Origin of the sequence: Pseudoalteromonas sp. 1CM17D, from assembly GCF_023161805.1 — a bacterium.
Classification (GTDB): Bacteria; Pseudomonadota; Gammaproteobacteria; order Enterobacterales; family Alteromonadaceae; genus Pseudoalteromonas; species Pseudoalteromonas atlantica.
Genome location: NZ_JALNTP010000009.1, coordinates 1 through 115,343 on the forward strand (window position 1 = coordinate 1; position 115,343 = coordinate 115,343).

At 40.7% G+C, this 115,343-nt stretch carries 101 protein-coding genes (1 of these 101 running past the window's edge); 40 read left to right on the forward strand and 61 right to left on the reverse strand.

What is annotated here, in order from left to right:
• Window positions 1–354: 354 nt before the first annotated feature.
• On the reverse strand, window positions 355–852 hold the full coding sequence (locus MSC25_RS15160) for a GNAT family N-acetyltransferase (RefSeq protein ID WP_248443879.1): 498 nt from the start codon (window positions 850–852) through the stop codon (window positions 355–357).
• A 132-nt stretch (window positions 853–984) separates the two neighbouring features.
• Entirely contained in the window at window positions 985–1,368 is a 384-nt protein-coding gene (locus MSC25_RS15165) for a hypothetical protein (protein WP_054981868.1), read from the reverse strand.
• A 248-nt stretch (window positions 1,369–1,616) separates the two neighbouring features.
• Here MSC25_RS15165 and MSC25_RS15170 point away from each other — a divergent pair, with 248 nt between their 5' ends.
• A complete protein-coding gene (locus MSC25_RS15170; RefSeq protein WP_004588699.1) occupies window positions 1,617–1,874 on the forward strand; it encodes a phage integrase N-terminal SAM-like domain-containing protein in 258 nt (85 codons plus the stop codon).
• A gap of 174 nt (window positions 1,875–2,048) precedes the next feature.
• Here MSC25_RS15170 and MSC25_RS15175 read toward each other — a convergent pair whose 3' ends face one another.
• From MSC25_RS15175 to MSC25_RS15195, 5 genes are all read right to left on the reverse strand, one after another.
• Window positions 2,049–4,304, reverse strand: a complete 2,256-nt coding sequence (locus MSC25_RS15175; protein WP_004588700.1) for an acyl-CoA dehydrogenase — start codon at window positions 4,302–4,304, stop codon at window positions 2,049–2,051.
• A 265-nt stretch (window positions 4,305–4,569) separates the two neighbouring features.
• Complete coding sequence (locus tag MSC25_RS15180; RefSeq protein WP_248443880.1) at window positions 4,570–5,598, reverse strand: zinc-binding dehydrogenase; 1,029 nt, start codon at window positions 5,596–5,598, stop codon at window positions 4,570–4,572.
• A gap of 14 nt (window positions 5,599–5,612) precedes the next feature.
• Window positions 5,613–7,022 carry a TolC family protein gene (locus tag MSC25_RS15185; RefSeq protein WP_248443881.1) on the reverse strand — a complete coding sequence of 470 codons (1,410 nt, stop codon included), beginning with the start codon at window positions 7,020–7,022 and terminating at the stop codon, window positions 5,613–5,615.
• Window positions 7,015–10,167, reverse strand: a complete 3,153-nt coding sequence (locus MSC25_RS15190; RefSeq protein WP_248443882.1) for a multidrug efflux RND transporter permease subunit — start codon at window positions 10,165–10,167, stop codon at window positions 7,015–7,017. Before MSC25_RS15190 ends, MSC25_RS15185 begins: the two co-directional genes overlap by 8 nt.
• Before the next feature lie 9 nt (window positions 10,168–10,176).
• On the reverse strand, window positions 10,177–11,343 hold the full coding sequence (locus tag MSC25_RS15195; RefSeq protein ID WP_248443883.1) for an efflux RND transporter periplasmic adaptor subunit: 1,167 nt from the start codon (window positions 11,341–11,343) through the stop codon (window positions 10,177–10,179).
• Window positions 11,344–11,463: 120 nt separating this feature from the next.
• Between MSC25_RS15195 and MSC25_RS15200 the strand changes: the two genes are divergently transcribed.
• Window positions 11,464–12,402, forward strand: coding sequence for a LysR family transcriptional regulator (locus tag MSC25_RS15200; protein WP_096042919.1), 939 nt, complete (start codon window positions 11,464–11,466; stop codon window positions 12,400–12,402).
• An 8-nt stretch (window positions 12,403–12,410) separates the two neighbouring features.
• Here the strand turns inward: MSC25_RS15200 and MSC25_RS15205 are convergent, their stop codons facing one another.
• The 7 genes from MSC25_RS15205 to MSC25_RS15235 form a co-directional block, all read right to left on the reverse strand.
• Complete coding sequence (locus MSC25_RS15205; RefSeq protein WP_248443884.1) at window positions 12,411–13,448, reverse strand: GGDEF domain-containing protein; 1,038 nt, start codon at window positions 13,446–13,448, stop codon at window positions 12,411–12,413.
• Between the two features lie 129 nt (window positions 13,449–13,577).
• Window positions 13,578–14,549, reverse strand: a complete 972-nt coding sequence (gene moaA / locus MSC25_RS15210; RefSeq protein ID WP_055253993.1) for a GTP 3',8-cyclase MoaA — start codon at window positions 14,547–14,549, stop codon at window positions 13,578–13,580.
• 84 nt (window positions 14,550–14,633) lie between these two features.
• Entirely contained in the window at window positions 14,634–16,925 is a 2,292-nt protein-coding gene (locus tag MSC25_RS15215; protein WP_248443885.1) for a molybdopterin cofactor-binding domain-containing protein, read from the reverse strand.
• Between the two features lie 12 nt (window positions 16,926–16,937).
• Window positions 16,938–17,426: a (2Fe-2S)-binding protein gene (locus MSC25_RS15220; protein ID WP_248443886.1), complete on the reverse strand. Its 489-nt coding sequence runs from the start codon at window positions 17,424–17,426 to the stop codon at window positions 16,938–16,940.
• A gap of 194 nt (window positions 17,427–17,620) precedes the next feature.
• The gene (locus MSC25_RS15225; protein WP_248443887.1) at window positions 17,621–18,229 is read right to left on the reverse strand and encodes a nucleotidyltransferase family protein; all 609 of its coding nucleotides are present in this window, start codon (window positions 18,227–18,229) and stop codon (window positions 17,621–17,623) included.
• A 1-nt stretch (window position 18,230) separates the two neighbouring features.
• Window positions 18,231–19,250, reverse strand: a complete 1,020-nt coding sequence (locus tag MSC25_RS15230) for an XdhC/CoxI family protein (RefSeq protein WP_004588711.1) — start codon at window positions 19,248–19,250, stop codon at window positions 18,231–18,233.
• Between the two features lie 417 nt (window positions 19,251–19,667).
• The gene (locus tag MSC25_RS15235; RefSeq protein ID WP_248443888.1) at window positions 19,668–20,537 is read right to left on the reverse strand and encodes a DUF6279 family lipoprotein; all 870 of its coding nucleotides are present in this window, start codon (window positions 20,535–20,537) and stop codon (window positions 19,668–19,670) included.
• 597 nt (window positions 20,538–21,134) lie between these two features.
• Here MSC25_RS15235 and MSC25_RS15240 point away from each other — a divergent pair.
• A complete protein-coding gene (locus MSC25_RS15240; RefSeq protein WP_024032214.1) occupies window positions 21,135–21,860 on the forward strand; it encodes a tetratricopeptide repeat protein in 726 nt (241 codons plus the stop codon).
• Window positions 21,861–21,931: 71 nt separating this feature from the next.
• Here MSC25_RS15240 and MSC25_RS15245 read toward each other — a convergent pair whose 3' ends face one another.
• From MSC25_RS15245 to dnaK, 9 genes are all read right to left on the reverse strand, one after another.
• Complete coding sequence (locus MSC25_RS15245) at window positions 21,932–23,350, reverse strand: coniferyl aldehyde dehydrogenase (protein ID WP_064386625.1); 1,419 nt, start codon at window positions 23,348–23,350, stop codon at window positions 21,932–21,934.
• 154 nt (window positions 23,351–23,504) lie between these two features.
• Window positions 23,505–25,229 (reverse strand): ATP-binding protein, encoded by a 1,725-nt coding sequence (locus tag MSC25_RS15250; RefSeq protein ID WP_248443889.1) that lies wholly within the window; start codon window positions 25,227–25,229, stop codon window positions 23,505–23,507.
• A gap of 171 nt (window positions 25,230–25,400) precedes the next feature.
• Window positions 25,401–25,667 carry a hypothetical protein gene (locus tag MSC25_RS15255; RefSeq protein ID WP_004588716.1) on the reverse strand — a complete coding sequence of 89 codons (267 nt, stop codon included), beginning with the start codon at window positions 25,665–25,667 and terminating at the stop codon, window positions 25,401–25,403.
• 186 nt (window positions 25,668–25,853) lie between these two features.
• Window positions 25,854–26,105 carry a hypothetical protein gene (locus MSC25_RS15260; protein ID WP_004588717.1) on the reverse strand — a complete coding sequence of 84 codons (252 nt, stop codon included), beginning with the start codon at window positions 26,103–26,105 and terminating at the stop codon, window positions 25,854–25,856.
• A 148-nt stretch (window positions 26,106–26,253) separates the two neighbouring features.
• Window positions 26,254–26,622 carry a response regulator gene (locus MSC25_RS15265; RefSeq protein WP_024031358.1) on the reverse strand — a complete coding sequence of 123 codons (369 nt, stop codon included), beginning with the start codon at window positions 26,620–26,622 and terminating at the stop codon, window positions 26,254–26,256.
• Window positions 26,623–26,674: 52 nt separating this feature from the next.
• Complete coding sequence (locus MSC25_RS15270) at window positions 26,675–27,079, reverse strand: DUF1761 domain-containing protein (protein ID WP_004588719.1); 405 nt, start codon at window positions 27,077–27,079, stop codon at window positions 26,675–26,677.
• A 120-nt stretch (window positions 27,080–27,199) separates the two neighbouring features.
• A complete protein-coding gene (gene ybaK, locus MSC25_RS15275; RefSeq protein ID WP_248443890.1) occupies window positions 27,200–27,661 on the reverse strand; it encodes a Cys-tRNA(Pro) deacylase in 462 nt (153 codons plus the stop codon).
• A gap of 301 nt (window positions 27,662–27,962) precedes the next feature.
• A complete protein-coding gene (dnaJ, locus tag MSC25_RS15280; RefSeq protein WP_024031901.1) occupies window positions 27,963–29,105 on the reverse strand; it encodes a molecular chaperone DnaJ in 1,143 nt (380 codons plus the stop codon).
• 201 nt (window positions 29,106–29,306) lie between these two features.
• A complete protein-coding gene (dnaK, locus tag MSC25_RS15285) occupies window positions 29,307–31,226 on the reverse strand; it encodes a molecular chaperone DnaK (RefSeq protein ID WP_024031902.1) in 1,920 nt (639 codons plus the stop codon).
• Between the two features lie 241 nt (window positions 31,227–31,467).
• On the opposite strand from dnaK, the gene MSC25_RS15290 reads away from it, so the two are divergent.
• Entirely contained in the window at window positions 31,468–32,289 is an 822-nt protein-coding gene (locus MSC25_RS15290; protein ID WP_248443891.1) for a thioesterase family protein, read from the forward strand.
• A 24-nt stretch (window positions 32,290–32,313) separates the two neighbouring features.
• On the opposite strand, the gene MSC25_RS15295 is transcribed toward MSC25_RS15290, so the two are convergent.
• Window positions 32,314–33,039, reverse strand: coding sequence for a transporter substrate-binding domain-containing protein (locus MSC25_RS15295; protein WP_096042910.1), 726 nt, complete (start codon window positions 33,037–33,039; stop codon window positions 32,314–32,316).
• Between the two features lie 167 nt (window positions 33,040–33,206).
• Between MSC25_RS15295 and MSC25_RS15300 the strand changes: the two genes are divergently transcribed.
• The 3 genes from MSC25_RS15300 to MSC25_RS15310 are packed head-to-tail and all read left to right on the forward strand — an operon-like array spanning window position 33,207 to window position 36,633.
• Window positions 33,207–34,373 carry a paraquat-inducible protein A gene (locus tag MSC25_RS15300; protein ID WP_248443958.1) on the forward strand — a complete coding sequence of 389 codons (1,167 nt, stop codon included), beginning with the start codon at window positions 33,207–33,209 and terminating at the stop codon, window positions 34,371–34,373.
• Window positions 34,370–36,025, forward strand: a complete 1,656-nt coding sequence (pqiB, locus tag MSC25_RS15305) for an intermembrane transport protein PqiB (RefSeq protein WP_029771939.1) — start codon at window positions 34,370–34,372, stop codon at window positions 36,023–36,025. Before MSC25_RS15300 ends, pqiB begins: the two co-directional genes overlap by 4 nt.
• Complete coding sequence (locus tag MSC25_RS15310) at window positions 36,025–36,633, forward strand: PqiC family protein (RefSeq protein ID WP_024031907.1); 609 nt, start codon at window positions 36,025–36,027, stop codon at window positions 36,631–36,633. Before pqiB ends, MSC25_RS15310 begins: the two co-directional genes overlap by 1 nt.
• On the opposite strand, the gene MSC25_RS15315 is transcribed toward MSC25_RS15310, so the two are convergent.
• Entirely contained in the window at window positions 36,595–37,128 is a 534-nt protein-coding gene (locus tag MSC25_RS15315) for a GNAT family N-acetyltransferase (protein ID WP_248443892.1), read from the reverse strand. The genes MSC25_RS15310 and MSC25_RS15315 overlap by 39 nt on opposite strands.
• Before the next feature lie 286 nt (window positions 37,129–37,414).
• On the opposite strand from MSC25_RS15315, the gene MSC25_RS15320 reads away from it, so the two are divergent.
• Window positions 37,415–38,797 carry a Na+/H+ antiporter NhaC family protein gene (locus tag MSC25_RS15320; RefSeq protein ID WP_248443893.1) on the forward strand — a complete coding sequence of 461 codons (1,383 nt, stop codon included), beginning with the start codon at window positions 37,415–37,417 and terminating at the stop codon, window positions 38,795–38,797.
• Window positions 38,798–38,915: 118 nt separating this feature from the next.
• Here the strand turns inward: MSC25_RS15320 and MSC25_RS15325 are convergent, their stop codons facing one another.
• Window positions 38,916–41,807, reverse strand: coding sequence for an insulinase family protein (locus MSC25_RS15325; protein WP_248443894.1), 2,892 nt, complete (start codon window positions 41,805–41,807; stop codon window positions 38,916–38,918).
• A 168-nt stretch (window positions 41,808–41,975) separates the two neighbouring features.
• On the opposite strand from MSC25_RS15325, the gene MSC25_RS15330 reads away from it, so the two are divergent.
• A complete protein-coding gene (locus tag MSC25_RS15330) occupies window positions 41,976–42,395 on the forward strand; it encodes an MAPEG family protein (protein WP_004588731.1) in 420 nt (139 codons plus the stop codon).
• 48 nt (window positions 42,396–42,443) lie between these two features.
• Here MSC25_RS15330 and MSC25_RS15335 read toward each other — a convergent pair whose 3' ends face one another.
• Window positions 42,444–43,202, reverse strand: coding sequence for a peptidylprolyl isomerase (locus tag MSC25_RS15335; RefSeq protein WP_248443895.1), 759 nt, complete (start codon window positions 43,200–43,202; stop codon window positions 42,444–42,446).
• A 296-nt stretch (window positions 43,203–43,498) separates the two neighbouring features.
• Here MSC25_RS15335 and ushA point away from each other — a divergent pair, with 296 nt between their 5' ends.
• Window positions 43,499–45,121 carry a bifunctional UDP-sugar hydrolase/5'-nucleotidase UshA gene (gene ushA, locus MSC25_RS15340; protein WP_248443896.1) on the forward strand — a complete coding sequence of 541 codons (1,623 nt, stop codon included), beginning with the start codon at window positions 43,499–43,501 and terminating at the stop codon, window positions 45,119–45,121.
• Between the two features lie 41 nt (window positions 45,122–45,162).
• Here ushA and MSC25_RS15345 read toward each other — a convergent pair whose 3' ends face one another.
• Window positions 45,163–46,107: a hypothetical protein gene (locus MSC25_RS15345; RefSeq protein WP_248443897.1), complete on the reverse strand. Its 945-nt coding sequence runs from the start codon at window positions 46,105–46,107 to the stop codon at window positions 45,163–45,165.
• Window positions 46,100–46,981, reverse strand: coding sequence for a hypothetical protein (locus MSC25_RS15350; RefSeq protein WP_004588735.1), 882 nt, complete (start codon window positions 46,979–46,981; stop codon window positions 46,100–46,102). The genes MSC25_RS15345 and MSC25_RS15350 overlap by 8 nt, the downstream gene beginning before the upstream one ends.
• 233 nt (window positions 46,982–47,214) lie before the next feature.
• On the opposite strand from MSC25_RS15350, the gene MSC25_RS15355 reads away from it, so the two are divergent.
• Together MSC25_RS15355 and MSC25_RS15360 are read left to right on the forward strand one after the other, a co-directional pair.
• Complete coding sequence (locus MSC25_RS15355) at window positions 47,215–48,060, forward strand: S1/P1 nuclease (protein WP_054981842.1); 846 nt, start codon at window positions 47,215–47,217, stop codon at window positions 48,058–48,060.
• Window positions 48,061–48,390: 330 nt separating this feature from the next.
• Entirely contained in the window at window positions 48,391–51,534 is a 3,144-nt protein-coding gene (locus MSC25_RS15360; RefSeq protein WP_024031917.1) for a TonB-dependent receptor, read from the forward strand.
• Window positions 51,535–51,746: 212 nt separating this feature from the next.
• Here the strand turns inward: MSC25_RS15360 and MSC25_RS15365 are convergent, their stop codons facing one another.
• Window positions 51,747–52,172 carry a MarR family transcriptional regulator gene (locus tag MSC25_RS15365; protein WP_121638441.1) on the reverse strand — a complete coding sequence of 142 codons (426 nt, stop codon included), beginning with the start codon at window positions 52,170–52,172 and terminating at the stop codon, window positions 51,747–51,749.
• 415 nt (window positions 52,173–52,587) lie between these two features.
• Between MSC25_RS15365 and hmgA the strand changes: the two genes are divergently transcribed.
• A complete protein-coding gene (hmgA, locus tag MSC25_RS15370; protein ID WP_248443959.1) occupies window positions 52,588–53,886 on the forward strand; it encodes a homogentisate 1,2-dioxygenase in 1,299 nt (432 codons plus the stop codon).
• A gap of 5 nt (window positions 53,887–53,891) precedes the next feature.
• On the forward strand, window positions 53,892–54,521 hold the full coding sequence (gene maiA, locus MSC25_RS15375; protein ID WP_024031919.1) for a maleylacetoacetate isomerase: 630 nt from the start codon (window positions 53,892–53,894) through the stop codon (window positions 54,519–54,521).
• Here the strand turns inward: maiA and MSC25_RS15380 are convergent.
• Window positions 54,518–54,751, reverse strand: a complete 234-nt coding sequence (locus MSC25_RS15380) for a TIGR02647 family protein (protein WP_004588741.1) — start codon at window positions 54,749–54,751, stop codon at window positions 54,518–54,520. The genes maiA and MSC25_RS15380 overlap by 4 nt on opposite strands.
• 117 nt (window positions 54,752–54,868) lie before the next feature.
• Here MSC25_RS15380 and MSC25_RS15385 point away from each other — a divergent pair, with 117 nt between their 5' ends.
• Together MSC25_RS15385 and MSC25_RS15390 are read left to right on the forward strand one after the other, a co-directional pair.
• Window positions 54,869–55,171: a DUF1496 domain-containing protein gene (locus MSC25_RS15385; protein ID WP_004588742.1), complete on the forward strand. Its 303-nt coding sequence runs from the start codon at window positions 54,869–54,871 to the stop codon at window positions 55,169–55,171.
• A 54-nt stretch (window positions 55,172–55,225) separates the two neighbouring features.
• Window positions 55,226–55,534, forward strand: coding sequence for a VF530 family protein (locus MSC25_RS15390; RefSeq protein WP_004588743.1), 309 nt, complete (start codon window positions 55,226–55,228; stop codon window positions 55,532–55,534).
• Window positions 55,535–55,572: 38 nt separating this feature from the next.
• Here the strand turns inward: MSC25_RS15390 and MSC25_RS15395 are convergent, their stop codons facing one another.
• Window positions 55,573–57,192 carry a diacylglycerol kinase family protein gene (locus MSC25_RS15395; protein WP_248443898.1) on the reverse strand — a complete coding sequence of 540 codons (1,620 nt, stop codon included), beginning with the start codon at window positions 57,190–57,192 and terminating at the stop codon, window positions 55,573–55,575.
• Window positions 57,193–57,649: 457 nt separating this feature from the next.
• Here MSC25_RS15395 and MSC25_RS15400 point away from each other — a divergent pair, with 457 nt between their 5' ends.
• The 6 genes from MSC25_RS15400 to MSC25_RS15425 all read left to right on the forward strand — a co-directional run bounded on the left by MSC25_RS15400 (window position 57,650) and on the right by MSC25_RS15425 (window position 63,531).
• Complete coding sequence (locus tag MSC25_RS15400) at window positions 57,650–58,174, forward strand: sigma-70 family RNA polymerase sigma factor (protein WP_024031922.1); 525 nt, start codon at window positions 57,650–57,652, stop codon at window positions 58,172–58,174.
• On the forward strand, window positions 58,171–58,854 hold the full coding sequence (locus MSC25_RS15405) for an anti-sigma factor (protein ID WP_248443899.1): 684 nt from the start codon (window positions 58,171–58,173) through the stop codon (window positions 58,852–58,854). The genes MSC25_RS15400 and MSC25_RS15405 overlap by 4 nt, the downstream gene beginning before the upstream one ends.
• Before the next feature lie 376 nt (window positions 58,855–59,230).
• Complete coding sequence (locus tag MSC25_RS15410; RefSeq protein ID WP_029771656.1) at window positions 59,231–60,823, forward strand: DUF4331 domain-containing protein; 1,593 nt, start codon at window positions 59,231–59,233, stop codon at window positions 60,821–60,823.
• A 10-nt stretch (window positions 60,824–60,833) separates the two neighbouring features.
• Complete coding sequence (locus MSC25_RS15415) at window positions 60,834–61,346, forward strand: Ig-like domain-containing protein (protein WP_126009051.1); 513 nt, start codon at window positions 60,834–60,836, stop codon at window positions 61,344–61,346.
• A 56-nt stretch (window positions 61,347–61,402) separates the two neighbouring features.
• Window positions 61,403–62,431 carry a tetratricopeptide repeat protein gene (locus MSC25_RS15420; RefSeq protein ID WP_248443900.1) on the forward strand — a complete coding sequence of 343 codons (1,029 nt, stop codon included), beginning with the start codon at window positions 61,403–61,405 and terminating at the stop codon, window positions 62,429–62,431.
• Window positions 62,428–63,531, forward strand: a complete 1,104-nt coding sequence (locus MSC25_RS15425) for a HupE/UreJ family protein (protein WP_248443901.1) — start codon at window positions 62,428–62,430, stop codon at window positions 63,529–63,531. The genes MSC25_RS15420 and MSC25_RS15425 overlap by 4 nt, the downstream gene beginning before the upstream one ends.
• Before the next feature lie 42 nt (window positions 63,532–63,573).
• Here the strand turns inward: MSC25_RS15425 and MSC25_RS15430 are convergent, their stop codons facing one another.
• The 7 genes from MSC25_RS15430 to MSC25_RS15460 all read right to left on the reverse strand — a co-directional run bounded on the left by MSC25_RS15430 (window position 63,574) and on the right by MSC25_RS15460 (window position 73,601).
• On the reverse strand, window positions 63,574–64,200 hold the full coding sequence (locus MSC25_RS15430) for a TetR/AcrR family transcriptional regulator (RefSeq protein ID WP_024031928.1): 627 nt from the start codon (window positions 64,198–64,200) through the stop codon (window positions 63,574–63,576).
• Between the two features lie 78 nt (window positions 64,201–64,278).
• Complete coding sequence (locus tag MSC25_RS15435) at window positions 64,279–65,694, reverse strand: efflux transporter outer membrane subunit (protein WP_248443902.1); 1,416 nt, start codon at window positions 65,692–65,694, stop codon at window positions 64,279–64,281.
• Window positions 65,691–68,825: an efflux RND transporter permease subunit gene (locus tag MSC25_RS15440; RefSeq protein WP_248443903.1), complete on the reverse strand. Its 3,135-nt coding sequence runs from the start codon at window positions 68,823–68,825 to the stop codon at window positions 65,691–65,693. Before MSC25_RS15440 ends, MSC25_RS15435 begins: the two co-directional genes overlap by 4 nt.
• 12 nt (window positions 68,826–68,837) lie before the next feature.
• Window positions 68,838–70,007 carry an efflux RND transporter periplasmic adaptor subunit gene (locus tag MSC25_RS15445; RefSeq protein ID WP_248443904.1) on the reverse strand — a complete coding sequence of 390 codons (1,170 nt, stop codon included), beginning with the start codon at window positions 70,005–70,007 and terminating at the stop codon, window positions 68,838–68,840.
• Between the two features lie 258 nt (window positions 70,008–70,265).
• Window positions 70,266–71,546, reverse strand: a complete 1,281-nt coding sequence (locus MSC25_RS15450; protein ID WP_024031932.1) for a hemolysin family protein — start codon at window positions 71,544–71,546, stop codon at window positions 70,266–70,268.
• 115 nt (window positions 71,547–71,661) lie between these two features.
• Window positions 71,662–72,372 (reverse strand): transporter substrate-binding domain-containing protein, encoded by a 711-nt coding sequence (locus MSC25_RS15455; protein ID WP_024031933.1) that lies wholly within the window; start codon window positions 72,370–72,372, stop codon window positions 71,662–71,664.
• Between the two features lie 119 nt (window positions 72,373–72,491).
• On the reverse strand, window positions 72,492–73,601 hold the full coding sequence (locus MSC25_RS15460; protein WP_248443905.1) for an arginase family protein: 1,110 nt from the start codon (window positions 73,599–73,601) through the stop codon (window positions 72,492–72,494).
• Window positions 73,602–74,036: 435 nt separating this feature from the next.
• Here MSC25_RS15460 and udp point away from each other — a divergent pair, with 435 nt between their 5' ends.
• On the forward strand, window positions 74,037–74,792 hold the full coding sequence (gene udp / locus MSC25_RS15465; protein ID WP_004588758.1) for a uridine phosphorylase: 756 nt from the start codon (window positions 74,037–74,039) through the stop codon (window positions 74,790–74,792).
• An 81-nt stretch (window positions 74,793–74,873) separates the two neighbouring features.
• Here udp and cdd read toward each other — a convergent pair whose 3' ends face one another.
• Both cdd and ppc read right to left on the reverse strand, forming a co-directional pair.
• Entirely contained in the window at window positions 74,874–75,800 is a 927-nt protein-coding gene (cdd, locus tag MSC25_RS15470; protein WP_121638428.1) for a cytidine deaminase, read from the reverse strand.
• A gap of 107 nt (window positions 75,801–75,907) precedes the next feature.
• A complete protein-coding gene (gene ppc / locus MSC25_RS15475) occupies window positions 75,908–78,553 on the reverse strand; it encodes a phosphoenolpyruvate carboxylase (protein ID WP_248443906.1) in 2,646 nt (881 codons plus the stop codon).
• Between the two features lie 120 nt (window positions 78,554–78,673).
• Between ppc and MSC25_RS15480 the strand changes: the two genes are divergently transcribed.
• The 5 genes from MSC25_RS15480 (at window position 78,674) to MSC25_RS15500 (ending at window position 82,561) form a co-directional block, all read left to right on the forward strand.
• Window positions 78,674–79,072, forward strand: a complete 399-nt coding sequence (locus MSC25_RS15480; protein WP_029771847.1) for a DUF393 domain-containing protein — start codon at window positions 78,674–78,676, stop codon at window positions 79,070–79,072.
• Window positions 79,069–79,791: an SDR family NAD(P)-dependent oxidoreductase gene (locus MSC25_RS15485; protein ID WP_248443907.1), complete on the forward strand. Its 723-nt coding sequence runs from the start codon at window positions 79,069–79,071 to the stop codon at window positions 79,789–79,791. The genes MSC25_RS15480 and MSC25_RS15485 overlap by 4 nt, the downstream gene beginning before the upstream one ends.
• A gap of 9 nt (window positions 79,792–79,800) precedes the next feature.
• Window positions 79,801–80,412, forward strand: a complete 612-nt coding sequence (locus MSC25_RS15490) for a flavin reductase (protein WP_248443908.1) — start codon at window positions 79,801–79,803, stop codon at window positions 80,410–80,412.
• Window positions 80,413–80,570: 158 nt separating this feature from the next.
• Window positions 80,571–81,791, forward strand: coding sequence for a Xaa-Pro peptidase family protein (locus MSC25_RS15495; protein WP_248443909.1), 1,221 nt, complete (start codon window positions 80,571–80,573; stop codon window positions 81,789–81,791).
• A gap of 110 nt (window positions 81,792–81,901) precedes the next feature.
• On the forward strand, window positions 81,902–82,561 hold the full coding sequence (locus MSC25_RS15500) for a DsbA family oxidoreductase (protein ID WP_248443910.1): 660 nt from the start codon (window positions 81,902–81,904) through the stop codon (window positions 82,559–82,561).
• Window positions 82,562–82,617: 56 nt separating this feature from the next.
• Here the strand turns inward: MSC25_RS15500 and MSC25_RS15505 are convergent, their stop codons facing one another.
• Window positions 82,618–83,475 (reverse strand): immunity 49 family protein, encoded by an 858-nt coding sequence (locus MSC25_RS15505; protein WP_054981819.1) that lies wholly within the window; start codon window positions 83,473–83,475, stop codon window positions 82,618–82,620.
• Between the two features lie 310 nt (window positions 83,476–83,785).
• Window positions 83,786–84,235, reverse strand: coding sequence for a hypothetical protein (locus tag MSC25_RS15510; protein ID WP_054981818.1), 450 nt, complete (start codon window positions 84,233–84,235; stop codon window positions 83,786–83,788).
• A gap of 285 nt (window positions 84,236–84,520) precedes the next feature.
• On the opposite strand from MSC25_RS15510, the gene MSC25_RS15515 reads away from it, so the two are divergent.
• A complete protein-coding gene (locus MSC25_RS15515) occupies window positions 84,521–85,252 on the forward strand; it encodes a MauE/DoxX family redox-associated membrane protein (protein WP_248443911.1) in 732 nt (243 codons plus the stop codon).
• Window positions 85,253–85,358: 106 nt separating this feature from the next.
• Complete coding sequence (locus tag MSC25_RS15520) at window positions 85,359–85,703, forward strand: TonB family protein (RefSeq protein WP_029771693.1); 345 nt, start codon at window positions 85,359–85,361, stop codon at window positions 85,701–85,703.
• A gap of 67 nt (window positions 85,704–85,770) precedes the next feature.
• Here MSC25_RS15520 and MSC25_RS15525 read toward each other — a convergent pair whose 3' ends face one another.
• The 7 genes from MSC25_RS15525 to MSC25_RS15555 form a co-directional block, all read right to left on the reverse strand.
• Window positions 85,771–86,049, reverse strand: coding sequence for a peptidylprolyl isomerase (locus MSC25_RS15525; RefSeq protein WP_004588770.1), 279 nt, complete (start codon window positions 86,047–86,049; stop codon window positions 85,771–85,773).
• A gap of 108 nt (window positions 86,050–86,157) precedes the next feature.
• On the reverse strand, window positions 86,158–86,580 hold the full coding sequence (locus MSC25_RS15530) for a hypothetical protein (protein WP_055253920.1): 423 nt from the start codon (window positions 86,578–86,580) through the stop codon (window positions 86,158–86,160).
• A 189-nt stretch (window positions 86,581–86,769) separates the two neighbouring features.
• On the reverse strand, window positions 86,770–87,219 hold the full coding sequence (locus MSC25_RS15535; protein WP_064386594.1) for a DUF3592 domain-containing protein: 450 nt from the start codon (window positions 87,217–87,219) through the stop codon (window positions 86,770–86,772).
• 91 nt (window positions 87,220–87,310) lie between these two features.
• Complete coding sequence (locus MSC25_RS15540) at window positions 87,311–87,733, reverse strand: DCC1-like thiol-disulfide oxidoreductase family protein (RefSeq protein WP_248443912.1); 423 nt, start codon at window positions 87,731–87,733, stop codon at window positions 87,311–87,313.
• 18 nt (window positions 87,734–87,751) lie between these two features.
• A complete protein-coding gene (locus MSC25_RS15545; protein ID WP_248443913.1) occupies window positions 87,752–88,279 on the reverse strand; it encodes a response regulator in 528 nt (175 codons plus the stop codon).
• On the reverse strand, window positions 88,276–89,517 hold the full coding sequence (locus MSC25_RS15550; RefSeq protein WP_248443960.1) for an ATP-binding protein: 1,242 nt from the start codon (window positions 89,515–89,517) through the stop codon (window positions 88,276–88,278). Before MSC25_RS15550 ends, MSC25_RS15545 begins: the two co-directional genes overlap by 4 nt.
• Window positions 89,518–89,560: 43 nt before the next feature.
• A complete protein-coding gene (locus tag MSC25_RS15555; protein ID WP_248443914.1) occupies window positions 89,561–89,965 on the reverse strand; it encodes a nuclear transport factor 2 family protein in 405 nt (134 codons plus the stop codon).
• A 368-nt stretch (window positions 89,966–90,333) separates the two neighbouring features.
• Between MSC25_RS15555 and MSC25_RS15560 the strand changes: the two genes are divergently transcribed.
• Together MSC25_RS15560 and MSC25_RS15565 are read left to right on the forward strand one after the other, a co-directional pair.
• Window positions 90,334–91,413: a ketoacyl-ACP synthase III gene (locus MSC25_RS15560; RefSeq protein WP_121638415.1), complete on the forward strand. Its 1,080-nt coding sequence runs from the start codon at window positions 90,334–90,336 to the stop codon at window positions 91,411–91,413.
• A 96-nt stretch (window positions 91,414–91,509) separates the two neighbouring features.
• On the forward strand, window positions 91,510–91,896 hold the full coding sequence (locus tag MSC25_RS15565) for a VOC family protein (protein ID WP_004588776.1): 387 nt from the start codon (window positions 91,510–91,512) through the stop codon (window positions 91,894–91,896).
• A 17-nt stretch (window positions 91,897–91,913) separates the two neighbouring features.
• On the opposite strand, the gene MSC25_RS15570 is transcribed toward MSC25_RS15565, so the two are convergent.
• Together MSC25_RS15570 and MSC25_RS15575 are read right to left on the reverse strand one after the other, a co-directional pair.
• Window positions 91,914–93,275, reverse strand: coding sequence for a leucyl aminopeptidase family protein (locus MSC25_RS15570; RefSeq protein ID WP_248443915.1), 1,362 nt, complete (start codon window positions 93,273–93,275; stop codon window positions 91,914–91,916).
• A gap of 82 nt (window positions 93,276–93,357) precedes the next feature.
• Window positions 93,358–93,780, reverse strand: a complete 423-nt coding sequence (locus MSC25_RS15575) for a hypothetical protein (protein WP_024031949.1) — start codon at window positions 93,778–93,780, stop codon at window positions 93,358–93,360.
• Window positions 93,781–93,883: 103 nt separating this feature from the next.
• Between MSC25_RS15575 and MSC25_RS15580 the strand changes: the two genes are divergently transcribed.
• From MSC25_RS15580 to MSC25_RS15590, 3 genes are all read left to right on the forward strand, one after another.
• Window positions 93,884–94,051, forward strand: a complete 168-nt coding sequence (locus MSC25_RS15580; RefSeq protein WP_084554454.1) for an oxidoreductase-like domain-containing protein — start codon at window positions 93,884–93,886, stop codon at window positions 94,049–94,051.
• A gap of 325 nt (window positions 94,052–94,376) precedes the next feature.
• Entirely contained in the window at window positions 94,377–96,956 is a 2,580-nt protein-coding gene (locus MSC25_RS15585) for a TonB-dependent receptor (protein WP_004588780.1), read from the forward strand.
• 86 nt (window positions 96,957–97,042) lie between these two features.
• The gene (locus tag MSC25_RS15590; protein WP_248443916.1) at window positions 97,043–98,470 is read left to right on the forward strand and encodes a sulfotransferase; all 1,428 of its coding nucleotides are present in this window, start codon (window positions 97,043–97,045) and stop codon (window positions 98,468–98,470) included.
• A 10-nt stretch (window positions 98,471–98,480) separates the two neighbouring features.
• On the opposite strand, the gene MSC25_RS15595 is transcribed toward MSC25_RS15590, so the two are convergent.
• On the reverse strand, window positions 98,481–99,383 hold the full coding sequence (locus MSC25_RS15595; protein ID WP_054981806.1) for an alpha/beta fold hydrolase: 903 nt from the start codon (window positions 99,381–99,383) through the stop codon (window positions 98,481–98,483).
• Window positions 99,384–99,511: 128 nt separating this feature from the next.
• Here MSC25_RS15595 and rlmF point away from each other — a divergent pair, with 128 nt between their 5' ends.
• Both rlmF and ltaE read left to right on the forward strand, forming a co-directional pair.
• A complete protein-coding gene (gene rlmF / locus MSC25_RS15600; RefSeq protein WP_248443917.1) occupies window positions 99,512–100,444 on the forward strand; it encodes a 23S rRNA (adenine(1618)-N(6))-methyltransferase RlmF in 933 nt (310 codons plus the stop codon).
• Window positions 100,445–100,493: 49 nt separating this feature from the next.
• On the forward strand, window positions 100,494–101,498 hold the full coding sequence (gene ltaE, locus MSC25_RS15605) for a low-specificity L-threonine aldolase (RefSeq protein ID WP_248443918.1): 1,005 nt from the start codon (window positions 100,494–100,496) through the stop codon (window positions 101,496–101,498).
• Here ltaE and MSC25_RS15610 read toward each other — a convergent pair.
• From MSC25_RS15610 to MSC25_RS15635, 6 genes are all read right to left on the reverse strand, one after another.
• On the reverse strand, window positions 101,481–102,065 hold the full coding sequence (locus MSC25_RS15610; protein WP_248443919.1) for a thymidine kinase: 585 nt from the start codon (window positions 102,063–102,065) through the stop codon (window positions 101,481–101,483). The two genes, ltaE and MSC25_RS15610, sit on opposite strands and share 18 nt — an antisense overlap.
• A 101-nt stretch (window positions 102,066–102,166) precedes the next feature.
• The gene (locus MSC25_RS15615; protein ID WP_248443920.1) at window positions 102,167–102,961 is read right to left on the reverse strand and encodes an amino acid ABC transporter substrate-binding protein; all 795 of its coding nucleotides are present in this window, start codon (window positions 102,959–102,961) and stop codon (window positions 102,167–102,169) included.
• A gap of 67 nt (window positions 102,962–103,028) precedes the next feature.
• Window positions 103,029–103,499 (reverse strand): methylated-DNA--[protein]-cysteine S-methyltransferase, encoded by a 471-nt coding sequence (locus MSC25_RS15620; protein ID WP_029774244.1) that lies wholly within the window; start codon window positions 103,497–103,499, stop codon window positions 103,029–103,031.
• Window positions 103,496–104,851 (reverse strand): AlkA N-terminal domain-containing protein, encoded by a 1,356-nt coding sequence (locus MSC25_RS15625; RefSeq protein ID WP_248443921.1) that lies wholly within the window; start codon window positions 104,849–104,851, stop codon window positions 103,496–103,498. Before MSC25_RS15625 ends, MSC25_RS15620 begins: the two co-directional genes overlap by 4 nt.
• A 128-nt stretch (window positions 104,852–104,979) precedes the next feature.
• Window positions 104,980–105,465 (reverse strand): GNAT family N-acetyltransferase, encoded by a 486-nt coding sequence (locus MSC25_RS15630; protein ID WP_029774246.1) that lies wholly within the window; start codon window positions 105,463–105,465, stop codon window positions 104,980–104,982.
• A 10-nt stretch (window positions 105,466–105,475) separates the two neighbouring features.
• Window positions 105,476–110,233: a PAS domain-containing protein gene (locus MSC25_RS15635; RefSeq protein WP_248443922.1), complete on the reverse strand. Its 4,758-nt coding sequence runs from the start codon at window positions 110,231–110,233 to the stop codon at window positions 105,476–105,478.
• A gap of 422 nt (window positions 110,234–110,655) precedes the next feature.
• On the opposite strand from MSC25_RS15635, the gene MSC25_RS15640 reads away from it, so the two are divergent.
• The 3 genes from MSC25_RS15640 to bfr (MSC25_RS15650) all read left to right on the forward strand — a co-directional run bounded on the left by MSC25_RS15640 (window position 110,656) and on the right by bfr (MSC25_RS15650) (window position 112,843).
• Window positions 110,656–111,726, forward strand: a complete 1,071-nt coding sequence (locus MSC25_RS15640; RefSeq protein WP_248443923.1) for a PepSY-associated TM helix domain-containing protein — start codon at window positions 110,656–110,658, stop codon at window positions 111,724–111,726.
• A gap of 166 nt (window positions 111,727–111,892) precedes the next feature.
• Complete coding sequence (gene bfr / locus MSC25_RS15645) at window positions 111,893–112,366, forward strand: bacterioferritin (RefSeq protein ID WP_248443924.1); 474 nt, start codon at window positions 111,893–111,895, stop codon at window positions 112,364–112,366.
• A 12-nt stretch (window positions 112,367–112,378) separates the two neighbouring features.
• Entirely contained in the window at window positions 112,379–112,843 is a 465-nt protein-coding gene (gene bfr, locus MSC25_RS15650; protein WP_004588793.1) for a bacterioferritin, read from the forward strand.
• A gap of 71 nt (window positions 112,844–112,914) precedes the next feature.
• On the opposite strand, the gene MSC25_RS15655 is transcribed toward bfr (MSC25_RS15650), so the two are convergent.
• Both MSC25_RS15655 and MSC25_RS15660 read right to left on the reverse strand, forming a co-directional pair.
• Window positions 112,915–113,109: a (2Fe-2S)-binding protein gene (locus MSC25_RS15655; protein ID WP_004588794.1), complete on the reverse strand. Its 195-nt coding sequence runs from the start codon at window positions 113,107–113,109 to the stop codon at window positions 112,915–112,917.
• Between the two features lie 684 nt (window positions 113,110–113,793).
• Window positions 113,794–115,343 carry the 3' portion of a CusA/CzcA family heavy metal efflux RND transporter gene (locus MSC25_RS15660; protein ID WP_055018868.1) on the reverse strand. It continues 1,651 nt past the right edge of the window, so the window shows 1,550 of its 3,201 coding nt (coding positions 1,652–3,201); the start codon falls outside the window, past its right edge; it ends in the stop codon at window positions 113,794–113,796.

A 115,343-nucleotide genomic window follows, 5' to 3' on the forward strand; every position in this document is an offset into this window, starting at 1 on the left:
TAGAAAATGTTTAGGATTTAAAACACCAAATGAAGTCTATAATGAATTAGGTGGTGCACTTCCAATTAGAATCTAGGATTGCGTTAAGTACAAAATTTAAGATGGGTGTCTTGTTTATTTGTTTTAGCAGCTGAAAACAGGCATGTAAAAGTATGGAGTCTTTATCCCGCCAATCATCATTTAATGATTCAATTTTTAACAGATTACTTGGTTGCATGATGGTAACTTCTGGCTGCTAACGCCGCGTTAAGTAGTGAGCGACGCCTACGACTAACCTAAACCATTACACCGTAAACACAAAACTCAATTTGAACCAAGAATGCCATGCGTTGCGAATCTGCCTTAAACGCTTTGTTATGCGTTCATTCCATGTGCAGGGCTGATTCTGGACATGATAACCATATCTATATACCGTCCACTTTTGAATGTACTCAAACGCTTAATGCCCTCAGTTTCAAAGCCTACCTTTTCATACAGAGCTTTGGCTGAAAGATTATCAGCATGAACCTCTAATTCAACACGAATTAAATTAAGCCAATTATCAGCTTGATTGATTGCTTCATGCATCAAGGCTTTTCCGACACCTTGTCCGTGACTTTCAGGATGAACAGCGATGGCAATAGAAGCAGTATGCTTATCCCGAACTTTATCCGTTAGGAATAGCGTCACGTGTCCAACCACTTTACCATTAACTTCTGCAACTAACGTGTATTGATTTGATGCTGAAAAGAGATTTGAAACTTGCGAAGAGCTCAAAAAAGGAAGTTGTGATGTATTTGCCATTACTTCCGTAAAGCTATAAATATTATGAAGATCTTTATGATCAAATTCTTCTAAGTGTCTAATTTTCAAGTTACATCCTTACTGTAAGATCTGCCGAACGCATAACTTTTAAATAAGGGGCGCAGGCTTGTGGGGCATAATGGCGAAGCCGCCCCGCATGAATGCGTCCCAGCGAACGAAGTGAGTGACTTAATTTTTTTGTTATGTGCCATTAACCGATTTAGCCACAACAAACCCACTGAAACCTATGGCCGACTCAATATACCAGCCACTGTAATTATTACTTTGAAGATAATTTACTGTAGTTTCAATATCATCTTTCCAAATATCGACGCCAAAATGTCGATTCCAATTTTGGACATTCTCTTTTTCATTTTCGAAGAGAGAGCTAATCGGGACATTTTCAATGTCTGTGATAATCGAATATGCAGTGTGGACGAAATGATAAATAGCTACTTCGGTGAAGGTGATTTCCGAAAAATCAGTTTCTTTGCCGGGGTAACCGAAGCCCAAATATAACTTTACAGTTTTGCCGTGGTCGCTTACTTCGTACTTTTGAAGATGATAATCGTGAAATCTCAACATTGCCTCTTTAGTTTCCCTGGCACATAACAATTTTGTCTACGACATTTGTCGTTTTATAAACCGACAAATGTCCATATATTACAACGCATTTATCTTAACCATCAAATAAACACCTGTAAACAATTAGTTAACTGAAAATTATTTTTAATCAGTGCGAAAATACACCGAAATGGTGGAGATCAGTAATATTGGACAAAACAACAAGCACTGTCTATATATACAGTTAAATTTTGCTAGAGATTCATATCATGAAATCACCTTTTTTAACTATGATAGCCGAACAAATGTATCTAAAGCATTATGCTAAAAGTACCATCAAAGCGTATTTATACTGGATAGCTTCGTTTATTCGTTTTAACTCTATGAGGCACCCAACAACGATGGGAGATAATGAGGTCGAACTTTTTTTAAATCATTTAGTCAACCAACAAAATGTTGCTCCTAATACTCAAACACAAGCCTTAAATGCGTTGAGCTTTTTATTTAAAGTATGGAAAATAAACTAAACAGCTACTCTAATTGAACAAGCAAAACGACCATAAAATGAGCCACCATTAGCCCTGCCTCTATATTACACACATAAAAAAGCCCCGCTTGGTTTTAAACAAACGAGGCTCCACACTAATTTTTTAATCAAGAATAAAAGCGCCGATACAGCGGGCGCTTTGCATCATTGAATTTTATTGATTAACTACACTTTTAAGTGGGTTAACTGGTTGTGCGTTGTCATCTAATAAGTTCATGTCAAAGTCGAACTCATCAACGCGAATCGCTTTTTCACGCTTTTTGTTGTAATCAATTAGTTGCGCATGTTCATCCGCAGTAATTACATTTGCCGCTAATGCGTTATCTAGCGTAATGGCAAAACGTGTACCTGGTTTAATTGTTTTAGCGCGCAGCGCTTTTTTAACTTTAGCCAGCTCAACAAGTGATGCCATTTTAGCTTTATAAGCTTGCTCGTTTATGTGATGACCGTCACCTTCTACAGGCTTAACTAAATGCGTAATTTGCGCTTTAAATGCGGTATCAAGCTGTGCTTGTTTTGCTAATTCACGAATTAAGTCGTCGCTAATTTTTGGCATTTTAGTTGAGTAGTTCATTGTTACAAAACGAATAAACTTACGAGTACCACTTGCAGGGAAGTTATCTAAAAACTTATGCAGTGCTTCTTCAGCGCTTTGCAGTGCAAAACGTGTCGCGTAGTGGAAGTACGGCGCTGCTTGCTCGCGCTCGCTGCTTGCTACTTTTTGCTCGTAATACTTAATTGATGCCATTGCCGCGTATAAAAAGCTCATTACATCGCCTAAACGTGCTGATAGCATTTCAGCCTGCTTTAATTTACCGCCAAGTACGAGTAACGAGAAGTCAGCATACACTGCTAATTTTGCAGATAGTTTATGCACGGCTTTTTCGTATTCACGTACTTCTGGTAATGCAGAGTTTGCACTTGCAGTAAATGGTAAAACACCTAAACGGAACGCACGTAAGCTATTTGCTGTGCTGTAACCAATTGTTTTACGCAAAATGCCGTTAAACTCTTTATCTGCACCTTTATCTTCACTATGGATTGATTCAACCATAGATTGTAAATAAGGGTGACAACGCATAACACCTTGACCAAAAATCATCAGGTTACGTGTAAGAATGTTCGCGCCTTCTACTGTAATTGCAATAGGCTGTGCTACGTAACCGCTTGCAAGGGTATTTTGTGGGCCATTTTGAATCGCTTTACCCGCTTGAATATCCATTGCAGAATCTAATACGTCGCGGCCAAGCTCGGTCATGTGGTATTTAGCTATTGCTGTAACAACCGATGGTTTTAAGCCCATGCCTAGGCCTTCAGTTGTCAGTACGCGCATTGCTTCTTGAAGGTATGTTTTACCTGCAATGTCTGCTAGTTTTTCTTGAATACCTTCAAATTGACCAATTGCTAAACCAAACTGCTCACGCACTGCTGCGTATTCAGATGCTGATTTAAATGCTACTTGCGAAGTACTTACACCTAGTGCAGGTAATGAAATACCACGCCCTGCGCCTAAACAGCTAACCAACATTTGCCAACCACGACCGATGTTTTTCTGGCCGCCAATAATAAAGTCCATTGGTACAAATACTTTGTTACCACGTGTAGTACCGTTATAAAAACGAATACCCATTGGGTCATGGCGGTTGCCAAGCTCTACACCTGGGTGATCTTTAGGAATAAGCGCACAGGTAATACCTAAGTTTTCTTTGCCGCCTAGTAAACCTTCTGGATCCACTACCTTAAATGCTAAACCAAGTACCGTAGCGATTGGTGCCAGTGTGATGTAACGCTTATCCCATGTGATCTCAAGGCCAAGTACTTCTTCGCCGTTGTACATGCCTTTGGTTACAGTACCAATATCTGGAATGCCACCTGCATCAGAGCCCGCCTCTGGGCTTGTTAATGCAAAACATGGAATGTCTCTGCCGTTTGCTAAACGTGGTAAGTAATGCGCTTGCTGCTCTTGTGTACCAAAGTGCAGTAATAATTCACCTGGGCCTAAAGAGTTAGGAACCATAACAGTTACCGCTACTGCAGAGCTTTTTGTCGCAATGGTTGCCACAATAGTCGAGTTTGCATAAGGGCTAAACTCTAAACCGCCAAACGATTTAGGAATGATAAGCGAGAAGAAACGCTCTTTTTTCAAAAATTCTAATATGTCATCTGGTAAGTGAATACCGTTTTGAATAACTGAATCGTCAATCATGCCTAGTAGCTCTTGTACTGGGCCATCTAAGAATGCTTGCTCGTCTGCACTTAGGGTAGCAGCCGGCACATCGCGTAGTGCGCTAAAATCTGGCTTACCTTGATAGATAGACCCTTCTAGCCACACATCACCCGCGTCTAGCGCTTCTTGTTCAGTGATTGAAATACTTGGTAATACTTTTTTTAATTTTGTACGTAAACTCATGATTGAACTCATCCGACCAGATAAATAATACCTACATTACGTCATAAAAATCAGTTTAGATCAATTACTCTATTCAATTAATTAACAGTTTTTTCAATTTATTTTCTTTACGGTGACGTAAACTGTTGAAACTAAAAGGCTTACACTTGTGCGCTGAAACACCTCTATTTGGCAACAATTAAGCCCCATACTCATAAAAAGCTATTTTTTAGGCATAAAAAAACGCAGCCACTTGGGCTGCGTTTTTAAAATAAGGTGGGCAACGTTAACTACTTATTTGCACAACGTGTTTGCCTGTAAAGCCACCCGCTATTTGGTTATTTAAGGCAGCACTGACTGAGTCAGCAGTAAAGTCTACCGCAGTGATTGCTGGTGTTTTAATATCGCCCGATAGCGCGCCTTCAAGCAATAAATTGCCCATAAAACTTAAGCGCTGCTGTGCACATAAACTATTGGCAAGCCACGCACCACCAATAGACACCACACTAATATTAGGCGCTCGGTGGTACATTAAATCCTGATCAAAATGAGGCAGCGAGTTTAAACACGCGATACGCCCGCAAAAACGCATTAATTCAATATTTCTAAGCGTTGATTCACCGCCCATGGTATCAATTACAGCATCAAACCCTTGTGGGCCAAGCTCGCGGCGAATTTTGTCGCGTAACTTTTTGTCGTTATAATCGAATACCACATCGGCACCTAGCTGCTTTACCAGCTTGTGATTACGCTTTGAAGCGGTGGTAAATACATCGGCACCGCGTTGTTTAGCATATTGAATGGCAAACTGCCCTACCGCACCAGAGCCACCTTCGATTAGGATTTGGTCGCCCTCCGTAATGGCAATTTTATCTAAGCTAATAAGGGCGGCCATACCAGCACACGGTAACGTAGCAGCCTTTGCAGGGCACAGCCCATCGGGCACAACCGATACAGCAAAGTTAGGCACCGTGGTGTATTCACTCAGTACCCCTTGCTCGCCAATATTGGCATGCCACATTACTCGTTCGCCAACCCCAGGAAACACACCTTTGTTAGCTTTAACTACCACACCAACGGCGTCTAGGCCTAAAATATGAGGGTATTGCCACTTACAAAAGCCCGTTTTAGCAAAATAGGCATCAGCAGGATTAAGGCCTACATACTCAAGCTTTACCAACAATTCGTTGTCGGCGCACTCGGGTATATCAACCTCAACATCTTGCAAGCGTATTTGCTCATCTGGTTGTGATAAAACAATAGCGCGCATTGTTTGTAAGGTGCTGCCTTGATGTGATAATTCAGTATTGCTCATTCAATTAACTCTACCTATTTTGTACTGCTCAGTGCATAGCTCCATTGGCCGTTAAATGCCTGATAAGCATTCACTTTAGCAAGCAATGTAGCAATAGTTGTGTCAACAGCGTTTTCTTGTGCCATTAAAACATCCTGGCGTGCATCTAACAACTCTAAGTACGGTATTTGGCCTTCTTCGTACATCGCCTGTGCTTGTAAAAATGCTTTATTTGCAAAGCCATAGCGCTGTTTAGCATAACGCTCTTGCTGTTGTTGATTGACCAACATTTGCAATGAAAGTTCACTTTGAGTCACCGCATTTAATACTATTTGCTGATAGTCGCTGTAGGCAGCTTCACTTAAAAACTGCTGTGCGTCGCGCTGGGCAAGGAGTGCGGGGTAACTTAATATTGACCATTGCAATTGGGGGGCTACTTGCCATTGCTGATCAGTATTTTTTAAGCCCGTGCTATCTATGCTTACTACGCCTGCAAAGGCTGATAAGCTAATATCAGGTAGTAAGGCTTTACTTGCCGCCACACTTAAGCTGTTGGCTTGGCTAAAATCATACAATGCACGGCTTATATCAGGGCGCAGGGCAATGGCGCTATTGGCATTTTTAAGCGCAACGCTAAAGCTTTGCTCAAGCAGGTTTTGCTCATTGTCTATCGCAATGTCTTGCGCAAGCTTACCTGTAAGCACAGCTAAAGTTGATAAGTCGCTGTATTTAGCATACTCAATAGCGGGCATTAGGGCTTCTTGCTGCCTAAGCTGTGCCATAGTACGGTTTAGGTCAAGCTCGTTGGCAACGCCTTCATCTACACGTGCTTGTAGTACCTCAATGCTTTGCTCTAATGCGTTAATTTGCATGGCTATAATGTGTTGTTTTTCAACATTACCTTGATAGCTTACAAACCCTTTAACAACAGACGATACCACTTCAATTTGCAGTGAACGTACTTGCTCTGCTTGGCTCATGGCCGATGCATTTGCAGCATCAACCAAAGCAGTAATACGGCCAAATAAATCTAACTGCCAATCAAGCGCTATGTTAGCACTCGATTGACGGTCAAACACACTCGGTGCATCGCTTCGTGCTGCGCCAATATTTACCCCGCCTTGGGGTAAATATTGCGCTTTTTGCTCACCAAGTCGGGCAAGGGTACTTTTGAGCGTTAATTGGCTGGTTTGCAAATTGTAGTTATTGGTAAGTGCGCTATTAACCAAAGCATTAAGCTGCTTTGACTCTAACTTGTGCCACCAATTTGTTTCATCTGCTGTGGCAACATTGCTGGCAATATTTGCTTGAGCTACAAAATCGTTAATAGCGTTTTGCTCGCTTTGTGTATCTATTTTGCTAGCGCAACCAGATAAAAAAGCAGCCACTAACACAGCACTTAACGTTAAGCGCGTTTTGATAGGTTTAGCGATTAAATTAGTCATGCGATAACCCCTTTGCTTTTTGCTGCTTTTTCACAACTAACATGTAAAACACAGGTGTAAATAATAAGCCAAACACCGTTACCCCTATCATGCCTGCAAATACCGCGTTACCCATTGCGTGGCGCATTTCCGCGCCTGCACCGGTTGCAAGCACCAAAGGTACAACCCCAGCTGTAAAGGCAATTGAGGTCATTAATATTGGGCGTAAACGCATACGACACGCCGCTAATATTGCCTCAAAGTGCGTTAACCCACCGCCATGTTGGTCGCGGGCAAATTCTACCATTAATATGGCGTTTTTAGAGGCGAGTGCCACCAGTACAATTAATGCAATTTGAGTAAATATATTATTGTCTGAGCCTACAAACCACACACCTAATAGTGCTGAGAAAATAGTCATCGGTACAATTAATATTATGGCCAGTGGCAAACGTAAACTTTCGTACTGCGCAGCAAGCACCATAAATACAAGCAACACAACTAATGGGAATACATAAACCATAGTGTTACCTGCAAGTACTTGTTGGTACGTTACTTCTGTCCACTCGTACTCAATACCTGTTGGCAGGTTGTCGGCTAATATTGTTTCAATAGCAGTTTGTGCCTGATCAGAGCTATAACCGGGGGCTGGGCTGCCGTTTAGTTCTGCACTTGGGTAACCGTTGTAATGCATTACACGGTCAGGTCCTATTGTTGGTGTAACTGTAAGTACCGAGCCAAGCGGCACCATATTTCCTGCACTGTTACGTACTTTTAGGTTAAGGATTTGCTCAGGATCAAGGCGAAAATCAGCATCAGCTTGCGCATTAACCTGATAAGTACGCCCAAACATATTAAAATCATTCACATACACAGAGCCTAGGTATATTTGCAATGCGTCAAATACTTCATCAAGAGGAATACCTTGAATAAGTGCTTGCTCGCGGTCTATATCAATATCCATTTGTGGTACTTGAATGCGAAAGCTTGAATATAGGCCCATTAACGCGGGGTCTTGCTGCGCCTTACCAATAATGGTTTGCAAACTATTAAATAGTGCATCAAAGCCTTTATTTGCTCTATCTTCAATTTGCAGCTTAAAGCCACCTGTTGTGCCTAAGCCTTGAATTGGCGGTGGCGGAAATACAGCTACAAACGCTTCATCAATAGCTGCAAAACGCTGATTTAACTGCGCGGCAATTGCCATCGCTGATTGACTAGGGTCGGTACGTTTATCAAAGCTCTCAAGTGGCGTAAATACAATGCCGCTATTTGGGCTGTTAGTAAAACCGTTTACCGATAAGCCTGGAAACGCCACGGTGTGTGCAACACCTGGTACTTCTAATGCTATTTTTTGCATTTGCGAGAGCACATCTTCGGTACGGTCTAAACTGGCTGCATCTGGCAGTTGCGCAATCGCAACTAAATATTGCTTATCCTGCTGTGGAATAAAGCCACCGGGTACGGTATCAAACAATTTAATTGTACCGCCCACCAGCGCAACATAGGCCACCATAACAATAAAGCTCATACGTATAAGCTTTTGTACCAGCTTTTCGTAGCCTTTAGCACCACGGTCAAACACGCGGTTAAACGGTTTAAATAACCACGCACCAAACAGTTTATTAAGTAAACGCGTGAATGCATCTGGTTTTGCATCGTGCGATTTTAATAATAATGCCGATAGCGCAGGCGATAGGGTTAAGGAGTTAAACGCCGAAATAACAGTCGAAATAGTAATTGTTAGTGCAAATTGCTTATAAAACTGACCCGATAAACCGGTAATAAATGCAGTAGGAATAAATACCGCACACAGCACTAACGCTATCGCAATAATTGGCCCGGTTACTTCGCTCATAGCAACACGTGTTGCCTCTAAAGGCGAAAGCCCTTGTTCTATATTTCGCTCTACGTTTTCAACAACAACTATCGCATCATCAACTACAATACCAATTGCCAGCACCAAGCCAAACAGCGAAAGTGTATTAATAGACACGCCTAGCCATTGCATTACAGCAAACGTACCAATTAACGAAATTGGCACCGCAATCAATGGAATAATAGACGCGCGCCACGTTTGTAAAAATACAATAACCACAATTACAACTAATACAATGGCTTCAAGTAGCGTTGCTATAACCGCATCTATTGAACCACGTACAAACACAGTGGGGTCGTAAACAATGTCGTACTCAACCCCTGCCGGAAAATCTTGTGATAAACGAGCCATGGTCTCGCGTACTTGATCAGAGAGCTCAATTGCATTTGAACCCGGGCGCTGAAACACTGGCATCGCAAGTGCTGGTTGGTTATCAAGCTCTGCACGAAGTGCATAGGTATCTTGGCCTAAATCAACACGGGCTACATCAGACAAACGCGTTAATTGCCCCTGTTCGCCCACTTTAATAATGACCTTTTCAAACTCTTCAACACTGTTTAAACGCCCTTTTACGTTTAACAAAATTTGAAATTGGCTGTCGTTAGAAATTGGCTGTGCACCTAAGCTACCCGCTGCAACTTGCTGATTTTGCGATCGCAAAGCAGCCACAACATCGGTGGCTGTAAGCTCACGCGCTGCTAATGCATCTGGGTTTAACCACACACGCATAGAGTACTTACCACCGCCAAATAAACGAATATCGCCTACACCCGGTAAACGGGCAATTTCATCTTTAATATGAATGTCGGCATAGTTAGATAAATACGCTGTGTCGTGGCTGTTTTCAGGCGAGTATAAATGCACCACCATGGTTAAATCGGGTGATGATTTTTCGGCTACTACACCTAAGCGCTGCACCTCTTCGGGCAAACGTGGTAATGCACTGTTTACACGGTTTTGTACTTGTACTTGTGCACGGTCTAGGTCGGTGCCTAATGCAAACGTTACCGTAAGTGTCATGCGGCCATCACTGGTACCTTGAGAAAACATATACAGCATGTTTTCGGTGCCGTTAATTTCTTGCTCAAGCGGCGTTGCCACAGTTTGCGCAATAACGGTTGGGTTAGCACCTGGGTAATTTGCTGTTACCACAACAGTAGGTGGCACAACTTCTGGGTATTCACTTACAGGAAGTTGAAACAGTGAAATACCACCAGCAATTAAAATAACCAACGACAGCATGGCTGCAAAAATTGGTCGCTGAATAAAAAAGTGTGAAAATTTCATCAATAAACCTTATTGCTTAGCCATTAGCTGCGCGTTGTCGTTTGACAGTGTAAAAGCCACGCCGCTTGCATCAATTGTCACTGTATTTGGCGAAATTGGCATACCTGGGCCTACACGTGCAGGGCCATTTACCGCAATAACATCGCCTTCGTTTAGGCCAGCAGTAACAGCGCGTAACGCACCATAGCGCTCTCCTACTTCTATTAATTTGTATTCAAGCACGTTGTTTTCGCCAACGGTTAACACAAAGCGATTTTTTAAATCGGTGCCAATAGCACGCTCAGGAATAATTACTTTTTCGCTCACTTCGTTTGCTGCCAATTTAACGCGAGCAAAAGAACCTGCACGTAATTGATTGTTATCTTGTTCAAATACCGCACGTACACGTAAAGTACCCGTTGCTGAATTAATTTGGTTATCAATAAAATTAATATAGCCTTGGTAGGCAAACACTTTTTGCCCTACTTTTTGCATAACAACAGTTTGGCGGCTTTGCGCGGTTACATCGTTAAAAGCGCTATTCCATGTACGCTCATCAACATCAAAGTAGGCATACATTGCTTTATTAGAAACAATTGACGTTAATACACTTTGGCCCGCTAATACGTTATTACCTTTGGTAATATTTGCGCGTGAGATAACACCATCAATCGGCGAAACCACTGATGTAAATTCTAAATCGAGCTTTGCAGAGGTAAGCTGTGCTTGCAGCGCTGCAAGTTGTGCTTCGCGCTGGCGAAGCGTTGAGGTACGCGCCTGTGCTTGTTCTGTTGAAATAGCTTTACGCTCTAATAAGCGCACTGCTCGTTTGTCTTCACTTTTGGCTTGTTCAAGTGCAGCTTCTGCGCTGTGTATTTGCGCTTCTAGGCTTGCTACAACCGCTGCAAAAGGGCGCTCGTCAAGTTGAAACAACACATCGCCTTGCTTAACAACATCACCTTCTTTAAATTCAATGCTATCAATCACCCCAGATACGCGCGGCATCAGCGCAACTTCTTGCGGCGATTCTAAACGCGTGGTGTAGGTGTGCCAGCTTTGTACTGGTTTAATTAAAACTTGTGCTACATCGATAGGTTGTAATTGTTGTTGCTGCGCATTTGGTGCGCTCTCATCGGCACAGCCCGCTAAGGATAGAGTTGCCGCAGCTAATGCAGCAGCAATTAAATGTTTATTCATGAAGACGCTCCTTTATTTATTTACCTGGCATGTTACGGACTATACTTGCGGACAAAAACCATAGATTTATAAATTCATTAATGCCAAAATGGCATCAATAGCATTTATTAGGTGATCATAATGGATACAACAAGCCGGCTTTTAATGCTGCTTGAAGTGGTAGAACAAGGCTCTTTTGCCAAAGCTGCAGAAATAAGAAACATAGACCGCTCTGTTATATCTAAACAAATCAGTCGATTAGAGGACGAGCTAGGTGTTAGGTTATTAAACCGCACCACCCGTTCGTTTTCGTTAACGGCCGCCGGTGCCGAAATGATTAAAAAAGCGTCAGAGCTAAGAGAGCTACTTGGTGAAACCGTACGTATGGCCGAAAACTACCACCTAGAGCCACGCGGTGTGCTAAAGGTTACCTCGTCAACATTAATTGGTCGGCGTTATTTACAACCTGTGCTAAACGACTTCCAAAAACGTTTTCCACAAGTAGAAGTAGAGCTACGTTTAGACGATAGGCTAGTTGATATTGTATCTGAAGGGTTTGATTTAGCATTTAGAATTGGTGAGCCTAAAGACTCCTCGTTAATTGCCCGTAAAATTGCCCGTAATAGGCTGCTTATTGTAGCCGCCCCTGAATTTATAAAAACCTATGGTATGCCACAAACCATAGAAGAGCTGGTGGAGTTACCCGCAGCGAGTTATGCAAGTAACGCTATGCGCGTAGAAACCATAGATTACTACGATAGTAAAGGTGAGCCGTGCGAGCTAAAAATAAAAAGCGTGTACAGAGCAAACGACGCTGAAGTACTGCTAATGAAAGCTATTTCAGGGACTACCTACTTTGTTGCGCCAGCATTTATTATCGATAAAGAAATTACACAAGGTCAATTGGTGCCCATTTTAACGGATGTTAAGTTAAAAGAGTTTAGCCATATGTATGCGGTGTACCCACACAGAGACTTACCGGTAAGAACACGTTTATTTTTTGATGCAGTGAGAGAATACCTAGGTAAAGACAAACCAATTTGGGAAAACAACATCCCAAATTTTGAGCAAATGTACTAGCCTCGTACTTAGGCTATTTGAGGCTTTTCAATCAGGTTGGCATTTGCTTGAAAGTACACTTTATTGCGGCCATATTCTTTTGCTTTATAGAGTTGTTTATCTGCTTTAATTACAAACTTTTCAAGGGTGTCGCCTTGGCCATACTTAACAACGCCAATACTGGCAGTTACATTTATTTTTAGCCCATCAATCTCAAATGCCGTATTGTTGAGTTTTTCTCTTATGGTTTCGGCCAATGCCAATGCATCACTTTGTGATCCGAAAGAATGTAGTAAAGCAAACTCTTCCCCGCCCACTCTAAATACATACCCTTTTGCCAATACAACCCGTAATAAGGTGGCGACTTCAATCAGCACTTTATCCCCTACTGCGTGGCCATGGGTGTCGTTAACCTGTTTAAAAAAGTCTAGGTCGAGTAAAAACAAATAAAGTTGCGACTTATCTTTAAGCTCTACTGCAAAGTAATGGTTCATTGATAAACGGTTTGCAGCCCCGGTAAGCGGGTCTAACAAGGCCAGATTTTTCAGCCGCTTAGACGATAGAGCGCGGCTGCCTTCAAAAACATGAGAAATAGCCCAAATACTGATATAAACAAATGTAAGATTTAAACTGAAATTAAGCGTAGTTAGAGGAAGTTGCGATGATTTTGTTAATAATATGGCCCCCTGGAGTACAAACAACAAAGCCGATAATACAATGCCATAGCGCTTACCTAACAGTAGGTAATACAACACAGGTAACGCAAACGACCACACATACAAACCATTTATTGGCTTTGCTAAATAATTACCTAATACAATAACAAAGGTGACAAATATGCACATAACAACAGATTGCCATACTTCGAGTGCGTGTGTGTTTAAGCGGTGGTAGGTGTAGGCACAAAATACAGTGAGCGCTATTTCTAAATAGCCTAATAACGCAAAGTTATTTAAAAAAATATTAAACGCAGCAAAAAACAATGAGACAAAACCAAAACACAAGCACATCCATTTCAGAACGTTTCTTCTTAATGATTTAGTACTACTAAGTGCTGCTATATCCATTCAAAAAACTTAAAATAATAAAAAATTTAGTGTAACGCTAAAATTAAATATAACAAGTAGATATAAGAAAACATTAACTTTACTCACTACAGAGGCACTAGCACCCAACCAAACAGCTTACTATAAGGATTAACCACCTAACATAGATAAGTTTGTAGTGACCCCGGTGTTACCTTGGTGCAATAAGTGCGTTGGTTTTTTTGTTTTTATATAACGCGCTAACTGATCAATTAATGCCTGATTAGTGTTATCACTCATGTATTCTCTAAGTGATATACCCTGCTCAGAAAACAAACATAAATGCAGTTTCCCCAGTGATGAAATTCTTAACCTGTTGCAGGTAGCACAAAAGTCATTACTGTAAGGCATTATTAACCCTATTTTGCCTAAATAATCAGGATGGAAAAACTCTTGCGCAGGCCCCGCCGTTACATCGCGTATAATGGGCTGCCAACCAGCGCGAAGCAACTGCTCTTTTATGGATTGCCCCGATATATGGTTAGCATCAAAAAATGCTTTATTGTCGTTTGTTTGCATTAACTCAATAAAGCGCATCGTTACGGGTCTGTGCTTTAAATAGGCTAAAAAAGGTTCAAGGGCACGACCATTGTACTGTTTCATTAGTACGCTATTTATTTTTACTGAATCTAAGCCGCTCTCTAGGGCCGTGTCTATGCCTTGCATAACCGTGGCAAACTTATCGTTGCCGGTAATGGTATTAAACATACGTGGGTCTAGGCTGTCGATGCTAACATTTATTGCATTGAGCCCTGCGTGTGCCCAATCTTTAACATGTTTATGCATTGAGTAACCATTTGTAGTGGCGGCTATTTTGGTAATACCTTGGGTGTCTTTTGCCGCACGAATTACATCTATAAAATCTTTTCTGAGGGTTGGCTCACCGCCAGTAATGCGTAACTTTGATATGCCATGATGAGCAAAGGCGTTTACTGTATTGCTAATTTCGTTAAGTGAAAGGAAGTCTCGGTCGTGATCGCATTGATAACCATCCGGTAAGCAATACACACACTTAAAATTACATACATCAGTAATGGATAAACGTAGATAACTAAATTTTCGCCCTGCTGGGTCGACTAGCATAAAAAAGCCTTTAACATTTTAATAATTCATCGCTAAGTTCAAAGCACGTAAAGCCTGTGCCTTACGCGCTTTGTTAGCACTTAACTAGGCCGTAAGACCTGCTTTAAGCTCATTGGGTTTCATGGGTAAATTACGTAACCGTACACTGACTGCATTAAATACCGCATTTCCAATAGCTGGTGCAACCCCAATTACTCCAGGCTCACCTAAGCCCATTGGAAACTCATCACTTTGTACAAACTCTATGTCCATATCGGGCACATCTTGCATTCTAAGTGGCAAGTAAGTGTTAAAGTTAGTGGCTGCTACTTGTCCGTTTTGGTAATTATTTGATTCATGTAACGCAAGGCTTGTACCCCACAATAACGAACCTTCAAGCTGGGCTAGTGCACCATCTGGGTGAACAATTAAACCTGCATCTACCACGGCGTAAAGCTTTTTAAGCGTAATTTTGCCATCGCTTTTATTTACGTGCACATGGGCTGCTGTGGCAATCCACGCTGGCATATTACGCTCTTGGCCTGAACTTACTGAAAAACCAATGCCTTCATTTTCACCCAGCTTAACATTTGCGACCTTCGCTGACACTTTTTTAAGTACCGCATTTAAGCGCAGCGCTCCGCCTACGCTTTCAGGGGCTTTACCTGCTTGTTTACCTTTGCCATCGAGCATTGATAAACGAAACTCAACCGGATCAATCCCTTGTTTGTGCGCTATTTCGTCGATAAAAGACTCTAAGCTCCATGCTATCCAGCCAGGACCTACCGAGCGAAGCCATCCTGGGGTAAATGTGCTTTGCGCTAATTCGTTATTAATTGCGCGGGCACGGTGGTTATCCATGCTGTACCAGTGATCGGCTCCAGAGGCTGAAAATGCATCAAACTTACCTTTGCCATCAACCCCTGGTGATAAAAAGCCAGGTGCCATTGCTTTTGTTGGCCAGCCTGCTGCAAAAGCATGTTCCATTGCACTAAGCTCGCCATTTTCATTAAACGAAGCAGTTAATTTAGCTGTAGAGGCAGAGCGTGATTGATCAAATAAGCTATCGTCGGCGCGCGTAAATACCAGTTTTACGGGTTTGCCAATCGCTTTCGCTGTTAATGCTGCAGGCACAGTCCAATCACCAAATAAACGACGCCCAAATCCACCGCCTAAATAATAAGGGCGAATAATAACGTTATTTTGTTCAACCTCTAACGCCTTGGCCAATGCAGGTAGTGTTAAAGACTGCCACTGATTACCGGTATGGATAATCCACTTGTCTTGTTTAAACTCTGCCACTGCGTTAAGCGGCTCTAATTGATAATGGCTTGCTGTTGCTGTGGTGTACAGTGACTCAAGAGACTGCGTTGCCTCAGCCTGCATTTTAGCGGTATCACCTTCATTAACAAATAAGGTGCCAGCGCTGCTATCGTTACATAATTTTTCGCCTAGGGATTGAATATCGGCCTCTGTAACATTAGCTGTTTGCCCTTTTTTATAGGTTACTTTTAGCGCATCTACCGCTTTAATAGCACTGGGGTAATTGTCAGCTAAAACCACCACCCAGCCTTGTACGGTATTACTCGGGTCGTTTAAAATCTCAAACCCTTTATAGCCTTTTATTGTTTTTGCAGCGCTATCGTCCACCTGTGTCACTTCGCTACCATAGCGTGTTGGTGGGATCACAGGGCGCGCATACACCATGCCTTCAAGCTCTACATCTATACCGTATACGGCAGTACCATTTGTTTTTGCCGGAATATCAAGCGCTTTAAAGTCTTGTTTTAAACCCGTTAAGTGGCGTTTATTGGCAGGCTTTAACGGCAGTTTTGCAACTTCTTCACTGCTAAAGGTACGGTTAAACTCACCATTTTTAACAATATCGGCATAACTGAGCGATTTATCGCCTGCAATTATGCGCCCTTTACTTGCGTGGCACTGCTCAGGCTTAACCCCCAGCATACTAGCTCCAGCGTCTATAAGGGCTATACGCCCCGCAGCGCCAGCTTGTGAAAGCGGCTTAAAGCTTTGAAATACAGACCACGAGCCACCTGTAACCATGTAGCCCCACTTTTCGTGAGTATCTACATACGTGATTGATACTTTATCCCAGTCGCACTCAAGCTCATCTGCCACAATACGCGCTAAGGCGGTGCCTACGTGCTGGCCCATTTCAGCTTTGGCAATACTAACGACTACTTCACCTTGCTGGTTCATAGTCCACCAAATTGTGGGTGAAAACGATTGTTGTGCAATCGACTCTTTGGCGCTAAGTTCACCTGAAAATAAAGCCGGAGCAAATGCCATAACCAGGCCAGCAGTTGCTGTACTAATCATAAAAGAGCGACGGTTTAAATCTACGGTTTCGGTATTTTTTTGAAATAGTTTTTTCATTGTCGGCTCCAGTTACACGTCTAGCTCTTTGGGGTTAAACATTTGTACTGCACTTTGCGATTCATCAGCTGCACGTTGTATAGCCGATTTAATACGCTTGTACGCCATACAGCGGCAGTAGTTGCCATTCATATGATTTACTATTTCTTGATCTGTTGGATTTGGGTTGTCTGCTAATAACGTAGCAGCTTGCATAATTTGCCCAGATTGACAGTAACCACACTGAGGTACTTGCTCATCGACCCACGCTTTTTGCAGCGGATGCTCATTATTGAGCCCTTCTATGGTGGTAATGTTTTTTCCTGCCACTGCGCCCACGGGTAATACACACGAGCGCGTTGCTTGCCCATCTAGATGCACTGTACATGCGCCGCACATAGCAATACCACAACCAAACTTAGTTCCTTTTAACCCTATTTCATCGCGAATAACCCACAGCAAAGGTGTATCTGCACTTGCTTGCGATTTAACCTCTTTGCCATTAACTGTAAACGTCACCATAGCTTGCCCCTTGATTAAGCCTAAATAAAATTAAAGTAACGCATGACCCATACACGTTACTTTTTATACCACCGTACGTTGAAACTATTACGCTTTGCATTGCAGCGCACATTTAAAATGCGCGCTGGCATAACTGTTAAAAATCTAATCTCGTTTTGAACGTTTAACCTAAAGTTTAGGCTATATTTTTTAGTTTATTCGCTTACAGTTAGGTTGTTGTTATTATTAATAAACTGCTTTAATTGCTGTTGAGTGTCGATATCTGTGCTTGCCTGCTTAAGTAAAATGGTATTAACGTCAACCTGTGTATCGCGCAGTAAATGTTGAGCGCCTTTATCGCAATTTAGCGCTGCGAGTGTTTTAAAATCACAGGCAGGAAATACAGCAGGTACGCCAAGGCGTTCGCCATAATTAGCACACCAGCGCGACGGGTTGCTGTTAAAATGAGTAATTAAAGTATTTATGTGTGTAGCACTAAGCTCAACCTGATCCGCCAGCATAAATAAAATCCCCTCTAATGAGTGCGCCTTACTTATAGTGTGTGTTGCCAGCGCAATGGATTTTCCTAAGCCTATTTGCCAGTATGGGTTATGCAGTATTTCAACATTTTTATAGCCACGTAACGCATCTTCAATTTGCGCATGCCAAGCACCGCTAATAACGTATATGGGTAATGTGTCATTACCTTGTAAGGTATCTACGGCGCGGCAAATCATTGGTTTATTACCTACATCGGCTATAAGCTTACAGCCGTTAAAGCGCGACGATTGCCCAGCGGCTAAAATAACCTTTGCTACGCGCACCTTAGTTGCCCCAATTACTTAACGATGTAGCATCTTTATTAGCAAATACCGCATGAATTTCGCTAATGAGCGACAAAGCTATGCTCTCTGGCGAGTCGCCTCCCAAATTAAGCCCAACAGGACCAAATACAGGCGCTACTACCTTATTTACCGTTGTATTTGCATGTTCAAACACTTGCGCTCGGCGATGTGTAGGCCCCAGTAATCCCATGTACTTTAGTTGGCTTTGCTCAAGTGCGGCTAACGCCTGTGAGTCAAGCTCTACACTGTGGGCCATTAAAACAGCGGCATCCACTTTGTGCTGTTCGCAAAATTGTTTAAGCTGCGTAGCTGGGCAACGCAAAATATTATCGGCCTGCTTAAAGTAGTCTCTTTTAGCATTTGCAGCTCGGCTATCCCATACACTTACCATCCACCCGAGTTGTTTAGCAAACGCGTATACCGGTATCGCATCAGCGCCACCGCCAACAATTAATAAATGTGCGCTGGGGTAAATAGCCACTTCTAAACGTTGGACTTTATCTTGCTCTATAAGCGTTGCTTTGCGGTTTAAAGATAAGTTGTGCTGCTGCGCCACGGTTTTAAAAACGCCAGACCCCTTTGCCACCAAAGGTTTAATTTGCTGTGTATAGTGCCCCGATTGCTTATTTTTAAGCGCATTAAACATGCTATCTAGTTGTAAGTATTCGTTTTTACTATTAACGCTTTGCAAAATAATATGCACCACACCACCACAGCCAATTCCTAGCTGAAATGTTAAGTCGTCTTCATCGGTTGCATCGTAGGTAATAGTTTTAGAATGTAATGAGGTCATAACCTGTTTAGCGTAGCGCTGAATATCAGCCTCTAAACAGCCACCCGAAAGCATGCCTAAGCGCTGGCCAAGGCTCGAAATAAGCATCATCGCGCCCAATTTTCGATAGCTAGACCCTTCAATTTGGTACAAGGTTGCGAGCACCCATTGTTGTTCATCACGAAGCGGATACCACGTATTGAGCATTCCTTTTAAATCAGTAACCATAAACTGCAGCCATTACAAACCTTAATATGCGCGCGTTTTAATTATCACCATGGTGTCGCTTTGCTTCATTTGTTAGATATAACGAGGATAATCAAGCAACAAATAAGTGAGAAGCGTACGTGATATATTTTAAAATCGATCAGATAGGACGTTATTAAATATGAAATATTATCTTAGCATTTATCGAGGGCGAGGTGACCTGTGTGGATTGAAATTTTTCACTCTAGGTGCAATTAAATCGCCTTCAAAGGCTTTGCCCTGACTAAAAACCAAACGCCCTGCTGTAAATTCATCCACCGCAGTACGCCACGCCCTAACTTCCTTAATAAGCGTATAATTTATAAAAAGTTACACATGCTTAATTAGCAAACAATACGTTAGCTTTTTGCCTAATGTGAGCCTTGGCTTAAATAAGCATTAATCTTCAATTAAATCGGTGAGCGTATTAATCAGCTCATCAAACTCATCATTTACACTCTCGCGTTGCTGCTCACTCAATGTGGTATTTAGCTCAATAAGTAGGTTTACATAGAGCGCTAAGTTTGCATCATTACTGGCTAATAGTTCTTCGCTCATATACGCTTCTCGCTGTGTAATTACATAGCTTAATTGTTTTACAAATTCAGCCTCACTGAGCGCTTTATTTAAAAGTACTTGCTGCGCTGCATTTAAACGCGTTTGCTTGTACTGATGCCAAAGCAATGAAGAGTCATAATGAGCATTGTTAGCTTGGGTAATAAGCTGCGTTTGCACAGGGGTTAACTTTCCTAGCCATTGCTTGTAGTAATCAAGCTGTCTTTCTAGGCGTTCGCTTTTGCGCTCCTGCGCTGTTAATTCAGTAAACTCTTCGTATTCTTCGTATTCTTCGTTAATTTGCGTTTGGATATTAGCAATAAGCTCTTCGCGCTGCGCATAAGAAAGCGTAAGCCCTAACTGCGCGAGCGGTATATGCGCGTGTTCAAGAATGTTTTGAAAATGAGCTCTGGCCAATACCACTTGCGACTTTAATTGCTGATAGTCTAACTGCTGATTAAATAACCCTTTTAGATTTAGTATATCTTGCTTGTAGGCGGGTAATTGCGTGGTGCGGTGCCACTGCTGGGTTGTGTTAATAATACTTTTGAGTTGCTTGTTTTGCTGCTTATTTAGGTCAATGTAGTCATCTACCCAAAACGATGAAAGCCACGTTAAGTTATTATAAGTAAACGAAGCCGAACAACTACACAAAAAGAGCAGACTGAGCGCGATGGCTACGCGCGAAACTTTTATATTTTTTATTTTAAACATGAAATCCTCAACTAACGCTTTCTCTCAAACTCTCACATAAATACGTAAAGATGTTAATTTATTTTAATTGATAATAATTATTATTTACTGTTGACACGCCGTCAAATCTAAATAATAATTAATCGCATAAACAAAGTGTAACGACCTCAGTGCCCAAGGAAGAAATACAGCATGGATGCTGACATTTTGTTTTAAGCGCATGACTGCTTAATGGCTATTATTTACTCGACCCAAGTAATAGCATAAAAGTTCATCTCTACTTGCTACATTGCTCATATTAGTGACGGTTAATATGACATTAAAAGCGCAGGCCTTGGCTTGCGCTTTTTTACTGCTTTAAATTTTCTGTAATATCTGTATCTTACGCTTATAAACAACGCATTATTAGCAATATAATTGCTTATTTAAGCTATAATTACCACAACAGCTTGGCTAAGTGTTAAACGAGCATATAATCACCAAAGCGTTAGTATTTCACTTAACCCCAAGCACTTGCACCATTTTATACGTGGCTATTAAATAGTAAGTACAAAGTGTTGCAATAAAACAGGTTTTTATACATACACATTGCAACTATTACCTATTGGAGACATGGCTATGTCACAGTTTAATTTAAAAGCATTAATACTCACTGGCGTTTTGCTTTCAAGCCCATTTGCACATGCAACTCTTGAAGACGGTATAAGAGCTGCCAACGAAGGCGAGTTTGCGACGGCACTAAAAGAATTTGAATATTTAGCTGATAAAGGCTTTGCCCCTGGTATTTACGAACTAGGTAAACTTTACGAGGGCGGCTATGGTGTTACACGCGACTACTTTAAAGCGGCAGAGCTTTATAAAGAAGGCGTTAAAAAAAATCACGCTGACTCAATGTTTGCGCTAGCGGTTTTATACGATGAAGGCAAAGGCGTAAAGCTTGATAAGCAAATGGCGGTTACGTTATTTGAAAAAGCAGCGAAAAAAAACCTCCCCGCCGCACAATTTAATTTAGGTGTTATGTATGCAAATGGCGAGGGCGTAACGCGCGATTATAAACAAGCCAGAACGTGGTACGAAAAAGCCGCTGCTAATAACTACTCACTGGCGCAATTTAATCTGGCGCTCATGTATTTTGAAGGCCTAGGCATGCCAAAAGACTTAGAGAAGTCGTATGTGTGGAACACCATTGCAGAATACAACGGCAACATGCAAGCAAGCCATAGCCGTAAGCTAGATGAGCGTAAAATGCTACCCAAAGAAATAGAAGAAGCAAAAGAAAAAGCCGACAAAATCTACGAAAAAATACTCGCAGGCACGTACGCCGGTGAAGGTCGCTTATTTTAATTTGCGCCTAGCTAAACCTGAGCGTTACACAAGGGCAAATGCATCTCGCATTAGCCCTTTTTTATACCCATTTACTTAATATATAAAAATTTAAGCAACTTAATAATAAGGTTGCTCTGTTTGAGTAAAAGCGCGGTACGCGGGTTAAACGTGCTAGACACCAAGGTGTTTTTTGCATGACTAAAGGTTAAAAACCCTTCTTTACCATGATAATGCCCCATTCCTGAATGCCCAACCCCACCAAATGGCACATCGTCTGCTGTCACCTGCACTAAGGCATCGTTTACAGCAACTGTACCACTTAATGTTTGTTCCATGATGTAATCTTGAGCGTGCTTATCTTGGCCTAAAATATATAGCGCTAAAGGGTGATTATGCGCTTTTATGTAGCTAATTGCCTCATCGAGCTTTTCGTAGGTTTTAATAGGCAAAATGGGGCCAAATAACTCATCTTGCATTAACGTCATATCATCGCTAGGCGCGGTAACAATATGCAAACCCATTCTATGCTTTTGTTTGTCTTGCTGGTTTTGATCTAGCGGCTTAATTACTTGCGCACCTAACTGCTGTGCTTGTGTTAAATACCCTTCTAAACGAGTGTAATGCGCATCGCTAATAATTGACGTTAAGTTTTTGCCTTCAACCCCGTCTTTAAAGTGCTTTTTATAAAGCTCGCACAATTGCTGCACCAGCTGATGCTCAAGGGCCTTAGGCACAAATACATAATCTGGGGCTACACAAATTTGCCCCGCATTAGCCATTTTACCAAACAATAATGTTTGCGCTGCTTTTTTAATATTAGCTTGCTCAGTAATGATCACCGGCGACTTACCACCAAGCTCCAAGGTAACAGGAGTTAAATTTTCGCTGGCCGCTTTCATAACCAGCTTGCCCACTGACGTTGAGCCAGTAAACAGCAGATGTGCAAATGGCAGTGCAGAAAACTCACTCGCTACATCGCTTGCCCCTAACACCACTTTACAGTGCGCTTGTAGCTCGTCTGCAAATATTTTTTCGATGACTGCATTAGTATGCGGGGTAAATTCGCTGAGCTTAAGCATAACTCTATTACCTGCAGCAATGGCGGTAATAACAGGCACTAATGCCAATTGTATGGGGTAATTCCATGGTGCAATCACACCAACTACACCAAGTGGCTGGTAAGTCACACTCACTTTTGATGGCCACAAACTTAAGCTAGTTGAGCGCTTACTGGGTTTTGCCCATTTTGGCAATTTTTTAATAATGTGCGCTAAGCCCTGAACCGTTGGCAGAATATCGCCAAGTAACGTATCGAACGCGGTTCTGTAGCCAAAGTCTTTTGATGCTGCATCGATAAGCGCTTGTTCATTACTAACAATGCGTTTGTGCAACGTTTTTAATAATACGATACGCTTATCTATCGGGAGGTACGACTGGGCTAAAAAGCTATTTTGCAGCTCATTAAACGTATCGCTGAGTGACGGTGTGTGTGTGCTATCAGTATCCAAAGGTGCTACTCGTGTATCATTTTGCTACGACTATAACGCCGTTCTGATTTTCGAGCAATAACACTAACTATCTAAAAATTACCGCTTTTGTAGGAACAAATAGCCACAATTAACCACTACTCGCTCAATAATTTAGCCCTTAAATTACTTTTATTTAGCTCGTTAGCGGCTCACAAGGCAGCGTAATAATAAATTTAGCACCGCCTTGCTCGCGGTTCTGTGCGCTTAGCGTGCCATTAAGCGCGCTAATAATTTGCTTAGAAATACACAAGCCAAGCCCTAGCCCATCAACCGATTTAGTACTGTAAAAAGGCTCAAAAATAGTGTCTATATCGTGCACTTCTATACCCGGACCGGTATCTTCAATACATAGTTGCACACTATTATTTAGATAATTGGCACTGATACTCAGCTCGCGAGTAATACACCCTTGCATTGCTTGGCTGGCATTCGATATTAAGTTAACTAACACTTCTTCAAGGGCCGCTTTATCTGCTAACACGTTTAATTGGCTGTCAATTTTAGGCGGTAAAACACTTATATTGTCCTGCTTTAGCTGGTTTTTATTAATCTCAAGTGCCTTGACTACTGATTCACTTAATGGCACTTCGCTAATAATCGTTTTTGCAGAATCAGAAAAATAATTTAGCTGTGCAACTATCTTATGCACTCTTGCTACTAAGGCTTCAACAAACTGTAAATTTTCGTTTAGGGCTTCAAACTTTCCTTTAGCTAGCAAGCGTTTAGCACTGGCTAAGTAAGTATTAATGGTATTAAGCGGGTGATTAATTTCGTGGTTAAAGCCCATGCTAAGCTGGCCAATTGTTGCAAGCTTAGTTGATTGTACAAGCGCATCTTGCTGTGCTTTAAAAGCATTAGTACGTGCACTAATTTCCTGACTGACACTGTGATGGGAATAAACCAGCTTTTTAACGCCAACAAAGCGCCTTAAAACAACATACCCTAGGGCAATAATAAGCGCATAAATTACCACAAAGCCAAATAACGCCGGTAATTGGGCAATATTAGCATTAGATACATTTACTAATACGGTAACCGATGCGTTCAAAAAGCGTAATTTTTGCTCTACCGATAAATAGTTATGCTCATCAATTGTGCTAAACAGTAACCTTTGTGATGTGTAATTTGAATGGGCAATCAGCTTAGGTTGATAATCTAAATACGCACGACGCTGAGCGATGTCTCGACGATGAGTAATATCGAGTGTAGAAAACGTATTCAGGCGCCAATTTTCCATATCTGAAATAGCAATCACGCTATCTTCTAGCTGCACATAAAAGTGGCTGCCCTTGGCGGTATTTAAAAGCTCACGGTCACTTTCAAATTTGTTCACATTGACTTTTAAAACAACAACCCCTACCGCTTGATTATTGTTATAAATGGCTTGTGAAAAATAGATGCCACGCTCTTTTGTACGCATACCTACGGCAAAATACGCTACTTTCTCCCCTGCAAATGCGCGCTTAAAATACGGTCTAAACGACAGATCGCTGCCTAAAAAGTTATGATCGGCCTGCCAGTTACTGCTTGCAATCACAGCGCCTTGTTCATCAAGAATATAAATATCTGAGGCACCACTGGCTTGTTGTATATCAGCTAAGTAGTTATTAATCTTTTTTTCGTTATTTTGCGCCGCACCTAAAAAATCAATAACCTCATTGTTATAGGTAAGAAGCTGAGGAATTTTTGAAAAACGCGCAAGCTCAGCATCAATATAATGCTTTAACTGAGTTGCTTGCTGGGCTGCTTTTTGCTCGGCCTGATTATAATAATGAGTTCGGCCATAGCAAAACACGACCGACAATAGCACTATCAGTACAACAAAAGATAAAAGAAGTTTTTTAGAAAAGGAGAACATGCCCTAGCTCACAACAAAATAGCTATAAAATTTAAGGGCGCTAGTTTAACGGGTTATGGGCGCTAACAACAGAAACTTTGTGTTAACAAATACAATAAATCTTAATTTATTTATAAACTGCTGCAAGTCTGTACTGACTCGCAACAGTAAACATCATTAGCGGTACTAAAATTACGAGTTAGTGGCTAATTGAGGCTTATTTTTAGCGTACTTGTATAAGCCGATCAGTGAAGCTGCAATCCAGAAAATCTCAATTACAAAGCTTGCAAGGTTAAAGTTGTAACACAAACTGATTAACAGCAAAATTGCCCCTGTTAAATTCATTATGTTGTACAATAACCCCGTAGGGGATGCTTTATTAAGTTGTAATAAAAAGAATGCACCAACAACTAAGAAAGTACCCGCCATACCTACAATATCAAATAACAGTGCTATCACACGTTTATCCTTTGCTTAAAAAACCCAACTAACTGGCCCTATCCTTGGGGAGGGTGTTTTTCAATCATTGAAACAGCAAAACCGGGCGAGTATATCAGGCTTGTTTATTGGTACAAGGTCAATTGTCCGCCTTACTAAGCAGAAAATCTAAGCTTTTGTAGTTATTACATTTTTAAACGTATTGGGTTATTTAAAGGTAACTTTACCGCCAATTATTTTATAAGCTGGCGTACCGCGTATGATTGCTGGGCGCGCAAATGGGCGCTCGCATTGGGGACAAATACACGGTGTAGTTGTGTAATCTTGGGTTATTCGCTCTATAAAACACTTTACTAAAGCGCCTTTGCCACCTTTTCTATATTTAAACAGCGCCGCTTTGCAAGCAGAGCAAAAAATATCGACTGTTTTAGTCGGCCCTTTTTTATTTGGCTTAGCCATACACTCCTTAACATACCTACGTAGATACAAAGCAGGCATTTTAGCAGTTAATAAATAAAAACGTTACAGAAGCTAGCCTAATAAGCGGTGGAGAAAACGCAGGGGATTAAATAATAGGTACGATATAAAACGCCATAAAAGCGTTTCGCTAATCTCTAAAAAACAAACGGTTTAATTGCGCTGATAACACATTCATATTAAATGGTTTAATAATAAACCCCGACACTTTTGCTTTGATAACTTGTTTTACTGTATCAGCGTTATCTTCGCACGTGACCATAATAACAGGTAAATCGACTAAGGCTTGGTCGTGGCGTATATTATCAAGCAAGTTTACACCGTCTACTTTAGGCATGTGTAGGTCGGTTATTACTAAATCAAACTTTTGCTGACGCAGTATTTTTAACGCCTGTTGGCCGTCAGTTGCCTCTACAACATTTTTGTAATCAAGCTGCCTTAGCATGTTAATTAATACGTGGCGCATAAGTGGCATATCATCAACGACTAATATTTTCATATTTATCTTTATTGTATTTTAGCGCTTAAAGGTGGCGCCTTATTTAGCGTATTTAGGGCCATACACCTATAATAAAACCCATTAATGTAAATTGTAATGTGTAATACCCTGCATTAATTATAAATAACTTGATTGGCCGCTGCTCATAAATGTAACTGAGCCCCAGCGAGCTACCTACCCAAAACAAACCGATGGCAAAACCTGTAAAGGCGCCCTCTCCCATTCCGGCCTCTTTACCTAAAAATAATGAAAGCACCACCGCCGACAAAAGTGCAAGTACCATACTGCCGCCAAAAATTAACGCCGGTTTTGCTGTTTGTAAATCAAGCTCCGTAAGGCCTGTACACTCTAACCAGGCATTTTTAAAAAAAGCGTTTGAATACCAAATACCGCCAAGCATAAAAGAGGAAAGCGCCGCCACAAGCACGGCAAAAAAATTAACATCAGTAAAATTCATACATACTGCCATAATGCATAGTGTACAAGGGTATTTTGACTGTAGTTAAAAATACCCTAAGCAGCAAATTATCGCCTTTAAAATTTGCGGTTTAGGGCGTGTTGGTTTTTGTGGAGGTTTTTAAAAATCGCCATAGGTGGCACGCGTTTGTGCCTTTAAATCGGTTGGCGAAAGCGCTACCTCAAGCCCTCGCTTACCTGCACTTACATACACTGTTTTAAAGGCCATAGCGCTTGAATGAATAAAAGTGGTTAGGCGCTTTTTTTGCCCAAGCGGGCTAACCCCTCCCAAGATATACCCTGTAGCGGCTTGTACCTTTGGCGCGCTTGCCATTGCGACCTTTTTAGCGTGACTCAGTTTGGCCAATTGCTTTAAATTTACTTGCTGGGATACCGGTGTAATGGCAACAATTAACTGCCCTTCATTGGTTTCAAGCACGAGGGTTTTAAATACCTGCTCACTGTTAAGGTTTAATTTTTCAACGGCTTCTTGGCCATAACGCGTTGTATTAGCATCGTGTTGATAACTGAGTACATCGTGAGGCACATTTTGTTTTTTCAGTAATTCTATTGCCGGGGTCATACAATTTAGCCACATCATTTTAAGCGCATTATTAATCTACAATAAGGGTTAATCATTTTGAAGAGTAACTTAATAGCAGATACGTAAAAAGCCTTTTATTGACGAGGGTATAGGTACAAAGGGTAAAGCAATGTGGGTCAATTGCCTAAGGCAACAAAATAGCTCAGTGAATTAATCGATTGAGTATACGCACTTTATAATATTGCTAAGTCGTGCCCAGTAAAATGGTTAAATCACATGAATTTGAGCCAAAAAAAACGGTGCATCAAGCACCGTTTTTTTTAGTTTTTACGATAACTAATTACTTAGTTAAATCGTCAAAAAACTTTTTAACGCCGTCAAAAAAGCCTTGCTCTTTAGGACGGTTTTTTGAGCTATCTTTGCCCATGCTCTCGTCTAACTCTTTAAGTAACTCGCGTTGACGCTCGTTTAAGTTAACTGGCGTTTCAATCACTACTTTACAAATTAAGTCACCTTGAGCACCACTACGAACCGATTTAACACCTTTGCCACGCATACGGAACATTTTGCCCGTTTGTGTTTCAGACGGTATTTTAAGTTTTGCACGGCCATCAAGCGTAGGCACTTCAATTTCGCCACCTAAACCTGCGGTAGTAAAGCTAATTGGCACTTCGCAGTACAAGTTATTCGCATCGCGTACAAAAATTGGGTGTTCGCGTACAGATACTTGCACGTATAAGTCGCCAGCTGGCGCTCCGTGCATACCCGCTTCGCCTTCACCGGTTAAACGAATACGATCGCCTGTATCAACGCCTGCTGGAATTTTAACTGACAACGTTTTCGTTTTCTCAACACGCCCTTGTCCGTGACACTTATCACATGGGTCTGAAATAATCTGACCTTGTCCCTGACACGTAGGACACGTTTGTTGAACAGCAAAGAAACCTTGGCGCATCTGCACTTGGCCAGCACCATGACACGTAGTACATGTTTTAGGCTTAGAGCCCGCTTTTGCACCACTGCCATCACATGGCTTACAGCTAACCCACGTAGGTACTTTTATTTCTACTTCTTTACCACGAACCGCTTCTTCTAAGCTTAGGTCCATGTTGTAACGTAAATCTGATCCACGTTGTTGACGCGATTGACGACGGCCACCACCGCCACCAAAAATGTCACCGAACACATCACCAAAAATATCACCAAAATCGCCTTGACCACCACCGCCAAAGCCACCGTGACCGCCGCCACCGCCTTGTTCAAAGGCAGCATGGCCGTATTGGTCATACATTTGACGTTTTTGATCGTCGGTTAAAATCTCGTAAGCTTCTTTTACTTCTTTAAATTTAGTTTCGAGATCTTTATCACCGGCGGTACGATCTGGGTGATATTTCATCGCTAAGCGTTTATACGCTTTTTTTATGTCTCTCTCGCTTGCATCTTTGCTTACGCCGAGAACTTCGTAATAATCGCGTTTTGACATATCTATCACACTACTCTTTTCTATTTGCAGCTAGGCTGCGGGATAAACCGATAAATCACATCGATTTATCATGAAAATTTTAAACCTTAAATACATACAAAAGGCGCGACAAGCTGTAGCCTGCGCGCCTCAAAAGTTCATCCTACCCTAAAAACTTGAGCAAATCATGTTGTTTAGGCTAGTTAGAAGCTTAGCTGACAATTACTTGTCGTCTTTTACTTCTTCAAACTCAGCATCAACTACATCGTCGTCTTGCTTAGCAGACTGTTGTGGTTGCTCGCCTGCATCTGCGCCACCTTGTTGCGCTTTAGCTTGAGCGATTTCCATTAGCTTTTGAGACTTTTCAGCAAGTGCTTGCGTTTTAGCTTCAATTTCTGCTTTGTCATCGCTCTTAATAGCTGCTTCAAGGTCAACAACAGCTGCTTCAATTGCATCTTTGTCTTCACTTGGTAGTGCATCGCCAGCTTCTTCAATTTGCTTGCGAGTACCGTGTACCATTGCATCAGCTTGGTTACGAGTTGCTACTAGCTCTTCAAACTTTTTATCTTCTTCAGCGTTAGCTTCTGCATCACGAACCATTTTTTCTACTTCTTCATCGCTTAAGCCTGAAGACGCTTGAATCGTGATTTTTTGCTCTTTACCTGTATCTTTATCTTTCGCTGATACATGTAAGATACCATCCGCATCTACATCGAAAGTTACTTCGATTTGTGGAGTACCACGTTGTGCTGGACGAATACCTTCTAAGTTAAATTGACCTAGAGATTTGTTGTCGCTAGCACGCTTACGCTCACCTTGTAGTACGTGAATCGTAACGGCAGATTGGTTATCTTCTGCTGTAGAGAACGTTTGCGACTTCTTAGTAGGAATCGTTGTATTTTTCTCAATTAGCGCGGTCATTACTGAGCCCATTGTCTCAATACCTAGCGATAATGGAGACACGTCTAGTAATAGTACGTCTTTAACGTCACCTGCTAATACACCACCTTGAATTGCCGCGCCTACTGCTACAGCTTCATCAGGGTTGACATCTTTACGTGGCTCTTTACCAAAGAACTCAGCAACTGTTTTTTGTACTAGTGGCATACGTGTTTGACCACCTACTAAAATGATATCGTTAATATCATTTACAGATAAATCAGCATCCGCTAGAGCACGTTTAAGTGGCTCAATTGACTTAGTTACTAAGTCTTCAACTAATGACTCAAGTTTAGCACGCGTTAGTTTAACGTTCATGTGCTTAGGACCTGATGCATCGGCAGTCACGTACGGAAGGTTAACTTCTGTAGATTGTGCAGATGATAGTTCGATTTTCGCTTTTTCAGCCGCTTCTTTAACACGTTGCATAGCAAGCGGATCGTTTTGTAAATCGATACCTTGGTCTTTCTTGAACTCAGCTACTAAGTAGTTGATTACGCGGTTATCGAAATCTTCACCACCTAAGTGAGTGTCACCGTTTGTAGCAAGTACTTCAAATGTGTGCTCGCCTTCAACTTCATCAATTTCAATGATTGATAAATCGAAAGTACCACCACCTAAATCGTATACTGCAACAACGTTTTCACCTTTGTTTTTGTCCATGCCGTAAGCAAGGGCAGCAGCTGTTGGCTCATTGATGATACGTTTAACTTCAAGACCCGCAATACGACCAGCATCTTTTGTTGCTTGGCGTTGTGAATCGTTAAAGTATGCAGGTACTGTGATTACAGCTTCAGTTACTTCTTCACCTAAGAAGTCTTCTGCTGTTTTCTTCATTTTTTTAAGTACTTCTGCAGAAATTTGTGGTGCAGCGCGTTTTTCACCGCCCGCTTCAACCCATGCATCGCCGTTATCAGCTTTGATGATTTTGAACGGCATAATACCGATATCGCGTTGTACTTCTTCGTCTTCAAAACGACGACCAATTAAACGCTTAATTGCAAATAACGTGTTAGTTGGGTTAGTAACCGCTTGACGCTTAGCAGGTTGACCTACTAGCGTCTCACCGTCTTGCGTGTAAGCAATAATAGACGGGGTTGTGCGATCGCCTTCCGCATTTTCAATAACACGTGCTTTATCACCATCAAGTACTGCAACACAAGAGTTTGTAGTACCTAAATCGATTCCAATAATTTTACCCATGAATCTTCTCCAACTTCAAATTCGTTAATACGTTCGATGACTAGTAAATAGGGATGCCACAAAGTTAATTCAACTGTAAAAATGAAAAAAAATTCATTTTTTGTAATTTATTTAACAAAAAACCTTAATAAAAGTAGGGTTTGATGTTTTTTACGCCAAATACACCTATTCAACACAACTAGTCTGACCAGTTGTTATGTGCTATATATGTCTGATAATGATAATTTCAAGGATATTAACGATGCATTTTGATGACTTATTAAAACAAGCCTCTGCTATTTCAAACTCTTCTTCCGCTTCGCTTGCCAATAACAGCAATACAATGGAGTTTCCTGCTAATTGGTGCCAAGGTAGAACCGCTTTTGGTGGCCTTTCTGCTGCACTACTTTATCAAGCAATCAGAAAACACATTGACCCAAGTAGACGATTACTGTCTTTAAGCACTAATTTTGTTGGGCCGCTGCTTGCCGACACGCCTTTTTCATTGTCAGTTGAAATTTTACGCCAAGGTAAAAGCAGTACTCAGGTATTAGCTAAAGTGATTCAGAGTGAACAAGTGTGCGTTATTGTCCAAGCGTGTTTTGCTATTGATAGGCAATCGGGTGTTAATGTACCGGTTAGTAAAGAAATGGGATTAAAGCCTGTGGATGCACGTCATACATTGCCGTTTATTGAAGGGCAAATGCCTGAGTTTTTTCAGCATGTTGATTTATGTCCGCAACAAGGCGCTATGCCTTTTAGCGCTGCAGAGACCTCGCATTTAGGCGGCTGGATGCGCTTTAAACATACCCCAGAGGCAATTACCGAAGCACATATAATAGCCCTTACCGATGCATGGCCTCCTACATTATTACAAATGTTTAAACAGCCGGCTCCAGCAAGTAGCATGTCGTGGTATTTAGAATTTGTGCAAGAGCCAACGCTTACACCCGGTGAATGGTTAGGCTTTGAAGCAATTACACATCATGCTAAAGGGGGTTATGGCTTAGAAGATGGCTGTATTTGGTCGCAATCGGGGGAGCTAATTGCTTTGACACGTCAAACCGTTGCTTTGTTTGATTAAGTACCGCTTAGCTTACTAATGAGCTTAGTGGTAACCACTCATTATTTGTTGATATTTTCCCTTTGCTTTTATAGTTAGCAGGCCTTTATCAAATGTTTTTTGCAGCACTGCGTTGTTAAAATAAGCAGGGCGTGGGGCTTTTGGAAAAATTGGGTGAATATTAACGGGTAATGAGTGCGTATAGTCATTGTTATAGTAATGAAATATGCGCTCATCGAGGATAATTACATCCACCCAGTCTTTCATTAGCCTATCGACTTGCGCACGCTGATTGACTACTTCTTCATAACTTGCAAACTGAGCAACCCCTTTTGCAAATGGGGGCGGTAAATAAGCTGTCGCATGTTGAAATCCTAATACACTTTTATTGTTTAGCTCTTTTATAGTCTCAATAGTAAAGTTGCGCTTTTTAAGTGATACCGCCACATTTTTATAACTCAATACTGGCTGACTAGGGTAAATACCTGCGCCGCGCTTTCCTGCGTAATTAAGCAGTATATCCACATTACCGCTATGTAGTTGCTGCTCGGCGCGCTTGTTAGACATGTAAATAACCACAATATTATCTAAGCCTTGCTCAATAAGTGCCGCTTTAATTATATTAAGTTGTATACCCGTATCTGTTTTTTCTATTACATAGGGAGGAATAGTCGCACTGGCAGCAATCACAATTGGCTGTTTTTGCCAAGCGGCAGACACTGGCGGGCTTATAAAAAAACAGCTAATAAAGCAAAGTAATAACAGCCTCACATCTATCCTTAACATATTGTTATTGCGCTTAATGATGAATCGCGTTGTATTAATAACTTAAATATAGCAAAATTGCGTAAACATTCTTCTTTGATGGTTATAACTTGCAAACAATTTGCCCGTGCTGCGACCTAATAATTGATATACCCGCAATAGCCGATAAGCAAATGGCAGTGTGCCCGCATTGTCACCATAAGTTGTGCGAAGGCGATGTAAACAACGACAGTAAAGTGGTTGCGCTAAGTATTGGCTCATTACTAATGCTATTAAGCAGCATGTTTTACCCGTTTATTTCTTTTAGTAGCAGCGGCATAACGCAAACCATCACCCTGCCCGATGCTGCCCGAATTTTATTTAATTACGACAGTGAGTTACTTGGCTTATTTATTGATTTAAGCATTATTGCGCTGCCAATGAGCTTACTGATCATTCTTATTCCTATGCATCTTGGGCTTTTGCAATCCTTGCCTGAGGCCATCGCTAGGCGATTGCTCAAGTTTACCTTGGCCCTTGAGCCGTGGATCATGTCTGAAATATTTTTAATTGGCGTGTTAGTAAGCATGGTTAAAATTATGTCGCTTGCCGACATTAGTTTTGGCACCAGCTTTTGGGCATATATTGGCTTTGTTATTATGTATATTGCGGCGCTTGCCCATTTAAATAAGCCGCGCTTATGGGCACATATTAAACCAGCAACAACACTTGAAGACGCAGCACATGCCAAGCGCGCTATTGATCAAAACATTAAAGCTTGCCACGTATGCCATCAACTGTGTAAAAGTAGTGTTTGCCCGCGTTGTCACACTCAAACCCATGTAAGAAACCCCAACAGTGTTCAAAAAGCAACGGCTTGGTTAGTGACCTCTGTGCTGTGTTACATACCTGCAAATCTATTACCAATAATGCACACCACCAGCCTGGGTGATGTGTCACCGTCAACCTTAATTGGCGGCGTACTGACACTTTGGAAAAGTGGCTCCTACCCCATTGCTGCCATTATATTTTTGGCCAGCGTAGTGGTGCCACTGGCCAAAGCCTTTGTGCTGAGTTTTTTATGCATTATGGTGGCAAAACCTGCTAACAAGCACACAAAAGGCTATACTAAAATTTATCAACTTACTGAATTTATTGGCAAATGGTCAATGATCGATGTATTTGTTGTTGCTATACTCGTTGCCTTAGTGCAACTAGGCAACTTAATGTCAATTACCCCAGGGCTAGGCATTGTATTTTTTACTGTTATGGTAATATGCCAAATGATGGCTGCACATGCGTTTGATCCGCGCTTGTTGTGGGATACACCAAAAAACAAACATTCAGAGAATAAAGCATGACCGAAACGGCTAATGTAACAACAAAACCAAAAATTTCTGCTATTTGGATTATTCCACTGATAGCCTTATTAGTTGGTATATGGATGTTGTATCAATACCAAGCAAATGTAGGCCCTACTATTTATATAAAAATGCCCCACGCAGAGGGCATTATTGCAGGTAAAACAGAAATAAAAGTGCGCAGTGTTAAAATTGGTCAAATTGATGCTATACGCCTTTCTGACTCGCAAGATAGCGTTATTGCCCGCGCACAAATAGACAAAAACTATAATGAGCTCCTCACCGACGATGCCAAAATTTGGGTTGTTAAACCTCGTATAGACGAAACTGGCATTAGTGGTATGAGTACGCTTTTGTCGGGTGTTTATTTAGAGTTTTCACCGGGGGAGAGTAAAAAACTAAAAGAGCGTTTTGTATTACAAGATGAGCCAGCCCTTATTGGTAAAGATGTAAAAGGTGGGCGTTTTCAGTTACTCAGCTACAACGCTGAAGTACTGGAGGTAAGCACTGGGATATTTTTTAAAAACTATAAAATAGGCCAAATAGAAACCGCTACTTTTGACTGGAAAAACCAAGCAATGAAGTACGGTATTTTTATTAACGAACCGTATCAAAACCTCATAACATTAAACTCTATATTTTGGGTTAATGCCGGCATTGAAATAGATTTGTCGGCCGATGGTATTAATATAAGTACCGGCTCATTAAGTAAACTCCTCAAAGGCGGTATTTCGGTTGGCTTACCAGAGCAACAAGCCCCAGGCGACTTAGCCCAAGACGGCCACAACTTTTCGCTAAGCCAAAGCTACAAAGAAGCACTAGAAGAGCGCTTTTACGACTTTGATTACTACATTATTGATTTTGAACAATCTATACGTGGCCTAAGACCCGGCGCACCTGTGGAATATCGCGGCACCCGAATTGGTACCGTGGTAGAAGCCCCCGCTAACGTTATTGTTAATGGCAAACCTGCACATTTTAAAAACCATAATACGGCGGTACCGGTACTGATTAAAATAGAGTATGGCCGTTTATATCACGATAGCGCAGCGGCCAAAGAGTTTTGGCAAAGTAGCCTAACCGGCTGGATAAAAAATGGTATGCGCGCTTCTTTAAAACCCGGCAACCTTTTAACTGGTGCAGTGTATGTAGATTTTGATATATACCCCGACGCACCAAAAGCGCATTTAGCAAAGCTCGCCCAGTATGATGTATTTCCGAGTATTTCTAGCGGCATTACGGTGCTTGCCGATCAGGTCTCGGATGTGCTTAACAAGGTAAACGATTTAAAAATTGAAGACAGCCTAGCGCAAATGCAGGCTACATTTAGCGACTACCAAGCGCTTGCTAACGAAATGCGTGCGTTATTAAGCCAAAAAGATACCCAAAACTTACCCGGCGACTTTAACCGTAACTTTGATAAAATGACCAAAAGTATGGAGCAGTTTGAAGTGACCATGCGTCAATTTGATAAAACCATGGCAAGTTATCAGGCCGGCTCTGAGTTTCATCATCAATTACAGCAAACCTTGCTTGAATTTAAACGCTTAAGTGAAGAAATTCAGCCGCTTACACGGGGTTTAAACGAACAACCTAATATGTTTATTTTTGATAAAGCACTCCCTGCTGATCCACAACCAAGGAAGCAATAATGAAACACTTATTTTTAGCCATAACCGTGTTAATTACCCTTGCAGGGTGCAGTGCGTCAATTCAAACCGCAACGCAGTATTATCAGTTTGAACAACCCATTGCTTCATCATCACGCCATGTAAAAGAAACTGATGCCCAATTAAGAGTGCAAACCGTGGCCCTTAGAGGCGCTTTAAATAATTTGGGCATAGCAATGAAAATTGATAGCAACCAAATTCATGCAGCAAATTACAACCTATGGGGTGAATCGCCCGATGTGATGCTCACCGCTACAGCGCAACAAACCCTTTTTAATGCAATGCCTAATTGGATGGTTATTAAGGGCTTACCGGTAATTACCGAGCTTGATCAGCAAACATTTTACGAGCTTGAATATGAAGTGCACCACTTTAATGGTGATATGCAAGGCAACGCTGATATTTCTGGCCTGTGGCGCTTATATTACACCCACCCAGAAACCGGCCGACGCCTGATTAGTGTGCATAATTTTTCGCATGTAGTTCCAATAGAAGATGATGGTTACGATGGCTTAGTGGCTACCCTTGAGCAAACTTGGCAAAACATAAACCTAAGCGTAGCAAAAGCCATAGAGCAAGCGCGACTTTAATAACCATATAATTACGGCGGTTTTATCATTATTAATAACCGTTTTGCCTACCCTATTAAAACCTAACTTTAATAATACACACTGAGATGCGGTATTATTAGCTGCGCAGATAGCACTGACCTGTTTTATCCCAAGTGTGTTCCTATTTTGTAATAGCGCTTTGGCCGCTTCAAAGATATAACCGTTTTTCTCATAACGGGTTAACAAGGCAAAACCTAAATCTGGCAGTTGCAGTACGTCGCGTTTATAAAAACCCACAACTCCTACTACTTCACCATTGTGTAAAGTAATAATATAAGGGCCAAACCCTTGGTGTTTATGGGATGCCCTAAACGATTGCTCAATGTAGCGCTTGGCATCGCTGTGCGTATAAATGGCTTTATCGCCAATATATTTTATAAAATTTGGCTGATTCACCAAAGTAAGTAACATGGCTGCATCGTGCTCATTTGCATAGCGCAATAATAAACGTTGGGTTTTAAATACGGCCTCCACATTATCTCCTATAAAAAGTTATTTTGTACGTAAATTTTTATTGACTGAAATACAAAACCGGATTATTTTTGCGCCGATGTTTTTACAGGCACAACAATAGCGGCATGTTTCTCTTGCACCGTCTGGCGCCAAAGCCAACGCGTTTCCCTTTCGCTATTAATTTAACATAACAGCAAAGCACCCTACGCGGCAAAAGCAGTGACTTGGCACGTAATAACTATTACCTGCTTTGTTTTTGTTAAGCAATTTATTATTTAAATATGCTTTTAATTTTGTGAATCTTTAAATGCTTGAACCTTCTGCATTAAGTTTACTGCCACCAGAGGTGGTTGTGGTATTGGCTGTTGTTTTACGCCGCCCTATTTTATCTTTACTTATTGGCGCTTTAGTCGGCCTAGTAATAGCCGACCCAGCTCAGGTGCTTGCTAACTTTGCCAGCACATCACTTAAAGTAATGACCGACGAAACCATAGGTTGGTTAATACTCGTGTGTGGAGGCTTTGGCGCTTTAATCGCTTTATTAGTGCGCACTGGCGGTGCGTCGGCGTTTGGCAAATTAGCGCTAAAATACACTAAAGGTAAACGCTCTTCTTTATTTATGACCTTTTGTTTAGGTGTGGTTATTTTTATTGATGACTATTTAAATGCGCTTACCGTTGGTGAAACGATGAAACGCATTACCGATAAATTTAAAGTTAGCCGAGAAATGCTCGCCTACGTTGTAGATTCAACAGCGGCACCTATTTGCGTACTTGTCCCTTTATCGACTTGGGCGGTATTTTTTGGCGGCTTGTTAGTCGATAACGGCATTGCCGAGGAAGGCAAAGGCATTGCGGTTTATATTCAAGCCATTCCTTATATGTTTTACGCCTGGTTTGCAGTATTGGTGGTTTTGTTAGTGGTACTGGGTGTAATACCTGCTATTGGGCCTATGAAAAAAGCCGAAAGGTTAGCACACGTTGAGCAGGCCACTGTAGACCCTGCGCAATTTAGTGATATTCAAACAGCCGACGAATACGCTGTAAAAGCAGTAGAAGAAAGCTTTGAAGATGCCGACCCTAAAGGAAAATTGCACAACTTTTTACTGCCTATAATTTTACTAGTAGCCTTTACAGTTTACTTTGAAATAGATGTATATAAAGGCTTATTGGCAACTATGGCGGTAACGCTTCCTTTTTATGCACTACAAAAATTAATGAGCTTTAGCGAAATGATAGAGCGCATGCTTGATGGCTTTAAAAGCATGATACCGGCTATTGGCACTGTAATAGCGGCATTTATATTTAAAGATGTGTGCGACTTAATTAGCTTACCGCAGTTTGTGATCGGTAGTTTGAGCCCGTACATGACTGCCCAATACTTACCGGCGGTGGTATTTATTGCTATGGCAGTGTTAGCGTTTGCTACAGGCTCTAGTTGGGGTATTTTTGCTGTGTCGATCCCAATAGTTATGCCACTGGCAACTGCCGTTGACGCTAATATTCCACTGGTTATTGGCGCGTTGTTATCGGCCTCATCATTTGGTAGCCAAGCCTGTTTTTACTCAGACTCTACCGTACTTGCAGCACAAGGCTCTGGCTGTAATTTAATGAGCCATGCAATAACGCAACTGCCTTATACATTAATTGCCGCGGCACTTGCCGTTGTCGGCTTTATTGTTATGGCATAAATTAAGTTAATACAAATAAAAAACCCCAATGTAGTACTACACTGGGGTGTTTTACCAATCCACAATAATACTTAATTAAGCGGATTGGTATTCTTTTAGCTGTATAAATATATATAGCTTATTTTTGTAATTTAATACCATTGTAATAGGTTTCAAGCGATTGAATTTTGGTTTGATTTGGTAAATCAGCAAAGTCGCTTTCTACAAACTTAGTACCACGTAACTGCACATTTAAACGTGCGGCTTGTGGGTTTAGCATAGTTTGTTTGTAGTACTGCTTAATATCCTCAAGCGTTACTTTTTCAACTTCATCAATTAGCTTTTGCTTAGAGTCAAAGTTAAAGTTTTCACGATACCAATCAGTAATAAGTGGCCCCATTTCATCGCTTAAGTTTTTAGGCTGCTCTTTTAGTGATACAAGCGTGGCATTTTTAAGTTGAGCAAAAGTATCTAAGCTCATATTATCAAGCTCTACCGCGTACTCTTTTTTGAATTGATCAAAACGTGCCTGTATTTCTTTTGGCCCTTTAACAGGTGTTTGAATAAACAAGCCAATTGCCGAGTATTCCTCTATTGGGCGAGCCAGCGCACCTACAGCGTATGCAAGCTGCTCTTCGGTACGCATTTTATCAAATGCAATGGTTCTAAAGTGGCTTTGTAACACCGCGGCTTGCGCTTTTTGTTTATACCCTGGCACTGGGTGAACAGTCATATCAACTACTGCCACATCGGCAACATCAATATCTTTTTGCAATACTCGCGTTTCGCCTGGCTGTGGTAACCATGCTTTACTGCGCGCAAACTCACTCGATGTATGATTGCTTGGTAAAGTGGCACTTAACTCAGTGGCTATCGATTCTATATCTTGTTGGTTGTAATTACCGTAGCTAAATACACGTAAATCGTTGGTGGCAAATGTGGCTGTTTTTAGCTTGTTTAAATCGGCAACGCTTAACGATTCTGCCGCTTTTATCAGTGCCTCTGTATCAAAGCTGCCAGTGCGGATAAGTTTTGAGTAGGCGCCAAATGCTTGTGCATACGGAAATTGCTTTTGCTGATTTAACAAGCCACGTTTGTAGCGATCAATGGCTTGGGTAAAGGCTTGTGCAGTTACGTCGGCTTTTAACCCGCTTAGCGCTTGTTTTAAAAGTACATCTTGCTTATCGGTAAAGCCACTCATTGATAAAACTAAACCATTACTTGGCGCAAGGTTTACACTCATACCGGCAATGGCGGCTTCGGTGCTTAGTTGGCTTTGTTGAATGTTATATAAGTCGGCCCATACTGAGTAAAGTACTTCAGCATTAATATCATTTAAGCCTGGTTGGGTATTAATATATACCTCAACCAACCCCTTTGGCTGGGCAGCAAATTTTTGGCTTGCTTGGCGCCATACTTTTACGCCGTTTTTATCGTAAGCCAGTTCAGGGTGTTTCTGCTCTTTAAACTCAGCTGTTTTAATCGCGAAGCTTTCAGGTAGTAAGTTATTTACACTTGGTAAAGCAAGCTTAAACTCGCTTGATGTTTTCCAACTGGCAATTTCGGCATCGCTAATATCTTCTATGCGGTATTTACCATCATAAAAATGCAGTTGCGAGTCGGTTTCTTCTTGTTGCGAAATGTACCAAACGCGCAGCGTATCAGCATTTAATTGCTTAAGTACTTCGTTTATCGCCTCTGCGTCAAATTTGGCATAATAGTAAGGCGCATCAATGGCATGATTTAATGGGTAATCTTGCATGCTACCAGTAAGCGCGCTGACATAGCTAAACTCATCGCCTTTTTCTAAAAACTTAAATTGATTGCTAAGTGATGTACGAATTTCATTAAAGTACTTAGCATCTACACCTTCTTTTTTAATCAGTTCAATGTATTGCATAATAGTTGCGACAATTGTTTCGCGGTTTTTCATGCCTTCATCGGTTAATTCAAGCGAAATATTAAGCGCGCCATAATTGCCGTACTGACTAGGAGAAGGAGACGCTGTTAATTGCGATACCCAGCCTTTGTCGCGTAGTAATTGTGCCGGGCTACCTGGCATCTCATTACTTAATAAATAACTGACATAACGGTTAGGTTTAACCGCAAAGTCGCTGCTGTTGTTATTAATAGTAAACTCAAGTTGCAGCTGTTTTACGTCTTCATTAGGTGAGTAATATACTTTTTTGCCACCGGCTTTATCAAAATCAAGCTCTGCAGTAACGGTTGGCTTTTCAATGTGTTTATTTTTGATATCGGCAAAATAAGTTTTTGCTTTTTGCTCCATTTGCTCAATTGGCAAGTTTGAAATAAGCGCCACTTTCATGATATTAGATGAATAGTATTTATTGTAAAAGTCGACCGTTTCTTTGTGTAATTGGCTGCCTTCTTTGTCTCCTAGCGTTTCTAGGTTACCAATTAAAAAGCGATTTGCCGGGTGATCACCCATCATTTTACGGGCAAGTTTAAACTGGCCAAAAAAGTCCATTTCGCGGCGCATTGACCACTCGGCATTTACAGCGTTTTTTTCTTTATCTGCATATTCTGGGTACAGCTTAGGGGCTTTAAAAAAATCAGCAAAACGGTCTAGCGCTTCATCAAAGGCATCGTTATTAATTTTAAACATGTAGTTGGTAATATCGAGCCAGGTATACGCATTATTTACCCCGCCATTTTTGGTCATAAAGTCAGAGTAGCCTTTTGTATCGGGGTAGCGCTCTGTGCCTAAAAAAAGCATATGCTCTAAGTAATGTGCCATACCCTGCTGCATCATAGGGTCGTGTAGTAAGCCTACGCCTACACTTAGCGATGCTGCTGATTTTTCAGCGCTTGGATCAGAGACTAAAATGACTTCTATTTCGTTTTCGAGGGTAAGGGTTTTATATTCGCGCGAATCATTTGGGCTTACAACTAATGTGTCTGAGAGTAAGGAGCTTTGCGAAGAACTAGCAACCGATGAGGTAGATGATGTATTAGTACAGCCACTTAAAACTGCTAAAGCGATGACGCTAAAACCAAGAATTTTTTTCATTTTGTTTTTCCATTAAAATTGCGCTTAGGATGCGCTCAAAACAACGTAATAGAGCTAAATTAACACTAACAATTAAGGGTTTACCACAAAATAATACTAATTTATGTAACACATTGTGAAAAACACCTGCATACTTAAAGTCAGTAAAATAATAACGAAGGAAATAGGATGGAAAAAATAATAATACTCGCCATGTTTGCACAAGTAACGTTATCGCTCGTTGTAATGTTAATTATGGGCAAGCGACGCTTTGCTGCTGCAAAAAACAAACAATTACAGTTGAGCGATTTTAAAACCATGCGCCTTGATAACGCAGGCGATACCGTACGCGTAGCTGATAGAAACTTTACCAATCAGTTTGAAATACCAGTGCTTTTTTATATCGGTTGTATTGTTGCATTGCAACTTAACAGCGCTAGCTACTTAATTACTGCGCTTGCGTGCTTATTTGTTATTTCGCGTATTGTGCATACGGTTGTTCATATTGGCAGTAATAATGTAAGAATGCGCTTTAATGTTTTTTTACTAGGCTGCGCCAGTGTGTTTGCTTTATGGCTTGCGATTGTTTGGCGAATTTTAGCATTTTAGTAAAAGCGGCTTAATTAGCCGCTTCTTTATTTACTGTTTAACACATAATTAGTATTTAGCGCGTTTTAAGCGTTTACCCACACCAAGCAGTGCAATTAAGCAAAAACCAACACCCATACTCCCACCTGAACTGCTTGATGAGCCAGCCTCTGCTGATGAATCGTCTTGGCTTATTAATGTATTGGCTGTTGGGTTTAAGTTGGCAGATGAAAGCGGGTCGTCATCTAATACCACCACACTATTAATAGTTACAAAGTTAGCGCTGCTCAGAGCGACATCGCTACTTGAGCATTGTTCACTGGTTATATCAACCAATGGGATATCGCCGCAGTGTACCAATCCAGCAATATTATCGAGCGTAGCTTGGCTTTGTGCTGTAATTTGCCCAAATACTGTAAAACCGCCATTTTGAGTATCAAGCGCTTCGCTATTATCAACCATATTAAAAAACCACTGGCTCGTTGCACTGTTTTCATCGTTGGCTAATTTAGCCATCGCAATTGTGCCCTTCACATTAGATAAAACAGGCTCATTAACAACAGCAGGCTTGGTGGTTATTGGCACTAATTCGTCGGTAAATGTAAAGCCACCACCTTGTATTACAAAGTCGCTGACTGAGCGGTGTATAACGGTTTGGTTGTATGCGTCATCTTCAATATAACTTAAAAAGTTAGCAACCGTATTGGGGGCTTGTTGATCAAACAAGTTAAGCTCTATCACCCCGTGCGAAGTTTGCATTTCAACAATAGTGGCTTGGCTAGTAAAGCACGAAAACGCAAGTAGTGAGCCAATCAGGCACTTTTTCATTATGAGTCCTTTTTGTTATTGTTATTTAAATTAAGTGTTAATACCAATCCACACTATACGCCAAGGAAAAGCATTTAGAAGGCACAACTACAATTAACACCCTTTTAGTTACACTTCATTACATATTCTTTTAAATAACACTCGCTGTATTCGCTTTGTGTAAAAGCATTTAATAATTTAATATTACTTTTAAAAATCGAATATAAAAAAGTATAAAATAAGTACGTTATTTATCGCTAAATTAGTTTAAACTAACCGCCTAATAAATTAAGCACACCATAATAAATGGGTATTTCATGCGTATAATTATTTTATTTTCAGTTATTTTATCTGTTATAGGTTGTACAAACTCACCTTTAAACACCTCCACTGCCCCACAGTATATTACTGTATTACATACTAACGATAATCATGGGCGCTTTTGGCATAACGAAAAAGGTGAATATGGTATGGCGGCGCGTAAAACGTTAATTGACGCTTTACGTAACAAAGCTCAACAGCAAGGCCATGCAGTATTGCTGCTTTCTGGCGGTGATATTAACACCGGTATACCTGAGTCAGACTTACAACACGCAGAGCCTGATTTTAAGGGGATGTCGTTACTCGGTTACGATGCTATGGCAATTGGTAACCATGAATTTGATAATCCACTGAGCGTTTTAACTAAGCAGCAACAATGGGCTACCTTTCCCTTACTGTCTGCAAATATTTTTGATAAAGCAACTGGGGAAAGCGCATTTCAAGGCTATAAAATTTTTGAAAAGGGGGGCTTAAAAATTGCGGTTATAGGACTTACCACTACAGACACCGCTAAAATAGCTAACCCACAATATATTGGCCATTTAGAATTTAAAGACCCCGTTGATGTGACGGCAGCTCTCGCTAAAAAAATTAATGAGCAATACAAACCCGATATCACTATTGCACTTACTCACATGGGCCATTATGTAGATGCAAACTTTGGGATTAATGCCCCGGGCGATGTCACACTTGCCCGCTCTTTACCCGCTAATACCTTAGATATGATTATTGGTGGTCACTCGCAAGAGCCCGTTTGTATGGCAGCTAAAAATAAAAATGATGATAACTTTAAACCCGGTCTTGCGTGTAAGCCCGATCAGCAAAACGGCACGTGGATTATGCAAGCACATGAGTGGGGCAAGTATGTGGGTAAGGCAGAGTTTAAGCTAGAAAACGAAAAGCTCACCCTACTAGATTATAAATTGCTGCCAGTTAATTTATATGTTGATGAAATTCAAGCCGATGGGTCTAGTAAACAAGTATTAGCCAACGAATACATTAAACCCGATCCGACCCTAGAAGCTTTTTTAGCAAGTTACCAAGCAAAAGGCGCAAAACAAATTGCAGGTAAAATTGGCAGTGTTGATGCGCGTTTAGAGGGCGATAGAAACAAGGTACGTTACCAACAAACTAATTTAGCGCGTGTGATTATACAAGCACAAATGAATGTAGTTGGCGCCGACTTTGGCCTAATTAGTGGTGGCGGAATAAGAAGCTCTATTGAAGCTGGCGATATTAGCTATAAAGATATTTTAAAAGTACACCCGTTTAAAAATCGCATTACTTACATGGACTGGCAAGGGCGTGATTTATGGAACTACTTAGAAACAGTGACCAGCTTCCCTGTTGATGCAGGTGCCTATTTGCAATATCACAAATTAGCGTTTACCCGTAAAAATGGCAAATTAGTCAGTGTACTCATTGATGGTAAGCCACTTGATGAAAATAAAACTTACCGTATGAGTTTAAATAGCTATAACGCATCAGGTGGTGACGGTTACCCTGCTATTAATAAACTCAAAGGGTTTGTGAGCACAGATGAAACCGATGCCCAGGCACTTAAAACCTTTGTATCGCAAAATAGTCCACTTAAAGCTGCGCAGTTTGCACCTAAATAACAAAACGTTATTAAAAGATAATGTTTAAGGAAAGTAGCTGACTACTTTCCTTTTATTTCTATGTTTCCCTTTGCAATATTTATTAAACCGTAACTGTGTAAACGTGAGCGAGAGCCCTCGCCATATGCTTTAGGCGGATAATAAATGTCTTTCATATCAGGGTGTTCGTTTAAGACTTCGTCTAGGGCTGCACGAATCTCACTGAGTGTTTTTTCTAAGCTGCTATTAAAATTTGGCCGCTTGCGTATAGTATGCCCAAGCTCAATCAACCTATAAAAGTACTTATTAGCAAGCTCTATAAGCTCATCTGGCACGTATTTATTTTGATTTAGCACAACATCTTTATTATCACGACAAAACTCTATTAATGCTAAATAAAAGCATAACGGTTTGTTAGCTAAACACACTGTAGCCTCAGGCATATAACTATTACTGAGTGTTTTAGTGTTTAAATCAATGATCAATGCCAGCTCTTTTGGTTTTCCTAAGCCAGTATCAGCGTTTAGTGATGGGCCTTTAGCATCTACAGGCATACCTATAATAGACTTCAGCCATTTGCTAAATAAAATACTCAAAACTAAAAATAACAAACAAATTAAAAATCTGTTTTCTGACCAAAACTGTGCGTTTTTCTCAAACACTAAAGAGACATGGGTAGTGCTCGATTTGAGTGTTCTTACAAACTGGTTTGGCTTTAAAGTTAAAGGTTTAGCAGATTTTGGCACAATTTTAACTAAGCGAAGGTTATTGTCTAAATAGCCGTTGAGCTTTAATAAGTAGTCTTGCACTGCATGTTGGTTACCCGAGTGCTTTAAAAGCTCATTAGAGAGCGCAATTAACGGTAAATCCAGTGCAACTTGTTTTTCGGTTTCAATAACCTGGCGTTTAATAGCGTCACTCTGCTCATTAATTACAGACACATAAAACACTAAACAGTTAATAATAAAAACAGCGCAGCCAAAAAAAACATATTTATACTTATCCATTTTTAACGCTCTCATCTTTAGCTGTTACCTGCTCTGAACTGCAATCCCAGTAAGATTGCGCCTCTTTGTAATAACTCAGTGTCTGCTCCTTTGACATATCAAGAATATGACGCTGTACAGCACATAAAAGGTCTGTATTGTTTTGCTGCATTTTTAGATACCAGCGCGAACCTGAAATTTTATTACTCAAAGGGGTTATATAATTTTTTGAAAAACGAGCAGCATCACTTTCTTTCCAAAAAGACGCAATAATATCGACCTGCCCATTAGCTAATAAGTCACGAAGCTCGCTGTGCGAACTAGCGTAAGTAATATCTAAATTGGCTAAGTTGATATTTAAATCTTTAAACATTTTCTTTGGAAGTATATGGCCAGAGCGGCTTGTAGGGTAATCTAATAAGCCTATACGCTTATCTAAAAAGTATTGTTTTGTTAAGCGTGGTTTTTCTTTTGAGGAGATAAAAAATGCGGTGTAATCAGAAAAGCCCACCACAGATTGATAGTTATAAGTTAGCTCTGCATTAAAGGCATCCATTATATTATTTTTTGCAAGTACGAGGTCTGCAATCCCTTTGCCGACAAAATCGAAGCTTTCCGTTGTACTGTCACCCCAGTAACCTTTAACTGAACCGTATTGTTTCGTTACCACGGTATCAAGGCATAGAGACTCTGTAAGCTTCTCTGCCACGCTTTGCGATGGCGTAAATACAATAAGCTGATTTTTGTTTTCACTGGCTGTTGTATAACATTGTGTTGACGTTTTTATTAGTTCTGGGAAATTTATTTCATCACTTTTAACGCTCACCTTTCCAACAGACCATGCAGCAACCATAACCAGAAACAAAAGTGTAACAAACGACAGTTTATGTAACATGACCTTTCCAAACCCCATCAATAAGATGTACCTAACAACCCTAAGGCTTTATTTGAACAATATTATTTACTTATTACAACAGGTAATTTTACCCATCAAAGGTAAGCCATTGATTTAACGCAATTATGAATAAGAAATAATGAATACTCTTGACTCCTTTCTATATTTAGCAAAAACAATCACAATGTTCACACCAGCTAATAGGTGAATAAAAATAAATGCAGGAAACATTGATGCGCATTAAAATTGCTACTCTCGTAGCAACAACGTTAATAATTGGTGCTGTTTTTACAACTTCTAAAGCGTATGCGTGGGGTCAAAATGGTCATCGAATTGTTGGGCATATTGCAGAGCAACATTTGAGTGACGAAACAGTGCAGAACCTGTTGCCACTATTAGAAGGACAATCCCTAGCTCAAATTTCTACTTGGGCAGATGAAATGCGATCTAGTCCTGAACTATTTTGGCGTAAAAAATCTTCACGCTGGCATTACATAAACCTTCCTAAAAATAAAACACTTTCTCTAAATCACGCACATACACACAGCAAAGACGATGTAACAAATATTCTAGAAGGTATTTACTTCTCTATTAATACACTTCAGTCATCTACCTCTTCCCTTAATGAAAAACAGTTTGCTTTAAAATTTTTAGTTCACTTGGTTGGCGACAGCCATCAACCATTTCATGCTGGGCGAAGTGAAGATAGAGGCGGCAATTTAATTAAAGTTGATTTTTTTGACAACGAAACCAATTTGCATAGCCTTTGGGACACTGGATTAATAGAAAATGAAAACTTAGCTTACACTGAATACGCTAAGTTTATAGATACCGACGATGCAGCATTAATTAAAACATACTTAAACAGCAGCCCTACTACTTGGCTGATGGAATCTCACAAACTGGCCGAAGATATTTATACCTCAACCAGTGATGAAGTGAGCTATAGTTATGTTTTCAAATACAATCCGCTTGTTAAGCAGCGTTTGCAAAAAGCAGGCGTTAGGCTTGCGGGTGTATTGAACTATTTATTTGATTCGTCAGATGACAACAAAAAATTAAAAATAACGACAAAATAACAATCAACCTATAAATAAAAAACCTACACACGGGAATTAATTTATGTTTATACACGGTCTGGAGTATAGCTAAAATAATACAGCTAAAAATGTATTAATTACAAAATGTAAATAATTAATTGTAAAAGGAATTATAAAATTTGCATTTCATAATACTGTCACATAACGGCGGTAACATAACAATAAGTAATTAATCCAAATTTAGTTAAGTATACAAGTATAAATTGTGCAAATTAATTTTGCATATTACAAGAGTATAAATTCAACAACACTGCTGACTTTATACTACTTAAAATAACAATTTAATTATAACTTTCACGGGAAATGAAAATGAAGACTAAACTTCAAAAAACAGCACTCTCACTTGCTATCGCTGCGTGTGTAAGTGTAAGTGGCGCTGCATTCGCCAACGAAACAACCTCTGCGATTAAGGGTCAAATTACCGGTCCAAACGGTAACCCAGCTCCAGGTACCAAAATAACAATTTTACACGTACCGTCTGGCTCAGTTAAAACAACAGAAGCAAACGATGCAGGTTACTTTACTGCTAAAGGCCTTCGTGTTGGTGGTCCTTACAAGGTAATCGTTGATTCTGATGTTTATGCTGATCAAGAATTTAATAACATTATCCTAAACATTGGTAACGATTACCCAGTAAATGCTGCACTTGAGCCACAATCAAGCATGGAGCAAATTGTAGTAACAGGTGCACCTATCAGCTCTATGTCTGGTGGTACTGGCCCAGCGTCTACATTTACTTTAACTGATCTTGAAAACACGCCTGCTATTAACCGTGATTTAAAAGATATCATTCGTATTGACCCGCGTATCACAATTGATGATAGCCGTGGTTCAATCAACTGTGGTGGTGGTAACCCTCGTTACAACAGCTTAACGCTAGATGGCGTTCGTATGAACGATAACTTTGGTTTAAGCTCTAACGGTTACCCTACTATTCGTGCCCCTTTCTCGTTTGATTCAATTGAGCAAGTTTCAGCTGAGCTAGCACCATTTGACGTACAGTACGGTGGCTTTACCTCATGTAACATTAATGCGGTAACAAAATCTGGTGGAAATGAAGTTCACGGTGGCATCTTCTATGATTACACAAGCGATTCATTAAAAGGCGATAAAATCGAAGGCGAAGACGTTGATAACGGTAACTACACCGAAAAACGTTACGGCTTTAACGTTGGCTTACCGTTAATCGAAGATAAACTGTTTTTATTCACTTCATACGAAAAGCTTGAAGGTGTGCAACAGTTTAACTACGACGGTTTAAGCAGCGGCAGTGTAACAGCAGATGATATTGCTCGTATTACAAACATTGCTCAAACTGTATATGGCTATGACGTAGGCGGTACTCCTTCAAGTATGCCGGTTGAAGATGAAAAAATCTTAGTTAAATTAGATTGGAACATCAACGAAGATCACCGTGCAAACTTAATCTACAACTACAACGACGGTAATACGGTTTCACAGTCAGACACTGGTTCTAGCCGTGTTTCACTATCAAACCACTTTTACGACCAAAGTGCAGAATTTACTTCAATTATCGCGTCTGTGTATTCAGATTGGTCAGATGATTTTTCAACTGAAGTTCGTATTGGTAAATCAGAATTAGACGCAACGGTACAATCGCTTGATGCTGCAAGCAGCTTTGGTGAAATGCAAATAAGCACAGGTAACGGTGGTACAGTTTACATTGGTCCAGATGATTCTCGTCAATCAAATGATTTAGATTACGATACCACTACATTTAAAGTAGCTGGTACTTACTACCTTGACCAACATACCATTACAGCTGGCTATGAGTTTGAAGAGTTAGACGTATTTAACTTATTCGTACAACATACTGAAGGCGAGTACCGTTTTTATAACGAAAGAGATTCAGACGTAACGGGTATTGATTTATTTGAGCAAGGTATCGCAAACGCTGTTTACTACAACAATGCTGCCGGTACTAATGATCCTAACGATGCGGCTGCAAGTTTCTCATACGCTCAGCATACGTTTTATGTTCAAGACGAATATGCATTTACAGACTTAGATGCAAACATCACATTTGGTTTACGCTACGATAAATACACAAGTGATGACGTACCAAACTTTAACCAAAACTATACTGACCGCTATGGTTTTAGTAACCAAAGCACGTTTGATGGTATTGATTTACTTCAACCACGTGTTGGCTTCCAGTGGTATGCAACAGACGAGTTAGAAGTTCGTGCTGGTGTTGGCTTATTCTCTGGTGGTAACCCAAATGTTTGGTTATCTAACTCTTACTCTAACGATGGTATTACAAACATCGGTACATTCCGCAGCTCGGTTGATTTATTCAACACGCCAAACGTAAATGGCGGCGCGCCTGGTTTTGAAGTACCGCAAGAGATGTTTGATGAAGTTGCTAACACTGTAATTGGCTCAGGTGATGCTACAGTAAATGCAGTTGACCCAGACTTTGAAATTCCTTCAGAGTGGAAATACTCAATCGGTGCAACATACACAACTGAAAACGAGTATGTTATTTCACTTGATTACTTATACTCTAAGAAGAAAGATGCTGCCTTAATGCGCGACATCGCACTTCAGGATTCGGGCGAAACTACATTTGATGGTCGTCCTATTTACGAGTCAATCGAAGGCCGTGATGGTGAATACCTTCTTACAAATGTAAGTGGTGATAGCGGTGATTCATCGGTTATTTCATTAGCTGTAAGCAAAATGTTTGACAATGGCGTAAGCGTTAACTTTGGTTACGCATACACAGATTCAGACGATGTTAACCCAATGACAAGCTCTGTTGCGGGCTCAAACTACGGTAATATTGCGCTAACGGATCCTGGTAACCCTGGTGTTGCATCATCAGATTACGAAATCCCACATCGTTTTACTATGACGCTTGGCTACACGCATGAGTTTGTTGATGGTTTTGCTACTCGCTTTAACCTATACGGTGAAGCATACAAAGGCTTACCATACAGCTACACATTTGATGGTAGCGACGAAAATGTATGGGGCGATGCTAACTGGAATGGTGACCGTCAGTTACTTTACGTACCACTTGAAAACGATCCTAACGTTGTTTACGACATGAGCGCTGATGAAATTAACGCGTTTAACGATTTTATCGCGTCTAACGGTTTAGAGCGTGGTGAAATCACTGGCCGTAATGCTGAAAACTCAGATTGGTTTGTTAAATTTAACTTTAAAGTTACTCAAGAATTACCAGGCTTTATGGATGGCCATAAAGGTGAAGCGTTCTTCGTAATTGATAACTTAACTAACCTATTAAACGATGATTGGGGCGTACTTAAAAAAGGTCCTTTCGTTGGCGCTAGCATGATTTCAACATCAATTGATGAGCAAGGCCGTTACGTTTACTCTGGCTTTAATGAAAACAACGCAAATACATCAGTACAATCTGATGCGTCATTATGGCAAATGCGTGTAGGTGTTCGCTACACTTTCTAATCGCATTAGCGTAAAAACGACTAATTAAAGCCCATCTTTTGATGGGCTTTTTTTTACCAACCAGCTTAATTAAATGATCTATTTTAATGATAGATAAATGTGTTGAGAGCTAGGCAAAAAATCCTTATTTAGTTTTCTAAATATGAATTTTATAACGCAAATAGCGACACATTTAGCCCCTCAAAATGATTAAGTATTATTGCGAATTGATTTTATAAGGCACCTTTAAGCTCTTTTAGTAAATTTAGCAATTGGACTTGTTGCTGCTTACTAAATTTTTCAGCTAATTGTGCTTCCCAGTTTTGTGCATCACGTGCTATGAGCTTGTAAAGTGCATTGCCCTGCTCATTTAACATAACCTGCGTTACTCGCTTATCTTGCTGATTTAGTTGTGCTTCAACATACCCTCTTTGCAGCAATGATTTTATAACTCGTGAAACCGTTGACTTGTCCATATTGGCCTGTGTACATAAATCTTTTGCATTGCTTTTGCCATATTGTGCTAAGTTTGCCAACACCCGCCATTGAGGGATGGTTAAGTTGTATTTTTGCTGATAAACACGCGCAAAATCATCGCTTATGAGATTTGCCATTTGGTTTAACTGATAGGGCAAAAACTGCTCTAGATCTATTTCCATTATTACTTTCTCATCGCATTTACACACTGTGAAAACTGTGCATTTTTATTTACAGGCTAAAACATGCGCCCATTTGAAATTACTCTCACTTGAGAGTACTTTAAACTAATTAGGGCCTGTTGACCTTTCAGGATTGAAATTTGTTCAATCTAGGGGCCATTTAATCGCGGCGCGAGGTTTGTAACCTAGTGGGCTAAGTAAAAACCGAGCAACAAAGAGTAAATGGCCCCTAGGCAGAACCCTTCGGGCAGCGCCTGTTTGGCATTTATGCTACGTTATCGCCTATTTATGGGGAACAACCACACTGCATAGGCTCTGCCTTGCCTAATTCCCAAACAGACTGCTGCAAATTCAACTTCGAAAGATAAACAGGCCCTAGAAAGATAAAACAATGTCACTCTCACAGGATCTAAATATGGCCAGCGAAATAAACTACATGAGCGGTTTTGGCAATGAGTTTGAAACCGAAGCGCTACCCGGTGCATTGCCTGTTGGGCAATTTACCCCACAAAAGGTGAAGTACAATTTATACACCGAGCAATTTAGCAGCACGGCCTTTACGGCACCGCGAGCCGCTAATCGTCGCACGTGGCTGTACCGCCTTCGTCCATCGGTGGTACAAGGTGAATACACCGCTATAGATAACGCACTAATAAGAACAGCGCCTATAACTGAAGCAATTACGCCACCTACAATGATGCGCTGGAGCCCTATTGATATTCCCACAAAGCCTACTGATTTTATTGATGGCTTAATTACCATGGCTGCAAATGGCAGTGCCAATGGGCAAACCGGTATTGGTATTCATGTTTATGTTGCTAACAGTTCTATGCAAGAGCGTTATTTTTGTAATGCCGATGGTGAGCTGTTGGTTGTGCCTCAGCATGGCAAACTGTTATTACACACTGAATGCGGAAAGCTCACAGTAAAGCCGGGGGAAATTGCCGTCATTCCTCGCGGGATTAAATTCTCGGTTGATTTAATTGATGAAACCGCACGTGGCTACATTTGTGAAAACTATGGTCACGCATTTGAACTTGCCGAGCGCGGCCCCGTCGGGGCAAATGGCTATGCCAACGACAGAGACTTTAAATACCCTGTCGCTGCATTTGAAGATAAAGAAGGTAGCTTTGAATTAGTCACTAAATTTAACGGTCATTTATTTAGTTGCCCTATCACACACTCGCCTTTTGATGTAGTTGCTTGGACCGGTAACAGCGCACCGTACAAATACGACTTAGCGCGTTTTAATGTTATTAATACCGTGAGTTTTGACCACCCAGATCCTTCTATATTTACTGTACTTACCTCCCCTTCAGCCACTGAAGGCATGGCAAATGTAGATTTTGTAATTTTTCCACCGCGCTGGATGGTGGCAGAGAATACATTTAGACCTCCTTACTATCATCGCAATATTATGAGTGAGTTTATGGGGTTAATAGAAGGGGTTTACGATGCAAAAGAGCACGGGTTTGTACCAGGAGGCGCTAGTTTGCATAATTGTATGTCACCACATGGGCCTGAAGCCGAGGTATTCGAAAAAGCATCTAACGCTGAGCTGGCACCGCAAAAATACGAGAACACGTTGGCCTTTATGTTTGAGTCTCGTTACATAATATCCCCCACTAGATATGCCCTTGAAGGAAAAGAGCGCCAAACTAATTACACTCAGTGCTGGCGAAGTATCACAAAACATTTTACAGGCGAGGAATAATAACAATGAAACTATACAGCTACTTTCGCTCATCTGCCGCATACCGTGTACGCATAGCACTTAATTTAAAAGGCATTGAGCATGATATGCAATTCGTTAATTTACTTAAATCGGAACAGCTAGCGCAGCCTTACTTAGATAAAAATGTGCAAGGTTTACTTCCTGCTCTTGAAACGGACGAAGGCGTATTAGCGCAATCACTCGCTATTTTAGAGTGGTTAGATGAAAGCTATCCGCAAACGCCGTTAATTTATGGCACTGCATGGCAAAAAGCGCAAATTCGTAATATTAGCTATGCAGTGGCATGTGATATTCATCCAGTAAATAATTTACGAGTGCTGAAGTATTTAAGTAACGAATTGGGTGTAGACGAGCAAGCTAAAGCCGCCTGGTATAGGCATTGGGTAGAGCTTGGGTTTGAAAAAATTGAAATGATGCTAAGTGAAAACAATGAGTTTTGCGTAGGCAATACACCCACTCTCGCTGATATATGTTTAGTGCCACAGGTATTTAATGCGTTGCGTTTTAATGTAGATATGGCTGCGTATCCAAAAATTGCAGCCATTTATGCACGTTGTAATGCATTACCCGCTTTTAGTGACGCCGCGCCGCAAAATCAGCGCGATGCAGTTTAACTTTTTAATGCGCAGTGAATAACACTCACGTGCTCTATTAAATCAAGGCCCAGTTCGGTTAAATAGCCGCCATCTGGGCTGTCTATCACGCCTTTATCAAACAACCTTTGTGCCGCGCTTAATAAATTTGGTTCAGCATCCGAATGTAACTTAATCCCTTGCATTTTGCTCTCACGTGGAAATTTAGCTAATAACGTAAATTCATCTATCATTGTTTGATTAAATTGCATGTGTTCACCTTTTTATAATTGTGTGTTTAAGTCAGTGTTGTTTAACGCTATTACTTACCCTAGCATGTTTTTTAATCGTGTGTACTATTTTTAAACTATCAAAATTCGAGGTTACTCATGCGCCATATTATGGTTTTATTTATTTTTTTAATTGCGTTCACTTTAGCCCCTAGCAGTTATGCAAAAACAGTCAAAACGCATTCTATTATTGACGCTAATGAGATTATTAATAATGGTGATATTTGTTGGTACGACAACAAACGTTATAGTGAAGGCGCGCTGGTGCAAGTACATTCTTTTACCTTAGTGTGCGCTGCTAATAACCCGCAACATAATAACAGTGAGCTAATTTGGCTAAAATTAGATAAAAAAGGCAATATTGTTTATCCCACGAAGCCTAAAACCATTACGGTCAATTAGCGCTAAAACAGGATTTACGCTACAATGCGCACAGTTTAAATAAGTAGTATGGCTATGGATAATCAACCAAAAAATCCTCTTCATGGGGTAACGTTAGAACAAATTTTAGTAGAGCTTGAGCAGCGCTTAGGGTTTAAAGCCATGGGCGAGCAAGTAAACATTAAATGTTTTACCGACTCACCAAGTATTAAATCAAGCTTAAAATTTTTGCGTAAAACCCCTTGGGCACGCGATAAAGTTGAAGCTCTCTACTTACATACGTTAAGTAACAAGCCGCTGCGTAAACCCAAAAGCGCTCAGCGCCCTAAGCCTGCCAGCCAAAGCGATAGCAGTGGTTTTGTTTGGCCAAGCATTAAAAAGTAATACACAAAAATGCACGTTAAATACGTGCATTTTGTATTTTATAATTCCTTACTAATTACTTTTAACGAGGCAGGGTCAACTGTAATAATAAGCGTATCCGCTGTTTTAATTTCACCATCCAGTACATACTTAATTTCTTCGTCTGCGGTAATCGTTACTTTTTTAGCGTTAGTGTGATGTGAGCTAATTGCTAAATGCGTTTGTGTAATACTACTAAACATAAGTTCAGCAATGCTTAACACGCGAGTGGTGTTTTCATCACTAGGTAGCAGCCAATTAATGTCTAATAGGCCATCTTCGTGATCGGGCTGACCACCTCCTTGGGCTAATAACGTAGTAAATGGCGCAGCATTAGCCACAATAAAGCTATTTGTATTTACTTCCTGCGTTTGATTATCATCAAGGGTGACATAAAGGGTTTGCGCTTTTTGCTCACTAAATGCCTGAAAAAAACCACTTAAATAGGCAAGCTGACCCGATTCGTTTTTTGAGTCTCTATCTGCTTTTTCTACCATTGATTGCTCATAACCAATCCCAGCTAACAACAGCATAAGCTCGTCATTACAATAGGCCGTATCAATTGTTTGGGTTTGCCCATCAATAATAAGATCGCAGGCCTGCTCAACAGGAATGATTTTAGAGCTAATACCCATAAGCACATGCGCTAATGCATTGGCTGTGCCCATTGGGATAATACCCAGCTTGCACTGAGTGTTTACCAAGACACTTGCTACCTCTGTCACGGTTCCATCGCCGCCACAGGCAATTATTATATCTGGCTTATCTTTAATGGCTTGTTTAGCAAGCTCAATACCGTCTATTTCTTTGGTGGTGGTTAATACTTCTAAATCATAATACGCCGACAACCTAGCCACTATTAAATGCTCTTTGTCTTGCCACATTTTGGTACCCGACACAGGGTTTGCAATAATAACGGCTTTGTTTTTAATAACTAGCTCGCCCTTTTTATGTCGCTTTGCTAAATGACGAAGCTGATGCTTATTAAGATTTGCGGTTTCGCGGGTTTCTTTTATTTGCGCGAGCACTTGGTGAACATCGGCGTTTTTATCTTGGCTCAGTAAATACGCTGCCATAACAAATACCGAACGCCCTCTGCCCAGTGCACAGTGAACTACCACGCGGCGGTCTTCTTTAATATGATGATGTATCCAGTTAATGGCTTGGTTTAATTGCGAATGGGTAGGCACACTATGATCAAGCACCGGAATATTTAAATAGCTAATATTTTCTTGTGTAGAGCTCCATTCTAAGCCATCAAACTCACACGTTACATCTAATATTGCCGTTATGCCGTTTTCTTTTAACGTATCTATATCAGAGGGGAACAATCGGCATGCTAAAAATAAATGGTCGTTAATTTTTTGAATGGGAGGGACTTTATCGTGCTTGCGAGAATACGCATTGTAAATTTGAGCACCCAGTAAAAAAGGCACAAATGCCCAGCGAATATAAAATGGGATGACACCATTTTCACGCTTTCTAAAAATTTTCGCCAAATTAAAAATGTAAGCACCACTGACAAGAATTAACGACAATGCACTCCAGTAAAATACCACTGCAAAATATACCGAGTTAACCTCCCACCCTATAAATATAAAAATTAACGCTAAAATTAAATAACTCGTTGCAGCCCACATATTTTCTCCTTTATTTTTACTGTTTTGGCACATTTTTTTACAGCTGTGTATAAGTGTAGTAGCAATTTACACGCCAACAAAAGTTGTTTTTTAGGAACAAAAACAACACTAAGTAACTGATATAAAATAAATAAAAGTAGCTAGCTTTAGCTGTATTCGCATATTAGACGCTTTTTACACAGTAATCGGTCATTTTTTCTCACTACTCAAAGGTAACTGTTTATATTTAAAACTTGTTTCAATGTGTACAGCAGCTAATATAAATGTCAGCTTAAAAGTTTTTGCATCCAATCACTCTTTTCACACGTTTATTGAGAGTGTGTTTATCTTTATTGGTTAAATTTATAACAGCCTGTTTAATCTCTATTTCAAAGCGATTAGGTTGTGCTTAAATAAAACAATTTTTAATTCACGAAGCTCAACACACCTCGGTAATAATAAAAACAACAGGAACCTTATGGAAAACGACAATTTACTTCCTCTTTTGTGTAAAACAGCACAGGGTAACAAAGCCGCGTTTGCTGATTTGTATCAGCAAACAAGCGCAAAGCTTTTTGCGATTAGTTTAAATATGCTGTCAAACCGCGCGCACGCAGAAGAAGTACTGCAAGAGGCATTTATAAAAATTTGGCATAACGCGTCAGAGTACAACTCATCTAAAGGCACAGTTATTAGCTGGATGATAAGCATTGTGAGATACCGCAGCTTAGATGCATTGCGTTATCATAAGGTAAGAAAAGAGCAGGCAATGGGTGACGATGAATACGACGAACAAGCAGTCGATGTTAGTTACGACGAACAAACCAAACTTGTTAATTGTATTGAGCAACTTGACCCCCAACAAAAACAAGCCATTCATTTAGCCTATTACAAAGGGCTAAGCCATGGTGAGTTAGTCAATCACATAGAAACGCCCTTAGGCACAGTTAAAAGCTGGATCAGGCGTGGTTTGCAGCAGTTGCAGAGGTGTTTAACATTATGAATTATAATAAACCAGAATTACTGGATGCTTTAGCAGGGCAGTATGTATTAGGTACTTTAAAAGGCCTGGCACGAAAACGTTTTCAACGCTTAATGCTCAGCTTACCGCAAGCCCGAGAAGCCACTATAATGTGGGAGCAAAATTTAAATGATTTAGCCAGTGCAATTACGCCTCAAACACCCAGCGCGCAAGTGTGGCAGAATATTTTAAATACATTAGAACACACCAACCAACCCGTTAAAACGGTGATCAAACCAGGTACATCGCTGTGGCGCAATTGGTCATTTATAGCCACAGCTGCCTGTATTATCTTAGCATTTTTGGTAATTCAGCCCACAACTCAGCCCCAATACAGCCAACAAATTGCTTTAGTACAAAATCAAGATAAGCAATCACTGTGGTTTATTAACGTAGATGAGCAAACATTATCGGTTAAAGCCAGTGATAAACTCGTTGCGCAAACCGATAAAGACTACGAGCTGTGGATGATTTTAAAAGGGCAAGACACGCCAATTTCGTTGGGTCTACTGCCTAAAAACGGTGAAAAACAGTTACTCAAAGGCACGCGCTTTAAGGCACAAGACATTGCCCTACTCGCTGTTAGCTTAGAGCCTTTAGGTGGCTCGCCAAACGGCGTACCAACACAAGTACTGTACACGACAGATTTAGTTATTTTATAACTAAATAAACGCGACTGGTTGGTCAAACTTTGTTTGGCCAACCTTTTTATTTACCTTGGGTAACCATTAATATTTGATTAAACTAAAGTAGGCTTAATCGCAGTGCGATGCTTATCATATTGTGTGCTCAATACCTGCTGCGTTATTTTAATTGCATACACCCCCTGTAATAAGTATAAAACCAAACCGCTTCAGCCTCTTTATCACTCTCTTATCACTTCCTTATCTAAATGCAAAACAGCCTGCTGAAAATTTAATCTTGAACGTTAAACACCCCTTTATTAACAATAATAAAAAATATTTAACTTTTTTGCATCCATTGTGCTTTTTGCTTCGTTATTAGTTATGACTCCAATCAAAACTAAAGGAAAAAGTCATGAAAGCTTTAACTCCATCTATACTCGCAGTAGTAGTATGCAGTACCTTAGTAAGCACCTCTAGCGAGGCATCAAGTCATCGTGAAGCGCCGAACATTAGCCGCTTTCCAACCTTAGACTCTACCGACTTTTACGTATTTAATAGTTATGAAGCAGGCAGAGACGACTACGTTACATTTATTGCCAACTATATTCCTCTACAAGATGCCTACGGCGGCCCTAACTACTTTGCTATGGACCCAGATGCAACCTACAGTATTCATATTGATAACGACGGTGATGCAGTTGAGGATATTACCTTTGCTTTTAATTTTACCAGTATGCTGCCAAACGATAATCAAGGCGTGCAATTAACCGTTGGCCCAGAAGATAATCAGCGTACTGTATCTGTACCTCTTAAAAACGTTGGTGGTGTAGCAGCAGGTGATGATAGCGCCGCTAATTTTAGCGAGTCATACACACTCAGCATGATAAGCGGTCCACAACGCACGGGGACCAGTACAGCATTAAGTAATACCACCACCAGTTCAACCACGTTTAATAAACCGCTTGATTATATTGGTGACAAAACATTTGGTTCAATGGCTGATTACCAAACCTATGCAGATCAGTTTGTTTATCAAGTTTCGGTACCAGGCTGTGACAGTATGGCCAAAGTATTTGTTGGTCAGCGCAAAGACCCATTTGTCGTTAACTTAGGTAAAACATTCGATTTAGTAAATTACGTTCCCGTTGAAGGTGATAGTGCGCCAGGTGCTGGGGATGGCGGTGGTTTCCCTGGAGGGATTACACAAAGCAGTGAGAATGACGACCTCGTAGATAAAAACGTTACCTCAATTGCAGTTGAAATGCCTAAAAGCTGTATTGTAGGTGAAGGCAACGGCGTAATTGGTTCATGGACAACAGCGAGCCTACCTCAAGCACGCATTTTAAACCCTAACGCTAAATTTGCAGATAACGCGGTAAATGGCGGTGCATTAACGCAGGTTTCACGCTTAGGTAATCCATTAGTTAATGAGCTAGTTATTGGTATTAAAGACAAAGATACCTTCTCAACGGCTCACCCTAAAGACGATGCACAGTTTTTAGATTACGTTTCGCACCCGTCTTTACCAGAGCTGTTAAATATTTTATTTAAAGATGCAGTAAATACCACACTTGGCGCTAATTTAGAAACTCTTGCTCCAACTAACTTTCCACGTACTGATTTAATCACCGCATTTTTAACTGGTTTTGCAGGGGTAAACCAACAAGCCACCGTAACGCCATCAGAAATGCTACGTTTAAATACTGCAATTGCAGCGACAGCACAAACTGATCAGTCTGCATTTGGTGTAGCCGGTGATGATTTAGCAGGTTTTCCAAACGGGCGCCGTCCTGGTGACGATGTCGTTGATATTGCACTTCGCGTGGTAATGGGGCGTTTATGTCATCCTATTCCTGTAAATGGTGAAGACACCGACTTAGGTCTATGTACACCAGAGGATGCTGATGTAGGTACAGTGCCATTCACTGATGGTGCTCCAGTTGATGCAAGCATGATGGATGCCACTTTCCCATACTTAGCCACCCCACTTGCAGGCTCTAAATAAGGAGTAACGTATGCGTAATTTAAACCTTACCCATAGCAGTATATTGTTATGCGCTTTGGCACTAGGCGCGTGTAGCAGTGATGATGATAACAAACAACCCACACCGGTTGTAAATTCTGCGCCCAGTGCTAGTGATGCAATGTTAACCACACAAACAGAAGTTGAAATTAACGACATGTTAGTGGCAACCGATGCTGATGGCGATACATTAACATACACATTAACTTCGCAGCCGACATTAGGTAACGCTGTAGTAAATAGCGATGGCAGCTTTACCTATACCCCAAACAAAGAAGCAACCGGTAGCGACAGCTTTATGTTTGGTGTATCAGACGGTGTTAACCAGCAAGTGACTGCAGCGGTAAATATAACCATTGAAGCACTGCAAGTGGACTTTGCACAATTTGCAAGCGACGCATTTAATCAAAGCCCCACTGCGCAACCGCTATCTACCAACGGACGTGTCTTTATCAATACAGACACAGACGTAAGCGGTATTTCATCGGGCGCTTCTGGTAACTAACTCAGTAAGTAAATTAAGCTGATGGCCATGGATGGCTTTTTTAAGAGGATAAAACAATGCGCAGTCATTATAAAAAAATGCTCTTTGTTTTTTGCGCTGCACTGTGTGTAAATAACGTGCTTGCAAAACCAATTACCCCAAAAGATAACGCAATTATTGCCTCAAGCAATGCAACATTAAGTGCTAATTTAACCCTGGAGCAACTCACTGCGCTGGTGCTAAATAGCCAATACATAGGCCAAACAGAGCGCTATCAAGGTGTATTAAAAAAACGCTTAAAAAACCTATATACCGCTTCTGCAACTGCACAAACCGGTTATTTATATGCACGGGTACTTCAAAAGGAGCATGCGTTTTCGCGTGCCATAGACGTTGCTAATAACGTATTAAAAACCCAGCCAGATCATGTAAACACCCATTTATTACTCGCTAATATGTTGATGACACAAGGCAAATTTGAACAAGCTAAGCGCCATTGTGTGGCATTAATTGGTAACACCAGCCTATTAACGGCCAGCACGTGTGTACTAGATGTACAAAGCCAACAGGGCAAACTTAGTGAAAGTTATCACGCGTTAGTTAAGCTTACGCAAAACAAAAACAGCAGCTTAGCGACAAAACATGTGCTCAGCGAAATGGCATTTAGACTTAATAAATTCACCCGTGCGCAGCAGCATATAAATAATATTGATTTAAACACAGCCCCGGTAAGCCTTATTGTGCTGTGGGCCGATATTCAACTGCAGCAAAACAACCCTGAAAAAGTGCTTAATACACTCGGTAAACTTGCCAATAGCCACACATCGCTCGAAGACGCTATTTTGCTCAAGTTAGCCATAGCTGAAAAACGTAGTAATAAGCACACTAATACGGTGTGGCAACCGCTCATGCAACAGCGCGTAAAATTACGTGAACAACGCCAAGATACCTTCCATGCCAACGACTTAGCTAACTACTATATTCATGTACAAGCAAACCAAGCCAAGGCACAATACTGGGCAAATATAAATTGGCAGCAAGTAAAAATGAGTACAGATAAACACTTACTAAGCCAAGCAAATACGATGGTTAGGGATTCTTTATGAGTAAAATAAACGCGTTATTTGTTTTATTTATAGTTGCGCTATTTGCCAACTTTAGCGTGCAAGCACATCAGTTGAGCACAAGCTACATTTCACTGGATAATACCAACAACGAAAAGCAATACACAGGCACCTGGCAAATAAATATTAGCGATTTAGAACAGCACATTGCGCTTGACGTTAACCAAGACACACAAATAAGCTGGGGCGAATTAAAATCACAAAAGACGGCTATTAATCGCTATGCCAAAAATACTCTATCGGTTTTACAAAATGAGCAAACTTGCCCATTAACAATTACCGATAACTACCAATTAGATAATCATTTTAATGAAGCATATTTAGTGTTGCCGCTAGTTTTTAGCTGTAACACTGATGCAGATGTAACGTTAACGTACCGCGCTTTTTTTAACCAAGACGCAAACCACAAAGTTATTGTAAATGTAAATCAGGTTTCGCGGGTTTTCACTATAGATGAGCAACAGCACACTTTTACCACTGAGCAATCGAGTTATTTAACGACTTTTAACCAATATGTTTATCAAGGCGTGTTGCATATTTGGATTGGCATTGACCATATTTTATTTTTAATCGCACTACTTTTAACCTGCGTTTTAACACGCACTGAAAGTCACTGGCAGGCAATAGCAAGTAAAAAGCACATTATTAAGCACACTGCGTGGATTGTGACTGCGTTTACCCTTGCGCATTCACTTACCCTTACTGCTACGGCTCTTAATCTTGTTTCGCCAAGTAGCCGCTGGGTAGAGCTGGGTATTGCAATTTCGGTATTATTTGCGGCTTTAAACAATGTATGGCCGGTTATATTACGCCTTGGCTGGCTTACTTTTGCGTTTGGTTTGTTACATGGAATGGGCTTTGCCAGTGTACTTGGTGAGCTTGGGCTCTCGAGCGATTATCAATTGCTCAGCATTTTAGCGTTTAACTTAGGTGTAGAGCTTGGGCAGCTGAGTATATTGTGTATTGCACTGCCGGTGTTACTAACCATGCGCAATAAACCTATTTACATAAAGTGGGTGATGCCAATTGGCTCCCTTACTATCGCTGCAATGGCACTATTGTGGTGCGTAGAGCGCATTTAGCATTAAAAAAGCGAGTCGTTTGACTCGCTTTTTAGTTTTCTATTACTTGGTTTTATCAAACGGCATTAGCAAGGTTTTCATCGCAGGCCTTAGCGCGATTAACACCGTTTCTTCGGTGAGTTCAGGGTAGAGCATCTTACGAAGCAGTAACCCCGCCATCATCGAAAAAATAACGTTAATGCGGCTTTCAAGTTCGTGTTCATCAGTGTCTTTAAGTGCACTACGTTCACTGGTGAGCAATTGACGCATGCGCCCACGCGCTTGAATATCCATATCTCGTAAAAGCGAGGCCACTTTACTATTGCGACCCGCTTCCGCCATCATGTCTAAATCAACCACACAGGCACCGGTATCCATATGCCTTTGTACACCAATGTTTAAGCCATCTATAAGCGCTTGCAGAACATCACCTGGGTGATCTTCAAACTCCTGAAAGATAGAAAACATTTCTTCCATGTCTTTAGCAATAATACTTTCAATTATTGCCTCTTTGCTTTCAAAGTAGTTATATATATGCCCAGCGCTCATGCCTGCAGTACGGGATATTTCGGCCATGCCTGCGCCATGGTATCCCTTGCGTTTAAAACACTCTGAGGCAGCACTAAGCACCTGCTCTCGCCTAGCTTGTGCTAATGCTGGGTCTATATGCCTTTTAGCTTTCGTGCTCATAACCCTACTCCGGTATTAAGCGCATACTTAATACAGCGTAAGTTCATTGCATAGCTTAACTTAACAACACCTTTCATTTTACTGCTCTTGCACAGGTGTTTTAGCTATATTCCAGCCGCCACCTAAAGCTTTATACAAATTAATTTGGCTGGCAAGGTAAGCCTGCTGACCTGTTATTAACTGCTGTTGAGCCGAGTACCACGTACGCTGTGCATCAAGTACCTGTAGGTAGCTATCAGCCCCTTTTTCGTAACGCATTTTTGATAAATCGTACGTTAGCTGACGCGAACTAATTAACATATCGAGGGCATCAAGTTGCTCTTTGTAGCCTTCTCTATCTGCTAATGCATCGGCGGTTTCACGAAACGCATTTTGAATTTTTTGCTGGTACGTCGCCACCGCAATTTCTTGATCGGCCTTTGCCACATCAAGATTTGCCTGATTACGTCCCATAGTAAAAATTGGTAAGTTGATTGACGGTACAAAGCTCCACGTCCCTGAGCCTGAATCAAACAAGCCACTTAAATCGCTAGACGTACTGCCCGCAGTCGCGGTTAAGCTAATGCTTGGGTAAAACGCCGCACGCGCTATACCAATATTCGCGTTAGCGGCTAATAAAGCGTGCTCAGCGGCTTTAATATCAGGGCGCTGCGTTAATAAATCAGAGGGTAAACCAACAGGTACTTCTGGTAAATCCAGTAAATTAGTTAACGAGTTTGTCGGTAATAAATCACTCGATACAGGGCGCCCTACCAGTAAATCTAACGCGCTTTTATCACGTTTTAACAAGCGATTATATGTTGCTATATCTACTTTTGCAGTGGCAACCGTACTTTTAAGCTGCTCAAGCGTAATTGCCGATGTAGCGCCTAAATCAAAGCTTTTTTGCGTAAGCGAGAGCGACTCCTGCTGCGAGCTTAATGTTTCTTTAGCAAGCTCTAATAGCTGTAAGTCAGTTGCGTAGTTTAACCAAGCATTGGCAAGCTCAGCAATGAGTGAAATTTGCGTGCTGTATTGCGTAAGCTCAGTGTTATAGAGGTTTTGCAGGGCTTGCTCAGACTGGTTACGTACCTTACCCCAAATATCTAATTCATAAGAGGTAATACCAACCGTTGCGCTGTACTGTGAGCTAATACCTGCTTCACCCGTACTGGTTAAATCAGCCGGTAAACGTTGGCGCGTAGCCCCACCATTAAAATCTAATGAAGGGTATAAACCCGAATCTTCAATTTGGTATAAACCGCGTACACGCTGCACATTTAATACTGCTATTTGCATATCTTTATTATGCTCAAGGCTTAAGCTAATCAAGGTTTGCAATTTTTCATCATTAAAAAATTGCTGCCAATGTAACTGCTGCGCTGCTGCTTGCTCAGTGTCAGATACATAAGTATCTGGCACTGGTAAAGCAAGGTCTTTTTGCTCAGGGGCTAGTTGGCAGCCACTTAAAACAACTAATGTAATTGCGCTTAAAGTGAAGCGTTTAATGCTCATTGTGCGCTCTCCTTTTTATCGTCGGTGCTTTTCATTGGAAATACACGACGAACTAAAACAAAGAATAACGGCACAAATACCACCACTAAAATAGAAGAGGCAAGCGTACCACCTATAATCGAAATACCCAGTGCATTTTGCGCACCTGAACCGGCACTTGAGGCAATAGCAAGCGGTATAACACCACAAATAAAGGCCATTGAGGTCATTAATATTGGACGTAAGCGTAAGCGTACTGCTGCAATAGCCGCATCGACTAACCCTAGACCTTCTTGCATTTTATGAATCGCAAATTCTACGATTAATATTGCATTTTTAGAGGCTAATCCTATGGTGGTTAATAAACCTACCTGAAGGTAAATATCATTAGATAAACCTGCCATTACCGCGGCAACCGTCGCACCAAATATACCTAATGGCACAATAAGCATAACCGCAAACGGTACAGACCAGCTTTCATAAAGCGCTGCTAAACATAAAAATACAAACAATAGCGATAAACCGTAAAGTAACGGGGCTTGGCCACTGCTAGAGCGCTCTTGAAACGAAATACCCGTCCACTCAGAGGCAATTCCATTAGGAAGTTGTTTAACTAAGCGCTCCATTTCATCCATTGCTTGGCCAGTACTGTAACCTGGTGCAGCAGTACCTTGAATTTCCATTGCTGAAAAGCCGTTATAACGCTCGAGACGTGGTGAACCATAGGTCCAATACGAACTTGCAAAGGCTGAAAATGGCACCATATCGCCGCTGTCATTACGTACATACCACTTGTTTAAATCCTCTGGCACCATACGTCCTTGCGCTTCACCTTGAAGGTAGACCTTTTTAACGCGGCCACGGTCAATAAAGTCATTAACGTAACTACTACCCCACGCAGTTGATAGCGTGCTGTTAATATCAGCCTGAGACACACCCAGTGCTTGTGCTTTAGCAAGGTCAACATCAAGTTGCAGCTCGGGCATATCTTCTTGTCCGTTAGGGCGTACACCCGCCAAAATTGGGCTTTGACTCGCTAAACCAAGTAATTGATTACGCGCTGCTAATAAAGCATCGTGGCCAAGTCCAACCCTGTCTTGTAAGAAAATATTAAAACCATTTGCAGTACCTAGCTCAACAATGGCTGGCGGCGGGAAAGCAAACACAAACGCTTCTTTAATCGTTGAGAAGTAGCCCATTGCTTTACCTGCCACACCTTGCACAGATAAATCATCACGTTCGCGCTCATCCCAATGCTTAAAGTTTACAAACCCTATTGCTGAGTTTTGACCAGAACCTGCAAAGCTAAATCCGGTTACCGTAAAAATACCGTTAACAGCTTCAGATTGATCGTTTAAATAGTGGTTTTCTACTTTTTTAACCACTTCTAATGTTTCTTCGGTAGTTGAGCCTGCAGGCAGTGAAACCTGGTTAAACAAAATACCTTGGTCTTCATCAGGTAAAAACGCTGTAGGTAGGCTTGAAAAGATATACACCATGCCCGCAACAATAAGGCCATAACATAAAAGGTAGCGCTTAGATAAGCGGATCATACGGCTTACAAAACTTTGCGCGCCGGCATTTGTTTTATCAAACCCGCGGTTAAAACCACTGAAAAAACGGCCAAACATCGAGCTATTATCATGCACGTGGCTAGGCTTTAAAAGCGTGGCACACAATGCAGGTGTTAAAATAAGTGCTACTAATACCGATAGCCCCATTGCTGATACCAGCGTAATAGAAAACTGACGATAAATAACACCGGTAGACCCACTAAAGAACGCCATCGGAATAAATACAGCCGACAGCACCATGGCAATACCCACTAGCGCGCCTTTAATTTCATCCATCGATTTACGTGTTGCTTCAAGCGCAGAGAGTTTTTCTTCACTCATTACACGCTCAACGTTTTCTACTACAACAATCGCATCATCAACCAGTAGACCTATGGCAAGTACCATCGCAAACATGGTTAATGTATTTATTGAATAGCCAAACGCGTACAAAATACCAAAAGTACCTAACAACACCACAGGTACAGCTATAGTTGGAATAAGCGTAGCGCGGAAGTTTTGTAAAAACAGATACATAACAACAAATACCAGCACAACCGCTTCTATTAATGTATGCACTACTTTTTCAATCGATAACGAAACAAACGGAGTAGTATCATAAGGAACAACAACATCTAAGCCTTCAGGAAAAAACGCTTTTAACTCTTCAATAGCGGCTTTTACACCTTCTGCGGTATCGAGTGCATTTGCCCCACTGGCAAGCTTAATACCTAAGCCCGATGCTGGTTGTCCATCGTAACGCGCTACAACACGGTAGCTTTCACCACCAAGCTCTACACGGGCTACATCTTCAAGGCGTACAAACGAGCCATCGGCGTTTGCCTTAACTATAATGTCTTCAAACTCTTTTGCTGTTTGTAAACGGCTTTGTGCAGTAACGGTAGCATTAAGTTGCTGACCTTCAACCGCAGGCATGCCGCCTAATTGCCCAGCAGACACTTGGGCGTTTTGAGCACTGATTGATGCACTAATATCAGCAGGGGTTAACTTGTAGTTTTGCAGCTTAGCTGGGTCTAACCAAATACGCATAGCATACTGAGAACCAAACAGCTGAACCTCACCTACCCCTTCAACACGCGAAACAATATCTTGAACATTAGATGACACATAATCACCAATATCGATATTCGTCATGCTGCCATCTTTTGATACAAAACCCAGTACCATTAAAAAGTTACGTGCAGACTTAGCCACCGATACACCTTGCCTTTGCACTTCTTCAGGTAGCAAAGGGGTGGCTGTGGCTAACTTGTTTTGCACTTGTACCTGTGCAATATCCGGGTCAGTTTCGGCGCTAAATGAAAGCGTAAGGGTTGCTGAACCACTCGACTCAGAAGTCGATGACATATATAGCAAACCATCAAGGCCTTTCATTTTTTGCTCAATAACTTGGGTAACCGTATCCTCTAGGGTACGTGCTGATGCGCCCGGGTATGTTGCAGTAATACTAATTGCCGGCGGGGCAATTGACGGGTATTGAGCTATTGGTAAACTTTGAATAGCTAAAACACCTGCAAGCATAACCACGATAGCAAGTACCCATGCAAAGATGGGTCTGTCGATAAAAAATCGTGACATTAAAACTCTCCGTTATTGCGCTTTGTCAGCTGTTGCTGATGGTGAAACTTCAGTCGGTGTTACCGGCGCTCCAGGGCGAATTTTTTGTAACCCTTCAATAATCAGTTTATCGCCATCGCTTAGCCCGTCGGTTACTAACCAGTTTGAACCAATCGTTCTGTCTACTTTTAAAACGCGGCTTTCAACGGTGTTTTCTTTGCTAACAACCATGGCTGTTGGCTCGCCTTTTGTATTACGGCTAACCCCACGTTGCGGCACTAAAATAGCGTTTTGTTTTACGCCCTCAACCACTGAGGCACGTGCATACATACCCGGTAATAATAACTTATCAGGATTTGGGAATTTAGCGCGTAAAGTAACCGACCCTGTGCTTGGGTCTACAGTCACTTCAGAGAACTGTAACGTGCCTTTAAGTGGGTAAATTGAGCCATCTTCCATTTGCAATTCAACATCTGTTTGCGATTGTGAATCAACGCTCAATGAACCTGAAGAAATAGCTTTTTTAAGTTGAGTTAGCTCGTTGCTTGATTGGGTTAAATCAACATAAATAGGGTCAAGCTGGGTCACTGTTGCCAGTGCTGTTGTTTGATTAGCGCTAACAAGCGCACCAACAGTAACGCTCGATTTACTAATTTGGCCACTGATTGGAGAAGATACATGGCTGTAATCTAGGTTAATTTGCGCCGATTTAAGCTGTGCTTTTGCCGTTAATAGCTCTGCTTGCGCTTGCTTTTGCGCTGCATCTGCTTCGTCAAAGTCTTGCTGACTTACGGCTTTAATTTTTAAAAGCTCGCTATAACGCGACGCTTTTGATTTAGTGCTGGCAATACTTGCCTCAGCGCGGGCCACAGCTGCTTCGCTTGCTGCGAGGTCAGCTTCAAACGTAGCGGGGTCAATTTGATAAAGCGCTTGGCCTTGCTTAACTTGAGCACCTTCTTTAAATAAACGCGATTGCACAATGCCACTTACTTGCGGGCGGATTTCCGCAATTTGAAAAGCACTAATGCGACCGGGAAGCTCCTTTTTTAGTGTAAGCGCTTGGCTTTTTAATGTAATTACACCAACAGGTACTGCTTGTGGAGCTGAAGCTTGTTGCGAGTCAGCTGCTTGGTCGCAACCTGTTAAAGCAACAGATCCAACGAGGGCTGTTAATACAAATAAAGCGATGCGAGAACGCTGCATGTTAAATACCTTTTAGTCTATTTATGTCTAGAGTGAACGATCATTCTAAAGTAAATCTAAACGAGAATAAATTAAAACGGGTGCAAATTTACACTAACTTACAGTTGCAAAATTAAACTACGCCATAGGTTGTAGAAGGTGTTAACTTGATGAAAAATAAAACGGACAAGTATGAAAAATAAACTTTATTGCGGTGCGTTATTTATTAACCTGCAACAAAAAAGCCAAGCTAAGCTTGGCTTTAATACAAATTTATAACTATTTATTTATACGAGACACCAATAATTGCTCAACCCTTATGCCCTCAACATCAACCACCTCAAATTTAAAGCCATTAAAGGTAAAGTGCTCAGCACGTTTAGGTATACGCTTCATTGTGTATATTAAAAAGCCAGCTACGGTTTCAAAGTGCATTTGATCGGGAAACTCTTCAATGCCTAATACTTTTGCTAAATCAGAAATCGGGGTTAAGCCATCCACTAACCATGAGTGCTCATCGCGGGCAATAATAAGTTCATCGCCTTGATGGGTAATTAAATCTCCCATAAACCCTTTCATTAAATCTTTTACGGTAACAATACCGACTAACAAGGCATATTCATTTACTACCACAGCAAACGGTTTTGCAGCACTTTTAAATGCATTTAGTGCCTCAGACAGGCTTAGGGTTTCAGGTAAATAAAACACGTCTGTTTCAATCAGCTCTTGCTCAATATTAGCTGGCTCACCTTTTAGTACTTGTCGTAGTATATCTTTTGACTCAACAGAGCCGCGTAATTTATCTAAATTACCCGAGACCACTAAAAAATGATTATGGGGATTTTCAATAATTTTGGTGGCTATATCGTGGCTGCTTTCATTTAAGTCAAAATAAACTATTTGGTCGCGTGGGGTCATTACACTTGATAAAAAGCGTGCTTCTAGTTCAAACACATTGCCAATTAGCTCATACTCTTGTTGTTGTAAGCTGCCGTATTCTGCGCCCGCATCCATCATCGCCACAATGTCTTCGGTGGTAACAATATCTTCTCGTTCTGCGGGTACTTTAAATAAACGCAGTACAAAATTAGTTAAACCATTAAAAAACATTACTAATGGCGTAAGTGCAAAAGTAACCCATCGCATTATCGTTACCACACGCACAGCCACCGCTTCGGGCATGATCATCGCTAAACGCTTTGGCATTAAATCAGCAAATAATATAAACAGCGAGGTAATGGTAAAAAACGAAAATAAAAAGCTAATTTTTTCAAGGTGTACACCTTGATAAAAAAGCACCAAGATACTTTGTACATAAGGCGATAGCGCTTGTTCGCCTACTATTCCGCCTAAAATAGCAATCGCGTTTAAGGCAATTTGGATCATCGCAAAAAACGCCCCTGGATTTTCTTGCAGTTTTAATACCGCGGCCGCGTTATCACTGCCTTCATCGGCCATTACCCGCAGTTTAATTTTACGCGACGCCGCAATAGCAATTTCCGACATGGCAAACAACGCACTGATCAAGATCAATAAGCTAATCCCGATTAAATCACCCATTTAACGCTCCAAAAAGTTAGCGCTTTTTCAATAAAAAGCAGCTGATTATAGACGCTTTTTTAAACGCGGCAATTTATATTTATGCTTTTACAGGCTAAATTAATAAGCCATTGAATTAGCGTTGTTTATTTTTCTTTTTTGCTTCATCGAATGCCAGCGCAAGTCTATCTTGTAGGCTTTGCGGCATGTTTTTATTACACGCAAAGTAAAGGGGGGAGTGTTGTGTATTGAGCGTAAATATAGGCTCTAATAATTTAAGCTTTGGCTCAAACTGTGCGCGGTAGTTAAATTGTTTTTTACTTAAAATAACAAAGTCGAGAATATCGTGCCGTGTGCTTATTAATTTATCTATTTTGTCTAAGCTATCAATTATCAATAAGTTTTTAGCCTCACTAAAGCCACGCTCTAGCAAATAATGGTGGCTAAAATTATCCCTAAGCACCGCTGTTTTATATTTTTTAGCATCGTTAAGCGTTTTTAAGCGAATGTTACGTGATTTAAGGGCATAAATAGCAGAGTCAAAACTTTCAAGCTCAGCCACCCAGCTAAACTTATCTTCTCGCTTAGGTAACCTTACAATAGAAAATATACAGGTATTCGTATCTCTTAATACTGCGTTATAAGACACAGCCCAACTGTGCGCTAACATAGTGTATTTAATATCTGTATTGGCGAGCGCGTTTCTCACTTTATCTACAGAGCGCCCTGCAAGTTGGTTGTTTTCGTCAATGTATTGAAAATCGGGGAATACTTCGGTCACTATTGTAATTTCAGCTGCATTGAGCCTTATGCATGCAAAACACAACAAAAATAAGTACAGCTTCATTTAGCTTCGCCTCAAAACTAAAACAGATATACACCAACTATAGCCGAGGGTAACCGAACCGCTAGTTTTTAACCTAGCCCTATACGCTGATAGGACTAGATTTTTTAAAGACTAACTTGCTATTTATTCATTGCACTAATTAAGAACGCTGAAATTTTAGCGCCTTCACGTAATGTTGTTTCTGAACTTGCTTGGCCCACTAATGAGCTGTCGGTAAATGGCGCTATTTCCATCATGTCGGCGCCAGTAATTGGAAACTGATCGGCAATAGCTTGTAAAATATCCAGTGCATGTTGCGGGGTTAAGCCGTTATCTTCTGGTGTGCCCGTAGCTGAGGCAAATTCGGCATCGAGTGCATCTATGTCAAAGCTTACATACACTTCATCTACGTTATCGGCTTTAAGCTGCGCAATGGTTTCATCTGCAACCGCTTTTGCACCACGCTCTATTATTTCATTAGCCCAATGTTGTTTTACACCAAAGGTGCTTTCCCAGTGCGATTTAGGTTTACCGCTTGAGCGAATACCAAACTGGATTAAATGATGCGGTGCAGGTAAAAACTCTAATATATGCGTACACCACGAGCCAAAACATAAATCTATCCCTAAGCGCTCTACTAATAAATCGGTATGCGCATCAAAATGAATAATAGCGGTACGTTTGCCTTGCTCGCGCTTAGCTTTTAAATACGCTTTAGTTAGCGGGTAGCTAATTGAGTGATCGCCCCCAATGCCAAATATGCCTTTATCTTTAAATGTGGCGTAAAAGCTGTCACACACATCTTCGGTAATAGAAAGCGGGCTTACGTAGTAATCATCGTTTTTATCGCCGTATAGGGCTTTTTGGCAGTTTGAAATTGTGGCGTCGTTTAAGTATTTATCATGTAATAAATGCGGGATAACGCGTACATCACCTAAATCAAAAGAGCGGCACTGGGTTTGCTGATCAATCAAGGCTGAGCGTAAAAATAATGGCCCCCAGTTTGCGCCACGTAAAATACCGCCGCCACAATCTGAGCTAATACCTAACATAACCGCTTTGTGAGGAGATTCGGGTAATTGTGTTAAAGAATCGCGCCACAAAACATCAACATTTTCGCTTTGCCCATACAATTTATTACGTAATGCCGCTTTACGCTCTTTCGCGGTATTAACTGTAAATACACCATCGCCAGGTGCACATAAACAGTGCTCTACTTTACGTTTAAACGCGTCAAATTGTGTGCTCATAATAAATCCTATACTTGTGTGTTTTATTCATGTGGTTTTGATTAGTTATGCAAAAACTAAAATTATCGGCCTATTTGCAAATATCGCGCAATGCGCTCACTTATTGCTCAAGCATTATTTATGCGCTTATATAAAAGCCGTTAAAAAAAGCTAAAATAAAGCCGTAACTGTTTGTTATTAAATAACTAAAAACGCTTTAAACCACGTATTGATAAATTTAAGTTATCACCATAATCAATACATATAGACTCTCAATAAACAAGTCAACCACCCGCCTTTTAACGAACTTTAAGCCTTTGATTTAATATTCAATGTGAATGAATAAAGCCATCATTTATAAGTATTTTTCAACATCGGACATACGTCCTGTACTTAGTTTACATTTGCCGTAATGATGCTAGATTGACAACAAATTTTTATAAAAAAGGCTTAGTTATGGAAAAGGTATTTCACTTAGGATTATGTATTGACGATTTAAAAGGGGCTGAGCTTGCTATTGTCCCTGGTGACCCAGATCGTGCTGCACGCATTTCTCAATTCCTAGACAACCCAACCTGCCTTGCTCAAACACGTGAGTTTCATGTTTATTTAGGCCAGTTAAATGGTCACTCTGTGGTGATTTGTTCAACCGGTATTGGCGGCCCTTCAACCTCTATTGCTGTAGAGGAGCTGGCACAGCTTGGCGTACGTACTTTCTTACGTATTGGTACTACTGGGGCAATTCAGCCACATATTAATGAAGGTGATATTTTAGTAAGCCAAGCGTCTGTGCGTTTAGATGGCGCAAGCCAACACTTTGCACCACTTAGCTACCCTGCGGTATCTGACTTTTTTGCGACTCAAGCTATGGTGCAAGCGTGTAAAAACCTAGATATCGACTTCCACATTGGTATTACTGCCTCAAGCGACACATTCTACCCAGGGCAAGAGCGTTACGATACGCATTCGGGTTATGTACCTAAGTCATTACAAGGTAGCTGTGAAGAGTGGCAAAACCTAGGCGTGATGAACTACGAAATGGAGTCTGCTACCTTATTTACCATGTGTGCAGCGCTAGGCCTTAAAGCGGCGTGTGTTGCCGGTGTATTGGTTAACCGTACTCGCCAAGAAATTCCAAACGTTGATCACGGTGAAATTGAGAAAAAATCAGTGGCTGTGGTATTAGAAGCTGCAAAAGTACTATTAGGCTAATGCCTTTTTAGCGCTTTAATAAAACGCATAAAGCACAGCAATTGCTGTGCTTTATTGTTTTTAGCTTACCCTAAATTCTGGTTACCTTAGCTTTGCGCTAATCACTTCTATTTCTGGCAAATTGCTAAAGCTTGCAAGTACCGCACGTGCTACTCCCCCTTGGTTTTCATGACCTTGGGTTTCTAACAGTGTAATTGCTTTAATCGTTTTATCGTTAAAGCTAAGACCCGCTAAAAACAATTGACTAAGCGCACTTTGAAGCGGCGAAAGGCTTGGGCTGTAAGCCGCGTTTTCTGCGTAACTGCCGTAAAAGTCACCATTATTAAAGGTACTTATTTTAACTGCGCTAAAGTTGTTACTGTAAGGTACGTAGGCCATTAGCGCCATGGCTGCTAGCTTTTCATCAAGGGCTGTATCTGCAAATGTGTGTTGCTGCTGTTTTGGGTTAAACAGGCTAAAATCGTTGCCTAAATCAGTGGGGCCAAATGAATGCGGTAATAAATCAGCTAATTTAAAATGTTGCTCTGGCAGTAAAATATCAAACTCTTTTGCATCAGCCAGTTCGTTCATAAACTGCCTGCAATAACCACATGGGGCATCGCTAATTGCTATTTTTAGTATTTTTTTTGCGCCATTTAACCACGCATTGTTAATCGCCGACTGCTCTGCATGCACGACTAAACTAAGCGCTTGGTGATCAAACTCGACATTAGCACCAAAATAAAAATTTATATCACCTTGCTCATCAAGTGCTTTAACAATAGCTCCCACATGAAAGTGAGAAACAGGAGCCACCGAAAATTCAGACGCTAAAGGCACCAAACCTTGTAATAACGCGTCATCAGATACATTAAGTTGCGCGCACAATTGGCTAATATCGTTAGGATGTAAAATACCACGCTGGGCTTTTAATTGGCTGCGTAATGCTTGAGTTTGCGTAACGCTTAGTGAGATATGTGAATTTGTGAGTGCTGTGTCTTGTTGCACAGTAAAAGTTGCTGATGCCATAACATATTATAATTATTTAATGGCTAAGTAGTTTAAAAGGTTAGGCGCCTAAATGCCAGCAAAAAAAGGGAGCACACTGTGCTCCCCTATTTTTAAGTTAAAGTAGACTAACCAGTATTGCGCATACCTGCAGCAATACCTGTCATGGTGATCATTAATGCATTATCAATATCACCTTCACTTACTTTATCGCTTGAGCGCGAACGACGCAGCAGCTCAACTTGCAGTACATTAAGCGGATCGGTGTACGGATTACGCAGCGCAATCGACTCTTTTATCCATGGTTGATCTGCCAATAAGCTATTTTGCGGGCTAAGCGATTGCACTAAGCTAATTGCTTCTTCTAGCTCTTTACGTAACGAGGTACCCAGTGGTTTGTACATGTCTTCCACCAGCGCGTTATCGTAATGCTCACTTAACCAGCTATCGGCTTTACTAAATACCATTTCTAGCATTTCAAGACGTGCTCTGAAAAATGGCCATTGCAGGCTCATTTCGTGCAGTGTTTCTATGCCGTATTTATCAAGTGCCGCTTTTAAGCCTGTTAATGCGCCAAGCCATGCAGGTAACATTAAACGGTTTTGACTCCATGCAAAAATCCATGGAATAGCACGTAAGCTCTCAACCCCACCATTTGGATTACGTTTAGCAGGACGCGAGCCCAATGGTAATTTAGACAGCTCTAGCTCAGGCGTTGCCATTCTAAAGTAAGGAACAAAGTTTTCATCATGGCGAACCACATTACGGTAGTGATCGCACGACTGCTCGCTTATCAACTTCATCACTTCACGCCACTCTTGCTTAGGCTCTGGCGGTGGTAATAAGTTACTTTGCAGTACGGCACCCGCGTAAATATTTAAACTTTGCAGTGCTACATCAGGTAAACCAAACTTAAAGCGGATCATTTCGCCTTGCTCAGTTACTCGCAAGCCGCCTTTTAATGAACCAGGCGGTTGTGAATGCAGTGCTTGTGCAGCAGGTGCCCCACCGCGCCCTACCGTACCACCACGACCATGGAATAAAACAAGTTCAATGCCGCGCTTATCGGCAAGCTGCACTAGTTTATCCATTGCTTCGTACTGTGCCCAGCCTGCGGCCATCATGCCGGCGTCTTTAGCTGAATCAGAATAACCAATCATGACATTTTGGGTATTTTTAATATGCCCGCGGTACCATACGTTATCAAGCAACGTGGTAATTACATCGCTACCGGCGTTTAAATCGTCAAGCGTTTCAAACAAAGGCGCTACTGGTAAATTAAACTGACAGCCACTTTCTTTTAAAAGCAGTTGTACAGCTAAAATGTCAGAGGCGGTACGCGCCATTGAAATAATGTACAAGCCAAATGTTTTTTCATCTTGCTTAGCTATTACATCAAAGGTGTCGAGTACTTCTTGCACCTCTGGACTTGGTTGCCAGTTTTTAGGAATAAGCGGACGGCGAGAATTAAGCTCGGTAAGCAAAAATGCTTGTTTGTCCTGCTCTTGCCATTGGTTGTAATCGCCTAAACCTAGGTGGCGTGTAAGCTCAGAAAACACATCGCTGTGGCGGTCTGAATCTTGGCGTACATCAAGTTTTGCCAAACGCAGGCCAAAGCTATTTATACGGTGCAGTAAATCAAGTAATAAACCATCGGCGACAACTTTCATGTTGCACTTTAATAAAGAGCGATAGCACACCTCTACTGGGTGCTTGATTTGATTTATATCAGTGATTAAGTCTTCTGAATCGCTGCGCTTATTCTTGATTTTTGCACCTAAATGAACCACTGTTTCAGAGACTTGGTTTTTAAGCTTTTTAAGTACAGCGCGATAAGGTTCAAAGTCTTGTCCTGCCAGCTCAATTAGCTCATCGCTTGCATCTGACATGCTCAGCTCTGCGCTTAGCGTGTCAATATCACGGCTGTATAAATCAAGCGCCATCCAACGACCATGATCAAGTACTTGCTGTGTTACCTGTGCAGTTACAAATGGGTTACCGTCACGGTCTCCGCCCATCCAAGAGGTAAACTCAATGGGGCTGTAATCAATTGGGAGCTCTAAACTTAAATGCTCTTTAACTTGATCTGAAAACTCACGTAAAAAGCGTGGCACAGCGTGCCATAAGCTGTTTTCAATAACAGCGTATCCCCATTTAGCTTCATCAACTGGGCTTGGGCGAGAACGCCGAATATCATCGGTGTGCCATGCTTGGCTGATAAGCTGAGCGATGCGATTTAAAATAGCTTCACGTTCTTGTGGTAAATTGTCTTTGCGCTCAAGCGATGCTAAACAATCACTTAATTCTACGTGCTTATTAATAATTGTACGGCGCGTCACCTCGGTTGGGTGAGCGGTTAATACTAAGTTTATGTGGAGTTTTGAGAGTGTTTCGGCCAGATGATTACTATCTAATTGGCCTTCTTTTGCTTTTGCAGTTAACGTTTTTAATGTTTGAGTGAGAGGATTTAGTTGGCAAAAACCAACATCATTAAAACGCGAAACAGTGTGGAACTGCTCTGCTACATTAGCTAAATTTAAAAAATGATTAAATGAACGGGCAACCGGTAAAAGCTCTTCATCACTAAGCGCATGTAGTACCTCAATTAGCGCTTGTCTGTCGTCTTCGTTACCACTGCGAGATGACTTTGATAAAGCACGAATTTCCTCTACTTTATCTAAAATCGCTTGGCCTTGGGCATCTTTAATAGTTTGTCCTAGTAGCTGCCCAAGTAAATTAACATTACCTCGCAAGGCGGCATATTGTTCACTCATTTCTCAGTCTCCTTTGTTTCATGGAATGCTATTAATATCATCATGAGCGCAGATTTAATAGATCCATTTGCAATGGTGAATCGTAATTAGCTATATGTAAATTATTAGAAAACGGCTTTTATGATCATTTTTTACGACGCCAGCTGCCCGCTTTGCAATACCGAAATGCAGCACCTTAAAGATGCTGATACTAAACATAAAATTGTTTTAGAAGACCTTAATAGCCACGATTTTAGCGCACGTTATCCAAGTGTTAATAAAAACAAGGCCATGGCTATATTGCATGCACAGTTACCAACTGGGGAGATGATTTACGGCTTAGATGTTACCTATCAAGCGTGGAGAACAGTAGGAAAATACCGCTGGTTGAAAATTTTTCGCTTGCCAATAATTCGCTACTTCGCTGATGCCGCCTATATATTTTTTGCAAAACACAGACAAAAAATAAGCCGTTTGCTCATGCCAAACGCCTCCTGTTTAAACGGCCAATGCACTGTTAATACAAAGGACAAACAATGAAAACAATTGTTTTATTTGGTGCCAGCAGCGCAATAGCACAAGCTTATATTGAGCACCTACAAATAAATGCCCCCACAGTGCAAGTTATATGTGTTAGCTCAAAAAAGGCAGATACAAATAGTAATGTTGTTTACCTAAAGAGCGATTACACAGCGCAAAGCTTAGCCAAGGTTACAACTTACTTAAAAGAGCAAAATGCCGATATTCAACAGGTCGTTATGTTTAATGGCACTTTACACAACAAAACCCACATGCCAGAAAAAAAGCTAGAAGAGCTAAACGCAGACTATTTTAACGAATTATTTAATTCCAACACACTCACTCCCTTACTGTGCTTACAAAGCATTTTGCCGCTGTTAACACATAAAACGCAGTGCACTATAACGGCGCTCAGTGCGCGTGTGGGCAGTATTAACGATAATAAATTAGGCGGTTGGTATACATACCGCGCATCTAAAGCGGCCTTAAACATGCTATTTAAAACCGCAGCGGTAGAACTGGCGCGCCGAGCTAAAAATACTAAACTGGTGTTATTTCATCCGGGCACTACCGATACTGCGCTTTCAAAACCATTTCAAAAAAACGTACCTGCGGATAAGCTTTTTAGCGCTGAGTTTGTAGCTAAACAGCTTTTTACACTTACGTTTAATAACTCTCATTTAGAACTTAACGGTGAGCCCGCCTATTTAGATTGGCAAGGCGAAGCCATACCCTGGTAAGGACCTTTGATGCATTTTACTAAAGAGCGCATAAACGCACTTGAAAAACACACTCGTACTCATTTAATTAATTCACTTTCGGGTTTTAAAAGCGCCAACTTAATTGGCACGCAAGATAAGCAAGGCAATACAAATGTAGCTATTGTTAGCTCGGTTATTCATTTAGGGGCTCACCCGCCATTGGTTGGCATGATAATGCGCCCTAATAGCGTGCCTCGCCATACGTTTGAAAACATCATAGAAACCGGTTGTTACACCATTAACCAAGTAAATAAGGCCATATATAAGCAAGCTCATCAAACATCAGCTCGCTACGATAAAGGCGAGTCAGAGTTTGACGCAACAGGTTTAACGCCAGAATACTTAAATAAATTTACAGCCCCTTTTGTGCAAGAGTCGCGATTAAAATACTCTGTAAAATACGTTGAGCACCAACACTTAGCCGTTAATGGCACTGAGCTGGTTATAGGTGAAATTACCGATGTGTATTTAGATGAAGCGGCGCTACAAAGTGATGGCTTTTTAGATTTACAAGCCATTGAAACAGTGGCTGTAACAGGGCTTGATAGCTACCACACTAGCAATAAATTATCGCGTTTACCTTACGCTAAAAAACCTTAGTATGCATGTTGTCGCATAATATTGAATTATGCTTTTACATTAAACACAATGCCTAACACCAATCTGCTTATTGGGCCTTTTTAACATTTTAGTGAAATTTAATTTGTTAAATTGCTCAAGTATTTATGCAGCTTGGTATTGAAACCAAGGAGACTTTTATGGCCACACAAGGCGTTGGTACACACACAAGCGAGCAAGCATTAGCGGGATTGAGCAACATGACCGCCAATGTAACCCCTATTCAAGCAGATGAATATTTACAGCGCATTGCAAAAGCACAAGCTTATATGCAAGCAAATAATATAGATGCAATTTATTTAAATGCAGGTACAAACCTTACTTATTTTACAGGCATGAAGTGGTATGCAAGTGAGCGCATGGTTGGCGCCATTTTACCCGCTATAGGCGATGTACAATACATAGCCCCTTATTTTGAAATTGGCACCCTAAACGGCTTTAAAGTGATTGAAGGCCCCATTCATGGCTGGCAAGAACACGAAAGTCCATATGCGTTATTTGTAAGTGTACTCAAGCAGCTCAACATTAATGACAATGCCACAATAGGCATTGATGAAAGTGCACAGTTTTTTATATTCGACGGTATAAACAAAGCGCAAAAAGGCCTAAATATAGTTAATGCACAGAGCGTTACTGCACATTGCCGCATGCATAAATCGGCAAACGAATTAGCGCTCATGCAATGCGCAATGGATATGACTTTAGCTGTACATCAAGCAACTGCAAGCATGCTTTACGAAGGTATTACCACCACAGAGGTAGAAGCCTTCATTAAAGAAGCGCATCAAAAAGTAGGTGCCCCAGGTAACTATTTTTGTATTGTTTTATTTGGTGTGGCGACCTCATTTCCACATGGCGTTAAAGATGCGCAAGTGCTTAAAAAAGGCGATATGGTATTAATAGATACCGGTTGCAAAGTGCATGATTACCTTTCAGATATAACCCGCACCTATGTATTTGGTGAGCCAACAGTGCGCCAGCGCATGTTTTGGGATCATGAAAAAGCAGCTCAACTCGCCGCTTTTAGTGCTGCAAAAATTGGCGCTACGTGTGAAGCAGTTGATGCAGGCGCTCGTCACTATTTAGCGGCTCAAGGATTGGGGCCACAGTACCAAACACCCGGCTGCCCGCATCGTACGGGCCATGGTATTGGCTTAGATATTCACGAATGGCCTTATTTAGTCGGTGGAGACAAAACCCCACTTGCACCTGGCATGTGTTTTAGTAACGAGCCAATGCTAGTAATACCTGATGAATTTGGTGTACGTTTGGAGGATCACTTTTATATGACCGACAACGGCCCGCATTGGTTTACACAACCAAGCTATAGTATTGACGACCCGTTTGGGCTTAACGCTTAAACCCTTTATAAAGAGCAGCCATTAGCTGCTCTTTTTAGTTTAAGGATTGATAATGCATACTTCATCCCAATATCCTCTGTTATACAAAAGCAATCCGCAAAAGGATGAATATGAAAAACTTTAAAATTGATATCGTATCAGACGTAATGTGCCCATGGTGCGTAATAGGTTACAAAAACCTAGAAACAGCGCTTGGCCAACTTAAAGACGAGATGAGTGCAGATATTACGTGGCATCCTTTTGAGTTAAACCCTGACATGCCGCTTGAAGGTCAAAACTTAAACGAGCATCTAATGCAAAAATACAACCTAAGCGAAGAACAAGGCGATGAAAATCGTAAAAACATGTTCGAAGCAGGTCAGCGTGCCGGTTTTACCTTTAATTTTGATGGTGAGCGCATCATGATCAACAGCTTTGATTTACACCGCCTACTTACTTGGGCGCGTGAAGAAGATAAGCAAACCGAATTAAAGCTTGCCATGTTTGAAGCACACTTCACCGATTTAAAATACTTAAATCAAGAAGAGGCACTGCTTGATGTAGTCGCAAGTGTTGGCCTTGATAAAGAGCAGGCGCGTAGTATTTTACACTCAGATAAATACGTTCAAACAGTACGACAAGAGCAAGACCGCTTTAAGCAACTCGGTATTACCTCTGTACCTACATTTATTATCAACGATAAATATGCAATCAGTGGCGGACAACCGAGTGAGTCGTTTATTCAAGCACTAAAACAAATTAGTGAAGAAGAGGCTAAGCAAGAAGTTTAGTTAGCTAGCAAAATTAAAGGCTGCAATATGCAGCCTCGTAGCCAAACAATGCTAATTTAAGCATTTTCAAACTCTTTATAAATTAGCCACTTTGGCAGGTAAGGGGTGTCGGGCACTTGCCAACCATGTTTATCATAGGCAAGGCTAGCCACTGCGCTTATTAGCAGAGCTACATCGCCTGTCCACGTAACTGCGCCCTCAGGTGGGTCATTGTAGAATGTATAATGTAATTCAATAGCCTTGTAGATTGCCCGTTTATAATGAGCTTCATCGTTTGATAAAAGCGCTACCCACACATCCAAATAAGGCAAGAAAAGCATGTTCACATAAGGCGCTCTAAATTCATCAACATGCTCAGGGCCTGATTTTTCCATTACCTCGCGTAATAACACTGTTTGGTCTGCGTCTTGTACAAATATATTTCGCACAAAATTTAGGAGTGCGAAGTCAAGGGCATCAGGGTACTCAAGCCAACTTTCTTCGCATCGACAGATTAGCTCAGTCGCATCAGCATCTCTTAAACACAGGGCTAAACTTAATTGCAGTAACCAATCATCAACCATGATTAAGCGATGTTCAGAATGACCTTCTAAGCGAAATACGTGACCTTTTAAAGTAAAAATATGGCGCTGCCCGGGGTTTGACACTAAATTATAGTGCGCATGTAATAAATCTAGGCCAAAGCGCATAATAGACGCGCCCTCAAGCCCTTTTTCTGCATTTTGTGCATGAAAGCTTAGACTTATACAATCCATTGCGTCAGAGTTTAACCGTGCCTGTGGCTCCTCATAAATCGCGGGCTCTAGCTCGAGATAACGCTGCCACCTATTGTTATAAGTATCTAAATGAATATGAAAGGCATTTTGCAAGTTCACTAATTTATAGTGGTCATTGTGGTACTTTAAATCGCTCATAACTGAATCTTTCCAATGGTGTAATTTGTCACGTCAAACGTTGGTTTTAAACTACTGCCAGTTTGAAACTTCTGTTGCACTTTACGAAATTCAATGTTATCAGAATAACTATCAAATGCTTGCAAAGTGTTGCCCAAGGCTTGTGTAAATAGGGTGGTCAGGTCTTTCTTTTTGACACTATTTTACTTACACGAGAATAGTGCAATTGAAAATAGTCACCAATCTCTTTCAAAGTGTCTTGTCCTGAAATCTGTTTACACATTTCAGGACAAGACAAGTTTAAAACTAAATAAGGCTGCACATTGTAGCCCTATTGGTTCTCAACTGTAATATGCAAATATTCGCCGCTGTAGTTGATTAAGTAATCCTTACTAGCGCAGTAATAGAGCGCCCCTGACTTGAGTATTTCCTCCTCAGTATTTTTAATTATTAACGCGCAGCGATGCGTATTTTCGAAAGTCTTAATCGATATTTCTAAAAAGCCTATGAGGGATTTATTATTTATTGTTACCTGCTCTGTTATTAAGTTTATTTTAATAACTCTAGCCAATCGAAAATATTTATAAACTATATACAAACTGGCTAAGCAGCTAATTGTCAGTATCATCTCCCCTGCTACTTTGTTAAAGCCACCTTCGTATGTTGGTAAATGAGTGAATAGACTAGTAAGCTCCCCTAACGCTAAAACGAGCCCTGCTAATATAGCGATAGCTCCTATCCCTACACCTTTAGATTTTATTAGCGTGACTGTATTTTTCATAATAATAGGTAGTTGATATTGCTTATGGTTAATTTCTAATATAGGAACATATCTACTATTTGTTCCTTTGCCACAATTAACATTACACGAATAGATTTTTACACTGGCATTATAAGTGCATTATTAGCAAAGAAAATTATTACATGCTCTGTGAGATAATTTTGTGCGAATGATAGGTAAAAATTACATTTATTTAGACCCTTTTTTCAAAGCGACCAACAATGTTGAAACCTACATTTGTACTGTCTGCACAAATAAATTAACTATTTAAAGTAAGGAGTACACATGGCTAAGTCAGCAACATTATACAGAATGGTAACTAATGAGCATATTTGCCCATTTGGACTCAAATCAAAAGATTTACTTAAGCGAAAAGGCTATAAGGTAGATGATAAGCCGCTGACTTCGCGCGAAGAAACCGATGCATTTCAACAAAAGTACAATGTTGATACCACACCACAAACATTTATCGATAACGAACGCATTGGCGGGTATGACGACCTGCGCGCTTACTTTAATAAATCGGAGCCAGGCCAACAAGGTACTACTTATACTCCCGTAACGGCCATTTTTGCTGTTACCTTATTGCTTGCCTTTGCATTTAGCTACTCGGCTGGCTTTGCACTTTTTTCTATGCATACAGTTATGCTGTTTGTCGCGTTAACAATGAGCGTACTGGCTATTCAAAAATTACGCGACTTATACAGCTTTAGTAATTCTTTTATAACCTATGATTTATTTGCGATGAAAGTAGTGAGATATGCTTATGTGTATCCATTTTTAGAAGCATTTGTAAGTATTGGCATGATTGCAGGGCTTTCAGCTTATATTGTTGCACCAATTTCTTTATTTATTGGGGGTGTTGGCGCCGTGTCGGTGATTAAGGCTGTTTACATAGACAAACGCGAGCTTAAATGTGCCTGTGTTGGCGGAGATAGTAATGTACCGCTGGGATTTGTCTCTCTAACCGAAAACCTGTTTATGATTGCGGCGGGTATCTGGATGTTTATTAAATAACCTTAATTCAGGTTAAATAATGAGCTTGATAACTAACCGGATTATTTTACATGATTGGTATTTTAGTGTAAAAAAGGCTACTAACTAAATAATAAAAGGAATTAAAATGAAATACTTACTGTCTATCATTGCCGCTCTAATCATTACTGGCTGTACTACAACTCCACTTCAAGACAGTCCTACCGCAACAGTAAAATCAACAGTTCCCCCTAAATACCCTGTTGCAGAGGTACGTAACAAAACAGAAGGTTTTGTTACCATGTCTTATGATGTAGATAGTTATGGGCGCCCAAATAATATTAAAGTTATTAACGCTAAACCTGAACAAGTGTTTAATAGCGAAGCCAAACGTGCCCTATCTAAATGGCAATACTCACCTAAAGTTGTTAATGGTGTTGCTGTACCTGATAAAAACTTAGAAATGACAATTGAGTTTAATTTGGATAATTAATAATCGGGTAAGGTTATATCTTAAAGGCTGCAGTGTGCAGCCTTTTTACTATTTGTCAGCGAGCTTATTAAGTACGATAAAGCACTTTAATTACATGCCAGCCAAATTTAGTTTTAACTAAATGTGGCTCTAAAATAGCGCCATTAAAGGCTATTTTGTCAAACTGTGGAACCATTTGCCCGCGTCTAAATTCGCCTAAGTCACCGCCTTTTTTACCTGATGGGCACGACGAGTATTTTTTAGCTAAGGTTTGAAACTTGGCACCTTTACCTAATTGCTTAATAATGTCTTCTGCTATTTCTTTGTGTTTAACCAATATGTGGAGTGCGTGCGCTGTACTTGCCATTTCAAAGCCCTGATAATTTAAAACGCGGCGATTTTAGCACAGCCACCTAAACCTAGCATCTACTTATAGCTGACCAATCAAATAATTGGCGTCACCCAATAGCACGCTTTAATTCACAAAACCTGATATTTGGTCTAAGCAGCTATAGCTAGGGTCCGAGAGTGGGCTCAAGCTAGTTACTTTTCTAATTCGTGGTGCTTTACTTTTTTCATGACTGGCAATAAATCCCTCCACTAAAAGCATTCGATCACTACAATGCTTAACAAACCCCTCAGTTACATCACCGTAAAATGGGAATACTAAGTATTGCTTTGACATTTTTTCTAGAGCTGCACGATCTTCATAAAAATCAAGGTGTCCGTAATGTCCAACTAAGCACACCTTAGTTCCAACCAAATCATTTTGATTCTTGAAAAGTTCGCCCCAAGATATTTTTTTACATTCAATTTTTTCCTGTAAAGGAAATGCTTTTACAGAAAAGACCACAACCATTAAAACTAACAATCTAGACATAGATATAAATTTTTTCATATTTGGATTCTATTAACTTTCCGGGAGGATTGCTCTATAACGCATCCGTACACTCTAAACTGCGAGGCCAAAAAACCTCATAACCTATTGATTTGTATTAGTTAACACCTTAATATTAGCAACAACCAAAGGCAATAAGAAAAACCTAACCCAATTAGTTTTCTGCTTCTGCTAAGAGCCTTTTTAAAATCAGTTTTTTAATAACGTTCTTAAATTCACAGCTGAGAAAAATACCATAGCTATACACACAAACAACAAAAGATAAATACCGTAGCCTACACCAACCATTAGGTAGGATTTACTAGGCTCCTGAGGATTATAATAAACATTAACTTTATCCCTCGTTTGATATTTTTTAAGTTGTAAATCTCGCTCCGCTCTATCAAGCATAGAGTTGACGTTTGATACTCGATTTCCAACAAATAGCTTTTCATCAAGCATATAAGAGTATTCAACCTCTATAATATAGCGCTCTTGGTTATGTTGTATACGTAGTCCATTACTAGAAATAACAGTACCCTCAACCATAGGCCAACTTTTCGTAGTCAGACCTTCTGAAACAACGGTTACTAAATATGCACTCCAAGCTAGTGAACTTAAAAGCATTACAACAAAAAAGACTCTACTTTTATTAAACATATCAGCACCTAATTTTTTTGGGACTACACAATATATTTGTTTATGGAGACAATGATTCAACACGATAGTAAATTTCTTTACCTGCGATCAATTATAAATAATGTTTTGCGTCCTCTGGATTGGGTATTCTGCAATACTGATATTTGCCAAATAAGGTATACCGGTTTAAAGCAATTTTATCGTATAGCCAATTATTAAAGGTGTTGGGTAAAACACTAAATACAGTGGCTAATTTATAGGGGTAACCTAGCTGCTTAACTACTTCAAAAAAAGCATGGCTTTGCGTGTACGCTTTGCCGTTTTGTAGGTAAACCATTGAGGCGTATTGTGTGGTTGAAAAACCAAAGTGAGTTAATAGCAGTGCACCTTTTGGGGATTGCACGCTGCACAGTTTAAAAATGGCAGTGGCATCATTACTAATTATAAAATTACACCACGCACTACATAATTTGCACTGTGCATCGAATAATATAATTTTTTGATTACGCATTAATGTAGCCGCATCATCACTCATTTTATACCCCTTAAGCAGTTACTGCTGAACCGGCTTTTTTTGTAACTTACGCTGCAATGTGCGCCTATGCATATTGAGTTGCCGCGCAGTGGCCGACACATTACCGTTATTACTATGTAGCACTTGCTGAATATGCTCCCACTCTAAACGCTCTGGTGACATAACTGGTGTGGCAACATCACTGACATTTTGTGTATTTAAATCTGCGTTTAGGGCCTTTAATAGCGTGGCCATATCAACGGGTTTAGTAAGGTAGTCGTTAGCGCCTAAACGCATGGCCTCTACAGCGGTGGCTATGCTTGCAAACCCTGTTAGTAATACAATATACGCCTGCGGTAATAAGCTGCGAAGTGGCTTAATTAAGCCAAGGCCGTTATCGTCACCTAGTTTCATATCGAGCAAAATAAAATCTGGTAAGTGTTTATGTGCTCTGAGTAATGCATCACTTTGATTATGCGTAACTTCACAACTAAAGCCTTGTTTTGTTAAACGCCGAGCTAGTGTACTGGCTAGGTTTATATCGTCTTCAATTATAAGTAATTTCATGTAAGTGGTTGCTCATTATTTGCTATGGCTAATTTTACTTTAGCCACTGCCCCGCCACCAGCGTGATTATACAAAGTTAACGAGCCGTTTAGTCGCTCAAACGTTACATTAGAAAGTAAAACCGCAAGCCCCATACCTTGGCTGCTAGGCATAAGTTGCCCGCCAAGCTCTGCTAATTGTGATTGGCTAAAACCGCTACCAAAATCACGAATTAGCAAATATATACTTTCACTGTGTTGATTATCTTGCTGCCAGCTTAGCTCTAACTGGGTTTGGTTATTTTTTTGATTAGCAATGCATGCATTTTGTAGCAAATTAAGTATGGCGGGCAATAGCATTGCATCACTTTTTAAGGTGACTGCTATTGGCTCACTTAACCAATTAATGTGCTGATCAGGGTATTGCAGTAATAATGTATCGATGATCTGCGTTTGTAGCTGCTTTACTGTAATGTGCTCGGTGGTATTTTTATTACGAAGCTGAGCAGAGAGCTTTCTAAAGTCATTTAATTGCCTAGCACATTGCTTGAGCGGTGTGTGCATTTGCACCACGACAGGGTTATTTGGCTGATCTTCTAAAAGCTCTTCAAATAGTAATTGTAAGTTAGCGATAGGACTGGCTAGTTGATGGGTTATTTGCGCAGCTGCGCCATCTAGGGTTACCAGTTGCTCGTTGCGCAATTGCTGCTCGCGAGCTTTAGCTATTGTGCGCTCTCGCTCCTTTAATGCCCGGCTCATAGCACCAATAACCAAAGCGATAACGCTTGCACTTAAAACAAAGTTAACCCACATGCCTATAAAGTGCCCACTCATATTCATTTGATGCATACTGTGATCGGGCATCCTAATGAGTAAAAAGCTATAAGCGGCAATTGCCAGTACGGCGATATAAGCCAAGCCTTTTTCACGAAGAGTGACCGCTGCAATCATGATAGGTAGCAATAATAGCGATACAAACGCATTGGTTGCGCCGCCACTTAATGAGAGCAAAATAGTTAAAAACAGCACATCCGCAGTGAGCTGCATTAACATCCCTATAGGGCGCGCTTGGCTAACATTTCGATAAGCGAATACGCTTACTAATTGAAATATCGCCTCTATGGCTATTACCACTAATAAAGGGAGTAACGCTATTTGGTGTTCTAATAAAAAATACACGCTTAGTACAGCAATTAACTGCACAGCAATAGCACCACTTCGCAGCATTAAAAGGCGACTAATGGTCGGGTCGGTTTGCATAAACAAGGTGTGATATACCTATAAAATTTAATACGTTAAAAAGTTAATCTTCATCCATTGATATAGTAAACAGCGCGCACGGGGTCCCTTGATGAAACACCATTTTCCATTGCTCATTACTTTTACGCCAAAGCGACATACGTAAGGAGTAATTAAACTCACTTCGGGCTGAGCGCCTATAAGCCGCTTGGTAACTAATTTGCGCAACATCATCGCTAAGCATTCGCCCTTTAAAGTGCTGATAATAAAACTGCGGAACAACCTCGGTAGGTAAACGTGTGAGTACGTGCTGCTTATCAAATACGGTGCCATTAGCTGCAATTTCAATAAACTCATCATCAAGTAAGGCATTTAATGCATGGCTTGATTGACGGACATCGGGGTCGAGCAACTGTCGTTCGGCCTCAATCAAGTGATTAAACAACGACACTTTTATTTTATTGCTCATGGGCTTCCTTATTATGTATGCAATTGCCACGTGTTTATGTGTTTATACGTTAAACGGGCAGTAATTAATAATATCGGCTTACTTTAATGCACTTAAGCTAACAGCTTGAACGCAGTGCCATAAACGCAAGCCACTTACGTTGAAGTAAAGCCGCAAAATCATGCACTATTCAATTATATGCTGTTTAACACATCACTACGTATAGTTTTAATACTTGCTTACTCTTTAAACAAGCTTTACGTTAAATTGCCCACAATTACTATTATTTACGAGACAAAACAGGTTAATAACTTCTCTTAAAGGGCAATTTTTGATATAACTCACCCATTAGCAATACACGTCAGACCACCTTTTTAAGAGAACACATTATGGCCTACGCACATATTACTGGTTGGGGTAAATGTATTCCACCAGCAAGCATTAGCAACGATGAAATTAGCGAAATAGTTGATACCAACGATGAGTGGATCACCACACGTACTGGTATTAAATCTCGTAGGGTTAGCCATGTTAGCACCGCAGAACTTGCAACCGTTGCCGCAAAGCACGCCATCGATTGTGCAGGGATTGACGCAAAAGATATCGATTTAGTTATTTTAGCAACGTGTACCCCTTCTACTGTAGTGGCCAATACCGCCTCATTAGTACAAAAAAACATTGGTGCAACCGGCGCTGCAGCTATGGATACCAATGCTGCGTGTTCTGGTTTTTTATATGCTCTTCAGGCAGCTACCGCTCAAATTCAGGCGGGTATGATTAAAAAAGCCGTGGTTATTGCTGCAGAGCGCATGACCTGGTATGTAAACTGGGCACGCCGTGACAGCGCTGTATTATTTGGTGATGGCGCAGGCGCAGTAGTACTAGAAGCCGCAGATACACCCGCAGGCCTACTTGGTACTAAAACCGGTTGCGACAGTGAAGACAGAGACATTTTGCATATCACCAACTTTGGTAGTGATTTAAATAAATATGAGCCAATCGGCCCATCGGACTTATTATTTGAAGGCCGTGAAATTTTCAAACGTGCCGTTAAAGGTATGAGCGAAGCGTGTGATGATGTATTAACGCAAGCCAATCTAAGCCTTGATGACATTAACGTATTAGTGCCACATCAAGCTAATTTACGTATTATTCAAGCAATTCAGCATCGTTTAAAAGTGCCGGATGAAAAAGTAATGGTAAACATTGCTGACTACGGCAATACCTCAGCCGCCACGATTGCTATTGCGTTATGTGAAGCCGTAGAGCAAGGCTTAATTAAGCCGCATTCAAATATTATGTCGGCAGCGTTTGGCGCAGGTTTAACGTGGGCAGCAAGCTATATAAAATGGGGCGAGCGTGTTACGCCGATTAAAGTAAGTGATGCAACTTTGCCACCGTGTGAGCTAACAGGCCTTGAGCTTGTAGCCCCCGCAGTTAAAGCCTGCAAAGACGCTGAGCCTAGCTAAACGTTTTTAAGCACATAAAAATTAAACGCACTTTTTAGTGCGTTTTTGTTTTATAGGAGAACAAACTCATGGAGCTAATTACTTGGAGCTAACTACATGGAACTATTAGGCATTCATCATGCTGCTATTATTTGCAGTGACTACGCCCGCTCTAAGCACTTTTATAGTAACGTACTTAAACTTAAAGTTATTAACGAGCATTTTAGGGCCGCGCGTAATTCGTATAAATTAGATTTAGCGATGCCTGATGGCAGCCAAATAGAGTTATTTTCGTTTGATGGAGCACCTGCAAGACCAAGCTACCCAGAAGCGCAAGGCTTAAGGCATTTAGCATTTAAAGTTAAAAACGTTGCCCAAGCAAAGCAGTATTTAGAGTCACAAAATATAACTGTGGAAGAGATAAGAGTGGATGAAATAACCGGCAAAAAATTCACCTTTTTTGCCGATCCAGATAACTTACCGCTTGAGTTATACGAGGTATAACCCTCGTATAACAAGGTTTATTTAAAGCGGCTTTGCAGATAATTAAATACCGCACGAATACCTAACGCTTCGCCGCCGGTTGGGCGCCCAGGTAAAGCACGTAAATTCCATGCCATTACATCAAAATGTACCCAGGGTGTGGTTGGCTCTACAAACTCTTTTAAATAAAGCGCCGCGGTAATTGCACCACCAAATGGTGTGCTGGCACAGTTTGCCATATCGGCTACATCACTCTTTAAAAAGCTTTTGTACTGATCAAATAAAGGCAATTGCCATACAGGGTCGCTTACATCCATACCGGCATCAATAATACCATTTGCTACATCGCGCTCTGTTGAGAAAAAGCCTGGTAACTCAGTACCTAAAGCAACACGACAAGCACCGGTAAGGGTCGCAAAGTCAATAATTAGCTCAGGGTTATCGTTTTGTGCCTCGCTAAGCGCATCACACAATACTAAACGCCCTTCTGCATCGGTATTGTCTATTTCAACCATAATGCCTTTACGCGTTTTAATTACATCACCTGGGCGAAATGCATTTCGCGATACCGCGTTTTCAACCGCAGGCACTAAAACACGCAGTCTAATTGGTAAATTAGCCGCCATAATTAGCTGCGCTAAAGCAATAACGTGCGCTGCCCCGCCCATGTCTTTTTTCATGTTACGCATGCCAGAGCTTGGTTTTAAATCAAGCCCGCCAGAGTCAAAACATACCCCTTTACCGACTAAGGTAATCAGTGGTGCGTTTTCATCGCCCCATTTTAAATCAAGTAAACGCGGTTTGTTTTCGCTCGCGCGCCCGACCATGTGTATTGTTGGGTAATTTTGCTCAAGTAGCTCATCGCCAATCCACTGGGTAAATTCGCCGTTGTAATTATTGGCTAAATCTTCCATTACTTGCGATAAATGCTGCGGCATCATATCTACCGCAGGTGTGTTTACTAAATCACGCGCTAAATAAATGGCATCAGCTTGTTGCTTAATACGCTGATACAGCGCTTCATCGGCAATGGCTAACTGTGCTTTTGCAGTTGGTTTTTCTTTATATTCACTAAATTCATAGCCGCCTAACACAAAACCAAGTGCGACTTGCTCTATAAAGACATCATCGCCTTGAATTTGATACGTACCCAGCGGTAATTTATTGGCAAGCTCGCCTGCGGCCCAAAAATCATTTTGGTTTTGTAATAAACAATAAACGTGGCTTAGCTCACCGGTTTGCGCGTCAGGCACAAGCGCTAAACCTTGCTTTTCAAAGCCGCTATTTGTTAACCATGTTTGGATAAAAGCCGGTTGTTGTGATTGCCAGTCAGTTAACTCGTTTTTAAGAATAAAAGATAAAGGAATACCAGAAGAAGTATGACGAAGTAATGCACTCATTGAAAAGCTCATATAATAAAAAATGGTAGCTCAAAGCATACCAATAAGACCGGCTAAAAGGTATAGCTAATTTTAGCCAGATTTATTCTTTATTTGGCGCTTTAGTGTGTTGTTTTAAATCCTCTTTAACTATTTCGGCGTCTAGCTCTTTAACTGGTTTATTAATGTTAAACGAGCTGGGCAATACATCTACACCTACCATTCTGCCCAGCTTTACAACCAATGGAATAGTAATAGGGGCAAACGGCAGTACGGCAAATACACCTAAGCCAAGCCCTTTTAAAATATCTACAAACTGCTCATTAGCACGCTTTAACTCTTCTTTGCTGGTTTGCCCTTGCGTGTAACGCCTATAAATGGTGAGCATTTCTATGGTTTCTTGCCTTTCTTGCGCAAGAGCAATTTTTAGCGCCACCATTGCACGACGAAAGCGAAGCTGTTGGCGCTTTTTACTAATTTTAACTACCCGCCAAGGCGCACGGTGAATAACTTTATATAATCGCATACCTTTATTTTCACACATAAAGGGTTTTACACAAGAATAATTTACTTAATACGCCCTATACTTTACTCTTTTGCACCATAACAGTGCTCAAAAGCTCATTTTTATGCAAAACAAACAAATAATAGTACTCCTCAAACCCCAAAAACCACAGCCTGATGAATGCTGCGGCGGTGGTAGCTGTAGCCCTTGTGTGTGGGACGAATACAGACAAAAATATCGTGACTGGCAAGCGCAAAACACACCACCTGCCTCACCAATAGAAACAAGTTGATAACATCCACTCACCCACTTCGCGCATTAAATCTTCGAAAAAGCGATAAAACCGCACTTTATTAGTTCAAATTAGTTACATACTGCACCATTGTTGCAAATATATTTTATTTTGAACTTTTTGTTATTAAAGAGTTAATTATTAATTGCCCTGAAAGTTTTTTATGTATAGTCTGTACATAGGACTTCACATGAGGTTGGCTTTTAGCTTTAAGAAGTCGAGTAGGTTGACTCTTTATCCCCATGTGAATACGTCCAAAATTATAAATAAGTAATGTTAATTACTGCATTACGTACAAAATATATTCTAACTGGGGAAAATTAGAATGAAACTTAAAAGCAACGCGCTAAATCAAGCAATTAAATTTGCATTAGCAACAACAACCACCGCAGGTTTGTTTATTTCAGGTTCTGCTGTTGCAGCAGAAGAAAGTGAAACTAAAGTTAATAAAAACGTTGAAAAAATTGCCGTAGTGGGTACTCGCTCAGCGCCACGCTCTATTGGTGATTCACCGGTTCCTATTGATATTATTGGCGGTGAAGAGCTAGAAAAGTCTGGTAACACAGACATGCTAGAGCTACTTAAAGGCTCTGTTCCTTCTTTTAATGTTCACCAAAACCCAATCAGTGATGCTGCATCACTAGTACGCCCAGCTAACTTACGTGGCTTACCTTCAGACAGCACATTAATCCTTTTAAACGGTAAACGCCGTCACCGTGCTTCTGTTATTGCATTTTTAGGTGGTGGTATTAACGATGGTGCACAAGGCGCTGATATTTCAGTTATTCCTAGCATTGCACTTAAGCAAGTAGAAGTACTACGTGATGGCGCAGCAGCACAATACGGCTCAGATGCAATCGCAGGTGTAATGAACTTCCAACTTAAAGATGCCTCTGAAGGCGGTAAATTTGAAGTACGCCATGGTCAATACTACGAAGGCGACGGTGATACCACACAGATATCGGGTAACGTAGGTCTACCATTTACAGACAACGGTTTTGCTAACTTAAGTTTTCAATATAAAACAGCAGATGCAACAAGTCGCTCAGAGCAACGCCCTGATGCAGCCGCACTTTCTGCTGCAGGTGTACCAGAAGTTTCTTCGCTTGCGCAAGTTTGGGGTGCTCCAGAGGTTGATGACGACATTTCAATTTTTGGTAACTTTGGTTTAGAACTAACAAACGACTCAGAATTTTATATGTTTGGTAACTACTCTGAGCGTGATGTACGTGGTGGTTTTTACTACCGTAACCCGCATACTCGCCCAGGTGTATACTCAAACGATGGCGGTGAAACACTGCTTGTTGCCGATTTAACAGAAGACATGAGCGGTAACTGTCCAACTATCGCAATTGATGACAACGTACTAGATAACCCAGACTACATTAGCGGTGTTGCTAATAATCCTGATTGTTTTGCATTTAACGAAACCATTCCTGGCGGTTTTACACCTAACTTTGGTGGCAACATTACCGATACCTCTTTAACCATTGGTACAAAGGGTATGTTTACGGGTGGTTTCCTTAAAGATGCATTTTACGATTTAAGTGGTACGGTGGGTTTAAACGAATCTCGCTACTTTATTTACGACACGGTTAATGCGTCGTTAGGTGCAGACAGCCCACGTGATTTTAGCCCAGGTAAATATGAGCAACTAGAGAAAAACTTTAACTTTGACCTTTCTAAAGGCTTTGATTTTGACCTAGCGTACGATGTAAATATTGCCGGTGGTTTAGAATGGCACGAAGAAACATTTACTGTAATTTCGGGTGATGAAGCATCATTCACTGCAGGTCCTTTAACTGAGCAAGGTTTTGGTATTGGCTCTAATGGTTTCCCTGGTTTCAAACCTTCTGATGCAGGCGAATATACACGCCGTAACTACGCAGCTTATGTAGATATTGAAGCACCATTTACAGAAGAATTCTTAATGGGCCTTGCGGTACGTTTTGAAGATTACGACAGCTTTGGTACAACAACAAACTACAAAGTAATGGCACAGTACCACGTAACTGAAGATCTAAATATTCGTGGCTCAGTAAGCACAGGTTTCCGCGCTCCAACTGTTGGCCAAGCGAACGTAAGTAACGTACAAACAAACTTAAGTGATGGTGTATTACAAGATTCAGCACTTTTACCACCAACAAACCCAATTGCAGTGCAATTAGGTGGTACAGAGCTTGAGCCAGAAGAATCGCAAAGCTACACATTAGGTGCGGTTTACACTATTGGCGATTTGTTTGTAACACTTGATTACTACAACATTGAAGTTGATGACCGTATCAGCCAATCTGAAAAAATTGTACTTAGCCAAGATGATAAAGACACGTTAGAAGCAGCAGGCGTACCAAATGCGCAAAGCTATGCACAAGTAAGCTTTTTCACAAATGACTTTGATACAACAACGCAAGGTATTGACTTAGTAGCAAACTACACAGCTGACATGCTAGGCGGAAGCTCTACATTTAGCCTTGCTTACAACTGGAATGAAACTGAGGTAACTAAGTTCAGCGACATTACCGGTGAGTTTAAAGTTAAGCGTTTAGAAGAAGATTTACCTAACCACCGTGCAACGCTTACTTGGGCACAGCAGTGGGAATCTTTTTCAATGTTTACCCGTGCTAATTACTACGGCGAATACCAAGGTGTTCACGTAGATTACGATGCAACAGCAAAAACAGCTGACGCAGCCGTGACCATTGACGCTGAAATAACGTACTTCTTAAATGAGTCTATTAGCTTCTCGGTAGGTGCACAAAACATCTTTGACCAAGACGCTGAAAAACTTGATTTTGAAGACCGTACGGGTATCCCTAACAATAACTGGGGTGGCCAATACTACGAAACGTCTCCATACGGTATTAACGGTGGCTTCTACTACGCGAAAGCAACCTATACTTTCTAATATTTTTTCATGATAAACCAAGGCGAAATGTTAAGACATTTCGCCTTTTTTATTTTATATTAATTAAAAAACAATAACGCCTCATCATGCTAATTAAAAAAGCCAATCAATTATTACAAGAAAATAAACTCAAAGAAGCCGAGTTTCATTTTAAAGCAATTTTAAATAGTAACCCGCAAAGCGGCGAAGCATTATTTGGTTTAGGCAGGATAGCACTTAGGTTAGAGCGCTATGATGCAGCGGTATACTTATTACAAAAAGCATGCGAACGTTTACCCCATATGCTTGAGCCACTGCACGCCCTTGCCGATGCATTTAACGGCGTTAATTCCCCTAATGATGCGCTTAAAGTACTCGAATATGCTAAAAGCCTTGCAAGCCATAACCCAGAGCCTCATTATTATTTAGCTCAGCATTATTTAAGCTACGGCGAATTAGACAAAGCACACACCACATTTGCGCATGCGCTAAGCATGGGGCTTTACCCCGTAACTGCCTATATTTTATTTGAACTAGTACAATTAGGCCGTTTCAATAAAGAACATAATTATGTGAGCAACCTGCACCACTTTTTAACGCAAACGAATAACGTGCGTTTAAAAATGGTGTGTTACTACGCGTTAGGTAAAAGCTACGACAAACTAGAAGATACAGAGCAAGCATTTAACTACTATGTGCTTGCCAACAAACTTCAAAAAAAGCTTACTCACTTTAAAACCAGTGACTTAGTGCCTTTTTATGAAACAATTATAACGCATAGTACACAACAGCTAATTGCATCTGCCGATCACACTTTTACCGGCACTATTACGCCCGTGTTTATTATTGGTATGCCCCGCAGCGGCTCAACCTTACTTGAGCAAATGATGGCCAGCCACTCACAGTTTGCCACATTAGGTGAAAACACCAGTATTGCTAACCAAGTGGTGGCATTTATAGAGCAGCAAACGCAAACCCCTTACCCGCAATGCTTAAGCGCACTTAGTAACGATTTAATCGCAAAAGCTCGCAATATTTATATTGAAGAATTAAAAAAAGCACAGCCTATACGCCCTTTCATTATTAATAAGCTACCGAGTAACTATCAGTCTATTGGCTTAATTTACTTGCTGTTCCCTAATGCTAAATTTATTAATTTAAGTAGAGATTTTAATGCCACTGCTTTTTCGGTGTTCAGTAACTACTTTGCCGAAAATGAGCCGTACTTTTGTGATTTAAAAGAATTTAAACTTTACCATGCGTTGTATGCAAAATTAATGGACCATTGGCGCAGCCTGCCCTCATTACCGCTATACGATATTCATTATGAGCAAATAGTTGCCGAGCCTGAGTCGCAGCTAAGTGCTTTATTTTCGTTTTTAGGGTGTGAGTATGAACCGCAATGCTTAGCATTTTATAAGCGTAAGGCTGCTGTTAGCACATTAAGCAAACAAGCCATTAGGCAGCCAATTAATACACAGGCACTCGCGCATTGGGAGCGCTATAAAACACCGCTTTTAAAACAATTTGAATGAGCCTAATTGCCTAACTGTGCTCGTTAAACCAGCTTACAACATCTTTAAATTGCTCATCCCGTGCCTGAGGGTGAGTAAGCATATTAATATGATCGTAATCCACACTATGACCATGGCGCTTGCCATAAATTTTAAGGGTTTGTTTTCCTGGTCCGGACTCTGCCATAAACTTTTTAATATCAATAGGCTGCGCAAGAGCCTTATCGTTTACAGCGCCAATATGTAGTGTAGGAGGCACCTGCACTTTAGCTAAGGCTTTTGCATAGTCAAAACCATCATCGCTATCTATCCATGGCCTTTTTTTAGCCCACTGCATGCTTTGATAATGCGACTTTTGCGATTCGTTATCGCTGCCCCACTTATAGCCTTTAGCGTTTAAGTATCCCTGTTTTTTAGCCAATATGGGCGCCATAAAGTACCAAATTACATTTGCTTGTAGTAACTTTTTAGGGTGATTGTTAAACAAAGAGCGTTTAGAGCCAAAATAAGCACACGCTTTAACCTCTTTTAAATACTCAGGAAAACGTGCAAAAACGCTATTCATTAAAACGCCCCCCCAAGAGTGAGCAACCCAATAGTCTGGCTTTTTACCCTCGAATTGTTCAATGTAATTAATAAAGGCGGGGATATCTTCTACTATTGCCTCTGTTTGACCATATTTAGCCTGCGGCGAAATAAGCGGCTTGCTCTCTCCACGTCCGCGCAGGTCTGCTACATAGCAGCAGTAGCCTTGCTCAGCCAAATAAGGGGCTAGCCCTTTATTGCTATGAGTATAAAAAATTTTGCCGTTTTCTACTGCGCCGTGCATAAAAAACACCACGGGGCCCGCTTGCTTGTCGTTTGCTATACGGCGTAAATGTAGCGTTTGCTGATTGCCTAGTTGAACAAAATGTGAGTGCTGTGTTATTGCCACAAATTTTCCTTTATTATTTTTAGCCACTCATCCTACCAGTACCACTGTTAATTCTAAAGTAAATGGTTGCACTTTTTAGTGGGGCATTTGATACAATTGCGCCATTATTTAATTGCTAAATTAATGCTATGAAATCAAAACAAGTCTCTAACAAGCTCCACCCACGCAACCAACATTTACATGGCTACGATTTAGACATGCTATGTGATAAGCACGATGCGTTAACCCCTTTCATCATCGTCACCCCTGCGGGGAGTAAAAGCATTGATTTTACCAATAACACAGCAGTAAAAACGCTTAATCAAGCGCTTTTAAAAGCGCATTATAAAATAGATTTTTGGGATATTCCTGAGCATAATCTTTGCCCTCCTATTCCTGGTCGCGTTGATTACATTCATTACTTGGCAGACTTATTAAGCGACGACAACCAACAAAATATTCCAACTGGCAGGCAAATTAAGGTGCTCGATATTGGCACAGGGGCCAATTTGGTCTACCCGTTAACGGGTAATCATGAATACAACTGGCACTTTACTGGTAGCGACATCGATGCAAATTCAATAAAAATAGCGAAGCAAATCGCCCAATTTAATGGTTTAAAAATAACCCTAAAACACCAAAAAAACGCATCATCTATTTTTGAAAAAATTATAAATAAAAAAGATTTTTTTCATTTAACCCTGTGTAACCCTCCGTTTCACGCAAGCGCAGAAGAGGCCAATAAAGGGTCGCAGCGCAAATGGAAAAACTTAGGGAAATCGCCTAAAAACACCCTTAATTTTGGCGGGCAAAATAATGAGCTATGGTGCGAAGGCGGCGAAGCACAGTTTATTAGCAATATGATTGCTCAAAGTGAGCAATTTGCAGAGCAAGTAATATGGTTTACCTCCTTGGTTTCAAAAAAAGAAACGCTTAAAGTGTTAGAAAATAAATTAAGCTCCCTCCCTATTGCCGAATATAAAATTATAGACATGGCACAAGGACAAAAAGTAAGTCGCTTTATTGCCTGGAGTTATTTTGATAAAGCCACGCGTGAACAAATTTTTGAAGAGCTTGTTTAAACCCATAAAAACAATAAAGCCTGTAGTACTTAATAAAGGAATAAAAACCATGATAGATTTTCGCTCAGACACGGTTACTAAACCTTCAAAAGCCATGCGCGATGTAATGTATAGCGCGCCAGTAGGCGATGATGTGTACGGGGATGATCCTAGCATAAACCAGCTAGAAGCCTATGCAAGTGAGCGTTTTAGCTTTGAAGCTGCACTTTATTGTAGCTCTGGCACGCAAGCTAACTTACTTGCGCTTATGGCTCATTGCGATCGCGGAGATGAATATATTTGCGGGCAAAATGCCCATAACTATAAATTTGAAGGCGGTGGCGCTGCAGTATTAGGCTCTATTCAACCACAACCGATTGAGAATGAACCCGATGGCAGCCTCTGCTTTGATAAAATTGCCGCAGCAATAAAACCAGACGATAGCCATTTTGCCAACACCCGCTTACTTAGCCTTGAAAACACCATAGGCGGAAAAGTACTCCCCCTTAGCTACTTAGCCAAAGCACGTCATTTTGTAAATGAGCACTCGTTAGCTCTGCACTTAGATGGCGCACGTGCGTTTAATGCAGCGGTTGAATTAAACGTTGATATTACAGATATTACCCAGCACTTTGACTCGGTTTCAATTTGCTTATCAAAAGGGCTAGGTGCTCCCGTTGGCTCGCTATTACTAGGCACAAAGGCGCTTATCAAAAAAGCACGGCGCTGGAGAAAAGTACTCGGTGGTGGCATGCGCCAAGCCGGAATGCTGGCAGCCGCGGGGCAATACGCACTTGAAAATAACGTCTCTCGCTTAAAAGACGACCACGCTAATGCGCGTTATTTAGCAAGTAAGCTTAACGAACTCAATGGGTTTAGCGTTGATATGAGTAACACCACTAACATGGTGTATGCGCGCTATTCAAGTGAGTTAAATATAGCGCTTATTAGCGAGCAATTAGCACAACAAGGCATATTAATTAGCCCAAGCAAACAGCTTAGGCTAGTCACTCATCTTGATATAAACAAAGATGATATAGATACTTTTATACGAGCCTTAGCGGCCCATATTTAACTCAGCCTTATAGTGCGTGCGGCACACCGACACATAACGGTCGTTGCCGCCAATTTCTACTTGGTTACCATCGGCAATGGCATTGCCGTTTTCATCTGTACGCAACACATGATTGGCTTTACGGCCGCAATGGCACACTGTTTTAAGCTCAACCAGTTTATCGGCCCATGCTAGCAAGTACTGAGAGCCAATAAATAACTCACCTCTAAAGTCGCTTCGCAGGCCATAACACAATACCGGAATACCAAGTTCATCAACCACATCGGTCAGCTGCATAACTTGCTCTTTAGATAAAAACTGGCATTCGTCAACCAATACACAGTGGCGCTTTTTTTCGTTTTGCAGATTTTGGATCAGCTCAAAAACATTTTTTGACGCATCAAATATATGCGCATCAGCTTGCAGCCCGATACGAGACGATACTTTTCCTACACCAGAGCGGTTATCAATTGCAGCCGTTAAAATAACTGGCTCCATACCGCGTTCACGATAGTTAAACGCAGATTGTAATAAGGTGGTTGATTTACCCGCATTCATCGCAGAGTAGTAAAAGTATAATTGAGCCATTGCCGTGCCTTAAGATAAAAAGTGCGCTTATGCTACCTTAATATGCGATTAATACCAATTTCATATCGCTATTTTAGTTAATAAGCGCTTTGATTTTCTTATTACTCAACAGCTTGCAAGTATTTTATATAAATTTGTGCACTGTCAAAGCGCGCTAACCATTGCCATATATCTTTACTAAGCTGGCTGTTTTGCTGGTAAAACTGCTTTGAAAAAATTAAATAACCGTCGGTTGTTTCATAAGGTGGGTAAAGGGGTTTTACATCGCTCCCTTTATGTTGATAGCTCGATACTTTTAAGTCATCTACTTGGCATAAATCAACACTTGCCTGTACCACTCCTTTATCAAGTAATTCAAATGCTTTGTCTTTTGAAAAAGTATTATGAATATAAAAAGGCTCTTCTTTTAGCGCGCTGTTTAAGCCATAGCCATTAGGAATGGCGATAGTGAACGCTTTATTTTGAAATACTTCACGTGTTTGCCATTGTTTATGAAAACGAGCCCGCCCTATTAAGCAGCTACTAAAACGACTCACTGCAAATTTTTCTAGCAACACCCCTTTTTCGTTTGTAGGGTACACAGCAAAACGTTCACGCCCATCACGATAGCTGGCAATAACGGCATTAACACGGTTAAGTTCTAAATCGTTTAGGCATCTGCGCCATGGTTTTCTAACAAATGAAATAGCCACATTGGGTATGTCGGCATCCAGTTGCTTTAAAATTTCAATTGAGGCGCCAGGGTTATCTATAGGTACCTCTTGCCCAATGCCCAAAAACATAGGGGCAACGTCTTTATCTTCGTAGCAAAATATAAGTGTTTGTGGGTTAGCAAACACTGCTGAAGAAAACATCAAACCAAATATAAATAAATAATTTAAGCTGCTGATACTCATAATAATTTTTATTAGTAAATAATGTAAATTGTAGCTTGTGATAACAAAGCTGCCAGTGCTGTAACAGTTAAATTATCCCTTCATGCTTTAGTAGCCAACTTTTTCTCTCAAGGCCACCAGCGTACCCAGTAAGCTTTGAGTTTGCACCAATAATTCGATGGCATGGCACAATAATACTAATGGGGTTTTTGCCATTTGCAGCTCCGACTGCTCTTACCGCCTTAGGGTTATTTAATTGTTTAGCTATATCGCCGTAGGTCATGGTTTTGCCAAAAGGGACGCTGAGCAACGCTTGCCACACACCATTTTGAAAAGGCGTACCTTGCGTATCTAATGGCACATTAAAGGTTTTGCGCTGACCATTAAAGTATTCGTTTAATTGCTTTACGCAGATTAAAACCGCTTCATTTGTTACTTGCTCAACGGGTGTATGGGTGTAGTGTGTTTTTGGGTAAAAACCAACATAGCTCACCCCGTTTTCAGTCGCTTGAATAATAACATCGTCAATTGGGCTCGAAATTGCGGTCTGTATAATCATGAAAGTTGCTGCCATAGTTGAAACGTTAAGTACGAGCGAAATGGAGCGCTCAGCTCTGGGTTAAATTGCTTAGTATTGATCAGCGCCTTTTTTACCCCAAGATCGCCGGCTAATAGTATATCTGGGTTACTTTGCCCACGCAGTTTAGCGTAGTTTACAGTCCACGGGCCTATGCCTTTTATATCGAGCCAATTATCCAAAACCCTGTTATCGGGGTTATCAGCGCAGTACTTAGATAAATTTTTTAATGCATTTTTGCGCGATTGCGGCATTTTAAAAAATTCAAAGTCGCATGTCGCTAAATCCTCAGGCTGTGGAAAATACACTTTATCTGCGTGTTTATCGCCTCGCTCTGCAACCAGCTTTGTTACTAAAGTGTGCGCTGCCCCTACGCTAACTTGTTGACCCAATACAGCGCGGATCCCCGCTTCAAAGCTTGACCATATCCCAGGTAAGCGTAGCCCTTCACTTAATGTAAATGCCCCATTAATACTGTTTTTTAAGTGGCTTTCAATAGGGTTTATATCGGCATCTACATCAAGTACACGGCGTATATTGTTAATTACTTTTTGTAAGTGCTCGGTATTATTTATTACTATTTCAACTTTAAAATGGTTATTTTGCACCTTAAAGTGCGCATTAAAATAACCTACCGCCCCTTTTAGCTTAAATGTTCGCCCGTAACTGGTTGGGGTTATCCACTCCATAGGCTCTATTAACCGCTTTGACAAAAAGCTGTGCAAAGCCTGCCAATTGTAAGGAGGTCTAAAAGGGAGAGTTAATACAATCACAGGGGTTGCCTCTTTTTTTGATTTTCTGAGCTTTGATGGGGCTATATTTAATTGTTGTAAAAAAGCATCGTTAAAACGTCGCACACTTTTAAACCCAGCGGCAAATGCAATATCGGTTATAGGTAATGTGGTCTCTTGAATGAGCTTTTTAGCAAACTGACATTGGTTAAATAACCGATACTGAGTAACAGATACACCAAAGTGCTGATTAAATATACGTCGCAAATAACGACTGGTAATACCCAAACGAGTAGCTAGCATTTCGCAATTACAGCTATCACCTAAATCAATTAACTGCTTAGCTCTGAGCGCGGTTGTTTTTACCCCCTGCCAAGCAGCGCTGCCCGGAGCACTATCGGGCCTGCAGCGTATACACGGTCTAAAGCCTGCTTGCGCTGCGTTGTGCGCATATTGATAATACACCACATTTTTTTCTTGAGCGGTGGGCGCGGGGCAAATTGGCCGACAATAAATGCCGGTGCTTTTTACCGCAACGTAAAATAAGCCATCAAATCGTGCATCGCGGCTTTGCCGTGCTTTTTGCCAATACTGATTATTCATGTAGGGTCTTAATCAATAAAACGTACCTCAGCATAACAATTTTTAAAGCAAATACTGGCCGTTTTCGGCACTCATCTGCTTTTAAAAAAGTATTATACCAACCCACTTAATTAAGCGTTTTAGTATCACTATTGCTCTGCAAAATCGAGTAAGTCTTGGCCTGCTAGGCGGTAGATTATCCATTCGTTTTGGGCTTTTGCCCCAATGCTATTATAAAAATCTATAGCGGGTTTATTCCAATCCAGTACTACCCACTCAAAACGTCCACAGTCGTTTTTTATGGCTTTATTAGCAAGGTGTTTCATTATTAGTTTGCCCGCACCATTGCCACGGCTATCGGGGCTTACGTATAAATCTTCCAGATATAAGCCATTTTTACCCAGCCAGGTAGAGTAATTATAAAAATACACCGCAAAGCCAATAGGCTCATCATCTTCAAGGCAAATAACACTGTGTGCTGTTGCCCCCTCACTAAACAGCGTTTTTATAATTGCTTGCTCATCTGTTTTTACTGCATCGGGTTCTTTTTCGTAAATGGCCAGTTCGGTAATAAACTGTAAAATGGTTGGCGCATCGCTTTTTTTAGCGTCGCGTATTTGTATTTGCTTACTCATGTTATTAATCCTAAAAGTACTGCTCTATTTTTTCTTTTAAAATATCAAGCTGAATGGGTTTAGTTAAGTAGTCATCCATACCGGCATTAATACAACGCTCTTTATCTGAGTCCATTGCATTGGCGGTTAGGGCAATTATTTTTATTGCTTTGTGCTCATCCCCTGCCATACCGTCTCTTATATTAGCCGTGGCGTCAAAGCCATCCATTACCGGCATTTGGCAATCCATTAACACTAAATCAAAATACCCCTCGTTATGCTCGCTTAAGGTATTTATGGCTTCTTGACCATTTTGCGCCAGTATTACTTCGCAATTTAGCTTTTTAAGCATCAGTGTAGAAACATGCTGATTAACAGGGTTATCCTCAACTAATAAAATTTTTGCAGGTGTGTCTGATTTTTCTTTTCTGAGTGACGAAATATACCCTGGGGTCACCAAAGGAAGGGGCTCGGTGCTGTCTGAACTTGTAATAACCGATAACGCAGAAATTAAATCGGCGGTTGTAACCGGCTTAGGAAAATAAGCCTGAAAACCAATTTTTGAGTAGCGCTGAGCGCCTTCCATACCTGCAATACTGGTCATCATTACTAATGGCATGGCTTTATAGTCATCATGTGCTTTAAGCACTTTACACAGCTCCATTCCATCCATTTCTGGCATTTGCATGTCTAGCACTGCAATATCAAACATAGGCTGATCATTTTCTATGCGCTGTGCACATAGTTCAAGCGCCTGTTTTGCACTACTAGCAAGCGTAACATTGCCCCCCCAATGTCCTAACTGCTGAGAGATAACTAAGCGGTTTGTCTCGTTATCATCAACCACTAGTACATTTAACGAACTCATATTTATATTAGGGATAGTGCGTTCTTTTTCGATGCCTTCAGCCACTTGCATGGTTGCAGTAAATTCGCTGCCTTTGTCAGGTTCGCTCGCCAGTGAAATTTTACCATTCATTAGCTCACATAACTGTTTACATATAGCAAGCCCCAGCCCCGTGCCTCCGTATTCTCGCGTGGTTGATGCATCCACTTGCGAAAAAGGGGTAAATAATTGCTGTTGTTTTGCTTCGGTTATGCCTATTCCTGAGTCTTTTACTTTTATATTTAGCAGTAGGTCTTGGTCGGTTTTTTCTATAGATGCGCTCACCACCACTTCACCCTGACTGGTAAATTTAACTGCATTACTAATTAAGTTGGTTACCACTTGGCGTATGCGCCCGGGGTCGCCCATTAAATGTGAAGGCTCCAAGGAGACTAAATCTAAAATAATCTCAATGCCCTTTTCTTGTGCGGTAAAGGCCTGTGCCTCGGCTATTTCGCCAATTAAGTCGCGCGCATTAAAATGTATATGCTCAAGCTCAACTTTGCCTGCTTCCGCCTTAGAAAAATCTAAAATATCGTTAATAACGCCAAGTAAAGAATGAGCACTGCTTTTAGCAATAGCGACCTTTTTTTCTATTGGTTTACTTAATGGCTCTAATTCTACCAGCTCTAACATGCCTAATACGCCATTCATCGGTGTACGAATTTCGTGGCTCATGGTTGCTAAAAACTGGCTTTTTGCTATAGCAGCATCTTGTGCTTGCACTAAAGCAACCTTTAGCTTTTCAGCGGTTTCTTTACGCTTTTGCGAGACCAAGGTACTACCGACTAACGTAGCCAAAGAGCGCAAGTAGGTTTCTTCGCTTTGCGTCCAAATGTGCTTAGCCCCTACAGTTTCTGCACATAAAATACCTAAATTTCCATCGCCTGATGAAATAACCGCATCCAGCATTGACTGAATATTTAATGGTTGAGTATAACTTTGCGTAAATTCAATGGTTGCTTTATGCGTATATACATCTTCAATTGCCACTAGGTTTTGCTCAAAAATAGCCTCATAGTAACTTGGAAAATCAGCCTTTTTAAGAACGCCGTCAAAATCCACAAATCCATCTTTTCGAGTATATAAACCATGGCACGCCATTTCGTCGCACTGTTTGTTAAATATCCAAATAGAGGCACGCTCAACATTTAATACCTCTACCATCGACTTTATCGTCAGCTTTTTAACTTGCGCAACGTCGCTATTTTGTACCTCAGGCGAAACCGTTAATGACGCTAAATTTTTGTTATAGGCGTTTGCTTTTTCGCTTTCTAACTCTAGGCGTTTATGTGCATCAATACTTTGGAACGAGCCAAAAACACGCACACATTTACCGTCTTTAAATTCCGCCTGCCCCATCGACTTAACCCAGCGCTCTTTACCGGTATAAGTTAAAATTATCAGCTCTACACTCCAGCTTTCGCCTAAAGTCACCGCACATTCAAACAACGTACTAATTTTATCGCGGTGCTCTCCTGGCTTATAAAAATTAATGGCAGTATCAATGCTAGGTTCAAACCCATCGGGAACTTCGTGTATGACTTTTACTTCGTCTGACCAATACATGGTTTGGTTTTCAAGGTTTATTTCCCATGCGCCAATTTGGCCTTGTTTACTCATTGCTTCAAGCAGGTTTTGTTGGCGGGTAATTTCTACTTGAGTATTATGGCGCTCAGTAATGTCTAAAATAAAGCCATCTAAATAAAGAACTTCGTTGTCATCGCCATAAATTGCTTGGCCTTTTTCGTGTACCCAACGAATGCTGCCATCATTTCTTTTTACTCTGTATTCAATAGACCAAGGCAGCTTTTGTGCAATACAGGTACTTACTTGCAGCTCAACATCTTGATCGCCATCGTGAATAATAGCGGCAAAGCTTAGTGTTTTATTATTAATAAAATCATCAGGCGTATAGCCTGTTATGTCTTTTACTTGGTCACTCATGTACAACATGGTCCAAGCTTTATCGAACTTACATCGATAAATAACCCCTGGAATATTTTCCACCAAAGAAGCAAAGCGATCGCGGCTATACTGTAGCTCAGACTCTATTTGCTTACGCTCGGTAATATCTAAATGTGTTCCAATCATACGACGAGGCGACCCATCTAGGTTCCAGTCGACTACTTTTGCAGTATCGAGTACCCAAACCCAGTGGCCATCTTTGTGTTTCATTCGCGCTTCGCTGACATAGTAATCAGTGTCACCATTAAAGTGCGCTTTTAACTTTTGCTCTGAAATAACCAAATCATCGGGGTGTGCAAACTTATACCAAGTATTAATAGTGGTAGGTTCTAACTCGCTGAGTTTATAGCCTATTATTTCTGCCCAGCGATTATTAAAAGTCACTTTGCTGGTATCTATAAACCAATCCCATATTCCTACGGCGGTGGTATCTATGACTAACTGAAGCTGGGTTTTGTGCTGCTCAAGTTCAAGCTCTTGTAATTTTAATGGCGTGACATCAGTACGAATGGCTATATAGCTTTGCGGTTTTCCGTGCTCATCAAAAAATGGCGCTATGGTGGTGTCTACCCAATAAAAACCTCCATGTTTTGCTTTATTACAAATTTGGCCGTTCCATACTTCACCCCGTTTAAGGGTTTTATACATGCTTTTAAAAAAGCCTTTGTCGTGCCTTCCTGAATTAAGTAAACGGTGATTTTGGCCTATAAGCTCATGTTCTTCATAGCCGCTAATTTCACAAAACTTCTTATTTACAAAAGTGATAGTGCCCGCTAAATCTGTTACCGCAACAATGGCATGCTCATCGAGGGCACTTTTTTGCTCATCCAATTGTTTAAACGCAGTTTGCAAAGCAGAGCGCTGCTTTTGCAATATGCTCTGCTGCTCTTCTTTAAATGCCACCATTTTTTGAAGATCTACTGATAACCTATTTAACTCGTGGCTATCAGTTAAAGTAGGCACCTTTACTTTCTCGCCATCGGTAATTCGGGCCATTACTGAGGTAAGCTGAATTAAAGGCTTAGATAAGCGCCGACTAAACCACCACGCTGCGCATAAAATGAGAAGTAAAGAAACTGCATTTGTAAAAATAGCCAGCTGCTTATAATAAGTAGAGTCTTTGAGCATAATATGCAAAGGTTTTGCTGCTAAAAGTTGCCACCCTTGCACACCTAAAAAATTTAAATCACTAATATATGCATGGTATGTCGTGCCGTTGGCACTGGCGTAATCAAACACTTGCTTACTGGTGAGTGCCGTTTGCGAAAAAACAGGCGCCTCATCTGCATTTGTTACTGAAGAGCGCTCTATTTTATTATTATGTAGTACAAAAAAACTCACTTCGTTGTGGATGTGGTGAATGGTGTTTAAGCTTTTTAAAAGGCCATTAATATTTACTTCTGTGAGAATTACACCCTCTAGTTGTTGCGCCGAATTAAGCAAAGGCATAGCCACAATATTAAACTGTTTGCCATTTAACATAACAGAGCCAAAAGCGGCTGGCGTTGAACTATTAACCGAATTTATAAGCGTACTAAGCTCACCTTTGTTTATCTGCCCATAAGGCGAGATAATGGGCTGCTTAAGTGCCGATGCAGCGATAATTTCTATACTGTTTACAAAGTCATATTGACTAACAAAATGATTTATTAATTTGTTTTGTTCAAGCGGGAAGTTATAAAGCTGATTTTTAAAGGTATATAAATCAGTAAGGTGATCATCAAACCATAAATTAGCAAACTCTGATGCGATAGAGCTTAATTCATGAAGCTCTGCATTTGCATTTTTTTGCAAGGTATTATTAACGTGCTGTAAGCTAAACCAGGTCAGCAAGCAAAGTGGAACAATAGCAATAACTAAAAAAGTAATGATCAGCTTACTACGCACAGACTGAGCTGTGCCATTTAGCAGCCCATACTTTTTTCCTTCAACCATGCTATATATCCAATAACTGTAATTGTATTATTTATTACCTATAATAATGCACTAAAACCTAAAAGACGCAAGTTTTAGCCCGCAAAGCGTTTAAAATACATCACATAATTACAGTTTAAACATCAATAAGTTGCAATTAAAATTTACACGCAAAAATAAGCAAGAACGCAAACCGTGCATATTTTAATTTTTAGCTGGTATTTATTTCATTATTATAAAAATTAAAGCGCATTACTCATACGAACTTTTACTGACTTAAAGCCACTCAATTTATAAACTTTATTTAAGGGGCTAAAGCTTAGCGTGTTGTTCGCGGTTTTATATACAGTAGCTTGCTTACACAAAGGGTCACATTTTATAAATTGATAAACACCTGTTCTATCACTTACAATCGCTGTAACTGCTTATTATAGAGATTACTTTTGAAAATCTGGTTACGTCGAATTCACTTATACCTTGCCTTACTAAGTGGCCTTTTTTTGTTAATACTCAGTATTAGCGGTGCCATTTTACTCTATGCAAATGACATACAATATTATATTCAGCCCGATAAATGGCAGGTAGAACCACAAACCAAAACGCTTAGCCACGCAGAGTTAATCCGCGCAGTACAGCAGCAAACAGATAAAAAAATCACCCGCTTTATGCCCCTTAGTAACCCTAATGCCAGCTGGCAATTTAGATTAGGTGATGGCAGTAACGCCAGTGTGAACCCGTATACAGGCAAAGTAATTTTTCAATACCAAACAAATGACACGCTGTATGGTTTTACCCTTGCTTTGCATCGCTGGCTATTATTTGAAACAGACTCTGGTGAAAAACCGCTAAAAAACGTGGTCTCTGTATGCGCCCTATTATTAATAATAAATGTGTTAGTGGGTTTTTATTTATGGGTAAAGCCTAAAAACCGCCTAAAACGACTGGCGATTAAACCTAAAGCCAAATTTAAAGTACTTATGTATCAGCTACACACCGTGCTTGGTGTTTATGTTTTATTACCGCTATTGCTTATAGCCTTTACAGGTATCACCTTTAATTGGAAAAGCGCGACCAAAACATTAGTAGAAACCGTGGCATTTTCTCAAGTACAAAATAGGCCTAAAGCGCCAAAAGAGATAGCAAAATCAACAGCAAGTATTAACTACGACCAAGCAATAAATAAAGCCCTTGATGTATTTCCTGAGGGGATTTTGTATCGTATTTACTTACCTAAAAAACATAATGATCCAATCACTTTACGCCTACAAAACCCAGGAGAAAGCCATGCTTATAGCTGGGTGTGGGTAAATCCATACAACGCTAAAGTGCTTAGCGCGTATGATGCCAGTAAAGCAAATGCAGTCACCCATGTATGGAACTTTAAATATGTGTTTCATACTGGCGCATTTGCAGGGCCGATTGTAAAATTTGTATGGCTTTTAATATCACTGTCGTTAGCATTTTTTATACTCAGTGGTGTTTATTTATGGTGTAAACGGCACAAGTGGGTATAGCATTACCCGTTAAATGAAAATGCAAAACTGTACATAAACCAAGCAATAACGCAAACTTAAATAAGAATCAAAACCAATTGTAAATTAATGATTTTTATAGAAAAACTTGCAAAATACGCAAATTTAACTACACTGTGCACAATTAAAATAGTTAAGGTGATTTATCATGAAAGGTAATCAAAAAGTAATCGATGCATTTAATACTTTGCTAGCCAATGAGTTAGCCGCAATTGACCAGTATTTTATTCATTCACGCATGTATGATGACTGGGGTTTAGATAAATTATATGTACGCCTTAACCATGAAATGGAAGAAGAAAAAGATCATGCTGATTGGCTAATCAAACGCATCTTGTTTTTAGAAGGCGTGCCTAACATGACTAAACGCCGTGACCTTTTAATTGGTAACGATGTAAAAAGCATGATGCAAAACGACTTAACACTAGAGCTTGAAGTAGTTGCATGTGTTAAAGAGGTAATTGCTATTTGTGAAGAGCAGCAAGATTATCAGTCTCGCAAAGTGTTAGAAAAGCTATTATTTGATACCGAAGAAGATCACGTTTATTGGTTAGAGCAACAACTTGGTCTAATTGATAAAATTGGTACGCAAAACTACCACCAAGCACAAATGGGCGAGTAAGGAGCATAAAGTATGAAAGGCGATAAAGACGTTATAGCAGCTTTAAATAAAGTACTCGCTAATGAGCTTGTGGGTATTAACCAATACTTTTTGCATGCCCGCATGTTTAAAGATTTTGGTTTTAGCCAGCTTGATAAAGCAGACTACAAAGTTTCAATTCAAAAAATGAAAAACGCCGATCGTTTAATCGAACGTATTTTATTTTTAGAAGGCTTACCTAACTTACAAGACCTAGGCCGTCTTCGCATTGGCGAAAACAGCGAAGAAATGATTGCCGCAAATATGAGCTTTGAGCTTGATACAATTGATGATTTGCGCAGTGCAATTAAATTAGCTGAAAACAAAAAAGATTATATTAGCCGTGAAGCACTCGACAATATTTTGAACGAGCAGGAAGAACAAATTGACTGGCTAGAGACCCAGCAATTACTTATTCAAAATACGGGGCTTGAAAATTACTTACAGTCTCAACTGTAAGGAAAATTTAGGTCATAAAAAAAGCAGCTTTATAAGCTGCTTTTTTTGTATCTGAATTTTGTAATAACGAATTAAGCGACTTGATCGGTAATATCTGCAATCTCAATAAGTTTGCGATTTAGGATCTTTTTAGTACAACAACAACACTTACCGCATTGGCTGCCTACTTTAAGCTCTTTAGTTAATTCACGCATGGTAGTTGCACCATCGTCAATTGTTTGCTCAATTTTTTTATCGGTCACCCCGTGACAAAGACAAATATACATGAATACAAACTACTCTCAATTTCATTTAGTAGGTGCATATTAATCTAAACAATAATGGTTATCAATTGTTTGTGAAATAAAAAGTAGTTATTTTTCAAAAACATGATCAGTGCCACTTAAATCGAGAATTCACGGCGCGTTGAGAACTTATTGATTTATAATGAAATATGGCACTTAAATTGAGATTTATTAACTAAATTACACTCTAAAAATAATTATGTTTTTTATTAGGTAAATTTCTTAAACAACGAGAAATCGCTTGAAAACATCTATTACAGTAAGTGATTTGAATTGATAATTTGCCCTATCTGTTATACGAAAGCTAATCGGTTTACTTCGAGGTAGAGTTTATTTAGGCCGATGCTTTGCGGAGTAGCAACAGCGCATCTTTATTTTTCATTACATAAAGAACTTGTATTCATGGGCAGTTATAGCCGTGGATTGCATCACTCAATAATTACCGGCGGTCTGCTCTGTGCCATAAGCCGACCTTGAGACACATAGAGATTAAGACTGCAAAGATACGAAAGCGGAAGTTAGCTTTGGCCTGTTTAACGACAAATATTCCGACAAAGCAGTCATGACTATTAGTTTATTGTTAAATCTAATCTTTCTTTTCGTTCATCTACTCAATAACCCCACGCTAAACGTGACTTTAGCGTGGGGTTAGAGTTCACAGTAATTTTATCTGGATAGCTCTTTTATTTTTTTCTCTGAAAACCAGCGATATAAAACAGGTAAAACAAATAATGTTAACAGTGTTGCAGTTACCAAGCCGCCAACAATAACACTCGCTAATGGGCGCTGTATTTCTGCACCAACACCATTAGACATTAACATCGGTATCAAACCTAAAGCTGATGTTATAGCAGTCATAAGTACAGGTCTTAATCTTGAAGTAGCGCCTTCAAAAACGGCTTTAGATGCTTCTAGACCGTCTTTAATACGTTGGTTGATACTTTCTACCATAACGACCCCATTCAATACCGCTACACCAAATAAGGTAATAAAGCCAACGGAGCTTGGTACAGACAAGTATTGTCCAGATAAATATAAGGAGAAAACTCCGCCAATTACAGCAAGCGGCACGTTGACCAATATCAGCATAGCTTGACCAACAGAACCAAAGGCAAAGTAAAGTAGTAGTGCGATTAGTGCTAACGATAAAGGTACAACTATAGCTAACCTATTTTGAGCACGTTTTTGACTTTCGAACTGGCCTCCAATCGAAACAGAATAACCTGAAGGTAAGTCAACCTTTTCAGCAATTACCGTTCTGATATCGGCAACCACGCTTCCCATATCTCGATTTTGTACATTTGCTTGGATAACGACTCTTCGTTGTACATCATCGCGTCTAACTTGTGGTGGGCCTGACTCAAATGAGACTGAGGCTACGTCACCCAGTCGCACCCAAGCACCAGTAGGTGATTGAAGCCGAATATCAGCAATAGCTTCTTTGTTACTTCGGTACTCTTCCTCTATGCGAACGTAAATATCATAACGTTCATTACCATTGATTATTTGTCCGGCTGCAACACCACCAATACCATCACGCACAACCTCCATTATGTCACTCACAGACAATCCAAAGCGTGATAGTTCTTGCCTGTTAGGACTTATCACCAATTGCGCTTCACCAGCAATTTGCTCCAATGCAACATCCCTTGCACCTTCAATGTTTTTAATTGCTGTTTCTATTTCTTGACCTTTAGCCGCCAGTACCTCAAGTTCAGGCCCAAACAACTTTATCGCCAACTGAGCCTTAACACCAGATAGTAGCTCATCGACACGAGTCGCAATAGGTTGAGAAAAGTTGAGTAGCAACCCAGGGAATTCTTCTAGAGATCTCTCCATTTTTCCTTGAAGTTCATATCGATTAGATGCACTGGTCCACTCAGAAACAGGCTTCAACCCTATGTAAATTTCGATGTTATTCACTGGCTCTGGGTCTCCACCTATTTCTGCTCGACCAATTCGGCTTAATGCATAGGTTACTTCAGGAAAAGCCATTAGTTTTTCTTCTAGAATTGGTGCCACAGTGAGCGCGGTATCTAAACTGGAAGAAGGTGCAAGCGTTGCTCTTAAGTTTATCGTCCCTTCTTCTAACTCAGGTACAAATTCAGTACCAATTAATGGAACTAATGCAAAGGCAGAGAAAACTAATATAAGTGCGGCTGAAATGACTAATTTGGTGCGTTTTAGTGCGAATGTAAGCCCTTTTCTGTAGAGTT

Bases quoted from the DNA above. Each gene is read 5' to 3' on its own strand.
- MSC25_RS15480 (WP_029771847.1), top strand. From the start codon at position 78,674: ATGATCATTTTTTACGACGCCAGCTGCCCGCTTTGCAATACCGAAATG.
- MSC25_RS15170 (WP_004588699.1), top strand. From the start codon at position 1,617: ATGAAATCACCTTTTTTAACTATGATAGCCGAACAAATGTATCTAAAG.
- MSC25_RS15235 (WP_248443888.1), bottom strand. From the start codon at position 20,537: ATGTTTAAAATAAAAAATATAAAAGTTTCGCGCGTAGCCATCGCGCTC.
- ushA (WP_248443896.1), top strand. From the start codon at position 43,499: ATGCGTATAATTATTTTATTTTCAGTTATTTTATCTGTTATAGGTTGT.
- MSC25_RS15215 (WP_248443885.1), bottom strand. From the start codon at position 16,925: ATGAAAAAACTATTTCAAAAAAATACCGAAACCGTAGATTTAAACCGT.
- ybaK (WP_248443890.1), bottom strand. From the start codon at position 27,661: ATGACCCCGGCAATAGAATTACTGAAAAAACAAAATGTGCCTCACGAT.
- MSC25_RS15615 (WP_248443920.1), bottom strand. From the start codon at position 102,961: ATGAGTATCAGCAGCTTAAATTATTTATTTATATTTGGTTTGATGTTT.
- MSC25_RS15560 (WP_121638415.1), top strand. From the start codon at position 90,334: ATGGCCTACGCACATATTACTGGTTGGGGTAAATGTATTCCACCAGCA.
- MSC25_RS15175 (WP_004588700.1), bottom strand. From the start codon at position 4,304: ATGAGTTTACGTACAAAATTAAAAAAAGTATTACCAAGTATTTCAATC.
- bfr (WP_248443924.1), top strand. From the start codon at position 111,893: ATGAAAGGTAATCAAAAAGTAATCGATGCATTTAATACTTTGCTAGCC.
- MSC25_RS15500 (WP_248443910.1), top strand. From the start codon at position 81,902: ATGAAAAACTTTAAAATTGATATCGTATCAGACGTAATGTGCCCATGG.
- MSC25_RS15510 (WP_054981818.1), bottom strand. From the start codon at position 84,235: ATGAAAAATACAGTCACGCTAATAAAATCTAAAGGTGTAGGGATAGGA.
- MSC25_RS15575 (WP_024031949.1), bottom strand. From the start codon at position 93,780: ATGCGATTATATAAAGTTATTCACCGTGCGCCTTGGCGGGTAGTTAAA.
- bfr (WP_004588793.1), top strand. From the start codon at position 112,379: ATGAAAGGCGATAAAGACGTTATAGCAGCTTTAAATAAAGTACTCGCT.
- MSC25_RS15400 (WP_024031922.1), top strand. From the start codon at position 57,650: ATGGAAAACGACAATTTACTTCCTCTTTTGTGTAAAACAGCACAGGGT.
- MSC25_RS15545 (WP_248443913.1), bottom strand. From the start codon at position 88,279: ATGAAATTACTTATAATTGAAGACGATATAAACCTAGCCAGTACACTA.
- MSC25_RS15395 (WP_248443898.1), bottom strand. From the start codon at position 57,192: ATGTGGGCTGCAACGAGTTATTTAATTTTAGCGTTAATTTTTATATTT.
- MSC25_RS15165 (WP_054981868.1), bottom strand. From the start codon at position 1,368: ATGTTGAGATTTCACGATTATCATCTTCAAAAGTACGAAGTAAGCGAC.
- MSC25_RS15220 (WP_248443886.1), bottom strand. From the start codon at position 17,426: ATGGTGACGTTTACAGTTAATGGCAAAGAGGTTAAATCGCAAGCAAGT.
- MSC25_RS15425 (WP_248443901.1), top strand. From the start codon at position 62,428: ATGAGTAAAATAAACGCGTTATTTGTTTTATTTATAGTTGCGCTATTT.
- MSC25_RS15435 (WP_248443902.1), bottom strand. From the start codon at position 65,694: ATGAGCATTAAACGCTTCACTTTAAGCGCAATTACATTAGTTGTTTTA.
- MSC25_RS15655 (WP_004588794.1), bottom strand. From the start codon at position 113,109: ATGTATATTTGTCTTTGTCACGGGGTGACCGATAAAAAAATTGAGCAA.
- moaA (WP_055253993.1), bottom strand. From the start codon at position 14,549: ATGCTAGTCGACCCAGCAGGGCGAAAATTTAGTTATCTACGTTTATCC.
- MSC25_RS15635 (WP_248443922.1), bottom strand. From the start codon at position 110,233: ATGGTTGAAGGAAAAAAGTATGGGCTGCTAAATGGCACAGCTCAGTCT.
- dnaK (WP_024031902.1), bottom strand. From the start codon at position 31,226: ATGGGTAAAATTATTGGAATCGATTTAGGTACTACAAACTCTTGTGTT.
- MSC25_RS15610 (WP_248443919.1), bottom strand. From the start codon at position 102,065: ATGGCTCAATTATACTTTTACTACTCTGCGATGAATGCGGGTAAATCA.
- MSC25_RS15380 (WP_004588741.1), bottom strand. From the start codon at position 54,751: ATGCAATTTAATCAAACAATGATAGATGAATTTACGTTATTAGCTAAA.
- MSC25_RS15590 (WP_248443916.1), top strand. From the start codon at position 97,043: ATGCTAATTAAAAAAGCCAATCAATTATTACAAGAAAATAAACTCAAA.
- MSC25_RS15555 (WP_248443914.1), bottom strand. From the start codon at position 89,965: ATGAGCAATAAAATAAAAGTGTCGTTGTTTAATCACTTGATTGAGGCC.
- MSC25_RS15290 (WP_248443891.1), top strand. From the start codon at position 31,468: ATGCATTTTGATGACTTATTAAAACAAGCCTCTGCTATTTCAAACTCT.
- MSC25_RS15530 (WP_055253920.1), bottom strand. From the start codon at position 86,580: ATGAAAAAATTTATATCTATGTCTAGATTGTTAGTTTTAATGGTTGTG.
- MSC25_RS15390 (WP_004588743.1), top strand. From the start codon at position 55,226: ATGGATAATCAACCAAAAAATCCTCTTCATGGGGTAACGTTAGAACAA.
- MSC25_RS15335 (WP_248443895.1), bottom strand. From the start codon at position 43,202: ATGAAAAAGTGCCTGATTGGCTCACTACTTGCGTTTTCGTGCTTTACT.
- MSC25_RS15580 (WP_084554454.1), top strand. From the start codon at position 93,884: ATGCAAAACAAACAAATAATAGTACTCCTCAAACCCCAAAAACCACAG.
- ppc (WP_248443906.1), bottom strand. From the start codon at position 78,553: ATGAGTGAACAATATGCCGCCTTGCGAGGTAATGTTAATTTACTTGGG.
- MSC25_RS15585 (WP_004588780.1), top strand. From the start codon at position 94,377: ATGAAACTTAAAAGCAACGCGCTAAATCAAGCAATTAAATTTGCATTA.
- MSC25_RS15330 (WP_004588731.1), top strand. From the start codon at position 41,976: ATGGAAAAAATAATAATACTCGCCATGTTTGCACAAGTAACGTTATCG.
- dnaJ (WP_024031901.1), bottom strand. From the start codon at position 29,105: ATGTCAAAACGCGATTATTACGAAGTTCTCGGCGTAAGCAAAGATGCA.
- MSC25_RS15270 (WP_004588719.1), bottom strand. From the start codon at position 27,079: ATGAATTTTACTGATGTTAATTTTTTTGCCGTGCTTGTGGCGGCGCTT.
- MSC25_RS15460 (WP_248443905.1), bottom strand. From the start codon at position 73,601: ATGAGCACACAATTTGACGCGTTTAAACGTAAAGTAGAGCACTGTTTA.
- MSC25_RS15420 (WP_248443900.1), top strand. From the start codon at position 61,403: ATGCGCAGTCATTATAAAAAAATGCTCTTTGTTTTTTGCGCTGCACTG.
- MSC25_RS15300 (WP_248443958.1), top strand. From the start codon at position 33,207: ATGGCAGTGTGCCCGCATTGTCACCATAAGTTGTGCGAAGGCGATGTA.
- MSC25_RS15485 (WP_248443907.1), top strand. From the start codon at position 79,069: ATGAAAACAATTGTTTTATTTGGTGCCAGCAGCGCAATAGCACAAGCT.
- MSC25_RS15445 (WP_248443904.1), bottom strand. From the start codon at position 70,007: ATGCAGCGTTCTCGCATCGCTTTATTTGTATTAACAGCCCTCGTTGGA.
- MSC25_RS15490 (WP_248443908.1), top strand. From the start codon at position 79,801: ATGCATTTTACTAAAGAGCGCATAAACGCACTTGAAAAACACACTCGT.
- maiA (WP_024031919.1), top strand. From the start codon at position 53,892: ATGAAACTATACAGCTACTTTCGCTCATCTGCCGCATACCGTGTACGC.
- udp (WP_004588758.1), top strand. From the start codon at position 74,037: ATGGAAAAGGTATTTCACTTAGGATTATGTATTGACGATTTAAAAGGG.
- MSC25_RS15385 (WP_004588742.1), top strand. From the start codon at position 54,869: ATGCGCCATATTATGGTTTTATTTATTTTTTTAATTGCGTTCACTTTA.
- pqiB (WP_029771939.1), top strand. From the start codon at position 34,370: ATGACCGAAACGGCTAATGTAACAACAAAACCAAAAATTTCTGCTATT.
- MSC25_RS15540 (WP_248443912.1), bottom strand. From the start codon at position 87,733: ATGAGTGATGATGCGGCTACATTAATGCGTAATCAAAAAATTATATTA.
- MSC25_RS15620 (WP_029774244.1), bottom strand. From the start codon at position 103,499: ATGATTATACAGACCGCAATTTCGAGCCCAATTGACGATGTTATTATT.
- MSC25_RS15265 (WP_024031358.1), bottom strand. From the start codon at position 26,622: ATGAAAATATTAGTCGTTGATGATATGCCACTTATGCGCCACGTATTA.
- MSC25_RS15565 (WP_004588776.1), top strand. From the start codon at position 91,510: ATGGAACTATTAGGCATTCATCATGCTGCTATTATTTGCAGTGACTAC.
- MSC25_RS15495 (WP_248443909.1), top strand. From the start codon at position 80,571: ATGGCCACACAAGGCGTTGGTACACACACAAGCGAGCAAGCATTAGCG.
- MSC25_RS15260 (WP_004588717.1), bottom strand. From the start codon at position 26,105: ATGGCTAAGCCAAATAAAAAAGGGCCGACTAAAACAGTCGATATTTTT.
- MSC25_RS15410 (WP_029771656.1), top strand. From the start codon at position 59,231: ATGAAAGCTTTAACTCCATCTATACTCGCAGTAGTAGTATGCAGTACC.
- MSC25_RS15355 (WP_054981842.1), top strand. From the start codon at position 47,215: ATGCGCATTAAAATTGCTACTCTCGTAGCAACAACGTTAATAATTGGT.
- cdd (WP_121638428.1), bottom strand. From the start codon at position 75,800: ATGGCATCAGCAACTTTTACTGTGCAACAAGACACAGCACTCACAAAT.
- MSC25_RS15450 (WP_024031932.1), bottom strand. From the start codon at position 71,546: ATGGGTGATTTAATCGGGATTAGCTTATTGATCTTGATCAGTGCGTTG.
- MSC25_RS15190 (WP_248443882.1), bottom strand. From the start codon at position 10,167: ATGAAATTTTCACACTTTTTTATTCAGCGACCAATTTTTGCAGCCATG.
- MSC25_RS15205 (WP_248443884.1), bottom strand. From the start codon at position 13,448: ATGGATATAGCAGCACTTAGTAGTACTAAATCATTAAGAAGAAACGTT.
- MSC25_RS15570 (WP_248443915.1), bottom strand. From the start codon at position 93,275: ATGAGTGCATTACTTCGTCATACTTCTTCTGGTATTCCTTTATCTTTT.
- hmgA (WP_248443959.1), top strand. From the start codon at position 52,588: ATGGCCAGCGAAATAAACTACATGAGCGGTTTTGGCAATGAGTTTGAA.
- MSC25_RS15535 (WP_064386594.1), bottom strand. From the start codon at position 87,219: ATGTTTAATAAAAGTAGAGTCTTTTTTGTTGTAATGCTTTTAAGTTCA.
- MSC25_RS15320 (WP_248443893.1), top strand. From the start codon at position 37,415: ATGCTTGAACCTTCTGCATTAAGTTTACTGCCACCAGAGGTGGTTGTG.
- MSC25_RS15200 (WP_096042919.1), top strand. From the start codon at position 11,464: ATGGATACAACAAGCCGGCTTTTAATGCTGCTTGAAGTGGTAGAACAA.
- MSC25_RS15550 (WP_248443960.1), bottom strand. From the start codon at position 89,517: ATGCAAACCGACCCGACCATTAGTCGCCTTTTAATGCTGCGAAGTGGT.
- MSC25_RS15325 (WP_248443894.1), bottom strand. From the start codon at position 41,807: ATGAAAAAAATTCTTGGTTTTAGCGTCATCGCTTTAGCAGTTTTAAGT.
- MSC25_RS15430 (WP_024031928.1), bottom strand. From the start codon at position 64,200: ATGAGCACGAAAGCTAAAAGGCATATAGACCCAGCATTAGCACAAGCT.
- MSC25_RS15345 (WP_248443897.1), bottom strand. From the start codon at position 46,107: ATGGATAAGTATAAATATGTTTTTTTTGGCTGCGCTGTTTTTATTATT.
- MSC25_RS15185 (WP_248443881.1), bottom strand. From the start codon at position 7,022: ATGACTAATTTAATCGCTAAACCTATCAAAACGCGCTTAACGTTAAGT.
- MSC25_RS15240 (WP_024032214.1), top strand. From the start codon at position 21,135: ATGTCACAGTTTAATTTAAAAGCATTAATACTCACTGGCGTTTTGCTT.
- MSC25_RS15365 (WP_121638441.1), bottom strand. From the start codon at position 52,172: ATGGAAATAGATCTAGAGCAGTTTTTGCCCTATCAGTTAAACCAAATG.
- MSC25_RS15180 (WP_248443880.1), bottom strand. From the start codon at position 5,598: ATGAGCAATACTGAATTATCACATCAAGGCAGCACCTTACAAACAATG.
- MSC25_RS15415 (WP_126009051.1), top strand. From the start codon at position 60,834: ATGCGTAATTTAAACCTTACCCATAGCAGTATATTGTTATGCGCTTTG.
- MSC25_RS15630 (WP_029774246.1), bottom strand. From the start codon at position 105,465: ATGAGTAAGCAAATACAAATACGCGACGCTAAAAAAAGCGATGCGCCA.
- rlmF (WP_248443917.1), top strand. From the start codon at position 99,512: ATGAAATCAAAACAAGTCTCTAACAAGCTCCACCCACGCAACCAACAT.
- MSC25_RS15350 (WP_004588735.1), bottom strand. From the start codon at position 46,981: ATGTTACATAAACTGTCGTTTGTTACACTTTTGTTTCTGGTTATGGTT.
- MSC25_RS15250 (WP_248443889.1), bottom strand. From the start codon at position 25,229: ATGTTCTCCTTTTCTAAAAAACTTCTTTTATCTTTTGTTGTACTGATA.
- MSC25_RS15625 (WP_248443921.1), bottom strand. From the start codon at position 104,851: ATGAATAATCAGTATTGGCAAAAAGCACGGCAAAGCCGCGATGCACGA.
- MSC25_RS15505 (WP_054981819.1), bottom strand. From the start codon at position 83,475: ATGAGCGATTTAAAGTACCACAATGACCACTATAAATTAGTGAACTTG.
- MSC25_RS15405 (WP_248443899.1), top strand. From the start codon at position 58,171: ATGAATTATAATAAACCAGAATTACTGGATGCTTTAGCAGGGCAGTAT.
- ltaE (WP_248443918.1), top strand. From the start codon at position 100,494: ATGATAGATTTTCGCTCAGACACGGTTACTAAACCTTCAAAAGCCATG.
- MSC25_RS15440 (WP_248443903.1), bottom strand. From the start codon at position 68,825: ATGTCACGATTTTTTATCGACAGACCCATCTTTGCATGGGTACTTGCT.
- MSC25_RS15520 (WP_029771693.1), top strand. From the start codon at position 85,359: ATGAAATACTTACTGTCTATCATTGCCGCTCTAATCATTACTGGCTGT.
- MSC25_RS15230 (WP_004588711.1), bottom strand. From the start codon at position 19,250: ATGGTTACTGATTTAAAAGGAATGCTCAATACGTGGTATCCGCTTCGT.
- MSC25_RS15195 (WP_248443883.1), bottom strand. From the start codon at position 11,343: ATGAATAAACATTTAATTGCTGCTGCATTAGCTGCGGCAACTCTATCC.
- MSC25_RS15515 (WP_248443911.1), top strand. From the start codon at position 84,521: ATGGCTAAGTCAGCAACATTATACAGAATGGTAACTAATGAGCATATT.
- MSC25_RS15525 (WP_004588770.1), bottom strand. From the start codon at position 86,049: ATGGCAAGTACAGCGCACGCACTCCACATATTGGTTAAACACAAAGAA.
- MSC25_RS15360 (WP_024031917.1), top strand. From the start codon at position 48,391: ATGAAGACTAAACTTCAAAAAACAGCACTCTCACTTGCTATCGCTGCG.
- MSC25_RS15455 (WP_024031933.1), bottom strand. From the start codon at position 72,372: ATGAAGCTGTACTTATTTTTGTTGTGTTTTGCATGCATAAGGCTCAAT.
- MSC25_RS15310 (WP_024031907.1), top strand. From the start codon at position 36,025: ATGAAACACTTATTTTTAGCCATAACCGTGTTAATTACCCTTGCAGGG.